Raw genomic sequence first — 114,129 nt, 5'->3', positions numbered from 1 at the left:
CCGAAGACGATGTTGAAGCCGTGGGCGAAGAAGAGGGCGTCACCTTCGTTGAGGTTGGGGGCGATGTCGTTCTTGTAGACCTCTGCCTGAACCTGGTCGGGGGTGAGGATCATGATGACGTCTGCTTCTGCTGCTGCTTCTGCAACGGTGAGGACGCGCAGGCCTTCTGCTTCTGCCTTGGCGCGTGACTTTGAGCCTTCTGCAAGACCAACGCGGACGTCTACGCCGGAGTCACGCAGGTTGAGGGCGTGGGCGTGGCCCTGGGAACCGTAGCCGATGATGGCGACGGAGCGTTCTGCGATGTTCGCCAGATCTGCGTCGTCGTTGTAGTAGATCTTTGCCATGGTGTTCGATCTCCTTGATCGGTTGAGGGGCAGCAGCTGCTGCTAAACCTTGGTTGTGATGAACCGTTAGTCTCTAGCCTAGTAGGTTCGGCTGATTTTGAGACGCAGGTTTCATATTTTGGAACGATATTTTTGGGCGGCTCTTCGCCTAGCCGCGCAGGGCCTTTTCGCTCATGGAGCGGGGGCCGCGAGAAAGCCCGATGGTGCCAGCGCGCACAATCTCACGGACGCCGAAGGGCTCAAGCACCTCAAGCAGGGCGTTAATCTTATTGGCAGAGCCGGTGGCCTCGATAATGACGGACTCGGTAGAGACGTCTACAATCTTGGCGCGGAAGAGGTCGGCGGCCTGGGTGACCTGGATGCGGGCTGCCGCGTCCGCCTTGACCTTGATGAGAATGTGGTCTCGCTGGGCCGACTGGTCGTCGGGCAGTTCCACAATCTTGAGCACGTGAATCAGCTTGTTGAGCTGTTTGGTGACCTGTTCAAGCAGCACGCCCTCGGCGTCAACCACCACGGTGATGCGGGAGATACCGGGAACTTCGGTGGGGCCAACGGCTAGGGAATCAATGTTGAACATGCGGCGGGCAAAGAGACCTGAGACTCTGGCCAGCACGCCGGGCTTATCTTCTACAAGAACCGAGAGGGTGTGGCGGCTCATAGCATCTCCTCATCTTCGCCCCAGGAGGGTGAGATATCTTTAGCAATCTGAATCTGGTCGTTCGATACACCGGCGGGCACCATGGGCCAGACCAGGGCGTCGGGGCTGACGTTGAAGTCTACGACGACGGGGCGGTCGTTGATCGCCAGGGCCTGCTTGATGGTTTCTTCTACGTCTGCATCGCTCTCGCAGCGCAGGGCGGCGCAACCGTAGGCTTCAGCCAGTTTGACGAAGTCAGGCACGCGCTCGGTACCCATGCCGGTCTTGAGGTGGGTGTTGGAGTAGCGGCCATCGTAGAAGAGGTTCTGCCACTGGCGCACCATACCCAAGGACGAGTTGTTGATAATGGCAACCTTGATGGGGATGTTGTTCTGCACGCAGGTGGCCAGTTCCTGGTTGGTCATCTGGAAGCAGCCGTCACCGTCAATAGCCCACACAACCGAGTCGGGGAAGGCAACCTTGACGCCCATAGCGGCGGGGACGGAGAAGCCCATGGTACCCAGACCGGCTGAGTTAATGAAGTGGCGGGGGTTTTCACTCTGAATAAACTGGGCCGACCACATCTGGTGCTGTCCCACGCCGGTGACGTAGTAGGCATCGGGGCCGGTGAGCTCGCTCAGCTTTTGGATGACGTACTGGGGGGAGCCCAGGCCATCGTCAGTCTTGGTGTAGCCCAGGGGGTAGGTTTCCTTGAAGCGGTTGACCAGCGTCCACCAGTCCGAAAGGTCTGGAAGTTCAGAGGCGAACTCACCTTCGAGAATCTCGTTGAGTTCGGGCAGCACGTAGCGTAGGTCGCCCACGATGGGTACGTCGGCAATACGAATCTTTGAGATTTCTGCGGGGTCTACATCGACATGGATGACCTTAGCGTGCGGAGCGAATTCTGAGACGACGCCGGTGACGCGGTCGTCAAAACGGGCGCCCAGGGCAATGAGCAGGTCAGACTTCTGCATGGCGGTTACAGCAGGAACCGTGCCGTGCATGCCCGGCATACCCAGGTTCTGGGGGTCTGAGTCGGGGTAGGCGCCGCGGGCGGTCAGGGTGGTGACGACGGGGGCGCCAGTGGTTTTAGCAAGCTTGAGCAGCTCGTCGGACGCTTCAGCGCGGACGACACCGCCACCCACGTAGAGGACGGGGCGCTGGGACTCGGTGATAAGCTTAGCCGCTTCGCGAATCTGCTTGGAGTGGCCGCGGGTCACGGGGTTGTAGCCGCGGGGGTCGGTGTTAGCGGGCGGCCAGGAGAAGTCCATCATGCCCTGCTGGGCGTCCTTGGTGATGTCAACGAGGACGGGGCCGGGGCGGCCGGTTGCGGCAATTTTGAAGGCGGTGGCGATGCAGCGGGGAATCTCCTGGGCATCGCGCACCATAAAGGAGTGCTTGGTGATGGGCATGGTCATGCCCACGATGTCGGCTTCCTGGAAGGCATCGGTGCCGATGACCTTTGAGGAGACCTGGCCGGTAATACAGACAATGGGCACAGAGTCCATGTTGGCGTCCGCAATGGCGGTGAGCAGGTTGGTGGCACCGGGGCCCGAGGTGGCAATAGCTACGCCGACCTTGCCGCTGGCGATAGCATAGCCTTCTGCAGCGTGCCCTGCCCCCTGCTCGTGGCGCACCAGGATGTGGTTGAGCTTTTCAGAGTCAAAGAGGGGGTCGTAGGTGGGCAGAATTGCGCCGCCGGGCAGGCCGAAGATATCGGTAACACCCAGTTCTTCGAGGGAGCGGACGATGGCCTGCGAGCCGGTCATACGCTCTACCGGTGAGGTTTCTGAGCTGCTACGGTTGCCCAGGTTTTTAGCTAGATCTGCAGGGTTGATGGGATTTCCCGCTGTCATTGGTGATCCTCGCGATGGTCTGAAGATGATCTTGTGTGTGAGCGGTGGGTGCGCCCGTTGGGTGTAGGTAGTGCCGGGTTGCGGATAAACCTAGAAAAAAACCCTCCGCCTGGTTGAGCGAAGGGTGCGCACGCCGTAAGACACATCAAAGACTTATGCTGCGCACTCGTTCACGAGTCGCACCACAAGAATAATCTGTGACTGTTGGCGTGTTGTCATACCCTTTATTCTTGGTGCTCGAGGGCACACCGGTCAAACCGGTCTTAGAATATGACACAGCCAGCTCACCCCTCAGACACCAACGGAGAGGGGTAAAGCGGTCTAGCCTGGTCAAACGACACAAACCTGCACATCGTCATTTAAAGACTTTTAGGCAATCAGTAGCACTTTTCTAGCCAAGACTTCAGCTATAGCACGTAGACTGATGGTATGACTGAACCCCAGCTCACCAGTAGTGAAATTGCCAAGGCCCTGCACACTGTCTTTGATAGTCAGATTATTAACTATGGGGCCTACAACCTGGTTTTTGCTACAGGTTCATCTATCTACCGCAACCCCGATTTGGCATCCCATCAGGAAGAAAACCAGAGCCACTTCCTTATCGGCTACAGGGATACCCCGCGAGAGGCCGTCATCGCCCCGCTCTCCCTACCCGAAGTTCGTGGCACCGGAACTCCCACTTCTATCGACAACACAAATGCCGCCCGCACCTTTAGCCTTTCAGAGTTTTCCTTTGGGTTAGAATCCACGAACGGCACCTCTTTTTCTCTCACCTTTGATCCCCACATGACCGTCCAGACAACAGAAGGTAGCGGCGTACTGGATCAGGCACTTGATATTGAAGATTTTAAGCGCGTCATCATTGAGGCCTGGGAGCTCTAGCCCTCCCCCAGGGTGAAGCCCGCACACAAAAGATTGGGTATCGTCTGAAGACTAGACGTAGATAAACCAGGATGAATAAAGAAGAAGCCCGACCGGCTAGCCGGTCGGGCTTCTTACGCTGTGCGCCCCCTGGGACTCGAACCCAGAACCCATTGATTAAGAGTCAATTGCTCTGCCAATTGAGCTAGAGGCGCATATTTACTTGTCAGGCCGAGAACCTGTCTCAGCAACGGGTTCTACTATACGCACCTTTTTTGAGGCGTGCAAGCCGAAAAGGGCATTTGTGAGCACTTCCACATAAGCGCCACATTTACACCCCCAACAGCCGCTTTTAGGCACAAAGAAGCCCGACCGGTTAGCCGGTCGGGCTTCTTGCGCTGTGCGCCCCCTGGGACTCGAACCCAGAACCCATTGATTAAGAGTCAATTGCTCTGCCAATTGAGCTAGAGGCGCATATTTACTTGTCAGACCGAGAACCTGTCTCAGCAACGGGTTCTACTATACGCACCTTTTTTGAGGCGCGCAAGCCGAAAAGGGCGTTTGTGAGCACCTTCATAAAAAGCGTATATATACAGCCCATACAGAAGACCTCCCGCCGTATCAGCAGGAGGCCCAGAAGCACTATTTACGGTACTCAGCAATCATCTCTGGCGTAATAACGTCCATAACAGCGGTATTGACGCGCTCAACGATAGGCTCCGTGACATTAGCCTCGGGTACGTCGGCTTCTGCCGACGGAGCCTCTGCTAAAGATTTAGTGATAGCCCCAATCTGGGCGGTGTGCTCACCGGCAACATCATCGAGCACCTCGCTACCAGCATGGTGCTCGCTCAGGCCTTCAATAATATGAATGAGCATTTCGCGAAATTCAGGGTTTGAGAGCTCGCCGGCAGATCCAAGCTTGCGGTCAATGTTCTCTGCTTCGGCCAGCACGCGCCGCCCCTCTTCGGTGATACCTAGAAGGTAGCTGCGGCGGTCAATAGTGTTACGGGTGCGGAAAACATGCCCGTGCGCTTCGAGTCGCGCAAGGGTCTTGCCCATGGTCTGGGCCTGCACACCCACAAGGGAGGCAACTTTCACCTGTGAAATCATGCCTTCGCGGGCAATGACGCCAAGAGCTGTTACGCCAGCATGGGTAAGCCCAAGTGACTTCAGCTGATCATTCCAGCTGTATTCCAGCATGCGCGCTGCAGTTGAGAGGAGTCGATTAATCGACCAATTACGAATTTCTGGCATAGCACCATTATAAGCATACTCAGCACTTATATGCCTAGACATGACAGGTGCTTGACATAACCAACTGTACACTGAGTAATTGTTGAACAACCCTGTTTTTCCGCTAAAAATCAGGGTTCCTTGCCCCTGATAAGCTGGTAGCAAGGCCGCAGCCCGGTAGGCTGCACCCCTTTTCTGTTCACCATGTGAAAGGACGCCCGTGGAACGACTTACTCCGGGAACCCCCGCACCCCAGTTCACCCTGCCCGCTGCAGGAGGTGGCACCGTCTCCCTGGCCGACTACGCAGGGCAGAAGGTCATCGTCTACTTCTACCCCAAGGCATCTACCCCCGGCTGCACCACACAGGCCTGCGATTTTAGAGACAACCTGGCCTCGCTTACCTCGCACGGCTACGCCGTCCTGGGTATCTCGCCCGACAGCGTCAAGGCCCTCGATACTTTCACCGAGAACCAGGAGCTTACCTTCCCCCTGCTCTCCGATGAAGACCACGCGGTTGCGGAAGCCTACGGGGCATGGGGCGAAAAGAAAAACTACGGCAAGACCTATGTGGGCCTGATCCGCTCCACCCTCGTCATCGACGAGAAGGGAATGATTGAGGTCGCCCAGTACAACGTCCGGGCCAAGGGGCATGTTGCAAAGCTGCGCCGAGATCTAGGCATCGACGCCTAACCGCGACGGCCGTATTTAGCAAAACCTCTCAAGGTGTTGTAGCATAGACACTGTTGTGCTGACAGCACCGCATGCGCGAGTGGTGAAATTGGCAGACACGCAGGATTTAGGTTCCTGTGCCTTACGGCGTGAGGGTTCAAGTCCCTCCTCGCGCACATAGACGAAACACCCGTTCAGCCCGGTTTATCCACGGTTGGACGGGTTTTTTGATAACCAGAACCTGGCGGCCACAGCCTAGGCCAACGAGCCTCAGAACGAAGGGGATTCTCTTATGGCAGCACCAGCCCTCACCCGTCGCACCCTGCTTCACTACGGTTCCCTGCTGACCGCCGGCCTAGCCCTTTCCGCCTGTTCAACCTCCACCGAGGCCATCCCCGCGGCGTCCGCCTCCGCCACCGAGAGCGCAGGCCCCACCTTCCGTTTTGCCCAGGGCGCCCAGGTACTCACCCTTGACCCGGCAGCTACCTACCGGGTAGAAAGCCACCGCATCAGCGCCCAGATTCTAGAACCCCTGGTGCGGGCCGACGTCAACACCGGCGAGCCTGCCCCCTCTCTTGCCAAGAGCTGGGAGATTAGCGAGGATGGCCTCACCTACACCTTCACTCTGGTTGAGAACGCTACCTTTAGCGACGGTAGCCAGCTGACAGCGGATAGCGTCCTTGCCAACATCGAGCGCTGGTCTCGCCTGGGGAAGGCTCCGCTGACCCGAATGACCCAGCCCTTCCACCAGCTCTTTGGAACAGCCCAGGCAACCGATGGCAGCCAGCTAGGCTCCCTGGTCAGCAGCTGGTCAGCCCCCAGCGATACAAGCATTACCATTGTGCTAACCCGTCCCTCCCGCAGCTTCCTCAAGGCACTCACCCAGCCGGCCTACGGGCTGGTCTTACCCAGCACTATCGGGACGGACGGCTACCTCACCGGCTCCCCCGTAGGCACCGGTGCCTTTACGCTGAGCTCCTGGGATGGCAGCACTGCCGTCCTCACCCGTAACGCCTCCTACCGGGGGCAGGCCCCAGACCTTGGCGCCATCGAATTCCTCACTATCCCCGACGCCGAAAAGCGCTACTACAACCTGCTCGAAGGCAGCATCGATGCCTACGACCAGGTGGCCCTCAAGGACTACGTCCCCCTGGCCCTGGACGGGTATGCGGTGCAGTCCCGCGACCCCTACGCAATTGCCTATATCGGTATCAACCTCTCCCACCCGGCCTTCGACGACGCCCGGGTGCGCCAGGCCCTGGCCCGCGCCATCGACAGGGCCGCTATCGTCGAGGCCTACTACCCCCAGGGCACCAATACCGCCCCCGACTTCATCCCCGCCCTCTTCCAGATGAAGAAAGAGGACATGGCACAGGTCTATACCTATAACCTCACCCGCGCCCAGGAACTCCTGCGCGCCAGCACCTACGCCAACCAGGCCATTGATTTCTACTACCCGGTCAATCTCTCCCTGCCTTCCCTGCCCTCGCCCGAAGGTATCTACTCGCTGATTTCGGCCAACCTGGTTGAGGCAGGCTTCAACATCGTGCCCAAACCCTACCGCTGGTCAGACGCCGGTACCGAGGACGTACCTACCGCCCACCCCGACTACGGGCTAGAACTGACCGGCTTTATCGGGGCCTTCCGCGACCCCACCGCCTTTCTAGGGCATGTGCTCACCCCGGCGGCGTCCGCCCCCACCACCATCAGCGAAGCCAGCCCGAGCGCCAGTGCCAGCGCCAGCCCCTCCCCCACCTCCACGGCAGCAGCCAGCGAACCGACCAAGGCTACTGCCAGCTACGCCAGTATCCGCCAGGCTATCGACGAAGCCGACACCCATACCGATATCGCCGAATGGCGGGAAGCCTACAAGAACATCAACGACCAGGTAGCCAACCTACTTTCAGCCATCCCTCTGGCCTACCCTGTCTCGGGCGTCACCCAGGACCAGAGGGTACGCACCTACACGGTGAGCGCCACCTGCATCGACGATTTCTCTACCGTGCACATCGACGACTAAACCCCTACCTGGTACCCGCAAAAGAGCGTCAAAGAACTGCGCGTGTTAGGTAGGTCGCTCTATCTGTACTACTCTAAAGAAGAGAACGGGGCCGAGCGGCTCCACCCCAGCCGGTGTCCAGCGTCGGGCACCACAGTCTTAGAGTGACGGAGTGTCAATCACGTGGCAAACGAAGTACAGACCGATGTCGTCCTAGTGGGCGGCGGTATCATGAGCGCAACCCTGGGCGTCCTACTCAAGGAAGTAGAGCCCACCTGGAATATCACCCTGCTGGAGCGTCTGGATCAGGTAGGCCAGGAGTCATCTAACCCCTGGAACAACGCTGGTACCGGCCACTCAGCGCTCTGCGAACTCAACTACGCCCCGGCAGGCCCCGACGGCACCGTAGACCCGGCCAAGGCACTGGGTATTAACGAGCAGTTCCAGGTTTCCCGCCAGCTCTGGGCCTCCCTGGTAGAAGAGGGCAAGATCAAGGACGCCAGCTTCATCAACCCCGTGCCCCACATGTCCCTGGTCTTCGGTGAAGACCACGTGCGCTACCTGGGCAAGCGTTTTGAGGCCTTCGAGAACCAGAAGCTCTTTGAGCGCATGAAGTTCTCAACCGATTTTGACCAGATTCGCCAGTGGGCCCCCCTGGCCGTTGAGGGCCGCGACCCCAACCAGAAGATTGCCGCCACCTGGTCACCCGAGGGTACCGACGTAGACTTCGGCAACCTCACCCAGCAGATGGTGGACTACCTGGTAGAACAGGGCGTCACCGTCCAGTACGGCCAGCAGGTCACCAACCTCGAGCAGCAGAGCGACGGCAGCTGGCTGGTCAAGGTTAAGAACCGCCTGAACTCCGAGCACAGCCAGACCATTCGCGCTAAATTCGTCTTCCTGGGTGCCGGTGGCGGTGCCCTCAACCTGCTGCAGAAGTCAGGTATTAAGGAAGGCAAGGGCTTCGGCGGTTTCCCCGTCTCGGGCCTCTTCTTCCGCAACACCAACGAAGAAACCGCTCTCAAGCACAATGCCAAGGTCTACGGCCAGGCTTCGGTGGGTGCTCCGCCCATGTCTGTGCCCCACCTCGACACCCGCTACGTGAACGGCAAGCGCTCCCTGCTCTTTGGCCCCTACGCTGGCTTTAAGACCAACTTCCTCAAGCAGGGCTCCCTGCTTGATTTGCCCCTCTCCCTGCGTCCGGATAACCTGGTCCCCATGATTCGCGCGGGCCTGGACAACGTGGATCTCACCAAGTACCTCATCGGTGAGCTGCTCAAGAACCGTGACGAGCGTGTAGCTTCTCTGCGCGAGTACTACCCCACCGCGGTAGCGGATGAGTGGGAGCTCATCACCGCCGGTCAGCGCGTGCAGGTTATCAAGAAGGACGCCAAGAAGGGCGGCGTGCTGCAGTTCGGCACCGAACTCATCGCTTCGGGCGACGGATCTATCGCGGCCCTGCTCGGTGCCTCCCCCGGCGCCTCAACTGCCGCCCCCATCATGCTGACCCTGCTGTCCCGCTGCTTCCCCTCCAAGATGAACCAGTGGGAACCCCGCATCAAGGAACTGGTACCCGGCTACGGCGTCAAGCTCAACGACAACCACGACCTAGCTGACGAGCTCTTTGCCCACACCGCCAAGGTGCTGGGTATCGACAACTAGCCCACCGGCGTCCGCCCACCACCGTGTGGGTCCCCTATCTAGTAGCTGCCCCGGCACCATGCGCCGGGGCAGCTTTTGTTGGTGAGGAGGCAGGGGCTCAGCTAACTCAAAGATTTATCATGCTACTGATAAGATGTTTACTGATTAAATCACCGCATGCCCAAAGGACGACACTATGGCTCTCGAAGAACAAACCATTAGCCGGGCCGTTACAGAGGACGCCCACAAAGAGGCTCCCAAGCCCGCCAAGCTCTCAGATATGAGCGGCTCTAGCTGGAAGTACATCTTCAAGCGCGCCCTGAGCGAATTCACCAACGACGGCTGCACCGACCTGGCTGCCGCCCTGACTTACTTCACGGTGCTCTCTATCTTCCCCGGCCTACTGGCCGTGGTCTCCCTGCTGGGTGTCTTTGGGCAGGGCCAGCAGACCACCAACGCGATTCTCAACTTCCTTGAAGACTACGCCCCGGCTGAAATGCTGACTCTTCTGGAAGAGCCCATCACCCAGCTCACCAGCTCAAACGCCGCAGGTCTGGCCCTGGTGACCGGTGTAGTCGGCGCCCTCTGGACTGCCTCGGGCTACATCGGCGCCTTTGGCCGCTCCATGAACAAGATCTACGGTGTAGTAGAGGGTCGCCCCATCTGGAAGCTGCGCCCCTTCAACCTGCTAGTCACCGCTGCCATGGTACTGATTGTTGTTGCCATGATGCTGGTACTGCTGTCCTCCGAGGACGTGCTAACCACCCTGCAAAACGCTGTACCCGCTATCGAACTCGGAGGCTTCATCGGCGTATGGATGTGGCTGCGCTACCCCATCATGCTGGTTCTGGCCGTTGTGCTCATTAGCCTGCTCTACTTCGCAACCCCCAACGTTAAGCAGCCCAAGTTCCGTTTCCTCACCCCCGGTGCCGCTATTGCCCTGGTCGTGATGGCTATTGCGGGTCTGGGCTTCACCTTCTACGTCTCGAACTTCGGCTCCTACAATGCCACCTACGGCCTAATCGGTGGCGTTATCGTGATGCTGCTGTTCATCTGGATCATGAACAATGTGCTGCTGCTCGGCGCCCAGATTGACGCTGAGATTCAGCGCGGCCGCGAGCTTCAGGCAGGCATCAAGGCCGAGGACGAGCTTCAGCTGCCCCCTCGCGATGACACCATGGCGATCAAGCTGCAGGAGAAGAAGGAGAACCTCATCGAAGAGGGCCGCAAGATTCGCCTGGCCCATAACGGTGTTGATTTCCAGCAGATGGCCGAGAAGCAGGAGAAGAAGGACTCCGAGTAGACGCTATGTGCGAGCCCTGTCTTTCGGTCGAGACTTACTGTGCCCCCGCTGCCGGGGCGGACGCTCCGCCCCGGCTTCTTGAGGGCCAGCAGGTGGTGGCGGTACATGGTTTTGCCTCCACGCCAGAGGTGACCTGGGAACGGACCGGTTGGGTGCGGCAGTTCCAGCGAGCAGGGGCAGATGTCCATCTGGTCACCCTGCCCTACCACTGGCTCGAAAAAACGGGGCACGAAGGAGCAGAAAGGTCTAGCGGGCAGATAGCCGTCACCTGGCAGCAAGAAGGGCTCGTGGCTTCCCTGGGCACAGCCCTTGCCCGGGCTCTGGCAGATGTAGATACACCGGTTCATCTGCTGGGCTATTCCCTGGGCGCCCGCATCTGCTGGCAGGTAGCGCTCAGCTCCCCGCACCTGGTACAGAGCCTGACACTCGGAGGCCTGCCCCTAGCAACCCACCTCGATGAGGTGCATTCCTATCTATCGGCGCCTTCCTCCGCCCCCGGCACCTGCCTGCCAGAGGGACTCCAGGCCGTCCTCGACGCCAGCCCCCTGCCCCGTGCTGCACTGGTTGCTTTTACAGCCCAACCGGTTGAACCTTTCACACCCAACAAGCTACCTACCTGCCCCACCCTCCTCTTTGTAGGCAGCGACGATACCCTAGCCACCGGGGTCCCTGCCCTTGCTGCTGCCCTGCCGCACCCGGCGTCCGCCTATCTGGAGCTAGCTGGCCGCGACCATATTAGTGCCCTGACCAGCGGGCAAGCCCGCCGGGCGTCCGCTGACTTCATGGCCCGTCATGCGGTCTCACGAGCTGGCAGCGAGCCGGACCACACGGTAGCGTAGAGGGTAGCAGCAGGTAGCTACCTGCCGATGTTTTTACCCTCCCGCTATCGAAGGAGCCCCATGCACAAGGTCAAGGCCGTCGTCTCTCTGGCCAAGGATCAGCCCGTTGAAGTTGTTACCATCAATGTGCCCAACCCCATCAAGGGCGAGGCCCTGGTGAAGGTGCTCACCTGCGGTGTCTGTCAGACCGACCACCACTACGTCCAGGGTGGGGTCGGCAACGACTACCCCTACCTGCTGGGCCACGAGTCAGCCGGCATCGTCGAGGCGGTGGGCGAGGGCGTCACTAACGTTGCCCCCGGCGACCTGGTCATTCTCAACTGGCGCGCTGTCTGCGGCGAGTGCCGGGCCTGTAAAAAGGGCAAGCCCCAGTACTGCTTCGCCACCCACAACGCCACCCAGAAGATGACCCTGGAAGATGGCACCGAGCTCTCCCCCGCTCTGGGTATCGGCTCCTTTGCCGAGAAGACCCTGGTGGCAGCTGGCCAGTGCACCAAGATTGATGCTGAGCTGACCGAAGATCAGTACGCCGCTATCGGTCTGCTGGGCTGCGGCGTCACCGCCGGTCTGGGCGCTGCGCTCAACACCGGTGAAGTAGCCCGCGGCGAGTCCGTTGCCGTCATCGGCTGCGGCGGCGTAGGTACCGCCGCTGTTGCCGGCGCAAAGCTGGGCGGGGCAACCACCATCATCGCCGTTGATATTGACGACGAAAAGCTGGCCCGAGCCAAGGAGCACGGCGCCACCCATGTGATCAACTCTAAAAACCAGGACCCGGTAGCCGCTATCAAGGAGCTCACCGACGGCTTCGGTGCCGACCTGGTCATTGACGCTGTGGGCGTTGAAGCCACCTTCAAGCAGGCCTTTGAGGCCCGTGACCTGGCCGGACGCGTCGTGCTGGTGGGCGTGCCCGCCCCCGGCACCACCTGGCAGGCTCCCCTCGATGAGGTCTTCGGGCGTGGCGGTTCCATCAAGTCAGCCTGGTACGGCGATACCCTGCCCTCCCGCGACTTCCCCATGTTCGTGCAGCACTACCAGCTGGGCAACCTCGACCTGGACGGCTTCGTCTCAGAACGCATCAGCCTTGACCAGGTCAACGAGGCTTTCGAAACCATGAAGACCGGTAAGGTGCTTCGCTCAGTCGTTGAGCTCTAGGAGTTATCACCATGACAGAACGCATTGAACGAGTTATCACCTCCGGCACCTTCTCCCTGGACGGCGGCACCTGGGAGGTCGATAACAATGTCTGGATTATCGGCAACGACACTTCCGTGGTCATCATCGACCCCGCCCACGACGTCGATAAGATTTCGGCCAAGGTTGCAGGGCGAACCGTGGAGAAAATCCTGCTGACCCACGCCCACGACGACCATATCCGCTCAGCCAAGGAAGCCGCCGACCGCTTCGACGCCCCGGTCTACCTCAACCCGGCAGACCGTCCGCTCTGGGAGATGGTCTACCCCTCCTGGGACTTCGACCAAAACCTGGCAGAGGGCGATACCATTACCGTCGGCTCCACCGAGCTGAACGTCCTGGCAACCCCGGGCCACTCCCCCGGCTCCGTCTGCTTCTACGCCCCCGCCCTCTCCTGGGAGAACTCAGAGGGCGTGCTCTTCTCGGGCGACACCCTCTTCAATGGAGGGCCCGGCGCCACCGGCCGCTCCTTCTCCAGCTTCGAGACCATCATCGAGTCAATCTCAACCAAGCTCTTAACCCTGCCCGAATCCACCGCTGTACTCACCGGCCACGGGGACTCCACCGGCATCGGCCTAGAAGCCCCCGAACTCGAAAACTGGATCAAGCGCGGCCACTAGCCGCGCGGGCGTCCGCTCCCTCAACCTATACCAAGGGGCCCTACCGTCAGCTGACGGTAGGGCCCCTTGTGCTTGGAGTGATGAGAGGACGCACTAGGGCAGCAGGGCTAGGCGCTCCTCGTAGGTGCGACGCCACAAGAACCCGTAGAGATGCCCCAGGCAGAAATAGATCGCAGCGGCGATGAGAGGAATAATCAGGGCAACCTGGTAGCTGTAGGAGCCACTCAAATCGGCTGCCCACACGAACCCCACCGCAATACCGCCCAGGGAACAGGCCTGCAGGGTAGAAAGAGCCAGGTCCAGGTTTTTACGCACCGAGAGGCTGGTGGCCACCGAGTCCATGGTCACCAGGCAAATACCGTAGGCAAGACCCACGCTGATCAGAGGAATCACCATACCCATAGCTGAGGTGGGCAGAGATAGAGTCATGGCGGTGAGGGTCAGGCACACCCCGCTCACCAGCCAGGCTCCCCACCCGAACATGGGCAGGCGCTCAAAGAGCACAAACAGGGCAGAGATAACCGCGCACAGACCGAGTAGGGCAATCAGGAAGCCGGTGACGCCTATCTGGTCGGTTGAAATGGCGTAGGCCACGATAGCTGCCTGGGTAGCGCCCAGGGACAGGCCCAAGCAGATGGTGCCTAGCTGGGGTATCCAGAGCAGGGAGCGGCTTACACCGCGCAGGGGCTTGCGGCGGTTGCCCCCGCTGACGTCCCGGGTCTCAACCGGCAGGTTTTCCGGGCGCCACAGTAGCATGAGTAGGCCTAGAACATCGAGCACAATCACCGCAAACAGGGCCGACTGGGCCGTCAAAAAGACCGTGGTCATACCGGCAATCACGGCCCCGGCAGGCAGGGCGATGACGTCGAACATGGTTTCAAGCGAAATGGACGCGTTGAGCTTACGGCGGTCCTTGGTGGTGAGGTACTCGGCGCTCCAGTAGCTTCGCATCATCGCCCCCAGCGGCACGGTGGTCACGCCCGTCACCGCACAGGCTGCGAGGAACCGGCCGATAGACCCGCTACTGGTCTCAGCAAAGCGCAGGGACTCTAACATCAGCCACATCAGGGCCAGAATATTGAGCACGGTAACAGCGAAGAAGATTCTTCGCTGGCCCCAGCGCTCAGAGATAGACCGGTAGACCGGCACCATGAGAGCCGCGCTCAACCCCACCGTACCGGCAGCGTACCCACCGAGGGTGGCCTCGTTATTCTGCACGGCCAGCATCATCATCACCGCCAGCATCACCATAGCCGCGGGTAGGCGCATGAGCAGGGAGAAGAAGAGGAAGCGCCAGCCGTGGGCCAGCAGCAGGTCACGAATACGGGTGCGGGCGTACTCGGTTGAAATACGCAGGCGAGTGACACTCTCCCGCAGGTTATTCCGCAAATCAGGGCTACTGGACCGCTGGCGGTCACGCCGGTAGCCCAACCCCGTACGGGGAGAAGAGCTGCGATTCTTGGGGTTACGGTGGGGGCTCACGCTGCTCCTGCATCTGCGACTAGGGAAGATCCCTGGGGCGAGCTGGTAAGGACGATGTGCTTGTTAATGCGGTTCTTCATCTCGGTCACGTGCGAAATCAGGCCAATGACTCGCCCGCGCTCGCGGAGTGAGTCGATGGTGGTCATGACCTCTTCAAGGGTCTCATCATCGAGAGAGCCAAAGCCTTCGTCAACGAAGAGGGTGTCGATGTCGATACCGCCGTTGGCCTGCTGCACAACGTCAGCAAGACCCAGTGCCAGGGCCAGGGAGGCCATGAAGGTTTCACCTCCCGAGAGGCTTTCGGGGCGGCGGCTGGCGTTATGCCAGGCATCGAAGATATCGATAGCCAGGCCGGATTTCTTGTTGCGTCCCTCTGCCCGGTCGGTGTGTTCCAGGCGGTAGCGGCCGTGGGTCATTTTTTCGAGGTGCTCGCTGGCTGCCTCGGCAACCTCAGCGAGCTGGTAGGCCAGCACGTAGGACGTCAGCGTCATGTGCAGGCGGTTATCGCTGCCGGGTGCCGCCGTGGCGGTCGCTGCGAGTTCATGTTTGAGGTGGGCGTCTTCGAGTAGCAGGCGGCTCTTTTCTAGGGTTGCTTCGAGTAGGCTCAGCACCTCGTGCAGCTCCTCGCGGGCACCGGTCAGGCGGGTGGCATGGCTAATGAAGCTATCGCGCTGGGCGCTGAGCTGGGCGATAGCTGCCTTGAGCTGGGCTAGCTGTTCGGGGGCAGGGGGTTGGCCGCCGTCCGCCTGGAGCTGGGCGATAGCTGCCAGGACGGGGCTAGTGAGCTGGGCTGTGACCGCCAGAGTGCGGTCGCGATGGATGGTGATCTGCTGCTCTAGCTGGCCGACCTGGGCCTTGGTGAGTAGCTGGGCTTTTACCTGCTGGGCGTCCTTGAGCTGGGCTTCTTGTAGGGCGATTCTCAGTTCTTCCTGGGCGGACGCCTGGGCTTGGGCCTGCCGTTCCCGATCGGCGTAGGCGGCAATCAGGGTGGGCAGCTGTCTGGCTAGCCGGTTGAGAGTGGCGATGCGGTCGGCGAAGCCGGGGCCCTGTCGGTGGGGGGCCAGCTCGGCTTCAAGGCTTTCTCGCTGAGCGGTGAGCTGGTGCAGTTTGGCTTCTTCGCTTGTGTGCTGGCGTTCGGCTTCGGCCAGGTCTGCCCGGCTGGTCTCAAGAGTTTCTTCGGCGGTGGCGATGCGCTGGGCAAGGGCTTTGCGGTGGGCGACCTCAGCCTGGGCCTGGTTGAGGCTCTCCTGAGCAGAGGTCAGGGCTGCCCGGGCTTCTTCGGGTTCGGGGGTTCCCTGCTCTACCAGCTGGTCGAGGGTGCTCTGGGCTGCGCTCAGGGCGGCGAGCGCCTGCTGGGCTTTTGCTTCTGCCGCGTCGCGCTGGTGCTTGGCGCGGGTGAGGGCTTCTTCTGTGACGGGTGGGGTGTTTTGGTCGTAGCTGGCGGGAGCCGGGTGGTCTGTGGAGCCGCAGACGCTACAGGGTTGGCCTTCGGTGAGGGCTTCGGCCAGGATCTGGGCGGCTGAGTCAAAGCGCTGGCGCTGCAGGGTTTCGGCCTGGGCGGACGCCTTTCGTCGGCTTTCTTCGGCTACTTGGGAGGCCCGCTGGGAGGCTTCTAGACTGGTGCGGGCCTGGGTGAGGCGGTCGGCGGCGGTGACCCGGTCGCGGGCCTGGGCCAGCAGGGCGCGGGCAGCTTCTTCACGGGCGGTAGCCTGCTCGGTTTTCTCGTAGTCCTGGCGCTGCTGGGTGAGGCTCTGCTGGGCTTCTGCCAGGGCCTGGGTGAGCTGGGTGCGGCGGGTGGTCAGGCCCTGGAGGTTGCTGGTACTGGCCTGTGCCTGAGCGGCCAGGTTGGCGATGTCTTTTTCTGCCTGCTGGTAGCGGGTGAGCTGGTCGATGTGGGCGCTGGTGAGTTCGCTCAGCTGCTGGCTGGTCGCGTCGGTGAGGGTGGTTTCGAGGGCGTCCTGGGCTTGCGTGAGTAGGTCGTATTCGAGGGCGGTTTCGGTGAGGTTTTCCCGGGCGGACGCCAGGAGCGTACGGGTGCTACCCAGGTGGGTTTCTGCCCGCTCTACTGCCTGCTGATAGGCGGTTGCTGCCTGTTCAGCCGCTGTTACCCGAGGCAGAATCTCGGCAGCTACCCGGTGCTCTTCGAGGCGGGTGCGGCTGGCAGCTATCTGGCTCTCCTCGTTTGCCAGGATTTCCTGTTCCTGGGTGAGCTTGAGATAGGTGGCCCAGTCTTTTTGCAGCTGGGCGGTTTCGGTGTGCTCGTTTGCCAGTGTTTCGAGGTCGTGGGCAGTTTTGTCCCGCCGCTCTTCTAGACTCTGAATGAGATCTGCTAGCTGGCTGAGTACCTGGCGCAGGTGGTCGGGAAGATCCGCTACAGCGGCGGGCGCGGAGTCTTCAGAAGCGGAAGAGCTTTCGGTGCTTTCGTTTACCTCTTGCCCCAGGGCCCGTTGTGCCTGGTCGGCCCGGGCTGCCTGCTCGGCACGTTCTGCCCGCTGCTCTAGCACCCGCAGATCCTGCTGGGCGGCCTCGGCTGCCGCGGCGGCGTCCTTAGCGTATCTGTGGAGCAGATCCTGTACCTTTTCAAAGTCCTCGGTGCCAAAGAGTTGCTTGAGCAGCTGCTCCCGCTCCCCGGAGGTAGCGACCAGGAAACGCTGGAACTGCCCCTGGGGCAGCAGCATGACCTGGTTAAACTGTTGGGCGTTGAGGCCCAGTACAGAGAGCATGAAATCACCGGCGTCTTTGTGGCGGGTGATGGCCGGGTCGGGTTCCCAGCTGCCGGTGGTAGCGTCGAACTTCTCGATCAGGGTCTTGGCCTGTTCGGTGATGGTGCCCTGACCGCGTTTCTTGGGGCGCTCGTAGGCCGGGCTGCGATCGATACGGTAGCGGTCGGTTCCGATAGTGCAGTCGAGGATGACGCGGGGCTGCACGTGAGGCTCAGCGAAGCGGGATTTGAGGTCGGTTCGCCCCGATGAGGTGGTGCCGTAGAGGGCAAAGCAGATAGCGTCGAGGATGGATGATTTGCCTGAGCCGGTCGGGCCGTTGAGCAAGAAGATTCCCTCGCGGTTGAGGTCATCGAAGTCTAGGGTTATGGTGCCCGGGAAGGGGCCGTAGGCGGTGAGTTCTAGTCGGTGGATTCGCATTTAGTCGCTCGCTCCCCTGGTGCGTGCCTGGTCGAGGACGTCGGTCAGGTAGGTGGTTTCGGCTTCGTTGAGGGCTCTGCCGCGGACGTGGTCGTAGAAGGACTCACAGATAGCCTGCACGCTCTGGGGCTGGCGGGTGCGGCGGTAGCTGTGCTCTTGGCTTCTCTCAGCGCCTTCGGGGGCGAAGAAAAGTTCCTGGACATGCTCGTAGTGGGCTTTGAGCCTATCGAGGGCAGCGGCTGGGCGCTCAGCGTCGGTCAGGGTAATACTGACAAAAGCCCGGCCGTAGGCCGCCACGGTGCTTTCGGCAAGCACCTCGTCGAGAGTGCCTTTGAGGGTTTTGAGCACAAGGTGGGTCTGCCAGGTATGTTCGTTCACCTCAATAGCGCCGTCAGGGGCTACATCGATGATCCAGGCCCCCTTACGGTGGTTTTGCTCGCTGAAAGAATAGGCCAACAGAGAGCCGGAATACCTGACGGTATCGGCAACCTTCTGCTGCCCGTGCAGATGCCCCAGGGCTGTATAGCTGGCAGCGGCAAAAGTGCTCACCGGCACCTGCTGTACCCCGCCCACCGAGATATCGCGTTCTGACTCTGAAGGCTCTGAACCCGTGGCAAAGCAGTGGGCAAGAACCACCGTGGCGGCAACCTGGCGGGTGGCGGCGTCCTCTTCTACCCTCCTCATAGCTTCAGCCAGCACGCTCGCGTGGCTGGCCTCGGTGCCCCAGCGGGCAGCAATCGGGCGCGGCTCTAGGTAGGGTATGCCGTAAAAGGCCACCTCAACGCCCCCGGCGGACAGCAGGACGGGCTGGCCCACCTGGGTTTGCGAGGTCACCAGGTGCACACCCGCAACACTCAGCAAAGAAGAGCCAAAGCCCAGGCGAATAGCCGAGTCATGATTACCACTAGTTGCTACCACCTGCGCCCCGGCCTGCACCAGGCGGGTCAGGGTACGGTCAAAAAGTTGCACGGTCTCGGTGCGGGGCTGGGCCTGATCATAGACGTCCCCGCTGATCAGCACCACGTCAATACCCTGTTCCTGAACCAGGTTCACCAGCTCATCGAGCAGCTGCTCGGCATAGGAGTGCAGGGAGGTACCGTGAAAGGTGCGGCCCAGGTGCCAGTCTGAGGTGTGCAAGATACGCATACCACCAGTTTAGTGGTCCCGCTCTTACCCCGCTTTAGAATAGGGAGCATGACGTCTGTTTTTCCTGCCCCCGATGCCCTCTCCCCCGCCTACCGGTCGGCCCTGCGTGGCTCCCTGCTGGGTACCGCCCTGGGGGATGCCCTGGGCTACCCCCTAGAGACCAGCACCGCAGACCAGATTACTGAGCGCTGGGGTGGGCGTACAGGAGCCGACCTTATCGCGGCTATCGCCCGGGAACCCCTGCTGGTTTCAGACGACACCCAGCTCACCCTGGCAACCCTCGACGGGCTCACCGAGGTACTGGAGTGGAACAACGAGGGCCAGGCAGCCGACGAGCTGGCCTGCATCTGGCTAGCCTACCTGCGCTGGTACACCGGCACCGGCCACCCGGTACCCGAGACCGCCCCCTATTCTCTCCCCCGCCCCCTCGATGCGCTTCAGGTGATGCGCCAGCAGCGGGGCCCGGGCAAGGCCACCCTGGCAGCCCTTGCCACAGGGGAAATGCAGTTTATCTCTAAGAACATCAACCCGCAGGCCCTGGGCACCGGGGCGCTCATGCGCTCTGCCCCCTTCGGTTACCTGCCGGTGGCCGATGACGCTACCGTCATCAAGCTATCCGCCCACGCCGCGGCCCTCACCCACGGCCACCCCGAGGCCGTCATCTCGGCAAGCGCCTATGCCCTGCTCATTCGCTACCTGCTGGGTAGCGCCAGCCAGGGCGCCGGGCAGGCTCCCCGCCCCGATGTGCTTGAAGCCTGCACCCAGCAGGTGCTGAACTGGCTAGGTACGGTGGAAAAAAGCCAGGCCCTACCCGGCGATGCCGCACTCACCCGCACGGCGCTGGGCACCGCCGTCCGCCTGGCTCAGCACGAGGCGCAGGTGGCGGACACCCGCCCCCACTTCGGCAAACTCCTGGTAGCCCCCGATGTGCTCAGCTACGCCCTCTTCTTAGCTCTGCGGGCAGAGACGGACGTCGCTACAGGGAAGCTGAACCAGCAGCAGGCAGTGAGTGAGGCCCTGGGCGCGGCAATTGCTGTCACTGGCGATTCAGATTCAATCGGGGCTCTGGTCGGCTCCCTGCTCGGAGCGCTCTGGGGCGACACTGCTTTCCCGGCAGACCTCGCCCCTGCTACCGACGCCGCCGATGCCCTGACCCTGGTTGAGGCAGCCTGGTTTAAACAGCTTGGGGTGTAAAGACTTCCGTTCAGGAGCAAGGGCAGGCAGGCTCACGCTGGATGAAGCCCAGCAGATTCCGAGCGCGCGAGGAAAATAATCTGCGGGCGCAATAGGCATAAGCCTGACCCTCACGCCCCGCCTGACGGCGGATTCCGTTCGCTCTTATGTGCTCGCGCGCTCGCACCCGCTCACTTCATCCCAGCCAGCAGTTTCGCTGTGAGCCTGCCTGCCCTTCTGTCCCTAGAGTGTCTAAGCTGCAAGCACCTCGGTGCGGTGGTCCAGGTACCATTCGTCGGCGCGTTCCACGGCCAGGCGTTGGATAGCTCCGCCCATGCCGTTGCGCATGGTGTAGGCCAGGGACTGCAGCGGTAGCAGGCGGGCCACTATTTTGGCGCGTTCCAGCTGGGTATCATCCAGTGCCTTGGCCAGGGAATCCCAGCCGTAGAAGTTACCCAGGGCGGCGTGGTCAACGGCTGCGTCCCCTACCGAGGCGTGGTCCCAGTCGATAACGCCGACCAGTTTGTCGCCGTTCCAGAGAATATTGTGGCCGGCGAGGTCGCCGTGGACGAGAACCGGCGAGGCCGGTTCCAGAGCCAGTACCCGATCTATGGCTGCGTGAGCTACCTTCTGGGCGCCGGTGAGCAACTGAGGTACGACCTGCTCGCGCAGGAGCACCTCCCAGTTATCGCGTCCGCCCCAGTGCTCGTGCACCATGTCAAGGTAGGGCCCGTAGCCGCTGAAATCTACCGAGTGGATAGCTTTGACCAGGGTGGCAAGCTGCTTGGGCGGGGCCGAACCCTGCAGGCGAGGCTCCCCCTTAATCCAGGTTAGCCCTACAGCGGTGAAGCCGTTCCGGGTGATAACCCGGGTGATAGGCCGGGGTACCGCAAAGGGAAGGTCCTGGGGTAGCCGCCGCAGGATCTCGGTGCGGCGGGCTACCAGGTGCCCGGTCTGCTGGGTTTTGGCGATACGCACACTCAGCTCCGCCCCCATGTTGACGATGATGTGGGCAGAGCCGGTGGTCCGGATGTCCCAGCGGTCGCGGGGAATGTTCAAACCGGCTTGCTCCATCACCGCCGTGACCACGGGAAGAGCCTTCATCTGTTCAATGAGTGTAAGGTGCGCTGCCATAGGGTACCTCGTACAGGATTGTTACTGGGCCAGGGCGGCCTGTAGGTGGGGAAGAAGCTTGGCTAGAGCCTGGCTCCGGTGGCTGATGGCATTCTTGACATCGGCGGGCACCTGGGCGCAGGAGAGGCCAGCATATTCGCCGGTGAAACCGTCGGCTGCCAGGATCGGGTCATAGCCGAACCCGCCCTCACCGCGGGGCTCGCGCAGCAGGGTTCCGGCAAGCTCCCCCTCTTCCACGGCCTCTACACCTTCGGGGGTTACCATCGAGGCCGCACAGACAAAACGAGCGCGACGGTGCTCATCTGCAATGTCTGAAAGCTGGGCTAGGAGCAGGTTGAGGTTGGCTTCATCGTCCCCGTGCTGACCGGCCCAGCGGGCGCTGAAAATACCGGGCGCGCCGCCGAGCACATCAACTGATAGGCCAGAATCATCGGCGATAGCAATCAGACCTGTTGCCTGCGCTACCGCGCGGGCCTTGAGCAGGGAGTTCTGGGCAAAGGTGACCCCGTCTTCAAGCACGTCGGGGGCGCCAGCCGTACCGGCGTCAATCACCTCGGTGTCAACGTCCAGCCCCTCGATAGCGCCGCGCAGCATCTCGCGGAACTCGCGCAGCTTCCCCTGGTTGTGGGTGGCAAGAACGATTTTGGCGGGCATTAGTCCTCCAGGGCTTCGCGCTGGATCTGGGCTAGCTGCGCGGTGCCGTGCAGGGCCAAGTCGAGCAGGGAGTTCAGTTCGTCTCGATCGAAGGGGGCGCCCTCTGCGGTTCCCTGAACCTCAACGAACTTGCCTTCGCCGGTGACGACCACGTTCATATCGGTCTCGGCGCGCACATCTTCTTCGTAGGGCAGATCAAGCATAGGAACGCCGTCGATGATGCCCACAGAAATTGCGGCAACAGAGCCGGTGAGGGGCTTAGCCTTGGCCGGGATAATGCCCTGGGTCTGGGCCCACTTGATGGCGTCGGCCAGGGCGATATAGGCGCCGGTGATAGCGGCGGTGCGGGTGCCGCCGTCCGCCTGGAGCACATCGCAGTCGAGCACGATGGTGTTCTCGCCCAGCTCAGCGGTGTCGATGACGGCGCGCAGGGAGCGGCCAATCAGTCGAGAAATTTCGTGGGTGCGGCCGCCAATCTTGCCCTTGACCGACTCACGGGAGTTACGGGTGTTGGTGGCGCGCGGTAGCATGGCGTATTCTGCGGTGACCCAGCCGGTGCCCTGGCCCTTGAGCCAGCGGGGCACGCCCTCGGTCAGTGAGGCGGTGCAGAGCACCCGGGTGTTGCCGAATTCAATCAGGGCCGAGCCTTCGGCGTTCTTTGACCAGCCGCGGGTGACGGTGATGGGGCGGAGCTGGTCGGGAGTGCGGCCGTCGCCGCGTAGGGTGGGTGCTGCCATGTTTTCTGTCATGGTTTCAGCCTAGCGTCTGTTGCCCGGGGCGCACAAAAACACGGGCGCTTTTCTGCACCCGTGTTGTCTGCGTTGGCTACTTGTGGGCAGGGGCGGTAACTAGCTCCCCTGGTGGCGGCTAATGACGTTCAGGGTGGTGGTCTGCGGGTTGCTGGCATATTCCTCGGGGCTACGGCGGGGGTTGACCCGGTAAGTTGCCGAAGCCTCAGCCACCGATATCGGCCCGTCAAAAACGCTCTTGGCTTCGGCCAGGGCAATAGCGGGGTCATTCCAGATGGGCAGGTGGGTGAGCAGCAGGTTGCGGACGCCCGCCTCGGCTGCCGCTTCACCGGCACGTTTGCCGGTCAGGTGGATGCCGCGCAGGGCGTCATCGCGGCCCTCCTGGTAGGCAGCTTCGCAGAGGAAGAGGTCGGCGTCGCGGGCTGCTTCAATCAGACCGATGCAGGAGTCGGTGTCGCCGGAGTAGGTGAGCACGGTCTTACCTTCACTGGTTTCGCACTCGATGCGTAGGGCGTAGGGCTCTTTGGTGGGGTGGACGACCACGTGCGGGGTCACTGTGAAGGGGCCGATTTTGACTTCGGCGTGGTTGGTCCACTCATGGAACTCAAACTCGGTGTGCATGCCCGGTTCCAGAGGTAGGCCGTGGGTATTGACCAGGTACTGGTGGATATCGCTGGGGCCGTAGAGGGGGATGGGGCCTTTAGACCAGCCATTGGGGTTCCATTTAACCGCCACGTGTAGGCCAGAAAGGTCGATGCAGTGGTCGGGGTGCAGATGGGAAATAAGTATGGCGTCGATATCTTCGAGGTTGATGTGGGACTGAAGGGTGCCCAGGGCTCCGTTGCCCATATCAACGATGATGCGCCAGGTCTTGCCCAGGTCGTCAATGGTTGAGACCATGTAGCAGCTGGCCGCTGCGTTGGGTCCGGGGAAGGAACCTGTACAGCCTATGACCGTCAATCGCATGAGTGGTCTTCCTTCTTCTGTGTGTCTGTGCTTTAGGGTGTGTCTGTGGTGATGGTAATGCGCGGGGTGGTAACAGTCTGGGTGATGAGTTCGGGAGGAACGACTGCCAGGGAGCCGGTGGGGAATCGTTCTGCCACCGAGTTGGTATGGCGTACCTTGGCGACCTCGGGCCCTAGGAAGCGGCGGGCTAAGTGCTCGAAGGTTTCGGTTTCGCCGGTGGCCAGGAATTCGTGGGAGGGCGGCAGGGCGGCGGGGCGCTCTAGGCCAGCTCTTAGCAGGGCCTTGTAGACGTCCTTAGCCGACTCTTCCGAGGACGATACGAGGGTGACGTCGTCCCCCATGATGTAGGAAATGACGCCGGTGAGCAGGGGGTAGTGGGTACAGCCCAGCACCAGGGTATCGACCCCGGCCTCCTTGAGAGGAGCCAGGTATTCTTCGGCAGTCTCAAGGAGCTCAGGGCCGCTGGTAATGCCCTTTTCAACGAACTCTACGAAGCGGGGGCAGGCCACAGAGTAGATTTCAAGGTCGCTCATGACCGAGAAGGTGTCTTCATAGGCCCGGGAGGTCACGGTAGCTTCGGTGGCGATGACACCGATTTTACGGTTGCGGGTTGCCGCCACCGCTCGGCGGGCGGCGGGCTGGATAACCTCAACCACCTGAATACCGTACTTGCGGGTGTAGCGCTCGCGGGCGTCCCTCAGCACAGCGGCCGACGCCGTGTTGCAGGCAATCACCAGGAGCTTGACCCCGGAGTCCACCAGCTCGTCCATGATGCGCAGGGCATGGGCTCGCACCTGGGCGATGGTCAGGGGGCCGTAGGGGCCGTGGGCGGTGTCGCCCACGTAAATCACCGACTCGTGCGGTAGCTGGTCCATGATGGCGCGGGCAACGGTTAGGCCGCCCACTCCCGAATCGAACACGCCGATGGGGGCGCTTGCGGTGGGTTCGGCAAGCACCTGACTACCCCAGGGGGTTACGAGTTTCGGGTTGGTTTCGCTCATTACACACCTGACATTAGCTAAAGGTTGAAGAAAACTGTAGGGCGCCCATCGCAGCGACCAGCTTTTGAGTGGACTATCACGCCCCGGCGCCCGCGCGGGGCGTCATAATCGGTCACGAAAGATTATTTACGGTGCGGACGGCCCCGCCCCGGCCTCGTCCAGACCCAGCAGGAGGCTCTGCATGAGGCTTTCTTGCAGCCAGGTGACGAAGTTATAAAGCAGGGCCATGTAGTCTTCGGTGCTCTCTACGCTGCCCCAGTCGGTGTGTTCGCCGATGCGGTCGGCGTCCTCAGCGCTGTTAATCCCTAAACGGGTGCCTAGGGTTAGACGCACGTCGTTGAGGGCAGCGGCCCAGCTATTGGCCCGCTCGGTATCTAGCCTCACAACCCCGGCCTGCAAATCCATGGAGGCCTGGGTGAGGTGTTCGATTTTGGCCCGGCGTAGGGAAAGGTCAGTGAAGCGGCGGTATTCATCAGCGACTTCCGGGTCGTCGCTTGCCACCGGCAGCATACGGGCAACAGCGGGGTCACTGGGCACGCTGGCGGTCTCAGAGATACCCACCAGGGCCGCCAGGGGGTCAGCATTGGGGTCTTCTTCCGGCTCTAGTGCCAGGGCGACGTCCTCAAACAGGCGGGTGAGCACCTGTACCTCTTCAGGGGTGAAGCGGGCGGTAATGCCACGGGAGGTTGGGGTAAAGGGTTCAGCCATAAGACTATGCACCTGCCTGCTCGATGGTTGCCCACAGTCCCCAGGTATGCAGGGCGGTGGTGTGCCGTTCGGCCTCTTCTTTGGAGCCGCTAAAGACGGTGGCCTTACCTTTGGTGTGTACCTGCATCATGAGCTGGTGGGCTTTTTCGGTGCTGTAGCCAAACTGGGTGCGCAGCACATAGGTCACGAAGCTCATCAGGTTAACCGGGTCGTCCCAGACAATGACCGCCCAGGGCAGGTTGAGCTGGGTGCTCTCGTCTAGGGCTAGATCGAGCTCAAGATCTGCCAGGGTGTCGGTGGCTGAGGCAGCCGAAGGCATAGGGCGTACTCCTTAGGTCATTTGTACCTTATCTATCATAGGGCTCTTCTTTCGCTGTGCCCTAGCTCGTTCACTTTCGGGGCAAGCAGAACCGCGGCGGTGGGGCTGGGCTTGGGCACGGTCAAAGGATAAAGTTATACCCGTGACTCAAAAAACTTCCCTCCTCACCGACCACTACGAGCTGACCATGGTGCAGGCTGCCCTAGCCTCAGGCGCTGCCCACCGGCGTACCGTCTTCGAGGTCTTCACCCGCAGGCTTTCGGGCGGACGCCGCTACGGCGTCTTAGCTGGCACCGGCAGGTTGCTTGAGGGGCTAGAGAACTTCCGCTTCGATACCGAGGAGCTTGAATTTTTAGCCTCCCGCAAGGTGGTCAATGAAGAGACCCTGGATTATCTTGCTCATTTCCGCTTTTCAGGTTCCATCCGGGGTTATGCCGAGGGTGAGGTCTTCTTCCCCCACTCCCCCGTGCTCCAGGTCGAGGCATCCTTTGCAGAGGCCTGCCTGCTCGAGACTTTTATCCTCTCAATCCTCAACTTTGATTCTGCTGTCGCCACGGCGGCCTCCCGTATGACGGTTGCCGCCGGCAAGCGTCCTTGCCTAGAGATGGGCTCCCGCCGGGCTCATGAGCAGGCTGCTGTATCTGCCGCCCGTGCCGCCGTCATCGCTGGGTTTACCGCTACCTCGAATCTTGAGGCCGGCCGCCGTTACGGGCTCCACACCGTCGGCACCAGCGCCCACGCCTTTACCCTCTTGCACGACTCAGAGCGCCAGGCCTTTGAGGCCCAGCTGGCTTCCCTGGGGGTGGGCACCACCCTGCTGGTCGATACCTACGATGTTGAGAAGGCTGTGAACCTTGCCGTTGAGCTGGCCGGGCAGGAGCTTGGAGCGGTTCGCCTTGATTCTGGCGACCTGGTGGCTCAGGCCCAGAAGGTGCGCGAACAGCTCGATGCGCTGGGAAACACCGGCACCAAGATTACCGTCACCAGTGACCTGGACGAGTACGCTATCGCCTCACTCGCCGCTGCCCCCGTCAACTCCTACGGGGTGGGCACCAAGCTGGTCACGGGCTCCGGGGTTCCCACCTCGTCCATGGTCTACAAGGTGGTCTTGCGCGAGAACTCGCAGGGAGTCATGGAGCCTGTAGCTAAGGCGTCCTCGGGTAAGGCCTCTGTGGGAGGCAAGAAAACCGCCGTTCGGCGCCTTGATACCGCAGGCACAGCTACTGCCGAAGTGGTCGGCCTCGATATTGAGGCTCCTGCCGACTCCAATGACCGACCGCTCATGGTAGACCTGGTGGTCGATGGGCAGGTCCAGCCCGGCTTTACCGGAGCTGAGGGTGTACGCCGCGCGGCCGAGCGTCATGCCCGCTCTCTCGCCGAACTCCCGGTTGCAGCTACCCGCCTCTCCCCCGGTGACCCGGTCATTCCCACAGAATTTATCTCCTAGATAGGTAAGGACTAAACGATGTCAAAAGCACTCATTATTGTTGATGTTCAGAACGATTTTTGCGCCGGTGGCTCACTCGCTACCGAGCGTGGCGCCGAGGTTGCTGCCCTCATTAGCGAGTTTGCAGAGAACCATCACGGGGACTACGAGGCGATTGTTGCCACCCAGGACTGGCACGTTGACCCCGGAACTCACTTTTCTGAGAACCCCGATTTCAAGGACTCCTGGCCGGTACACTGCAAGGCCGAGAGCCGCGGGGCTGAGCTACACGAGGATTTGGATACCGACTACATCGAGGCCTACTTCCACAAGGGCGAGTTTGAGGCTGCCTACTCGGGTTTTGAGGGCCTGCTGGCCCCCGAGGATACGGTGATGACCGGTGAGCGCGAGGCCGGCGCCCCGGTCAAGGATGATACCCCTAAGCTGTCTCTCGATGACTGGCTAGCTGAGCGCGATATCACCGATGTTGATGTGGTGGGTATTGCCACCGATTTTTGTGTCAAGGCCACAGCCCTGGATGCGGTGGATGCCGGCTACGAGACCCGCGTGCTGCTCGACTTGACGGCTCCGGTGGATGAGGAATCCCTGGACGATATCAGCGATGAGCTGGAGGACGCCGGGGTAACGGTAACCGAGGTCCTCTAGGTCTTCTGAGAGCTAGCTTTTCACAGAGGCTAGTGCTTGTGGTCATAGCAGGCTGGCTCGGGATTGGGTCTATGGTGGCTGGTGGTTGTGGTGCCAGCAGGCTGGCTCGGGGCTGGCGTTTAAGGGTGCCTGCTGGCACCACAACCACCGGCTCAGGCTCCCTACTTGCGCCCCACGAACCAGTCCTGCAATTTATCCAGGCGGGCTTGGAGCTGTTCGGCTGAGGCCTGGGCAACGGCAGGCCCACCGCAGATGCGGCGCAGTTCGTTGTGGATTGAGCCGTGGGGCTTGCCGGTACGGGCAGCCCAGGCTGCTACGTTTTTAGCCAGCTTGTTGCGCAGGTCTTTGAGCTGGCGGTGGTCAACGACCTGGGGAGCGGCGGACGCCGGTCGCCGGGAGGCATGGTCCTGTTGGCGGGCGCGTAGCAGGGTGCCGACCTGGTCAGCGTCCAGTAGGCCGGGGATGCCGAGGAAGTCTTGCTCTTCATCCGAGCCAACTTCAAGGCCACCGGTGGAGAACTCTGCCCCGTCAAAGAGCACCCCGTGGAAGGAGGCCTGGGAGCCGATGGCCTCGAATTTGCCGCGGGTGAGCTGGTCGCTGGCTACTTCTTCCTTGTTGGCTTCTTCAATCAGGTGGTCGTCCAAGCCCTCGTTGAGGGGGTCGACCACCTCGTCGGTAGCTCCCTTGCGGTCCAGGGCGTGATCCCGTTCAGTTTCCATCTCGTTGGCCAGCATCATGAGCTGGGGTACGGAGGGCAAGAATACCGAGGCGGTTTCGCCGCGCTTTCGCGAGCGCACGAATCGTCCGATAGCCTGGGCGAAGAAGAGGGGGGTGGAGGTTGAGGTGGCGTAGACGCCGACGGCTAGGCGGGGGACGTCCACGCCTTCGGATACCATGCGCACGGCTACCATCCAGCGGGAAAGACCTGCGGAGAACTCTTCGATGTTGTTGGAGGCTTCTTTGTCGTCGGAGAGAATGAGGGCGGGTTTTTCGCCGGTAATTTTTTGGAGCTGTTTGGCGTAGGCGCGGGCGTCAGCGTGGTCGGTGGCGATGACGAGGCCGCCGGCGTCGGGGACGGTGCGGCGTACTTCGGTCAGGCGTTTGTCGGCGGCGGCGAGTACGGTGGGGATCCATTCGCCGTCGGGGTTGAGTGCGGTGCGCCAGGCTTGGGCGGTGACGTCCTTGGTGAAGCCCTCCCCCAGGTTGGCGGCCATTTCTTCGCCGGCGGAGGTGCGCCAGCGCATCTGGCCGGAGTAGGCCATGAAGATGACGGGGCGTACGACGTGGTCTTTGAGGGCGGGGCCATAGCCGTAGGAGTAGTCGGATTTGGAGCGGCGGATGCCGTCGGCGTCCTCTTCGTATCGGACGAAGGGGATGGCTGCGGTGTCGGAGCGGAAGGGGGTACCGGTCAGGGCTAGACGGCGGGTGGCCGGTTCGAAGGCTTCGCGCAGGCCGTCGCCCCAGGAGAGGGAGTCACCGGCGTGGTGAATTTCGTCCATGATCACCAGGGTGCGGCCGTTTTCGGTGCGGGCCCGGTGCAGCATGGGCTTGTTGGCGACCTGGGCGTAGGTGAGGGCGACGCCCTGGTAGCCACGACCCATAGTGCCATCTGAGTTTTTGAAGTTGGGGTCGATGGAGATGCCGACGCGGGCGGCGGCGTCGGCCCACTGGCGTTTGAGGTGGTCGGTGGGGGCGACCACGGTCATACGGTTGATGGTGCCGCGGTTGAAGAGTTCTTTGGCGACGGTGAGGGCGAAGGTAGTTTTACCTGCGCCGGGGGTTGCCACGGCCATGAAGTCGCGGGGGTTCTCTGTAAAGTACTTGGTCATGGCTTCGGCCTGCCAGGCGCGCAGCTTGGGGGCGGTTCCCCAGGCGGCGCGGTCGGGGTAGGCCGGGGGCAGGGGCGGGTTGGAGCCTTCGCCGAAGAGTGGTAGCTGGCTGTCGTTCATCTCGTATCTTCCCTTCCCTCTGTGGCTGCCCTCAAGGTTTTTGGGCACCACAAAAGTTTAGCCCCATTCGGGAGCGAATGGGGCTATGAGTCATCTCTCGATGAGTCTGGTTGACTAGGCTACCGGCAGGGCGGGTAGCAGGTTGCTCAGGGTCTGACCGGCGAGGTTGATGGTCTCAGATCGGCCGTCGGTGGCGTTGATAACGATGGCGCCCGAGACTACGGTGAGGACGACCTCGAAGTCGGCTTCGGGGTTGTCCCCGTAGTAGACCGGGGCCTGGCTGAGAAGTAGCTGGGCCAGGGTTGAGGTGCTTGAGCCGTCGGAGGTGAGGGTGATGGTCTCATTAGTGGTGTAGGTGACGCTCACGGTCTGCTGCTGGCCGTTGGTTGTCTGCGCTCCGTAGGTTGCGGTCATCTCTGCGCTGTTGACGCCGGTGGCGGTTACGGCGCTGCCGCCGCTCTGCTTGACCAGGTGGCGGGTTTCGCCGTCACGCGCGCTGTCGATGGGTAAGGGGTCCCAGCCGTCGGGGAAGGTGACCACGTAGTCCAGGCGGAAGGAGGCTCCCGCGGCGAGGACGGCGGTGCCCGCTACGGGTGCTCCCGTGGTGTCTTCGGGGCTAGAGAACCAGAGGCCGGTGCCGCCGTAGGTGCCGGAGTTGAAGCCGCCCAGGCTACCGCCGGGGGTGAAGGTGCCCTCACCGTTGGCAACCAGGCCGGTTGCGCCGTCCGTAATGAGGCCGGTGGAGTCGTCAAACTGCACGTCACCGGTGGAATTGCTGGTACCGCCGAATATTGAGGCTACGCCGACGTTAGTGTTGTAGCCGGCGCTGGCGTCCTCGATAGCGACCTGGGAGAAGAGCCCCCAGCGTACAGTCAGAGTAGGGGTAATGACGCTGGTGCTGGCGGCATAGGCAGGCACAAGGGCTGAGGACGCGACGACGGGCGCCGCCCAGAGGCCGGCTGTGGCCAGGGTACGGCGCGAGGTTTGGGGTGAGGTCATGTGTGTTTCCTTAGAGGTGGTTCTGAGCGAGTGATGGTGTGTTAGTTTTCGTCGTTGTCGCCGGGTGCAAGGCCCTCATAGATTTCCTTGCATTCGGGGCAGACGGGGAACTTTTCGGGGTCGCGGCCGGGGGTCCACTTTTTGCCGCAGAGGGCGCGCACGGGCTTGCCGGTGAGGGCGGACTCCATGATTTTTTCTTTGCGCACGTAGTGGGCGAAGCGTTCGTGGTCGCCGGGTTCGACGTTCTGGACTTCTTCGCGTTCCAGCAGGGCGGTGACGCCGGAGTGGGCAGTTTCGGGGAAGGGGTCTTCGATGCCGGGAATCGATGACATGCCGGGTCTCCTTTATCTCAAAGCAGTTGGTCTTGTCTACCAGTGTAGTGCCCCCGTCAAGACGGCGTCCGGCTCCTGCTGTGGGGCAGGGGCCGGACGCCGCTGGTGGGGTTACCTGCTTCTAGCAGGTTGAGGTGCGGTTAGCTGTAGCGGGCTACTCGTTGGTACATGTCTGCTACGTGCCGTTCGTAGTTTTTCGCTCCGGCGCGGACGCCCAGATAGAAGGCTGCTACCCCAATCAGGGCGGTGACGGCGGCACCCAGCCAGAACCAGAGCATGCTACCGACGATAGCCGTGGCCCCCATACCGATGAGGGACGGCAGGGAGAGAGCCATGGGGATAAAGATGATAAAGCCCCGTGCCATAGTCTTAGCCATACCGTCTGGCTGTTCCGGGGTCTTCCAGGGGCTGGTTCCCGGTGGGACCACGGGGGCGTTGAAGACGGTGTCGAGGTAGTTGGCCATGCCGTTGGCGATAAAGTAGGTTCCCAGGGAGCTCACCAGTAGAGGCAGGGCCCAGGCAGCGTGACCGGTCAGGAAAGCAAAGGTCAGGGTGCCCAGCACAATCATGGGCAGGTAGAGCAGCATCATGCCGTAGGCCCGCCCCAGCCTGTCGTCAATGCCGCGCAGGGGTGAGAGGGCGTGCAGGGAGAAGGCCGAGCCTTCAAAAGAAGCCAGGGCAGACTGGGAGTAGCCTGCCATCGCCGGTATGAAGGCGACCGCCATGACGAAGGCCATGGGGTTCGTCATCTCTTCCTCCGCCCCGTTCGCTGAGACGATAAAGCTTCCCGAGATAAAAACCATCAAGATATACATGAGCGGCATCATGAGCACGTTGAGGTTGGCCCGGGAATCCCGGAGCATCATATCGAGGGTACGGGCGGCGATAGCCCCGCGCACGGTGGCCGGGAAGCGCCCCAGAAGCCCCAGGTTACCCTGGGCCAGGGTTTTGCCTTCGTCCTGCACCCCGGTGGAATCCCCCACGCTGGCCATGGTCTTAGCCGCAAAGAACTGCCAGATGAACCAGGCTAGGGCACAGTAGACCAGAGTGAGTGCGGCAAGAGCTACTGCCAGGCCATAGCGACCTGCCCCAACCTGCGGCGCGATAGCCCAGGCTGAGGCTACAGGGGTCCACTGCAGGTAGCCGAGAATCTGCCGGAGCTGCTCGGTGTTGCTGGTGATGCCCGTGATAGTCGCCAGCATCAGGGGCCCGGCAAAGATCAGGGCCGCAAAGGCAAGAAGGGTGAGGGCGTTACTCACTGAGCGTCGCGAGCGGACGGGTATAGAGGCTACCGCAGTCAGGCGTCCGCCCAGAATGGCAAGGGCAAGTCCCAGTAAACCTGCCGGGATGAAAGCCAGAGTAGCCGCTAGCGAGTAGAAGTTGGAAGTTATCAGAGCCAGGACGGCTAGTACCGTCAGCATACCGGGCACCCCAATCAGAGCCCCCAGGACTTGGCCGCCCATGAGCTGGCGGACGGTAATGGGATAGGGAGCGAGGCGCTCCGGGTCTAGGGTGGGGTCGGCACCGGCTGCCACCAGGGGTATCAGCCACCAGGCCAGGGTCAGCAGGCTACCTGCCACCCCCAGAATCAGTAGGGAGTCGGCAGGGTTCTGCAGGGTGAAACCTAAACCAGCCACGACCACTACGGCGCCGAGCCCGTAGAGCAGGCCAAAGACTAGGCCCACGATAGCCCAGGCATTCCCGTTACGGAAGATAGCGAGGAAGTGGTCGAGTTTAAGTTTTAGGAGGACTGCAACCATGAGATTCCCTCCGATACAACGCGTCCGCCCACCAGTTCAACAAATCGTTCTTCTAGCGATACGCCGCCGCGAACCTGTTCCACGGTGCCAGAGGCCAAAATACGGCCGGCGTTCATAATGGCAACGTGGTCGCAGAGGCGCTGGACTAGGTCCATGACGTGGGATGAGATAATGACGGTGCCGCCGCCTGCCACATAGGCCTTGAGAATATCCTGGATGTTCGAGGCTGAGACCGGGTCCACCGCCTCAAAGGGCTCATCGAGCACCAGCAGAGAGGGTGCGTGGATCATGGCGCAGGCCAGGGCTATTTTCTTGGTCATACCGGCTGAGTAGTCGGCGACCTTGCGGCCGGCGGCCCCGGTCAAGTCCATAGCCGTGAGCAGGTCGCGGGTTCGCTCAGCCACGGTTGCCTTATCGAGCCCGTGCAGGCGGCCGGCGTAGGTGAGGAGCTGCTCGCCGGTGAGCTTATCGAAGAGGCGGACGCCGTCAGGCAACACGCCCACCCGGCGTTTAGCATCTAGGGGGTTGGCCCAGACGTCCAGACCGCCCACCAGTACCTGCCCGGCGGTGGGCTTGAGCAGGCCCGTTGCCATGGAGAGAGTGGTGGTCTTACCTGCGCCGTTGCGTCCTACCAGCCCGTAGAAGGAGCCTCTGGGCACGGTGAGGTTGACTCCGTCTACCGCAGCCTGCTGGCCAAAGACCTTCACCAGGTTGGTGATCTCCAGGGCTGCGCTGCCCCTGCTGGCCTCTGCGACTTCAGCTTCTACTGGCGCTGAAACTGGCTCAGTCAAGCTGCTGCCGGGTGTCTCTACTGGCCGGTTGTGGGTTTGGTCGTAAGGTTTATTCTGCGGGGGAAGGTTCTCGTGTGCCATATCTCCACTGTAGCCAGCATCACGAGCTTTTCCCTCCCCCGCTAGGGTGATTCCTTAAAAAAGAGCCATCATCAGGGCTGAGCGGGCCTTTGTGACGCGGGGGTCGGCTGAGCCTACAACCTCGAACAGTTCTAGCAGGCGTTCGCGCACCGTGGTTTTAGTCTCCGCGTCCACGGCCTTGAAGAGGGCGATAAGACGGTTGAAGGCGTCTTCCACGTGCCCGCCAGCTACATCTAGGTCGGCGACGTTGAGCTGGGCCTGCACGTTGGTAGCGTCGGCGGCAGCTTTCTGGCGTTCTTCTGCCAGGTTCAGGGTTGAGACGCGGTGGAGCAGGTGAACCTGAGCCAGGCCGATTTTAGCGTCCGTATCGCCCGGGTTCTCGTTGAGCGCGCGGGTGTAGGCGGCTTCCGCTCCCTGGTAATCGCCCCGGTCCAGCGCCTCGATAGCTTCCCGGTGCAGGGGAGGCAGGGGCTTCTCAGCCTCTGACAGCACCGGTTCGAACCCACCGGGTAGGCCCTGCTGGGCGGCGAGCTGCAGCACCTGGCCCAGCACCTCGGTCAGGGCCTGGGGCTCAACGGGGCCGTTGAAGAGCGGGGCTGGGCGGCCAGCGAGCACAGCCACGGCCGCAGGTACGCCCTGAATCTGGAAGGCCTGCCCGATCTCGGGGGTCTTGGTGATATCAACGGCAGCCAGCAGCAGATTGCCGCCGGCAGAGTTCACCAGGGCCTCGACCTGCTCCAGCATCTGGACCGACGCCGGTGAGTGGGGTGCCCACAGGGCAAAAATCACGGCGCCCCGGTTGGACTCCTGCACCAGCTGCTGGAACTGGGCCACATCGGTTACGTCCAGTCGCCAGCTGGCTGCGGCGTTCTCCTCAGCAGGCTCAGCGCTGGAACCTGCCGACCCCGCAGCCCCCAGATCCAGGGCATTTCGTACCGAAGCGGGTAGGTTCTGATCGTCAATCCCGGCCATTGGCCTTCCTTTCACAACGACAAATATCTCTACACTCTATGGTGCCAAAGCTCAGCCGGTAAGCGGGCACCCCTGCCCTAGTTCTAGCCCAGGGCAGAATCACGATAAGGTTGAACACAGTAACTACACCACTACCCGAGTAGCCAGCATGCCCTCATCTTTTTCTCCCTCCCGACTCCTGCGGTCTCTCACCTCTCGCACCAGCCGCGCACAGGCGTCCGCGCAACCAGATTCCCCGGCCAACACCGAAGAAAGCGGCACCAGGCAGTCGCAGAACAACAAGTTCGCGCTACCGACTATCCCCGGTGCCCGGCCCCGCCACCGCCTCCAGCTGCCCGAAGAACCGGCCCACCTCAAAGAGAATAAGGACGGCGCCGCCCCCGCTCCCCCAGAAACCCACGCCCTCGCCCCCGGCAAGGGCCGCTACATCAGCAACCCAATCTACTTTGGTTTCATGCTGGCCGTCGGTGTGGGGCTTGCCTGGATGGGCATGTACTTTGTGCTTAACATTGGCGCCCTAGCCGGCTGGCTCACCGGCGCAGTGTTCATCGGTCTGGGGCTAGACCCGGCTGTACGCAAACTCGAACAGTGGGGCCTTCCGCGCGGGGCAGGCGTCACCGTCGTCTTCCTCTTCTTCGTTGCGGTAGCTGCCGCCCTCATCTTCTGGATAGTACCCATCATCGCCCGCCAGGCAGTTTCCTTCATCACCGGCTTCCCCCAGCAGTTTGAGAACTTCCTCAACTCAGATCTTTTCTCAGGTCTCGATGAGCGTTACCACATCCGATCAGCGGTAGATGCCGAGGTAGAGAAGTTCTTTGAACAGGTCACCTCAGACACCTCTGTGGTGAGCGGCTTTATGAACTCCCTCATGAACGCGGGCTCCACCCTGGCGGAAATCACCACCGGCACGATTATCGTGCTCTTCCTCTCCATCTACGTGCTCGCCTCCCTACCCACTATTAAGGCCTGGTTCATCCGCCTGGCTCCCGCCTCCAAGCGTGAACGCGTCGGCTACCTCACCGAAAAAATCACCAGCTCTGTTGGCCAGTACGTCATGGGCCAGGCTCTCGTGGCGATTTGCAACGCCACCTGCGCAGCCATCATCATGCTGATCGTGGGCGTTCCCTTCGCCCAGCTGCTCATGCTCTTCGTCCTGCTCCTGGCCTTCATTCCCCTAGTCGGTGGCGTCAGTGCCGCCGTCCTGGTCTCGGTCATCTCGCTCATTGATAGCTGGCAGACCGCCCTCTTCTTCCTTATCCCCTACCTGATTTACCTGCAGATTGAGGCCTACTTCATTTCCCCCCGCATCATGAGCAGAGCAGTGGCCGTGCCCGGTGCTGTAGCCATCATCGCGGTGGTTGCCGGTGGCTCCCTCTGGGGTGTGCTCGGTGCCCTCATCGCCATTCCCGTCGCAGCTTCCCTGCTGATTCTGGTCAACGAGGTACTCGTGCCCCGCCAGGACCAGCTCTAACGACCCATCCGCTTTCCTTGACCCGGTAGCGCCATGCCTTTGCGTAGGATCGCTACCGGGTTTTTCTACGCTTCTAACGCTCTAGTTCTGGTGCAACCCGCCGGGTTCTACCAGAATCTACGAGTTGCCCAGCACCGCTCGTGCCAGTGGCGACGCTCCTCGATAGCCCGCTGAGCACCAAACATGTGGTCCTGCTGCCAGACCACCAGGTGCGCGATACCTGGGTGGATAGGCCGCCCACATTCGGGGCACTTATAGGTTTTCAGAGCGTTAATCGAGGGAATGTATTGCACATACCAGTCCCCGTCTTGGGCCCGCTCCACTCGCGGGGCAGGGTCAAGAATACGGGAAATATCGCGCCCAGCGGGGCGGGCTTTCTGCCACTTGCTGGGAGCTGCCCCGGAGTTAGAGTTGGGGCGGCGGGGCTTAGATGAAGAACGACGAGGCATTCCCCCATTCTTTCATGCACCGGTGTGCCCGCCCAAGCCACCTGTTAGAGTGGTACGGTGCGTTTAGTTATAGCTGATTGTTCCGTAGACTACATGGGCCGTCTCAATGCCCATCTGCCCCGTGCTACCCGCCTGCTCATGATCAAGAATGACGGCTCGGTGCTGATCCACTCCGACGGCGGCTCCTACAAGCCCCTGAACTGGATGAGCCCACCCTGCCGCCTGCATATTTCCCCTCGCGAAGAGTTCGAGGGCACCTCGGTAGCCGAGGATCTTGACCCCGATGTGAGCGAGCTGTGGACCGTGCAAGCCGCCAAGAGCGACGACAAGCTAGTCATTCGCGTCTTCGGCACCCACGGGGAACTCAGCCACGACCTGGGTATTGACCCGGGCCTTATTAAGGACGGCGTTGAGGCCGACTTACAGCGCCTGTTGGCTGAACAGATTGAGCTTCTTGGTGCGGGCTACCGCCTGGTGCGCCGCGAGTACCCCACGGCAATCGGCCCGGTGGATATTTTGGCCAAGGACGCCGGGGGCGTCTCTGTGGCTGTCGAGCTCAAGCGTGTGGGCGATATCGACGGTGTAGAACAGCTCACCCGCTACCTAGAGCTCCTCAACCGCGACCCCCTGCTAGCACCGGTTCAGGGTGTCTTTGCTGCCCAGCGCATCAAGCCCCAGGCCCGCACGCTGGCAGAAGACCGTGGCATCCGCTGTGTGGCTCTCGACTACGATGCCATGCGCGGAGTAGATGACGTGGAATCCCGCCTCTTCTAAACAAGAAGAAAGCTAAAAAAATAAGGACGCCGCCCTCCCCCATCTCTGGGGAAGGGCAGCGTCCTTTCGTCACAGTAATCTGGTTAGATCTGTGCGTGCTTAGCTGCGATGGTGACTCGATCGTTAGAGACGGTCAAGAAACCTTCGTGCAGGCGGGTGGTCTTCTTCTCACCGCTGGTTGCCTCAATCAGAAGCTCACCGTCTTCAGCGAGAAGGGCCATGGTGGGGATGTGACCGGGCATGATACCCAGGTCGCCATCGACGGTGCGCGCACGCACGTACTTGGCTTCGCCAACCCACACGACTCGTTCACGGGAAACGACTTCAACTTTCAGTGCCATGATTACTTGGCTCCAGACTGTGCCTTGATTTCCTCGTAACGGCGCATGACGTCGTCCATACCACCGATGTTGTAGAAGGCCTGCTCGGGGATGTGGTCAACATCGCCGCGGCAGATCATCTGGAAGGATTCGATGGTGTCCTTGATCGGCACGGTTGAACCCTCGACACCGGTGAACTGCTTTGCAGTGTAGGTGTTCTGTGAGAGGAACTGCTCGATGCGGCGGGCACGTGAAACAACGACCTTCTGCTCTTCGGAGAGTTCGTCAACACCGAGGATGGCGATGATGTCCTGAAGTTCCTTGTTTTCCTGCAGGATAGCCTTGACCTGGATTGCGGTGTCGTAGTGCTCCTGACCGATGTACTGGGGGTCCAGGATTCGGGAGGTGGAGGACAGGGGATCAATCGCGGGATACAGACCACGTGAAGCGATCTCACGGGAGAGCTCGGTGGTTGCATCCAGGTGGGCGAAGGTGGTTGCAGGTGCGGGGTCGGTGTAGTCGTCCGCAGGAACGTAAATTGCCTGCATGGAGGTGATGGAGTGACCACGGGATGAGGTGATGCGCTCCTGCAGTAGACCCATTTCGTCTGCCAGGTTGGGCTGGTAGCCCACAGCGGACGGCATGCGGCCGAGCAGGGTTGAAACCTCAGAACCTGCCTGGGTGAAGCGGAAGATGTTGTCGATGAAGAGCAGAACGTCCTGGTTCTGAACGTCACGGAAGTATTCCGCCATGGTCAGGCCGGTCAGCGCAACGCGCAGACGGGTTCCCGGCGGTTCGTCCATCTGGCCGAACACGAGAGCGGTGTCCTTCAGAACGCCAGCTTCTTCCATTTCAACCCAGAGGTCGTTACCTTCACGGGTACGCTCGCCGACGCCGGTGAATACTGAGGTACCACCGAAGTTGCGGGCAACGCGAGTAATCATTTCCTGGATCAGAACGGTCTTACCAACGCCTGCACCACCGAAGAGACCAATCTTACCGCCCTTGATATAGGGGGTCAGAAGGTCGATGGACTTGATGCCGGTTTCCAGCATCTCGGTCGAACCTTCGAGGTCTGCGAAGCCGGGGGCAGCGCGGTGGATGGGCCAGTAGGTGTCGGCCTTGATTTCGTCGTTGGAGACGTCGAGGGCGTCACCGAGGACGTTGAAGATGTGGCCCTTGACGCCGTCACCTACGGGGACGGAGATAGGAGCGCCAGTGTCAACTACAGCCTGGCCGCGGACGAGGCCGTCGGTCTGCTGCAGGGAGATTGCGCGTACCAGTGAGTCACCGAGGTGCTGGGCAGTCTCGAAGGTGATCTTACGGGTGGTGCCGTTGAGGGTCAGATCAGCGGTCAGCGCGTTGTAGATGTCAGGTACCTGGCCGGCAGGGAACTCAACGTCAACGACAGGGCCGATAACGCGAGCAATGCGACCGGTTGCGCCCTGAGCCGGCGCGGTAGCCGATTCGTTCAGAGTGGCAGTCATTGTTCTCACTTACCTATGTAGAGAGTGGAAAGTTGTCTGGTGGATTAGGAGGCGAGTGCGTCGGCGCCGCCAACAATTTCGCTGAGCTCCTGAGTAATTTCTGCCTGGCGAGCGTTGTTCATCAGGCGGGTGTACTTCTTGATGAGCTCGTCAGCGTTATCACCTGCGGACTTCATCGCGCGCTGGCGGGACGCCAGTTCGGAGGCCGCTGCTTCTAGCAGGCACGCATAGATGCGGGAGGCGATGTAGCGGGGCAGCAACTCGTCGAGAACTTCCTGGGGGCTGGGCTCGAATTCAAAGACTGAGTTCTGCTGGAACTGGTCGTCTTCGAGACGTTCGCCGGGCAGGATTTCTTCACCGAGTTCGCGTGCGTCTGCTACCTCGATGGGGAGCAGGCGCAGGACGCGGGTTTCCTGGCTAACCATGGAGACGAATTCGGTGTAGATGATATGAAGGTCATCGACCTCGCCGTTTTCGTAGGCTGCCAGGATGGCGTCGCGTGCTGCAACGGCCATCTCGATGTTGGGGTTGTCGGTGTTGCCTTCCCAAGCCTGCTCGTATTCGCGTTCGCGGAAGTCAAAGTAGGACTTTGCCTTGCGACCGATGAGATAGAGCTTGACATCACGTCCCTCACCGCGGAGCTTCTCAATAAGACCCTCGGTTTTTTTGAGGACGGATGAGGAGTATGAACCCGCAAGGCCGCGGTCGCTGGTGAGGACGAGTACTGCGGAGCGACCGGTCTTTGCCTTTGAGCGTGCGTTAAGCAGGGGGTGCTCAATGTGGTGCTGGGTCGCGATGGCAGTGACGGCCTTGGTCAGCGCATTTGCGTAGGGGCTAGCGGCCTCTGCGCTCTTACGTGCCTTGTTAATGCGTGAGGTTGCGATCATCTCCATCGCCTTGAAGATCTTCTTCATAGACGATGTTGAAGTAATCTTTTGGCGGTAAACCCTAATCTGGGCTCCCATAGAGATTCCTTTCACTCCTAGGGTGAGGGCCCCTCCCCCAGGTTCTGTTGGAGGGGCGTCTCACCTGCTAGGAAAATCGCTAACCGATGGTTTCCTGTGATACTTCGCTGTCTGACAGGGGCTGGTGCTCTTCGTGACCGGCCTCAACGAGGTGGCTGGTGCCTTCTGAGCGGAAGCCCTGCTTGAAGTCAACGATGGCAGTCTTGAGAGCTGCTACGGTTTCGTCTTCGAGCTTGCCTGATGCTGCGATGTCCTGCAGTACTGAGGTGGAGCGGCGCAGGTGGTCGAGGAACTCTGATTCGAAACGCAGAACGTCTGAAACTTCGAGGTCATCGAGGTAGCCGTTGGTGCCTGCCCAGATTGAGACAACCTGGTCCTCAACTGCGTAGGGGGTGTACTGGGGCTGACGCAGCAGTTCGGTGAGGCGAGCACCGCGGGTCAGCTGGGCCTTTGAGGCTTCGTCCAGGTCGGAAGCGAACATTGCGAAGGCTTCCATGGCGCGGTACTGAGCAAGGTCGAGCTTGAGGGTACCGGAGACCTTCTTCATAGCCTTGGTCTGTGCTGCACCACCAACACGGGAGACGGAGATACCTACGTCGACCGCAGGGCGCTGGTTAGCGTTGAAGAGGTCTGACTGCAGGAAGATCTGGCCGTCGGTGATGGAGATGACGTTGGTGGGAATGAAGGCTGAAACGTCGTTTGCCTTGGTTTCAATGATCGGGAAGCCGGTCATTGAACCTGCACCCAGCTCGTCGGAGAGCTTTGCACAGCGCTCGAGCAGGCGGGAGTGGAGGTAGAAGACGTCGCCGGGGTATGCTTCGCGGCCCGGAGGACGACGCAGCAGCAGTGATACCGCGCGGTAGGCTTCTGCCTGCTTTGAGAGGTCATCGAAGATGATGAGGACGTGCTTGCCGCCATACATCCAGTGCTGGCCGATGGCGCTACCGGTGTAGGGAGCCAGGTACTTGAAGCCTGCTGCGTCAGATGCGGGGGAAGCCACGATGGTGGTGTATTCCAGTGCGCCCTGCTGCTTGAGGGTTTCGCGTACTGCTGCGATGGTTGATGCCTTCTGACCGATAGCAACGTAGACACAGCGAACCTGCTTATTGGGGTCGCCGGTGGCCCAGTTGTCCTTCTGGTTCAGGATGGTGTCAACCGCGATAGCGGTCTTACCGGTCTGGCGGTCACCAATGATCAGCTGACGCTGGCCGCGGCCAATCGGAATCATGGCGTCGATTGCCTTGAGACCGGTCTGGAGGGGCTCGTGAACTGACTTACGCTGGGTAACGCCGGGAGCCTGAAGTTCGAGGGCGCGGCGGCCTTCGGCTTCAATGTCGCCCAGGTCGTCGATGGGGTTACCCAGGGGGTCAACTACGCGGCCCAGGTAGGCGTCGCCTACGGGTACTGAGAGAACCTCGCCGGTACGGTGAACTTCCTGGCCTTCTTCAATGCCGGTGAAGTCACCGAGGATGATGACACCGATGTCACGAGTGTCGAGGTTCTGTGCCAGGCCAAGGGTGCCGTCTTCGAAGCGAAGCAGCTCGTTAGCCATTACTGAGGGAAGGCCCTCAACGCGTGCGATGCCGTCGGATGCTGATGCAACACGACCCACCTCTACGCGCTCTGCATTGCCGGGTTCGTAAGACGCTGCGAATTCATTCAGCGCGTTACGGACATCATCGGCGTTGATGGTCAAATCGGCCATCTTATGTCCCTGCTCTCCTAATTTGTTGGTGTGCCTGCCGACTGGCGGCAGGCCCACCGAAACTTGTGTGACGTGCTCGGGCTGGGCCTTTAGGCTTGCCCGATGTCGTCTGTGTATCTTCTAAATCACCGTCGAGGTCTCGACTGTGTAAATCGCCTATGCGAAAGCGCGGCTGAGTTCTGACAGTCGGGTGGACAGTGAGCCATCGATGACTTCGTCCCCTACCTGCACGCGCAGACCGCCCAGAAGTGCGGGGTCTACGGTGATGTCGAGCTTCAGCTCCTTGCCGTAGGTCTTGTTGAGTGACCCCTGCAGCTTTGCAATCTGCTCTGCAGTCAGCGCGGTTGCTGAGGTAACTCGTGCGATCCAACGGTTTTGACGCTTGACGATGATTTCTACGAACTCGTTAGCCAGACGGGCTGCGGTGGTTCCGCGGGCCGCAGTGGCAACTCGTTCTAGCAGAAGCTTGCCTTCAGCGGTGGCTACACGGCCACCGAGGCTGACAGCCAGCTTCTTGAGTGCTTCCTTGCTTGCCCTGGTATCGGCAAGAGCAGCCTGTGCTTCTGCTGAGGCATCAACGGTGTTGATGAAGGTCAGCAGTTCGTTGACGGTCTGCTCCAGTGCATCGATACCTCCGCGCTGTTCAGCAGAAAGCGCTACTGAGGTAACAGCGGTTGTTTCGAGGGCATCAGCCAGATCGCGTTCTTCGCTCCAGCGGGCTTCTGCTGCTGCAGAAACGATAGCCAGAGCGGCGTCGGAAATCTTGCCGCCCAGAACGGAGCGGGCGATGCCTGCTCGCTGCGCTGCTTCGCGGGAAGGATCGGTTAGACCTCGCCGGAACCCGCCATTGCTGTCGATAGCGTCGACAACAACGAAGAGCTCTTCTGCGAGGTGGGTCGGGTTATCGGTAGGCTGGGCCACCAGAACCTGTTCCACCTTGTTCAGTGATTCAGTCGATACTGCTGACATTAGCGGGCTGCACCTGCCTGCTGCTGCGCGTCAAGGTCAGCAAGAAAACGATCGACTACACGTGCGGATCGCTCATCATCGTTGAGGGATTCGCCCACAATCTTGCCAGCCAGTGAGGTTGCCAGAGCGCCAACTTCGGTACGAAGTGATGCTGCGGCAGCTGCACGTTCTGCCTCGATGGTCTTCTGGGCATTTTCGGTGATGCGAGCGGCCTCAGCGTTTGCGCGCTCCTTAGCTTCTGCCACGATGGCGTCGCCTTCGGCGCGTGCTTCTTCGCGAATCTTCTGAGCTTCCAGACGAGCGCTTTCGAGCTGCTGGCCGTACTCTTCGCGTGCTGCCGCGGCCTCTGCCTGAGCCTTTTCAGCCTTGGCTAGACCACCCTCAATTGCTTCTTTACGGTCCTGGTAAATCTTTTCGAATGCCGGGACAACGTACTTGGTGACGATGAAGAGGAGGAGCAGGAACCCGATGGCGGTAATGGCGATTTCCCAGACATTGGGGATCAGAGGGTTCGCGCCCTCTGCTGCTGCCATTAAGTGAGACATAGGGGGTTTTCCTGTTCTATAGTTTGGTCAATCTTTCGGCGGGGCCAAAAATTACTTGATAAACGCAAGAACCAGGCCGAGAACTGCCAGTGCTTCAACCAGTGCGAAGCCCAGGAAGAGCATGGGCTGCAGGGTGCGCTGTGACTCGGGCTGACGGGCAACAGAGGTCATGTAGGCTGCGAAGATCAGACCTACGCCGATGCCACCGCCGATAGCTGACAGACCGTAACCAACTGCGGTAAGTGAACCGGTGAGTTCCATGATGTTTGTTTCCTTTCACAGTGCCCCTTGCGGTTTGTGTGTTGTGTAAGGGGCAGAGTTTTGATGTGGACACTCCCCGCTAAAGCGGGTTGCTTTTCTCGTCCGCCGGTGTACCCGACGGAGAAAACCTATATTTTTAGTGGCCTTCTGAGACCGAGCCCTGCAGGTAGACCGCAAGGAGCAGGGTGAAGACGTAGGCCTGGATAACCTGAATCATGAGTTCCAGGAAGTAGAGGAAGAGACCCAGGGCGCCTGAACCGACCGAGGCGATAGCAGCGATGCCGCCTGCTTCAACAATCAGGTACTGGGTAAGGGATGCTGCAACCATAATCGCCAGGTGGCCACCGAACATGGTAGCGAAGAGACGCAGGGCGTGGGTTGCGGGGCGGATGAGCATGTTTGACATGAACTCAATCGGAATCAAGATGATGTAAACAGGCCAAGGAACGCCGGAGGGCATGGTCATGTCCTTGAAGAACTTCCCCAGACCCTTGCGCTTGATACCAACACCAACCCAGGTCAGGTAGGCGATACCTGCCAGGGCGTAGGCAGAACCTACGTGAGACATGGTGGGCAGCTGGACGACGGGAATTGAACCGTAGAGGTTGTTGACCAGGATGAAGAAGAAGGCGGTGAAGAGCAGGGGAACGAAAGGCTTGTAGTGGTGGGCGCCAATCAGTTCCTTGCCCAGGCTGTTACGGACCAGGCCGTACCCCATTTCGCCCACGAACTGGGTGCGTGAGGGAACCATGGCACGCTTGCGGGCAGCGAAGAGGAAGAAGCCAGCAACGATGACCACCGACAGGATGACCAGAAGCATCTGCTTGCTGAACTCAAAATCACCGATCGTGAAGATGGCAGGCAGGTGCATATCATCGATAGTGGGCGGAACGTAGCCCTGCTGCTCTCCCGCTGCGACAACTAGCCCGTTTGAAATCAAGGCAAGTCCTTTCATTGCTTCGTGTTGGCCGCTGGCTCCAGCAACCTCAGAGGTTTAAAGAATCAAAAGTATGTGTGTGCCAACCGGTTTCAGTTGGTCTTATTTACGCTGCTGCATGTGGATAAATACCAGGTAGATACCACCAAAGGCGCCAACGAATCCGCCTACCCAAGCAATCCAGGTTGTACCTAGTAAGTGGTCCAGACCATAGCCTACCAAACTCCAGATACCAACGCCTATCATGACGTACAGAAGTGTCATAAAGGCCCCGGCTGTTCCGCCACCGGCAACCAGGTCGCCAGCAGAGCGTAACTGCTTATCTTGCTTGTACCACTTATCGTCGGTGTTGCCCACGGGTGTATGCTCCTTTGCCTAGTTTCATCCTACCGAATCGAAATAGAGGATTCTCTGTTTCGAGATAATTTTCGTTTCAATGACAAGCTGGGCCACCAGTGCCAGGACGGCTCCGGTGAGAAGCCAGCCGTTACGAAAATCCTGCGGTATAGGGGCGAACACTAAGAGGCCGGTGAAAACCATAATCTTGAACGGATACATGGCCGCTAGAGCCGCTGCCGCCGCTTTCATCGACTTCTTCTCAGCCGGTATCACAACCATGATTCCGACCGCGAAACTGAGATAAACCAGGGTAAGCCCCGTAAGGAACCCACCCGCAGCCGGTTTACCTGCGATAAGTACACCAACTATCGTACCGACTAGGGCCAAGATAGCCAAAGCCAGTGAGACCGACCGGAAGATTTTTAACCAGGGCATCTCGTTGATGCCCAGCGGCTTAGGCCCCATTTTTCTGACGCACCTTCCCGAGCAAGGTCGGCAAAAAGATGTAAAGGGCCAAGATAAGCACAACTAACAGGGCAGACCAAACAGCGTTCTGGGTTTCAAAGGGCAGGGCCATCACTGTCACAGCGGTCACCACAAAAGTAGTAAGCGTCACAAGGGCCGCGCTACCCAGGTGGCTGAAACCGACGTCCGTCAACCGCTGATAGGCGTGGGTGCGATGGGGTTTGTACCACTGTTCACCCCGCACGATTCGGCGCAGTAGCGTGGTCCCGGTATCTGCCAGGTAGACCAGCAGGGGGGCAAGAATATATTCCACGTAAACCCCCGAAAGGAAAGCCCCTACCGCCATAGAAGCGATAGCTCCGCCTAGGAAGTAGGAACCGGCGTCCCCTAGAAAAACGTTCTTACCGGTACGCACATTCCAGGGCAGGAAGGCAAGGTAGGCCGCAGCCACAGCCGCTCCCCCGGCAAGTAGCCAGGGCATTTGGTTGACCCAGCCCGCGTAGGCATAAGCCCCACCCACGGCAAAGCCGTGCAGGCCCGAGATGCCGTTAATGCCGTCCATAAAGTTCACCACGTTGATGTAGGCGGCGATCGCAAAGACGCCTAGGGGAACCCAGAAGATGGAGGTCCCCAGCATCAGGGTCATTCCCAGAGTGACGATAGCGCCGATGAGCAGCTGGGCCGCAAAGCGAACCTTGATAGAGACCCCGCGGTAGTCCTCCATCCAGCCCAGGGCGCCCGATGCCACCATGCCAAAGAGCACGAAAAGGGCGATAGACCGATCGGTAAAAATCTGTCCGTCGATGAGGGCAGCCAGGTAGGCCAGCACCGCTGCAAGTGCGGTTGCCAGCCCCATGCCTCGGAAGACCGGGGAGCTGTGGGAAGACCGTGCGGTGGGGATGTCGACCAGGTTCCAGCGATGCAGGAGCGGACGCACGGCGAAGGGTAAGAGCAGACCGGCGACCAGGCCGACAACGGTGGGCACCAGAAGCAGGGCCAGAAGTTCTGAGGTAGTCATTAGGCCTCCTGCCCCCGGTGCTCGGTGCGCTCGTACCCGCGGTGGCTGCGGTAGTTTTCAAGCCAGCGGGCGTAGTCAAGGTCAGCGGGGTCAAGCCTGGGAGCTTGAGCCCTCATGATATTTTCGTTCTCTTCGCTGCGCTGGTGTACTTCGTCCTGGCCAAAAAGCACCTCGTCGCGCTTTTCGCCCGCACGCAGGCCAATAACCTCGATAGCCACGTCGAAGCGCTCATAGAGGCTGCGCATATGCTCCGCCACCTTGAGAATCTTGACCGGCTCGCCCATATCGAGCACCATCACCTCGCCGCTGCGTCCGATTGCCCCGGCCAGCATGACCAGCAGGCAGGCGTCCGGAATCAGCATGAAGTAGCGGGTGGCGTTCCGGTCGGTCACGGTCAGGGGGCCGCCGTCCAGGATCTGCTTGGTAAAGAGGGGCTTAATAGAACCGCGAGAGCCAAAAACATTGCCGAAGCGCACCGAGACATAGGTACGCCCGGTCTGCTCGCCGTACCAGCTCGTCAGCATTTCCGCGCTGCGCTTGGACTGCCCCAGGGCAGTAGTGGGGTCGGCAGCCTTATCGGTCGAGATATTCACAAAAACCTGAACATCAACCTGAGCTGAAGCCTTAAGTACGTTTGCGGTACCCAGAGTATTAGTTTTATAGGCTTCCTTGGGGTAAGCCTCAAGAGCAGAGACATGCTTAAGAGCGGCAGCATGAAATACAACCTCAGGCTGACGTTCAGCAAAGACCGCCTCTAATGCCTCAGCATCCCGTACGTCCGCCAGAATCACGCTGGGGTCGTCCAGACTTGATAGGCCGGTCAGAGAATACCGGGTATCCATAAGCAGGGACTCATCACGGTCGAGCATCATAAGCTCAGCCGGCTGATAGGCATTAATCTGGCGGCAGAGCTCAGAGCCAATCGACCCGCCTGCACCGGTCACGAGCACACGTCGACCCTGCACATAGCTACGAATGAGGTCATGGTCAATCTTGTAGTCAATTGTGCCGCGAATCTTCTCAAGAAGCTCGCGCTCATTATTCTCTTCACTGCGTCGGCGACCGTGACCAATATCGGGAACAGCAGAGTTGATGCGTATGGTTTCTACACCCATCTCTTTCATACTCTGAGCGATGCGGACCAAACGCCGTTCAGGAATCTCTTCACCAATAGCAATGAGCACCTTCTCAGCCTGGTGATGTTTTACCAGGGCCGCCAAATCAGCGCTGGTTCCCTCAACCTTAACCGAATGAATACGGGCGTTACGCACCGAACGGTCATCGTCAACAATCGCGACCGGCAGGTACTTGGCCTTAGGGTCGGTCATCAAGGTTGACACCAGGTTGCGGCCCAGAAAACCTGCACCGTAAACAATCACCCGCTGCACATCTTTACCGCTGGGGCGGTTGGTCTTTTCCTCATAGATTCGCTTGCTATAGCGGAAGCCCATCATCAGCAAAACAGCGATGGGGAAGGCAATCAGCACCACCGAGCGGGGTACCCCAAAGGCTCGGGACGATACCATCAGCAGTATCTGCATAATGATGGTGTTAGCTAATATCAGGGGGTAGAGCTTGCTGCCCTCTTGCAGGGTGCCGTAGCTGTGGACTCCGCGGTAGAGACCCATCATCAGGCCACCACCGATTTGCAGGGCGACCATCACCAGGGCAACCATGGTGAGCCCGCCTGCATCGATCTGGCTCAGATCCATGCCGTAGCGCAAAACAAAGGCAGCGGGTAGGGCTATCAGCCAGGCTAGGGAGTCTAGCCCCATCTGCACGTACTTCCACCAGGTTTTCCGCTCGGTGCTCGAGGTCAGAATGGGGATAGAGGTGGTCTGCGGGGACGGTTCTTTAGACATTGCTGCCCTTCTCTTTCTTCCCCTGCGGGGTTCGGCCGGTCATGGCCCTAAAGGCCCGGGTGCGCAGTTCTTCTGGTGCTAGGCGGTAGACACCGCGTATGGCTAGGTTCTGGGCGAAGCGGACGGGGCTCAGCACTCCCCCGGTATAGAGCCTGCGCTGGACCTGGAGGTCCTTGCGCAGGGCATCCATCCCACCGCGTCGGGTATAAGCTGTAGCAACCCGGTAGCTTACCAGGGGCTGGCTCAGGTTGCCCAGGACGAACCCGGCTCGACTCATGCGGGCCCAAAGCCAGTAGTCTTCGGCTCCCGGAACCTCAACGTAGCTGCCAACGGCCTCTACAGCGCTCTTGCGGAAGACCACGGTGGGGTGCAGCATGGGATTGCGCTTCGGAAGCATCTCTCGGATAGCTCTCGCCCCGGTCACAGCCTTCCGTTCGGCCTCGGGGCGGGCGGGGTCGTCCGTAAATTCGTACATGGCGCTACCCAGCACGTCGTACTGGCCCGCGGCAAGCAGGGGAACCTGCTGGGCAAAACGGTCAGGAGCAGAAACATCGTCTGAGTCTGCCCGGGCCACAATATCGTAGTCGCAGTAGGTGAGCCCCTCGTGCAAGGCGGCAGCTAGCCCGTGGTTCTCGGCAAGGCGCACCACGGTCACCGACAGGGAGCTCTGCTCTTCAAAATCAGCGATAACCTGAGAAAGCTCAGCGCCCACGGGGCCGTCCTGTACCAGTACCAGCTGGTTGGGGCGCAGGGTTTGGCCCTCGGTATTCGAGGCTAGGGCCAGGCGCAGGTGCTCGGGCTGATCCCCGGCATAAACGCTCATCAAGACAGAGAACTTGGGGTCGCTCCCGTAGTTTGCTTTGATACGCTGGGCCAGCTGGGGGGTTTCAAGCTGGTAGACGCCGTCCAGCACCTCGCCGTTGGAGCGATAGCCGGCGGCGGCGTCCTGAAGCCCCTTGAGGAAGTAGCCGGTGTAGGTCTTCTTCTCATCGGTACGCAGCAGGGTGCTAACCCACAGGCGGGCTGTTGAGCCGCCGTAGAGCAGCTTTTCCAGCGGGGTTAGGGTGCGACGGGCACAAAAAACCCAGAGCTTATTGCGTACATCGTTGTAGAAGCGGGGGCCGGGTTTGGCGTCTGTGGTACCAAAGGTCTTGGTGTGGTGACGGGCTACCGACCGCTCAGTTGCAATACCGTTGCTGTGGTGAATCAGGCGGGTGGTGTATTCGAAGTCGTCGTTCCAGATAAAGAAGTCTGCCAGGGGCAGGTCGGTGGCCCGCATAGCGGCAGCATCCATCAGGATTGACACAAAGGACGCCGAACGGATAGGGCGGGCACCCACAGCGGCTGCCCGCGCGGTACGGTCAGGGCCCGCGGCGAACATGGTACGCATGGTGTTCATGGGGTGGTCCTGGCCGTTGGTCCACACCACCTTAGAGGCCACGACGGCCGGTCGCTCTGCCCGCACCGGGGAATAGTCAGCCCAAGCCCGGTAGGCCTCAGAGAGGGTGTTCTCGGTAGGTTCGGTGTCGTCGTCCATGACCCAGACCAGATCTGCTGCATGGCGGTTTAGGGCCCGGTCGATGCCCACAGTGAAGCCGCCTGCGCCGCCCACGTTCTGCGGCAGGTGCACAATGTCGGTAGCCAGTGAACTCCGATAGCTGCCCAGGTACTCTTCGGTACCGTCGGTAGAAGCATTATTAACAATGATGACCGTATCGGGGGTCAGCTCCCCCGCCTCTATCCCGGCTAGGGTCTGTTCAAGCAGCTCACGGCGGTTATAGGTCACCACTACAGCAACAATGCGCTCCTGGGGGCGTACCTGGGGTGTCGGGGCAGATACCATGGGCAAACAGGTCCTTTCGTGGGGTGAGGCCACCTGCAAAGGCGTACTTACCCCGATTTCAGGGCACAAAGCACACAACTCTATCTAAGTTTAGCGAACTCACCTGTGGATTATCCCAGCGCAGGCGGCCAGAAGCTCAAACCTTTGCCCTTTGTAGCCTGCCCTACGTGTTTTTTGCTCCGGCCTATGTCACCCTAGGGGGTAGGGGCACAGACGGCCCACCGGTAACCACCGTACGGACGGAGTAAAGGCATGGCTCAGGCCACATGGAAAGTAATTGGGGCAAGCGGGTTTGTGGGTTCATCGATTGTAGCCCGGCTAGCTGCCGAAGGCGTCCAGGTCGATGCGGTTGAGGCTCCCCGCCTGCTCACGCGCACAGCCGAAGCCAACCAGCTCATTCGCGAAGCCCGGCAGCTAGATGGCATTATTGATACTCTCGCTGAATCTTTTGCCGGGTGCGAGGTTGTCATCAACGCTTCGGGCCTGGCTGCCCCTGACCAGGAAGACCTAGCTCCCCTGCTAGGTGCTAATGCTCTGCTGCCTGCGGTCATTGCAATTGCTGCCCAGCGCACCGGCGTCAGCAGGGTAATCCACCTGAGCTCTGCTGCTGTCTTAGGGCCGGTCCCTGTGCTCAGTGCAGAGGCAGAACCACAGCCTTTCTCTGCCTACTCTTTCTCGAAGGCCCTGGGCGAAGAAGTACTTCTGGCCCTGCGGGCTTTTATCGAAGAAACAGCTGCTCAGGGGCAGGCTCCCGGCTCTGAAGCGTCGGAATTCCCGGCGGCTCCTTCTCACTCCCCCGTCGCTGTAGCCGGGGATCACGCAGTCGATATCTGCATTATCCGGGCCACGAGTGTGCAGGGCCGTGGCCGCCGCACCACCGAGGCTTTCGCAAAAATTGCGTCCTCCCCACTGGCGTCCGTCGCAGGACGCACCCCGCGGCGCACCCCGGTCTCCTCCAACTACGCCCTGGCAGAATTCGTCTACCGGGTAGCCAGTTTCACCGGCCCTCTGCCCGCCATCGTAATGCAGCCCTGGGAAGGGGCAACCACCGAGTCCGTCCTTATTGACGCAGGACGCCGCCGCCCCCTACACCTACCGGCCCCCCTCTGCCGGGCCCTGGTCGCCACCGGCTACAGGGTCTCTGAGCTCCTGGGCGACCGCCTGACCGGGCCCGTCCGCCGGGTTGAGGTGATGTGGTTCGGTCAGGATATTGACGATTCGTGGGCTCAAAAAAATGGCCTGGTGCCCCAAGCACGGGTGAGCGAGGTGCTTCGCACCGCCCACAGCGCACTGGGCACCAGGCAGGACCGCAAGTTTGAAAACTAGACGGTAGGAGTGCCTTCTTTGCCCTCGCCATCCGCTTCGGTCAGCGGTTCGGTGGGGGCTTCTTTCTGGGTGCCGAACACCAGCGAACGGGCATCGGCCACCGAGTAGGGCTTGGTGTTGTCTTGTACCACGCGGGCCTCGGGAGCATGAGCGCTGGCGGTACGGCGCTGGTCAACGGCTGCGGTACCGCTAGCACCGCCTACCAGACCCGCAGCGAGCGAACCAGCTACAGGAGCGGCGGCCTGGCGGGAGGTAGCCTCAACCTCTTCTGTCTCAGGCTCATCCACATGGCGGGGAGAAAACTCGGTATCTTCCATTGCCTCTGAGCTTGCTACCAGAGCTGACTCGGCTTCGCGGCGGGCCTTCTCCTGGGCCTCAAATTCGGCGCGGGTTAGCACACCGGGCACGACCTCGCGCAGGCGCTCTACTGAAATTGCGCCCTCACGCACAACAACCAGACGGTCAGAGGTGCAGTCCACGATGGTGGAGGGCAGGGCATCCTTGGCTTCAAAGCCCTCAGGACGGTTCTCGGGGCGGGGTCCACCGTCAAAGATAACGGCTACGTCATCGCCCAGCTGGGCCATAGCTTCCTGGGCGGTTGTAGCTGCCGGGCGCCCGGTCTTATTGGCTGAAGAAACAGCCAGAGGGCCCAGGTTTTTCAGAAGCTCAATAGCTACAGGGTCGTTAGGCACGCGCAGGGCGACGGTTCCCTGGGTCTCGCCCAGGTCCCAGTTCAGAGAAGGCTGAGAATAGAAAATCAGGGTGAGAGCACCGGGCCAAAACTCGGTAGCCAGGGCGCGGGCGTCCTCGGAAATCTCGTCGGCCAAACCCGGTAGCACAGACTGGTCGTAAATGAGTACCGGCGGGGGCATCTGCCGGGTACGCCCCTTAGCGGCAAGCAGGTTCCCAACGCCCTCAACGGAGAAGGCATCGGTAGCGATACCGTATACGGTATCGGTAGGGATCACGATGGTCTTGGCTGCGCCGATTGCCGAGTTGGCGGTCGCGATGGCGTCGCCCAGGGTCGTGGGGTCGGTTGCACTAACAATGGTTGCTTTCACGCTCATTATTCTTTCACATTCTTAGGTGCCTGGTAGCGGTTTATAGCCTGCGGTGTGACGGGGTTTACCTGCAAAGTCGTCAATAGATTCGATACCTTCAAAGCCGGCGGCGGCAAGGGCCTGACGCATGAGTTCCCGCTGGGTTTCGGCGTGCTCCATAATCAGGTAGCCACCGGGAGCTAGGAGAGCGTAGGCCCGGGCTGCGATGGCGGTAGGTAACTCCATACCGTCCTCTCCCCCGCCGTAGAGGGCCAGGGCCGGGTCGTGGTCGCGAACCTCTGGGTCTTTGGGAATTGCCCCGGCAGGGATATAGGGCGGGTTGGAAGCCACTAGGGTCACGGTTCCCTCGTAGCCGGGCAGGGCCGTACGGGCGTCGCCCGCTACCAGTTCCACCCCGGCGGGGCCCAGGTTACGCTCGGACCAGGCGGCAGCTTCGGTCGAGAGTTCAACGGCAAGGACGCGCGGGGTCGGCACATGCTCATCGGCGGCTAGCTCAGTTGCGAGGGCAGCTGCAATGGCGCCTGACCCGGTACACAGGTCAACCACCAGGGGCTGGGCAGGTAGGGCCCCAGCCATGCCCCGGTAGGCGGTGAGGGCGTGCTCCACCAGTAGCTCAGTCTCAGGGCGGGGCACAAAAACACCCGGCCCCACCGACAGGGTCAGACCCCGGAAGTGGGCCTGGCCGGTCAGGTGTTGGAGGGGCAGGCGCTCACCGCGCAGGGTCACCAGACGGGCGAAGCCCTCAGGTACCGCATGCCCCAGCAGGGCCAGGGACTGAACACGACCCCGCGATACCGGCTCACCAGCGTCCTTCTCCAGCAGGTAAGCGGCAAGAAGCTGCGCGTCCACCGCAGCCGACTCAACACCGGCTGCGCCGAGATAGAGCGCAGCCCGGCGAAGGGCTGAATCAAGCTCTTCGCCGGGCTCCAGGCTAAAATCAGCCACTCTTACTTGTCTTCCTGACCGAGCTTCTCAAGGCGGGCGGCCTCGTCCATCTCGATAGCGGACTGCACAACTGCCTCAAGGTCGCCGTTGAGCACAGCGTCCAGGTTGTAGGCCTTGTAGCCGGTGCGGTGGTCGGCAATACGGTTTTCGGGGAAGTTGTAGGTGCGGATGCGCTCAGAACGGTCCATAGTGCGCACCTGGGAGTGGCGCTTCTCGGCGTTCTCAGCATCAATCTGCTCCTGCTGCCAGGCCAGCAGGCGGGCACGGAGCACGCGCATGGCAGCTTCACGGTTCTGAATCTGAGACTTCTCGTTCTGCATAGCAACCACGATGCCGGTGGGCAAGTGGGTAATACGCACCGCGGAGTCGGTGGTGTTCACCGACTGGCCGCCGGGGCCTGATGAACGGTAGACGTCAATCTTCAGGTCGTTCTGGTTAATCTCGATTTCCTCGGGCTCATCGACCTCGGGGAAGACCAGCACACCGGCAGCTGAGGTGTGGATACGGCCCTGGGACTCGGTCGCCGGAACACGCTGCACGCGGTGCACGCCGCCCTCGTACTTGAGGTGGGCCCAGACGCCCTCCGCGGGGTCAGTCGAGGTGCCCTTGATAGCTACCTGGGCGTCCTTGTAGCCGCCCACGTCGGTGGTCTGGGAGGAAATCATTTCGGTCTTCCAGCCCTTAGACTCGGCGTAGCGGGTGTACATACGCAGCAGGTCAGCAGCGAAGAGGGAGGCCTCGTCGCCGCCTTCGCCACCCTTGACTTCGAGAATGACGTTGCGGCCGTCGTCCGGATCACGGGGAATCAGCAGACGGCGCAGCTTCTCTTCAGCCTCGGGCAGCTGGGCTTCAAGCTCCTTGACCTCGTCAGCAAAGTCGGGGTCTTCGGCAGCCATCTCGCGGGCAGCTTCGATGTCGTCGCGCAGGGTGTTGACGCGGTTGTAGGCTTCAACGATGCCGTTGAGCTCTGAGTAGCGGCGGCCCAGCTTACGGGCCTTGCCCTGGTCAGCGTGGACGGCGGGGTCAGCCAGCTGCTTCTGGAGGTCTGCGTGCTCGTCGAGCAGACCCTGGATAGATTCAATCACGGTGATGTCCTTTCCTTATTCGCCGTGGCCCAGGCCGCTCTTAGCAACGGTGAGCAGGAATTCGACGTTGGACTGGGTCTCGCGCAGCTTGGAGAGCAGAACAGATAGGGACTGTTCCTGGTCCATGCCGGCCAGCACGCGGCGCAGGCGCCACATGATCTTGACCTCGTCGGGTGAGAGCAGGGCCTCTTCGCGGCGGGTTGAGGACGCGTTGAGGTCGATGGCGGGGAAGATACGCTTGTCTGCCAGCTGACGGGAAAGGCGCAGTTCCATGTTGCCGGTGCCCTTGAATTCTTCGAAGATAACCTCGTCCATCTTGGAGCCGGTCTCAACCAGGGCGGTCGCCAGAATGGTCAGTGAGCCACCTTCTTCGATGTTGCGGGCAGCGCCGAAGAACTTCTTGGGCGGGTAGAGGGCAGCTGCGTCTACACCACCGGAGAGGATGCGGCCTGAAGCGGGCGCTGCCAGGTTGTAGGCACGGCCCAGGCGAGTCATGGAGTCCAGCAGGACGACGACGTCGCGGCCCTGCTCCACCAGGCGCTTGGCGCGCTCGATGGCGAGCTCGGCAACGGTGGTGTGGTCATCTGCCGGGCGGTCAAAGGTGGAGGCGATAACCTCACCGTTGACGGTGCGCTGCATGTCGGTGACTTCTTCGGGGCGTTCGTCCACCAGAACCATCATGAGGTGGACCTCGGGGTTGTTGGTGGTAATCGCGTTGGCGATGGACTGTAGCATCAGGGTCTTACCGGCCTTGGGAGGTGCCACAATCAGGCCTCGCTGGCCCTTGCCGATGGGGGCAATCAGGTCGATGACGCGGGTACCGAGCTTCTTGGGATCGGTCTCCAGGCGCAGGCGCTCCTTGGGGTAGAGCGGGGTGAGCTTGTTGAACTCGCGGCGGCCCTTGGACTCTTCGGGAGTCAGGCCGTTGATGGAGGTCAGCTGCACCAGGGCGTTGAACTTCTGGCGGTTGTTGTTATCGCCTTCGCGGGGGGCGCGGATGGTACCGACCACAGCATCGCCCTTGCGCAGGCCGTAACGCTTGACCTGGGCCAGGGAAACGTAAACGTCGTTGGTGCCGGGCAGGTAGCCGGAGGTACGCACGAAAGCGTAGTTATCGAGGACGTCGAGCACACCGGCGACGGGAATCAGCACGTCGTCTTCGCTGATCTCGGGCTCGTAGTCGTCGCGGCGGTTGTTACGGCGTTCGCGGCGCTCTGCCTGACGGTCGCGGCGGTTCTTGCGGTTGTTACGGCGGTCTTCGTCGGGGCCGTTGTTGTTCTGGCGGTCGTTCTTGCCGCCGCGGTCGCGGTTCTCGCGATCCTGCTTATCGCCGCGGTCCTGACGGTTATCGCGGTCGTTGCGGTCACGACGGTTCTTGCGCTCAAAACGCTCGTTCTTCTCGCCGTTCTCAGCGGTAGTGTCGTTCTGCTCGGCAGAATCAACGTTCTCACCCTCGTTCTTGCGGCGACGGTCGGTACGGGTGCGGGTACGGGTGCGCTTGGCGCCCTCTTCGCCCTCGTTCTGCTCGTTGCGGGCAGCCTTCTGGGACTCCAGGCCGTCAAGGGCAGCTTCAACCGCCTCAAGGGCAGAGGTATCGGGCTTGGTTTCCTTCTGGGCCTCAGCAGCTACGGTTGAGCTGGTGGCGCGGCGGTTACCGCGACGCTTGGTAGCGGGCTTCTCAGAAGTAGCTTCAGCAGGTGCGTCAGCGGCTTCGGCGGCGTCCGGCCCCTTGGGCTGCTCTGCTTCGGCAGCCTTCTCGGCTGCGGTCTTGCGGGTGCGGGTGCGCTTAGGCTTCTCTGCCTGATCTGCGGTTTCAGCAGGACGGTCGGCTACAGCTGAGCCACGCTGGTGGGCTGAAATGGCCTCAACCAGGTCTGATTTACGCATGCGGCGGGCACCGGTAATACCTAGCTGGGAAGCCAGGGACTGGAGCTGAGCGAGTTTGAGGGTGCTCAGGCTGGGGGACTTCTGCTCAGCCGCTGCTGCGGCCTCCGTACCTGCGGTCAGGTCGGTGTTTTCTGCCACGAAGATTCCTTCTCTCGAAATGTTGTTGATTTCGCGGGTTGTTCTGGCGCAACAGATGCGCCATGCCCAGAGCGGGCGAGTGATAGTTTCAGGGGTCAGGTGACGCTGTCGCTGGGAAAGCGAGAGTATCAGGTGACCCGGGTTCGGGCGCCCGGCTGCACCAAACGGTAGCTGACGGGATACCCGGCAAGGGAACGCCCCCCACTAGTTCAGTGAAAGACGTAAATGAACGGTTGAACCTGCTGAGGCTTCTACAGACCTGCCAAACCGTGGGATGAGGCCAACACAGGCGAGCCCGGGCACAAATAGTGCTGGAGCGCGCTAGGCGGTTTCCTTATAAGTAAGCATAACACCTTTAGTGTCGATATCGATATCGAGCACCCGCCAGCTTACAGCCCGACTCTCGTGCTGATTAGGCTCGCTTTCGGTGGCGAAAGCCTCAATAGCTTCGCGAACTCGGGCGCGTTCGTCCGCCCCGTTGGCCAGGGCCATGACGGTGGGGCCTGCCCCCGAGATCACCGCAGCAAAACCCTTGCCGCGCAGGTACTTAACCAGGGCCGCTGAGGGCTTCATGGCAACGGCGCGGTAGGACTGGTGCAGCAGGTCGCTGGTTGCGGGCAGTAGGTAGTCGGGGTAGGACGCCAGTGCCTGGGTCAGCAGGGCCGCACGGCCGGAGTTGGCGGCGGCTTCCCGGTGGGGAACAGTCTCGGGAATGAGGCCGCGGGCTACCTTGGTCGGCACCTCGTAGTCAGGAATTGCGATGACCGGCAGTACGTTCTCGTGGGCCGGTACGGGCAGGGAGTGCCAGCCCGAGTCGTCCCCGTAGGAGATCACAACGTGGCCATAGAGGGAGGGGGCCACGTTATCGGGGTGGCCTTCCATGCCCGAACAAATCTGTAGCACGGCCTCGTCATCAAGCTGGAGCTCAGCGGGGAGCAGGCCGTTCGCTGCGGTCACGCCGGCCACGATGGCCGAAGCGGACGACCCCATACCGCGAGAATGCGGGATACGGTTATGGGCCTGAACGTGTAGGGAGGGTAGCTCAAAAAGCCCCACCGCCTTCCAGGCAGTCACCATGGCCTTGATAACCAGGTGGCTGGCGTCCTGCGGAACCTCGTCCGCCCCCTCACCGGTGAGATCGAAGGTCAGCTCCCCCACCCCGGGCACGCGGGTGACCGTCAGGTCATCATAGTGGGCCAGGGCCAGACCGAGAGAGTCGTAGCCGGGGCCGAGATTGGCTGAAGAGGCCGGGACCTTGACGGTCACGCGCGCGCCAACGGGGATTACATCGGGCTGGACGAAGGGCTCGTCTGAGCCGTCGATCATGGGAAGTGACATAAGAATCGGTGTTTAGCCTTCTACGCGGATAACGGAGGTGATGTCGCGGACGGTATCGAGGGCGTCTACCACGGCCATGGTCTTGCGCAGGTTAGCGTCGGTAGCACGGTGGGTGACGATACGAATGGAGGCGCTGGTGCCGTCGCCGGTTCCCTTAGCCTGGCGCATGGTCTCGATAGAGACACCGTGCTCGGCAAAGATCCGGGCGATGTTGGCCAAAACACCCAGCTTATCTTCCACGACGATGCCCACAGAGTAGCGGGAGACAACGTCGTTCATGGGGGTTGCCACCAGGTTAGCGTGGGAGGACTCGGGGATACCCGGGCCACCGAGCACCAGGCGGCGGGCCAGGGAAACGAAGTCACCCAGTACCGCAGAGGCGGTGGGAGCGCCACCTGCGCCGGGGCCGTAGAACATGAGCTCACCGGCGTTTTCAGCCTGCACGAAGACAGCGTTGAAAGCACCGTGGACGGACGCCAGCGGGTGGGTGCGGGGCACCAAGGTGGGGTTTACGCGGATGTTAACGCCCTCGCCGTCCTTTTCGCAGACCGCCAGGAGCTTGATGACATAGCCGTCGGCAGCGGCTGCCGCCACGTCATCAGCGGTGATGGAGGTAATGCCCTCGCAGTGGACGTCGTCGATGGTGAAGTCAGAGTGGAAGGCCAGGGAGGCAACGATTGCGGCCTTAGAGGCGGCGTCGTGGCCCTCGATATCGGCAGTGGGGTCAGCTTCGGCGTAGCCCAGGCGCTGGGCCTCGGCCAGGGCATCGGTGAACTGGGCGCCGGTGGTGTCCATCTGGTCCAGGATGTAGTTGGTGGTGCCGTTCATGATACCCAGCACGCGGGTGATCTGATCACCGGCCAGAGAGTCGCGCAGGGGGCGCAGGATGGGGATAGCACCGGCAACCGCTGCCTCGTAGGAGAGCTGGGCCCCGCTCTTAGCGGCGGCAGCAGCCAGTTCTACACCGTGCTTAGCCAGCAGGGCCTTGTTACCCGATACCACCGACTTGCCAGCGGTCAGGGCGCGCAGGATGCGGGTGCGGGCAGGCTCGATACCGCCGGTAAGTTCAATGACCACATCGGCGGCGTCAATCAGCGCCTCAGCATCGGTGGTGTAGAGCTCAGGTGCAGCCTCATAGTGGCGCTTGGCTGAGGTATCGCGCACGGCAATACCAATGAGCTCAACCGGCGCACCAATGCGGTCTTGCAGGGACTCGGCATCTTCGGTGAGCATGCGGGCTACCTGTGAGCCGACGTTGCCGGCGCCCAGTAGCGCTACTTTGATGGTGGTGTTGCCCAAGAGCGTCTCCTGACGTAGATGGGAAATAGGTTCAGGGGTACGCTCACCATGCTAGCGGGTAAGACAGCGTAACCCAGAGTATGAACTTTATTTTCTCACGGAGTGGTTGATGGCAGGACGCCGCCTCACCGCTCCCCTGCCCGCAGGCAGGGAGGCTGGCAGGCGGCGTCCTGGTGAAGAACCCTAGACTAGACCCAGGTCGCGGACCAGCATGTCCTCTTCGGTTTCGCGACGGATAATGGCGCGCGGCTCCTTGCCCTCCGCCGTAGCGATGACCGGCGGGCGGGTCAGGTAGTTGTAGTTGGAGGCCATGACGTGGTTGTAGGCGCCGGTGGCCGGAACAGCCAGGATGTCTCCTGCTGCCAGGTCAGCCGGTAGGTAACAGTAACGAATCACGATATCGCCGGATTCGCAGTGCTTACCCACCACGCGGGTCAGGACCTGTTCCCCTGCCGGGGCCCGGTTCGCCAGGGTTACGGCGTAGTCGGACTCATAAAGCACCGGGCGGGGGTTATCGCTCATACCACCGTCGACCGAGACGTAGCGCCGCACGCGGGTGTCCCCGTTCTCGTCCTCAATCGCCACATCCTTGATGGTACCGACCGTGTAGAGGGTGATACCCGAAGGGCCCGAGATGGAGCGGCCCGGCTCAAAGGAGAGGTGGGGAATGGCCATACCCACGTTGGCGCAGGTCTTAGAGACCATGTCAGCCAGCTCGGTGGCGATATCGGCTGAACCGCGCGGGGTGTCCTGCTCGGTGTAGCCGATACCGTAGCCACCACCCAGGTCAATCTCGGGCAGCACCACGCCAAAACGCTCGTTGAGCTGCTGCATGTAGGTCAGCACCTTCTCAGCGGCTTTGCCGAAGCCCTCGGCCTCAAAAATCTGGGAGCCGATGTGGCAGTGCAAACCGCGCAGGTCAATGTGCTCGCTGGCCAGGGCAAGGGCAGCAGCTACGGTAGCGTAGGCATCATCTGCGGTAATTCCCAGCTCGGTCAGCTCTTCAAGCGACAGACCTGCCAGCGGCGCGGTACCGGCTGCCAGAGACTGACCAAACTTCTGATCCTCGTGGGCGGTAGCAATGAAATCGTGGGTCGAGGCGTGGACGCCGGGGGTCACGCGGAGCATGACCGGGGCGGTGACGCCCAGCTCGGCTGCCACCTGCGCAATCAGCTGCACCTCGGGCACCGAGTCGGCCACCAGGCGTCCTACCCCGTAGCGCAGGGCGCGGGCAATCTCGCCCGCCGACTTGTTGTTACCGTGCAGGGCGATTTTCGCACCGGGCACCCCGGCCCGCATGGCAATCGCCAGCTCGCCCCCGCTGGCGGTATCGAGGCACAGGCCCTCTCCCTCAGCCCACTTGGCCACAGAGGTCGCCAGGAATGACTTACCGGCGTAGTAGACCGATACCTCAGCCCCGTGCTTCTCAAAAGCCGTCTCGAAGGCGGAACGGAATTCAGCGGCGCGGGCGCGGAAGGTGGTCTCAGAAAAGACGTACTCGGGGGTGCCAAAGTCGGCAACCAGGCGGCTGACGGGGGTGCCGTCCACCTCAAGCTCGCCGCTCTCAGAACGGGTGAAGGAGGGCATCCAAATCACCGGGTCAAGGTCGGCCGGGGCGGACGGGTAACTCAGCCAGTCGGGCTTAAACAGTGCGGCCTCTGCGCCCATTTACATCTTCTCCGGTGCGCTCACGCCCAGCAGCCCTAAGCCGTTGGCCAGTACCTGGCGGGTTGCGTTGTTCAGCAGCAGGCGGGTGCGGTGCAGGTCGGTGACCTCTTCATCGCCCTTGGGGGCAACGTGGGAGACACCGTACCAGCGGTGGTAGGCACCGGCCAGGGTTTCCAGGTAGCGGGCCACGCGGTGGGGCTCACGGAAGTCAGCGGCTTCTTTGACGGCACCGGCGAACTGGCCCAGGGCAGCCAGCAGGGCTGAGTCTGCCTCTGAGTTCAGCAGGGAGGTATCGACGAAGTCGGTGGTGACGCCGGCAGCCTCAGCGTTGCGGGCAATAGCGCAGGTGCGGGCGTGGGCGTACTGCACGTAGAAGACCGGGTTCTCGTTGGACTGCTTGGTCAGCAGATCCAGATCGATATCGATGTTGGAGTCAACCGAGTAGCGAGTCAGGGAGTAACGGGCTGCGTCCACGCCCACGATTTCGACCAGGTCTTCCAGGGTCACGACGGTACCGGCGCGCTTGGACATACGCACGGGCGTACCGTCCTTGACCAGGTTAACCATCTGGCCAATCATGACCTCAACCATGTTGGGGTCATCGCCCAGGGCAGCGGCAGCGGCCTTGAGGCGGGCTACATAGCCGTGGTGGTCAGCACCCAGCATGTAGATCGCCAGGTCAGCGGGGTTCTCTTCGCGCTTAGTCTTGTCCTGGAAGTAGGCGATATCACCGGCGATGTAGGCGGCATTGCCGTCAGACTTGATAACCACGCGGTCCTTGTCGTCGCCGAAGTCGGTGGACTTGAGCCACCAGGCGCCGTCCTTAAAGTAGAGGTTCTCGGACTCCTTGAGCTTCTCAAGCAGCTCATCTACCTTGCCGTTTTCAAACAGGGAGTTCTCATGGAAGTAGACGTCAAAATCGACGTGGAAGTCGTGCAGGGAGGCCTTGATGTCCTCAAACATGAATTCAACACCGGTAGCGCGGAAAACTTCCTGGGGGTCTTCGGCGTCAAGGGCATCGGGGCGAACCTCAAGCACCCGATTGGCGATATCGGTGATGTACTCGCCGCCGTAGCCGTCCTCGGGAGCCTCTTCACCCTTGGCGCGGGCCAGCAGGGAGCGAGCAAAGCGGTCAATCTGGTTGCCGTGGTCGTTGAAGTAGTATTCACGCACGACCTTGGCGCCCTGGGAGATGAAGATACGGGCCAGGGAGTCACCCACAGCGGCCCAGCGGGTACCGCCCAGGTGAATGGGGCCGGTGGGGTTAGCGGAGACGAACTCCAGGTTGATGGTCTGGCCGGCCAGGGTTTCGTTGGTACCAAAAGCTGAGCCCTGCTCAACGATGGTCTTGGCCAGCTCACCCGCCGCGGCAGCGTCTAGGGTGATGTTGAGGAAGCCGGGGCCAGCGATGTCTACGCTTGCCACGCCGGCAATCTCGGTGATTCGGGCAGCCAGGATCTGGGCTACCTCGCGGGGGTTCTTCCCCACCTTCTTAGAAATCTGCAGGGCGATGTTGGTGGCCCAGTCGCCGTGGTCGCGGTTCTTGGGGCGCTCTACGCGCACAGCGGGGGCGGTTTCGCCGTCGGTCAGGGTCAGTTCGCCGGCTTCGAACGCTGCGGTCAGCGCGCCGTCAATTGCACTTGAGAGTTCTTCGGGAGTCATAGGGTCAAGTCTACAGGGTGAGCTGTAGACCTACCCAGCGAATGATATGTTCCCAGGCGCTCTCGCTTGAGTAGATTGCCGGGTCGGAGTGCTCCGCCCCGCCAATCAGGGTCAGTTCGGTGGCGATTCCGGCGGCTGAGAGGGCACGGTGGGCCTCGACGGATTGGTTGGGTGGCACGCAGGTGTCTGCGGTGCCGTGGATGTAGTAGACCGGGGCGTGGGTCCGTTCGCCGGTTCTCTGGGCTGCGCGGGCGTAGTCGATGGGATGGGCTTTGGCCCAATTAACCTCTGCTGGGGTGCCTGTCGGGGCGGGGTAGGTGGAGCCGAGCAGCCGCCATTCGGCGCCGTCGTCCTCGGGATGGTCGTGGGGGAAGCCCCAGGCCACGCGGTCATCGAAGATGGTGCGCAGGTCGCTGACCCCGTAGATTGAGACGGCGCAGCGGACGGACGAGTCCGGCTCACCGGCGATGGTTCGGGCAGCGAGTGCGCTGGCTGAGAGGCCTTCGAGGTAGGGCTCGTTCAGGTGGCCTGTGGCGGCGGCCAGTTGGACCAGGTGCCCGCCCGCTGACCCACCTGCGAGGACGATACGGTTGGGGTCGATTCCGAAGTCTTCAGCCCTGGTTTTGAAGTAGCGGATGGCTGTTTTGAGGTCGTTGATTTGGGCGGGGAAGAGGGCCTCATGGCTGAGCCGGTAGTTGATGGAGGCTGTGGCATAACCGGCGTGGGCGAAGCGTTCGCGGACGCGGTGTAGACCGTTATCAGCTAGCAGGAAGGAGGATTTATCGCCGAATCGCCAGGCTCCGCCGTGGACGTAGATGAGCAGGGGCACGGGGTGGTGTTCACCGGTTGGCGCGCTGGGCGGGTAGAAGTCAAAAGTCTGGGAGGGGTGGTTGGTTCCCGCGTAGTTGCCGGTGAGTGTGGTCATTGATTCAGCCCTTCGGTGCGCTGGTCTTTGTTCCTACTGTAATCGGTTTGTGTTGTGGGGCGGGGTTTCTGATAGAGTAATCAGGTCTGAGTTTCACTATCTATTGTGAAGGTTCAGTGTTGCCCTCGTAGCTCAGTGGATAGAGCACCAGTTTCCGGAGCTGGGTGTCGAAGGTTCGAATCCTTTCGAGGGCACAAAAAGAGAAGGTATGCCAGAATGCGCGAAGCGCTGGCATACCTTCTCTTTTTGTGCCCGGCGTGAAGAAAGGCCCCAGTGGGGCCTTTTAGCCGGCTAAAACAAGCGGAGCCAGAATGCGCGAAGCGCTGGCAGGTCTTTTCTATTTGTGCCCGGCGTCCGCCTTCTTCCCCGCATTTGTTCTGTTTTACCCGCAACTAGTTGCGGGGTTTTCAGACTAAGTGCGGGTTAGTTTGGGGCGACGAGTTCCACTTCAAACCCCTGCTTGTTTTCGAGGTAGAGGGCGCAGTGGTCGGGGCCGCCTGCGTGCGGATATCGGTCTGCGAAGAGTTCACTCCAGCCGTGGCTGGCAACCTCGCTACGGAGCTTATCGAGCAAGGCCGCGGACGGCACTGTGAAGGCCACGTGGTTGAGCCCAGCGTGGGTACGGTTATGGGGGCCGGTGGTATCGGGGGATTCTTCGAGGACGAGGTAGGAGCCATCATGAGCCTGCCAGGAGATTCCGCCGGGCCACTCCTGGTAGGTCGTCCACCCTAGTTGCTGGGTGAGCCAGGCCCAGGATGGTAGGGCTGTTGCCAGGGATTCGGTCCAGAGTTCAACGTGGTGGAAGCCGGGGCGGGAAACTACCTCGTGGTGGTGCTGGCTAGCCGGGGTGCGTCCGTCCTTGCGGAGCCTAGCGGCTATCACCGCGTCGTAGGTCTGCCCTGCGTAGAGGAACTTCTCCCGCTCAATCCCTTCAACCTGGAACCCGGCAGCGGCGGCAACGGCTCCGCTCGCGAGGTTGTTGGCGCGGTAGCCCAGTTCCAGACGGCGGAGGCGGGGTGAGGGTAGGGACGCCAGCAGGCCGGTATCGAGAGTAGGTAGGGTTGGTGCGGGGTTGGGATCGCCCAGGGCCCAGGCGCACACCGCCGTGAGAGCCGCTTTTGTGTAGCCCTGCCCGCGATAGGGGTCAGCTAGCCAGTAGTAGACCCAGGCCCTGTCCCAGGCTCCGGTATCGCTGCGGGCCGTAAAGTTCAGCCCGATGAGCCCTGCGGGCCGTCCCTCGTCACTGAGGCAGAAAATAGCCCGGTTTTCAGCCGGTAGGTAGCTGGTTTCGATGAGGTTCCGGGCGTCCTCTTCGCTGGCGAGGGCTGGCATCTGCCGCTCGAGGCCTGATGATGTGCGGTAAATCGAGTAAAGGTCAGGGGCGTCGGTGAGTGCCCAGTAGCGTAGCTCCATGTGCCTAGTTTAGGTCAGGAGCAGGCCGACGGAAGGCAACCCAGACTGCTGCTATCACGCCGATAACCAGGGCAAAAATGATAGAGAAGATAGCATCGAAGATAAAGTCCTGCGGGTCGATGCGGGGTAGGCTTATTCCTAGCCCGAACACCGCGCCCAGCAGGAAGGCCCAGGAGGGGTGAGCCGTAAACTGTCGACGGTAGATCAGGTGAAGGTCGGGGCCGGGGCCGGGGAAGCGCAGGGCAGCTAGGCTGATGAAAGTCAGGGCGACTGCCCCAATCGTCATACCGATAAGATAGGGCGTCAGTTCTTGCTCTGGGAGCGCGAAGGCCCGCAACAGACCGATGACACCGCTAATCGAGGCACCAAAAGCTGCGACCAGGGTGAGATAGAGTGCTTTCGTCATTGACTACTCCTTTCGGCGTTCCCTCCCAGCCTACCAAATTACTAAGTAGGGTTGCTTATATGAAGCCGGGTAGACTAGGGGCGAAAACCCCACCCTTTCGCACCAGAAATGAGAGTGACATGGCAGAAGCCGTCAATACCCCGCACATTGCCCCGAATGGCGCTGAAATTGCCGAAACTATCCTGCTGCCCGGCGACCCGCTGCGCGCCAAGTTCATTGCCGATACCTACCTTGAGAACGTCGTGCAGTTCAACACCGTGCGCAACATGTTCGGCTTTACCGGCGACTACAAGGGCCAGCGCATTTCGGTCATGGGCACCGGCATGGGCATCCCCTCGGCCAGCCTCTACGCCCACGAGCTCATTCACACCTTTGGCGTGAAGAACCTGATCCGTATCGGCACCTGCGGTGGCATGGCTGAGGGCCTTGACCTTTTTGATCTAGTCGTGGCCTCAGCAGCTTCGACCGATTCCAACTTCATGCACCACTACAAGCTCCCCGGCACCTTTGCCCCCACCGCGTCCTGGCCCCTGCTGTCGGCTGTGGCCAAGGAGGCCGAGGCCCAGGGCAAGACCCTCAACGTGGGTAACGTGCTGTCTTCTGACGTTTTCTACCGCTCTGATTTCTCTGACGCCTCTAAGTGGGCTGAGATGGGTGTGCTGGCTGTTGAGATGGAAACCGCCGGTATCTACGCTGTGGCTGCCGCCGCCGGTGTGCAGGCCCTCTCTGTTTTCACTGTCTCAGACCACCTCTTCAAGGGTGTTGAGACTACCGCCGAGCAGCGTCAGACCGCTTTCACCGACATGATGGAGCTCGTCCTGCCCGTCGCTGCCAGCCTCTAACTTTTCTGTCAGGACGCCCACGCCCCGCTCCCCTGCCCCAGGGCAGGAGGGCGGGGCGTCCTCGTCTCTAGGCAGCGTTCAATGGAACGATAGCTGCCAAAGTCTCAGCTTTTGTTTCTTCAAGCATATCCAGCTCATACCGGGCCTGTAGATTGAGCCAAAACTCAGCACTCGTGCCAAAATAACGAGACAGCCGGGCCGCTGTATCAGCTGTTACTGCTCGCCTACCATGCACAATGTCGTTAATCCGACGCGGTGAGACTCCTATGGCTCGGGCGACTTGGTTCTGGCTCACGCTAAGGGGTTCCATAAAATCTTCGAGGAGAACCTCCCCGGGGTGTACCGGAGGCAAACTAATGGTAATCAACGATTTCAACTCCTTCAGGCCCTGCATGAGTCCAGGTAAAACAGATTCTCCATTGATCATTAATTCTTATACTATGTTGCCCAGCCCTATCACCTTTGAGGGCTTCCAGACGGTTACCCGGGGGCACTCTCAGGTCGTTAAGTGATGTAGCGGCATCCAATAATCTCAGTTTTCTTAGAGCAACTCGTTCAATACGCGTGTCAAAAACGGGAACCCGCTGGCGCTGGGCTAGCTTCTCCGTGTTTCGATCTGCGAAAGATTGAATCATAGCTCCAGGCTATAACGCGAGACGTTATAGCTCAATAGGTGGGCTGACTTAAACCCATTTATCACACCACCGAACCGAAAGTTTATCGACTATAGTCGATAAACTTCTCTTTTTCGATATTTTTGTCGACTATAGTCGATAGGCTTCACGCGCCCAGTGAAACCTGACCGTTCGTGCCGGCTCTGCCCTAAAATAGAGGGCAGTATGTCTAGTTCAGATTCTTCCCGCACTCCCGCCCAGCCCCTCTCCGCTATCGCCGCTGCTATGCACGGCGCGGGCGTCCGCGCATCCGAGCCCACCGAACCCCAGGCCGCCGGAAAGCGCGGTGGTAGGGGCAAGCAGGCGTCCGGCCCTCGTGAGGGGGCGGACGCACCCGCCCGCTCCCAGCGTCGCGTCCGCAGCTCAGCACCCCGGGGCAAGCAGGGCGGGAAGAAACCGAACCAGCGCCGCCCCTACACCCCACTGATACCCGAAAAAATCACCTACCCCGAGGCTCTGCCCGTCTCTGCCCGCAGAGACGACATCATGGCAGCCATTCGCGACAACCAGGTCACCATCGTCGCGGGTGAAACCGGCTCGGGTAAGACCACCCAGCTCCCCAAGATGCTCCTTGAACTGGGGCTGGCGGAAAAGGGCATGATCGGCCACACCCAGCCCCGCCGTCTGGCCGCCCGATCGGTGGCTGAACGCATCGCCGAAGAACTGGGGCAGACAATCGGCGAAACGGTGGGCTACCAGGTGCGCTTCACCTCAGAGGTGGGTGAAGGCTCCGCTATCAAGCTCATGACCGACGGTATTCTGCTGGCCGAAATTCAGAACGACCGGCTGCTACGCCAGTACTCGGCCATCATCATTGATGAGGCCCACGAGCGTTCCCTCAACATTGACTTCATTCTGGGCTACCTCAAGCGCATTATGCCGCAGCGCCCCGACCTGAAAATCGTCATTACCTCAGCCACCATCGACCCCGAGCGTTTCGCCCGCCATTTCTCCCCCAGCTTTGTGCCCGGTGTCGGCATCGTCGATGACAGCCTCAGCCCCGAAGAAAAAGAAATCGCCGAGGCAACCCTGCCCGATGATGCCCCGCCCATCATTGAGGTCTCCGGCCGCACCTACCCGGTCGAGATCCGCTACCGCCCCCTCAGCGAGCCGCGCACCGGCGATGGCGGGGAGGATGAGGCGGACGCCGGTGACGGCCTCGAGGACGACGACCGTGACCCGATTGAGGGCGTGCTTGATGCCATCCGGGAGCTTTCTGAAGAGGCCCCCGGCGACATTCTGATTTTCTTCTCGGGCGAGCGTGAAATCCGCGACGCGGCCGACGCTATCGAGGATATGGTGCGGTCCACCCGCCGCCTGGCCGATTACGAGGTACTGCCCCTCTACGCCCGCCTGTCCATGGCTGAGCAGCACAAGGTCTTCAAGCCCGGCGGCCGCCCCCGCATCGTGCTGGCCACCAACGTGGCAGAAACCTCCCTGACCGTGCCGGGTATCAAGTACGTGATCGATACCGGCACCGCCCGTATCTCCCGCTATTCTGCCCGCACCAAGGTGCAGCGCCTACCCATCGAGCGCATCTCCCAGGCCTCGGCTAACCAGCGCTCAGGCCGCTGTGGCCGTGTCTCAGACGGTATCGCCATCCGCCTCTACTCCGAAGAGGACTTTGCGGCCCGGGCCGAGTTCACCGACCCCGAGATTCTGCGCACCAACCTTGCGGCTGTCATTTTGCAGATGACCGCCATCGGTGTGGTCAAGTCCCCCGCCGACATCGAAAAGTTCCCCTTCGTACAGCCGCCCGAAACCCGCGCCATCAACGACGGCGTCAACCTGCTGCGTGAGCTCGGGGCGCTTGCTACCCCCGGTAGAGACGGTGCGGACGCCCGCACCCACGAATCGCGCACGGCAGGCGGTAGAGGGGGGCGGCGTCCGTCCTCACCGCTGACGGCTGCCGGACGGGCTATGGCGGCCCTGCCGGTTGACCCCCGCCTAGCCCGCATGATTGTGGAGGGTTCCAAGCGGGGTGTTGCCAAGGAAATCATGGTGCTGGCTGCTGCCCTGACCATTCAGGACCCCCGCGAGCGCCCCGCCGAGCACCGGGGTGAGGCTGACTCCCTGCACGCCCGCTATAAGGATGAGAAGTCGGACTTCACCTCCTATCTGCTGCTGTGGCAGTACATCAATGAGAAGCAGGCAGAGCTGTCGTCGAGCCAGTTCCGTAAGATGTGCCACCGGGAGTATCTGAACTTCCTGCGAATCCGAGAGTGGCAGGATCTCTTTGCCCAGCTGCGGGAGATTGGCCGCTCGGCCGGTATTACGGTTGAGGGCGGGCGCGATATTGACCCGGCTGCCAGTGAGACCGAGGTGCACAAGTCACTGCTCTCAGGTCTGCTGTCGCATATCGGTATGCAGGATGAGCAGAATCGCCACGAGTATCGAGGCGCGCGCGGTACCCGCTTCGCGATTTTCCCCGGCTCTGCCCTCTTTAAGAAGAACCCGGTCTGGCTGGTATCTGCTGAGCTGGTAGAGACGTCCCGCCTGTGGGCGCGCGTAAACGCGCAGATTGAGCCCGAGTGGGTGGAAGAGTTGGCTGGGCCCCTGCTCAAGCACTCTTATTCTGACCCTCACTGGTCTGCCCGTCAGGGGTCGGTGCTGGCCCATGAGAAGGTCACTCTCTTTGGGTTGCCCATCATTGCCGACCGGCGTATCCAGTACTGGCGGGTTGACCCGGTAGCTGCCCGCGAGATTTTTATTCAGTCTGCCCTGGTAGAGGGTGATTGGCAGACCCGCCACCGTTTCTTTGCCCGCAATCAGAAGGCTCTGGCTGAGGTTGAGGAGCTTGAGGCTCGTCTGCGCCGTCGCGACCTGCGGGTCGATGACGCTGTCCTCTTCGACTTCTATAACGCCCGCATACCCGAACACGTCGTCTCTGAGCGCCACTTTGACCGCTGGTGGAAGGAGGAACGCCGGGTCAATGAGCACCTGCTGGATTTCACCCCCGAAAACCTGATTGACGAAGAGGCTGCCGATTACGACGAGTCCCTCTTCCCCCGCACCTGGACGGCCCGCACCTCCGGCGGGGAGCTGGCCCTTGACCTGCGTTACGAGTACGCCCCCAGCGTGCAGATTGGTGGGGTGCGCTCGTCCCAGACGCAGACGGACGGCATTGCCGTGCAGGTTCCGGTGCTCTTCTTAGGGCAGCTTGAACCGGCTCCTTTTGAGTGGCTGATTCCGGGTCTGCGGGAGGAGCTGGTGACGGCCCTGATTAAGTCCCTACCCAAGCAGATTCGCAAGAATTTTGTTCCGGCCCCGGACGTTGCCCGTCAGGCAGTTGAGAAACTCAACGCCGATTACTCCCCCGCTGCTGATTCCCTCACTGAGGCCCTGGCCCTGGTGCTGCGCCGCCTGCGCGGGCATGTGGTCGACCCGGCCGAGTTCAACTGGGACTCGGTACCCGAGCACCTGCGCTTCACCTTCCAGGTGCGCAACCACCAGAATAAGATTCTGGGCGAGGGCAAGGATTTAGTGGAACTCCAGGGCCTTTTGCACGCCGAGATTCGCTCTGCCCTGGCAGCTTCTCTGGGTGCAAGCCCCGAGACCATGGGCAAGATGGCGGCCATGGCCGCCGGTGGTAAGAAGGGTCAGGACGCCCGCGGCGGCTCTGCACCCTCTGCGGCTCCCAGCGCGGCTGGGAGCCGGGGTGCAGGTGCCAAGGGGGCACAGGCGTCCGCCCCGGAACAGGCGGCGAGCAGCAAAGCCGTGCGGGAAGTCTCGGGCCTGACCGACTGGCCGGAGCAGGATCTCCCCCGTAAGGTCGAGCGCGTCATTGCTACCCAGACGGTGGCAGGCTACCCGGCCCTGGTGGATGAGGGGGCGTCCGTTGCTGTGCGGATCTTCCCCACCGAGGCTGAAGCTACCCGGGCCCAGCGCGGGGGCGTGATTCGCCTGCTCAAACTTAATACTCCCTCGCCCGAGCGCTACGTCTCGGAGCACCTGAACAACCGCGAAAAACTGGTCTTTACGCAGAACCCCCACGGGTCAATTGAAGCCCTCATTAGTGACTGCACGGTAGCTGCTATTGACCAGCTGGTACCCGCTACCCCGCCTTTTACCAGGGCGGAGTACACTGCCCTGTTCAATAGCGTGCGGGCTGAGCTCATTGACACGGTCTTCGTGATGACCAAGCTGGTTGCCGATATCCTGTCGGAAACAGCTAAGGTGCAGAAGCTCATTAAGAAGTCCACCTCGCTTGCGGTCATTCACGCCATGAGCGACATGAAGAGCCAGCTGGAGAACCTGGTCTACCCGGGGTTTGTCACCGAGACCGGTGCGGTTCAGCTGCATCACCTGCCCCGCTACCTCAAAGCGATTTCCAAGCGCATTGAGAAGCTGGGGCCCAACGTCAACCGGGATAACCAGCTCATGCTGACCGTGCAGGAACTTGAGGACGCCTACGATAAGGCCGTGCAATCCCTGCCAGGGGGCACGGTGCCGACGCCCGAGCTGGAGCAGGTCGGCTGGATGATTGAGGAACTGCGCGTCAGCTTCTTCGCCCAGGAACTCGGCACCGCCTACACCGTCAGTGAGAAGCGGGTGGCTAAGGCCCTGCGTGATGCTATGGAGGCTATCAAGAACGCCTAGGCCCGCCCGTCCATGCCCTAGGTACCATCTAAATCAGAAAAACCCACCTCGTTGGTGGGTTTTTCCGATTTTCCTGGTCTTTTCTCTCTTCTAATTGTTCTCGGGTGCATCGGGGAAGAAAATATCCTCGATCCGGCAACCGAAGACTTCAGCGAGCTGGAAGGCCAGGGGCAGGGACGGATTGAAACGTCCTTTTTCAATTGAGATGACGGTCTGGCGTGACACACCGAGCACGTCGGCGAGCTGCTGCTGAGAGTAGCCCCGCTCAGCGCGTAGTTCTTTGAGCTGGTTCTGCACAGGCTATGCACCCTTACGCTTGTAGACCTGGTAGCTCACAAGGAAGACCAGCATGGCCAGCACTGTGACGGACGCCAGCAGAAGGGATGGCGATACCTGCCAGTCGAAGATAGCGAAAGCCCCGGCACCCAGCCCCATCACTGCAATCATGAGGTGAAAGGTAGTTTCTGCGGCCTTTCCGTACCAGTGGTTTTCGATGCTGGATTCTGGGTTGCGAGTGGCTCCTTTGACGGTGTTTCGGTCGACCAGAAGCGCCCAAAAGGTGGCGGCTAACACCGGAACAAAAGCTAACGAGGCAACCGGCACCCACCACCAGGTGACCTGCTCAGACTGAAGGGCGATAATACCCCAGACTAGCAGTTGGGCCAGTGCAGTTGCACCCAGAATACTGACAAGTATCAGGGTTGCTTGGCTACCGCCGAAGCGAGAACGGCCCCAGGTGCTTTGGGATTTGTGGGTGCTCATCTTATCGCCTTATGTAAAGGATGCTTTACAGTTAATGTGAAATAAACTTTACATACAGGCGCGAAGTTATGTCAAGCAAACTTTACTTATTTTTAGGCGTCGGCCCGTACGCCCCAGACACTCGGCCACTACACCAGAAAAGACCATCTAAATCAGAAAAACCCACCTAGTTGGTGGGTTTTTCTGATTTAGATGGTACCTACCTGGCGGAGGGGGCTAGGAAGCTACCGAGTCGCCGTAGCCCAGCTCGGTCAGGGCTGCCCGCAGCTTTTCAGCAGCCTCATCCATGGCAGCTGCATCGGGGTTACGGTTAGCCTGCTCGAAGGTGAACTCGCTCTGGTCAACAGCGGGCCACACATGAATATGGGTATGGGGCACATCAAAACCGGCAATAATCATGCCCACGCGGGTGGGGTCAAAAGCCTTCATCAGACCCTTCGATACCTTCTGAGCCACGTCAAAGAGGTGGGCAGAGAGCTCCTCGGGTAGGTCGACCCAGTGGTCAATCTCAGCCTTGGGAACCACCAGGGTGTGGCCGTACTGGAAGGGCTCGATGGTCAAGAAGGCAACTGCCTGCTCGTCCTCCCAGATAAAACGGCCGGGCAGTTCTCGGTTAATAATCTTGGTAAAAACAGTGCTCATGGGCTTACTCCTAAATCTCTACAGACTGGCCGGGGGCCAGGTACTCAAAGGTGGTGCCGTACTTCTGACCAAAGTTGGTTGCGTGGCCAATGATCATGTTTCGGCCGTTTTCGGCAAGCAGTGAATCATGAATCTGGAAGGCCCGCGGGGCACGCACGGCGATAATGAAGTCAATGACCTCCTGAATCTTGTTCCAGGGGGCATGAATCGGCACCAGCAGAGTGCCCACCTCAATACCGTGGGGCACCACAAAAGAATCCCCGGGGTGGAAGAGGTTATCGTCAATCAGGTAGCCCACGTTATCGATGACCGGCAGCAGGGGGTGGATGACAGCGTGGTTGCCACCGAAGGTTTTGATAGAGAAGGACGAGAGAGTCAGCTCCCCATCAGCTTCCACTGACTTTGCAAGAGCCTCGGGCAGGGCCGCCAACACAGCATCGACCACTGCGGCGGGAGCGTGAATGGTGACCTGCGGGTTCTCTCGCAGAAAAGCGACCACCTTGCCCTCGTCGAAGTGATCGGGGTGCACGTGGGTGACCAGAATATGGTGGGCCCCGTCCAGTGCCTGCTCGACCTCGGAGAAGTTTCCGGGGTCGAGCACCAGCACGGCGCCGTCCTTTTCGAGCCTGACGCAGGAGTGGGTGTATTTCGTAAGTTTCATACCTACCACCCTAGTAGCTCCCACCACAGTCAGACTAGTTGGAGCTGACGGTTTCTTTCTGCTGAACACATACGCTGTTACCTGAAAACGTTGTTTTTCGCCCCGCGCGAGGGCCGTTTCTGCCCCGAGAAACCTGGTGTACAGTAGGCACAGAGAGAGACCGATTTTAGACGAGGGAATGACCCGTGAACACCAACTCAGCGTCGTCAGCCAGCAAGCCCACCGAAATCCGCAACACTAAACAGCGCCGGGCAGTCACCGCAACCCTCGAAACCCTCGAAGACTTTATTTCTGCTCAAGACCTGCACCAGCTCATGCTCTCGCGCGGCGATAAGGTGTCGCTGGCAACCACTTATCGTCTCTTGCAGTCCATGGTGGGCACCGGTGAGGTAGAGGCCCTCAAGACCGAGGACGGCGAAGCTATCTACCGCCGCTGCGACTCTGAGCACCACCACCATCACCTGCTCTGCCGTATCTGTGGGGCTGCCCGGGAATTTGAGATTCCTGAGCTTGAAGAGCTAGCCCTGGCGATTGCGGCAAAGAACGGCTACACCGAGGTCAAGCACGTCATTGAGATTACCGGGGTCTGCTCTAACTGCTCTGCCCACCAGCGGGGCTAGGCGCTGCTGCGGCTTCAGATGAGCGGACGCGCCCCGAGGCTGAGTAGCGCTGGCGGACGGCTCGTACCAGGCGGCAGACCACGAAGATGAGGAAGGACAGGGTGGTCACGTAGGGGCTGATCGGCAGGGAGCCTGCCAGGGCCAGAAGAATACCGCCCACCATGGCTGTTTCTGCAAAGAGCACTGAAAGAATCAGGGCGCGCAGGGGTGAGGCTGTGATTTGCAGGGCTGCCGCTGCCGGGGTAATCAGCAGGGCAAGAACCAGCAGGGAGCCCACCACCTGCACCGACAGGGCGGTGGCAATACCCAGAACAATCATAAAAGCAATGGAAAGAGCCTTCAGCGGCACGCCCTTGGCTGAGGCAACCACCGGGTCAAGCGAGGCGAACATGAGCGGCCGCCACATGATAGCCAGAGCCGCAATGATGACCACCCCGCCAATGATCATAGAGGTCAGCTGGGCAGAGTCAACCGAAACAATCTGGCCTGTTAGCAGCGAGAACTTGTTCGCTGCCCTACCTGAGTAGAGGGAGAGGAAGAGGATTCCCAGCCCCAGACCAAAGGGCATCAGGGCACCGATGATCGAATCGTTTTCGTGGGCCCGGGCGCCCATCAGGGCAATCAGCAGGGCAGAGATAATGGAGCCCACCAGGGAACCGGTGACCACGTTATAGCCCAGGAGCAGAAAGAGGGCAGCACCGGCAAAAGACATCTCGGCGATGGCGTGCACCGCAAAAGCGTGACGGCGAAGCATCACAAAGAGCCCTACAAAGCCGCCGATCACACCCAAGATTGCCCCGGCGATAATGGACTGGCTCAGCAGGGCCACCAGCTCACCGTAGCGGTCAAAGACAAAGACCTTGCCCATAAAGTCCGCAAAAGTCATCGGTTATCTACCCCTTTCGCGGGTGCAAGTAGCTGGGGGTGGTCGGTTTCTAGGGCGCAGTGGTGCTCCCCGTGTTCGCCGCCCACCACTACGTAGCGGCCGTTAGTCTGTATCACCGATACCGGAGTCTGGTAGAGGTCGGTGAGCACCTCACTCCGCATGACCTGCTCCACCGACCCCACGGTGAAGCGTCCGCCCGCAAGGTAGAGCAGGCGGTCTACATGGTCAATGATGGGGTTGATCTCGTGGGTCACGAAAACGACCGTAGCTCCGTGATCCCGGTTGTAGCGGTGAATCAGGTCTGAGACGGCGTACTGGTGGTTGAGGTCCAAAGAAAGCAGGGCCTCATCTGCCAGGATAATCTTGGGGTCATTGGCAAGGGCCTGGGCGATACGCAGGCGCTGCTGCTCGCCGCCCGACAGAAGCCCCACCGGCACATTAGCGTAGTCGCTGGCACCAACCGCATCGAGCAGGGAATCAACCTTCTCCCGGTAGGCCCGGTTCTTCACGCGGAAGCCCCAGCGGTGGCCGTCCACCCCCAGCCCCACAAAATCGCGGGCCCGCAGGGGCATCTCGGTACCAATTGCCTTCTGCTGGGGAATGTAGCCGACGCCGGGGTTCCCCAGGCGGGCAGGGACACCCAGAACCGAAATTTTGCCGGCGCTCAGCTGGGTTAGACCCAAGATGACCTTGATAAAGGTCGATTTGCCCGAGCCATTGGGCCCCAGGACGGCAAAATATTCGCCCTGTTCGACGGTGAGGTTGAGGTCCTGCCACAGGGTACGGTGGCCAAAGGAAAGCCCGCCCCCGGTCACCGTAAGGGCGGGGGCGAGCTGGGTAGAAGAGTGAGCCATAGGCTTTATGCTACTGCCTTTTCTAGGTTGTCGATGTTCTGGGTCATCCAATCCATGTAGCCGGTGTTCTCGGGCAGGGTCTCGGTGAAGGAGACGCTGGCAACTCCGGCTTCCTGGGCGAAGGTATAGATTTCGGTGGTCTGGACGGTCTGGGTCTGCTCGTTGAAGGCCAGCAGGTCGATGCTACCGCCGGTGAGGGCGTCCTTGGCTTCCTGCAGGGTCAGGGGGGCGATGTCGCTTTCGCTATCGACCGCTGCGGTCAAATCTGCCGGGGTGGAGTCGGTGAAACCGGCGTCCTCCAGCATGTAGCCCGAGACCGGCTCGGTCGCCAGGTAGGTACGTTCTTCGGTGTCGATAGCCTTGAGACGGTCGAGCAGCTGGTCAGCGTCGGTAGAGAAGGTTGCAGCTGCACTGGTGTAGGCGTCCGCGTTGGCGGGGTCGAGCTCAGCCAGGTCGGCTGCTACCTGATCAGCTACCTTCTTCATGGTGTCCAGGTCGTACCAGACGTGCTCGTTGTAGGAGTGCACGTGGTCAGAGTGGTCTTCACCGGTGGTGCTGTGCTCTTCTGCCATGTGGGCCAGGTCGTCGGCGCTAAAGAGGCCCGAGAGTTCTACCGCGTTCACCACGATCTGGTCGGGGTTATCGGTGCCGGCCATTTCGGTGAGGAAGGTGTCGTAGCCGCCGCCGTTGACGACAACCAGGTCAGCGTCTTTCACGGTCAGGCGGTCCTGGCTGGTGGCTTCGTAGGAGTGGGGGTCCACAGCGGTTGAGGCGATGAGCGGGGTGACCTCTACTTTATCGCCGCCGACTGCCGCCACCACATCTGCATAGACGTCGGTGGTGGTGACGACCTGCAGGGTTCCGTCGTTTGAGGACGAGGACGCGCTCGTCCCGCTTGACCCGCAAGCAGAGAGGGTCAGCGCCGATACGGCAAGCAGTGAGACGGTGGGGAAAATCTTTCGCATGGCGCTGTCCTTTGGTACGGAGTAAGGGATAGGGCTTCTGCCAGCCTACTCCTTTCTGCGAACGGTTCGCAAATAAAAAGTGCGTACACCGCATCACACCCGCGCCCCGCTAAGAATATAAGGACGCCCACCCCACCTTCCCTACCACGGGGCAGGAAAGGCGAGGCGGGCGTCCGCGCACCGGCAGAAACCGGTAGCTAGCTAGAGGAAACTAGTCGGCGCTGTGCTTTGAAGCGGCCTCCTCGCGGCGGCGCACGTGCTCCTGGGTGGTGTCCTTAATTTCACCGACCAGTTCTTCGAGGATGTCTTCCAAGAAGAGCACGCCAACACTCTGCCCTTGGGCGTCAACCACGTGGGAGAGGTGGGCCCGGTTTCGCTGCATGGTGGCAAGAGCCTCATCGATTTCGGTTTCGGGCTTGACGATCGACATCTGACGTAGCTTAGACCAGGCAATGGGCTGGTCCATGCGGTCAGCTTCGTAGACCAGGGCGTCCTTGATGTGCAGGTAGCCCATGTAGGTGCCGTCTTGCTCGTCCTTCATCACGAAACGAGAGTAGCCGGTGTGGGCAACGGCCTTTTCCAGCTCGGCGGGCGTACAGGGGAAGTTCATGGTAACCAGCTGGTCACCGGGCACCATAATCTCAGCAACGGTCTTCGAGCTGAATTCCAGGGCGCCAGACAGCACGCCGGAGCCGTCGTCCACGGTTCCCTCTGCGGTTGATTGAGCCACAATGCTTTGAAGCTCATCAAGGGTGAAGGTTGAGGCAACCTCGGCCTTAGGTTCTACCTTCATCAGGCGCAGGGTGTGGTCGGCAATCCAGTTGAGGAAGCCCACCAGGGGCTTGAGCACCCGCGAGACCGTGACCAGGGGCGGGGCAATCCACAGGGCAACGCCCTGGGCAGCCAGCGATACCGCCATATTCTTGGGCACCATCTCACCGAAGATAACGTGCAGGTAGGTCACCAGGATCAGCGCGAATGCAAAGCCTACAGCGCTAGCCACCTCGTAAGGGATGCCCCAGCTTTCCAGGGGTGCAGACACCAGGTGGTGCAGGGCGGGCTCTGAAACATTCAGAATCAGCAGGGAGCAGACGGTAATACCCAGCTGGCAGGTAGCCAGCATGAGCGAGACGTTCTCCAGCGCATAAAGTACGGTGACCGCGCGCTTATTACCGGTCTCAGCCAGCGGCTCAATCTGGGAGCGGCGGGTCGACATAATGGCGAACTCACCGGCCACGAAAAAGGCATTACCGGCAAGGAGCACAAAGAGCAGGGCGATAGCTACCCAGTCGTTCATCGGGCCCCCTCCTTTCGAGCGGCGAGGTCATCTGTGGTGAGGGCTTCGGGAATAAAGCGGATGCGGTCAACCCGGCGCTGTTCCATCTTTTCTACGCGCAGGCGTCCGCCCTCAACGGGCACCACGTCGCCGGTTTCGGGAACTCGGCCCAGGTGGTCCATCATGAAGCCGCCCATGGTTTCGTAGGCGGGGTCATCATCCACATCGAGGGTGCCGATGTAGTCCTTGACCTCGTCGGGGCGGAGCAGGCCCGAGAAGATGTAGTCGCCGTTGCCCACGCGCAGGGGGCGTTCGTCGAAGGAGTTGGTGTCGTGTTCATCGGAGACTTCACCCACGATTTCTTCAACCAGGTCTTCAAGAGTGGTGATGCCGGCCGTGCCACCGTACTCGTCGAGCACCACGGCAAGCTGTAGGGCGCCCTCTCGCAGCTGCATGAGCAGGGAGTCCAGGTGCACGGTTTCGGGCACCTGCAGCACGTCCTCCATGAGCGTTCCGGCTTCCAGCGTGTCGCGCTTATCGAGGGGAAGGCCCACAGCTTTCTTCACGTGCACGACGCCCACGATGTTGTCTTGGTCTTCCCGGTAGAGGGGGAAGCGGGAGTGGCCGGTGGTGCGGGCCAGCTCGATGACGTCGCTGACAGGGGCTGTATCTTCGAGCATGATGACCTTACGGCGCGGGGTCATGACGTCGGCTGCGGTGAGTTCGGCGAAGGAGAGGGTCTTATCGACGAAGCGGGCGGTGTCGGAGTCCAGGGTGCCCAGGTCGGCTGAGCGGCGCACCATTGAAGAAAGCTCTTCGGGTGAACGGGCTGCCGAGAGTTCTTCCTTAGCTTCCATACCGAAGCGGTGGAGTACCCAGTTTGCTGACCCGTTCGCGGTGCGGACGATGGGGCCCATCACCTTAGTGAAGAGCAGCTGGGCCGGGGCCAGGGTTCGGGCCACGCGGTAGGGCTCGGCAATCGCCAGGTTCTTGGGCACCAGCTCGCCGATAATCATGGAGAGCAAGGTTGCAATACCCATAGAGAAAATCAGGGTGAGCGCCGAGGCCACAGAGGGGGCCAGCCCCCAGGACGCGATGGTGTCGCCGGCTAGGGCGTTGATACCGCTGTCGAGGGTGTAACCGGTAAGCAGGGTGGTGATGGTGATACCCAGCTGGCAGCTTGATAGCTGGGTTGAGAGGGATTTGAGGCAGGCGAGCACCCGTTCGCCTGCGGCGTCTCCCCTATCAATTTCTTGCTGGACCTTGGACTGATCAAGGGCTACCAGCGAAAATTCTACGGACACGAAGAAGCCGGTACCCAGAATCAGGGCAAAACCGATGAGAAGCAGGAGCCATTCCATGGTTTAGGCTCTCACCGCCTGCTGGGCTGGGCGCGGGCTGCCAGAGGTGCGGACGCCCGCGGTTGGGTTAAAGAATAATGTGCGCCAAAGCGCTCGTGAGGGCTGCGAAGATGCGCAGTAACTAGAAGGGTCTTCCATAGTGGTCAATTCTAGCGAATATCGAGCGGTTTACTCAGTGGGCCCCCTTTCACCCCCTGCGAAATGCCAGCCTATTTCTGCCAGACAGCCTCACAGTGAGATGTCATAGAAAGTAGTGCGTTGGACGAACCCCCAAAACACTTCTAAACTAGACAAAGATATGCGGTACATCACGCGCCCAATGTAGTGTGCGATGCCCGCCCACCTCGTGCCAAAAGCGGTTTTGGCACCCAGCAATCACAAGAGATGGAAGAGGCGTAAGAGAAGTGCCAAACCAGCCAGAACATACTGTTCCCGAAGAGTTCGCGGGTAACGAGTGGCTCGTCGAAGAGCTCTTTGAGAAGTACGAGCAAGACCGCAACTCAGTCGACGAAACGTGGTGGCCCCTGTTTGACCAGTGGGCAGGCACAACCGGCAGCGCACCCAGCTCGCAGCAGGCACCGGCGCCCGCTGCTGCGTCCGCACCGGCCAAGGAAGAGCCCGCCAAGGCCCCCGTTCCCTCCACTCCCAAGACCCCTGCCCCTGAAGCTGACCCCAAGTCAGCCCCGCAGGCAGCTCCCAAGGCAAGCAACCCCTCAGCGACCAAGCCCGCCACCCCGAAGGAAGAACCCGTGAGCGACGCTCCCCAAGAAGACCAGATTGTTACCCTGCGCGGCCCCGCCAAGGCGGTTGCCGCCAACATGGACGAGTCACTGAGCGTGCCCACCGCAACCACCGTCCGCGCTATCCCCGCCAAGCTGCTGATCGATAACCGCACCGAAATCAACAGCTACCTGGCCCGCACCCGCGGCGGTAAGGTCTCCTTCACCCATATCATCGGCTACGCCATCATCCGCGCCCTTGCAGCCTTCCCCTCCATGAACGTCAGCTACGGTGAGGACGCCAAGGGTAAGCCCGCCGCTATCCAGCACGCCCACGTTAACTTCGGCCTGGCCATCGACCTACCCCGCCCCGACGGCTCCCGCAACCTGGTTGTACCCAACATCAAGGGTGCAGAGAAGCTCTCCTTCTCAGAGTTCTGGGAAGCCTACAACGACATCGTCAAGCGCGGCCGTGAAGGCAAGCTCGGCGTTGAGGACTTCGCAGGCACTACCGTCTCACTGACCAACCCCGGCGGTATCGGTACCGTCCACTCCGTGCCCCGCCTCTCCAAGGGCCAGGCAGCTATCATCGGTGCAGGTGCCCTTGACTACCCCGCAGAGTACCGCGGCACCTCAGAAAAGGTCATTGCCCGCAACGGCGTCTCCAAGATTCTAACCCTCACCTCCACCTACGACCACCGTGTCATCCAGGGCGCAGGTTCCGGCGAGTTCCTCAAGATTGTGGAGCACTACCTGCTCGGTGGCGACGGCTTCTACGACCAGATTTTTGAGGATCTGCGCATCCCCTTCGAGCCCGTCCGCTGGGCCCGCGACAACCAGGTCAACCCCGAAGCCGAAGTCTCTAAGGTTGCCCGCATCCAGCAGCTCATTCACGCTTTCCGCGTGCGCGGCCACCTGATTGCCCAGACCAACCCCATTGGCTACCAGATGCTCTCCCACCCCGACCTGCGTCTGGAGAACTACGGTCTGACCCTCTGGGATCTTGACCGCTACTGGCCCACCGGTGGCTTCGGCGAAAAGGAATCCCTGCCCCTGCGCACCATTCTTGAGCTGCTGCGCGAGGCCTACACCCGTACCCTGGGTGTGGAGTACATGCACATCGAGAACCCCGAAGAGCGCCAGTGGTTCCAGGACCGCCTGGAGCACGGCTACACCAAGCCCTCGCGCGACGAGCAGTTCCGCGTGCTGGGCACCCTGAACGCTGCCGAGGCCTTCGAGACCTTCTTGCAGACCAAGTACCTGGGCCAGAAGCGCTTCTCCCTGGAAGGCGGCGAATCCCTGATTCCGCTGCTGGACTCCGTCATCTCTGAGGCAGCGGACGCCGGCCTCTCGGGCGTCGGCATCGGTATGGCCCACCGCGGCCGCCTCAACGTACTGACCAACATTGCGGGTAAGTCCTACGCCCAGATTTTCCGTGAGTTTGAGGGTCAGATGGACCCCCGTCTGACCGGCGGCTCCGGTGACGTCAAGTACCACCTGGGCACCGAGGGTATCTTCACCTCCCACAACGGCAACCAGACCCAGGTCTACCTGGCCGCTAACCCCTCCCACCTTGAAGCCGTCAACACCGTGCTTGAAGGTATCGTCCGCGCTAAGCAAGACACCCTGGCAGAACAGGGCATCGGCAACTACCCTGTACTGCCGATCCTGGTTCACGGTGACGCTGCCTTCGCTGGCCAGGGCATCGTGCTAGAAACCCTGCAGATGTCCAAGCTTGAGGGCTACACCACCGGCGGTACCGTACACATCGTGGTCAACAACCAGGTGGGCTTCACCACCACCCCGCGCGATGGTCGCACCGCAACCTACTCCACCGACATCGCCCGCATGATTCAGGCCCCCGTGCTGCACGTGAATGCCGATGACCCCGAGGCCGTCGTCCGCGCAGGCTCCATCGCCTTCGCCTATCGCCAGGCCTTCAACAAGGACGTCGTCATTGACCTGGTCTGCTACCGCCGCCGCGGTCACAACGAGGCAGACGATCCCTCGATGACCCAGCCCAAGATGTACCAGCAGATTGAGGAACTGCCCTCAACCCGCAAGATTTACACCGAGGCCCTGGTCGGCCGCGGCGACATCTCCCAGGACGAGGCCGAGCGCGCTCTGAAGGACTACCAGTCCCGCCTGGAGCAGATTTTCACCGAGACCCACGAGGCCCAGTCGTCCTCCGCTCCCCTGGTCACCGCAGATGCCGCCGCTGTTTCTAACATCGAGCGCCCTGCTGCCCAGCAGAATGAGGACTCCGTTCACGTTGCCGGCGAGACCGCTATCTCCGCTGAGACCCTGGCTCAGATTGGCCAGGCCTTCGGCAAGATTCCCGAGGGCTTCACCGTGCACAAGAAGCTCAAGAAGCTGCTTGAACAGCGCGTCAAGATGTCGACCGAGGGCGACATCAACTGGGGCTTCGGCGAGCTTGCTGCCTTCGCCTCCCTGCTGCTGGAAGGCCGCGATGTGCGCCTGACCGGTCAGGACGTCCAGCGCGGCACCTTCGTCCAGCGCCACTCAGTGCTCCACGACTCTCTGACCGACGAAGAGTGGAACCCCCTGGCCAACCTCTCAGAAACCCAGGGAAAGTACTCCATCTACAACTCCTTGCTCTCCGAGTACGGCGTCATGGGCTTCGAATACGGCTACTCCGTAGAGCGACCCGACTCCCTGGTGCTCTGGGAGGCCCAGTTCGGCGACTTCGCCAACGGTGCCCAGACCATCGTTGATGAGTTCATCTCGTCAGCAGAGCAGAAGTGGGCCCAGCGTTCCTCACTGGTTCTGCTGCTCCCCCACGGTTTTGAGGGCCAGGGCCCTGACCACTCATCGGCCCGTATGGAGCGCTACCTGCAGCTGTGCGCCGAGAACAACATGACCGTTGCTGTTCCCTCGACCCCGGCAAACCACTTCCACCTGCTGCGCCGCCAGGCTCACTCCCGCCCGCACAAGCCGCTGATTGTTATCACCCCCAAGCAGCTGCTGCGCCTCAAGGCTGCTGCCTCGTCGGTTGAAGACTTCACCAGCGGTAGCTTCAAGCCCGTCATCGAGGACCAGGGCAACCTGAACCCCGCTGACGTGACCCGCCTGGTCTTTGTCTCAGGCCGTCTCTACTACGATCTGGAAGCAGAGCGCGCTAAGCGCGGCGATAAGAGCACCGCAATTGTGCGAGTCGAGCAGCTCTACCCCCTGCCGTCCGCAGAGATCAAGGAGCAGATTGCTACCTACCCCAATGCGGAACTGGTCTGGGCCCAGGATGAACCTGCCAACCAGGGCCAGTGGCCCTTCATGGCTGTCAACCTGCTCCCCCAGATTGACTACCGTATGAAGCTGATTTCCCGCCCGGCAGCCGCTTCCCCCGCAGCCGGTACCGGTAAGCGTCACCAGCGCGAGCTCGATAACCTCATCTCCGAGGTATTCGACCGCTAAAGCAGGGCGCTCGCTCAGCTCCCAGTGCCCGAATCTTGCCCGTCAGGATTCGGGCACTGCCTGTTTGCGGTGCGCCCACCGTGCGCTGGCAGGCTCCAGGGTTTAGACTGGTACAGAACGAACGAGACCAACGTTGCGGGGCAACCTAGCCCTCAACCTTGTAGAAAGAAACACGTGGATCAGCGAAAAATTCGACTTGTAGCCGTTGGCGATGATCTGCTCGCAGGCGTCGGGGACCCCCGCACCCTCGGGTGGTTCGGGCGCGTTATGGCACGTACCCCTCAGACCTCTGCCTCTATCTCTGCCTATAATCTGGCAGCTCCCGGTGAGGGCAGTGAACAGCTCAACGCTCGCTGGTTTGAAGAAGCCAGCCGCCGCTTTGCCCAGGGCCACGAAAATCGCCTGGTCATTGCCCCCTCAACCTTCGATATCGACCTGGGCCTCACCAGTGCCCGCTCCCGCCTGAACCTGGCGAACATGGTCGATATGGCCTCCCAGAACAATGTAAAGGTTCTGGTTGTTGGCCCCCCGCCCACTCTCGATGCTGAGCGCAACCGCAAGATTGCCGACCTGTCGGCAGCCTACGCCGATGTGGTGACCCGCCGTAACCACGTCTACGTTGATACCTTCAACCCCCTGCTGCACCATGAGCAGTGGCGCAATGACCTGGCAGCAAATGACGGCCGCCCCGGTCAGTCCGGCTACGGCCTGATTGCCTGGCTGGTTCTGCACCGCGGCTGGTACAACTGGCTTCAGATTTCAGAGCCCGTTTAAGGAAGTACCTGGCTGGCGCCTGCCCCTGTGACCAACCCGGGGTGTGCAAAGCTAGCCAAGGTATGCGAAAATAGTGAGAAGTGCCTGTTCCAAGGTGCTACCGACCATTTGTGCTCCGTTATCCTGACGGGCACTCCACCTTGATCAAGGAGGCTCTCATGAGCAAGCGCGGTCGCAAGCGTAAGGATCGCCGTAAGGGTGGCGCTAACCACGGTAAGCGCCCCAACTCATAAGGCAATCAACAAGGGCCCCTACTCGCAGAAGCGAGCAGGGGCCCTTTGTTATGGGCTAGCTAGCTGCCGGGTGCCCTCCGGTATGGATGTCGTCGATGCAGGCGCGGATACGGCTTTTGAGGTCGACGGGGGCGGTTTCCTTGCAGGTGCGACGCACGGCCTGGCGGATGATGCACTCAAGGTCGTACTCCTTGGCACAGGTTTCGCACTCAGCCAGGTGAGCTTGGAGTTCTTCAAGATCCTGACAGCTGAGCGGGTCGTCAATGTAGGTATAAATCTTTGCCAGGCGTTCTTCGCAGGGGGTTGCAGTTTGCGAGGTGCTTGTGGTTGTCATGGGCGGCTCCTTTCTTAGGCGCTGGCAGTTTTGCTGGTACCGGCCTTGCCGGTGGTGCTGGTCTTGATACCGCGTTCAGCGGCGTAGTCGGTGAGCTTATCGCGCAAAAGTTTACGACCCCGGTGGAGGCGGGACATGACCGTACCGATGGGGGTGTCCATAATGTCGGAGATTTCCTTATACGAGAAGCCTTCAACGTCTGAGTAGTAGACGGCCATGCGGAAGTCTTCGGGGATGGATTGGAGGGCTTCTTTGATATCGCTGTCTGGCAGGTGGGCGAGGGCTTCGTTTTCAGCTGAGGGTAGGCCCTTTGAGTCGTGAGCTCCTGCCCGGGCTAGCTGCCAGTCTTCGACGGTGTCGGAATTGGCCTGGTAGGGCTCTCGCTGGCGCTTGCGGTAGACGTTGATGTAGGTGTTGGTGAGGATGCGGTAGAGCCAGGCTTTGAGGTTGGTGCCTGGCTTGTACTGGTGGAAGGCGGAGAAGGCTTTCATGTAGGCCTCTTGGACGAGGTCTTCGGCGTCCTGCGGGTTGCGAGCCATGCGCAGGGCGGCGGCGTAGAGCTGGTCTACGTATAGCAGGGCTTCTCGTTCGAAACGGGCTTTACGCTCGGCGTTGGTTTCGCGGGAGCGCACATCGGGTTCGTTGCCTTCGGGGGCGAGGACGTCGGTGGTCGGCGCAGGTTCAGTGCTGGGGGCCGGGGGCGTGGCTGTCATTTCCCTCCAGGTATGCTGTGGTCTTTTGTCTTACTGTACCTGCCAATGGGCGCAGCTACGCGCCGAGTACACCAGATATAACGAGCGCTAGCGGCGCTTATTCCCCAGAACCAGAGTAATTTTGCGCTGGTGGTGCAATAAAGTGGCTGAACCCACCGGTCTATATGTATGCTTAGTAGTGTTAGGTATCTGTGATACATCGCAATGGGGCCTCGCACCCCGTGAAGGAGGAACTCATGTCTTTGGTTCGCCGTTTTGCTCGCCCTCTGCTGGCTTCAAGCTTTATTATCTCGGGTGTTGACCGTCTGCGTGACCCCGAATCGTCTAAGCACCTGGCTAAGGTGGTTAACCTGGCTGCGACTTCTGCCCCTCAGCTTTCTGTGCTGCGTGGCCAGGAGAAGCTGGTGGGTCAGGCTTTGGCTGGCTCTCAGGTAGCTGCCGGTGCCCTCTTTGCTCTGGGTAAGCTGCCCCGTCTTTCTGCGAGCGTCCTGCTGGCTACCGGTGCTATTAACTCCTACGTTGAGTACCGCGCTACCGAGGCTGAGACCAAGGAAGAGAAGACTGCCCGCCGCAATGCTGCTGTGCTCAATGGCTCCCTGTTGGGCGCTATTGCTATCTCAGCTGTTGATACCGACGGTAACCCCTCACTGGCCTGGCGAGCTTCCAAGCTGGGTGATCAGGTAGCTAAGAAGTCCCACCAGCTGGCATCCGATGTTCAGGACGCCGCTTCTGACGCCCAGAAAAAGGTTGAGGACCTCTTCGCCTAAGCTGGCCCCTACCGGGTGTAAGACCCCATGAACTTTCGATAAACCCCGCATCATATCGGTGCGGGGTTTTCTTGTTTGCTGCCCCGCCCACCTAAAATAGGGAGGGAGTACGCCGTAATAACTGATTCCGAAGTAGGTTTTATTTGTGGTTGATGCGACCAAGCAGCCCTTAGTTGCCGATGGAGACTGGCTAGCGCCCACCGTGACGGTGCCCGGCGGTGCCCATGCCCGGGTGGAGATTCCGGGGTCTAAGTCGCTCACCAATCGTTACCTGCTGCTGGCGGCTTTAGCTGATAGCCCCTCGGTGATTCACGCTCCCCTGCATTCGCGCGATTCGCGGCTAATGGTGGCCGCACTGACTGCTCTGGGTGCCCGTTTTGAAGAGATTGAAACCGGTAGTGCCTTTGGCCCTGACCTACGGGTGACCCCCCTAGATTTTTCTGCGACCGTTGCCCGTGAGGCCTCCATTGATGTGGGATTGGCGGGTACTGTGATGCGTTTTGTGCCCCCGGTTGCTGCTCTACTGCCCGGTACTTTCCATTTCGATGGCGATGAGCATGCGCGGGTTCGCCCCATGCTGCCGGTGGTTGAGGCCCTGCGGGGCCTGGGGGTTGAGGTCGAGGACGCCGGTCGCGGCTCCCTGCCCTTTACGGTCGTTTCTACCGGTTCGGTGCAGGTGCCCGAACTGACCATTGATGCTTCAGGTTCTTCCCAGTTTGTCTCTGCCCTTCTGCTGGCTGCCTGCCGTTTTGAGCGGGGTCTGGTGCTGCGGCACGAGGGTGGCCCGGTGCCCTCGATGCCCCACATTGAGATGACCGTTGAGACCATGCGTGAGCTCGGTATTAGCGTTGACTTCAACGGCACCGATACCTGGACGGTTGCCCCCGGTGGCTTCCCCGGCTTTGAGGTTACCGTTGAGCCCGATCTTTCTAACGCTGGGCCCTTCCTGGTTGCTGCAGTAGCCACCGGGGCCTCGGTGACGGTTCCGCGCTGGCCCGAGTCCACTACCCAGGGTGGGGACCAATGGCGGAAGATTCTGCCCCTCTTTGGGGCCCGGGTAGAGCTGGCCGACGGGAACCTGACCGTCACCGGCCCTGCCGGCGGCGCGGCGTCCGGCCTGCCCGGCGTTGACCTAGACCTGGCTGAAGCTGGCGAGCTGGCCCCCACCGTGGCTGCCCTGATTGCGCTCTCCCCCGCCACCAGCGTCCTTTCCGGTATTGCCCACCTGCGCGGACACGAAACTGACCGACTTGCTGCCCTCACCGCCGAGATCAACCGCCTGGGCGGTTCAGCTGAAGAAACCGAAGACGGCATTCGCGTCACCGCACCCGTAGCTCACGGGACTCTCATGCGTACCTACGCTGATCACCGTATGGCCACCGCGGCAGCCGTCATGGGGCTGGTTATTCCGGGTGTCGTAGTTGAAAACGTAGAGACCACCTCCAAGACCCTGCCCAACTTCACCGGGCTCTGGCAGAACATGCTGGACCAGTGGCAGGCAGGTGCTGCCTAATGCGCCGCTCCTGGGATGAAAGCGATGTGCGCGTCCGCCCCAACAAAAAGGGCTCCCGCCCCCGCACCAAGGACCGCCCGGCCCACAAGGACGCCGAAATCGGCCGTATCATCACCGTAGACCGGGGCCGCTACACCGCCATCCTCGATGAGGGCAAGAGCAGCGAACGGGTCGTCACCGCCGTACGCGCCCGCGAGCTGCGCCGCTCCCCCATCGTGGTGGGCGACAAGGTTGCCCTCGTGGGAGATACCAGCGGCAAGCCCGATACTCTAGCCCGCCTCGTCCGGATCGAAGAGCGCACCAACCTGCTACGCCGCAGCGCCGACGATACCGACCCCGTCGAGCGCGTCGTCGTTGCCAACGCTGACAACCTGGTTATCGTGGTCGCCGCAGAAAACCCCGAGCCCCGCACCGGCTTTATCGACCGGTCCCTAGCAGCCGCCTTCGACGCCGGGCTCACCCCCATTCTCTGCATCACCAAGACCGACCTCAAACACCCTCAATGGCTGCTGGACTACTACCGGGACGTTGAGCTCACCATCTTGCTGTCTAAGTCCAAGGACGGCCGCGCCCCCAGCGAGGAAGGCTCCGAGGGGCTCGACACCACCCTGGTTGACCAGCTTTCTACCTACCTGGATGGCTCCGTCTCCGTTCTCCTGGGTCACTCGGGCGTGGGCAAATCTACCCTGGTCAACGCCCTGACCGGTGCCGAACGCGCTACCGGGCACGTCAATGCTGTAACCGGCCGCGGACGCCACACCTCGTCCTCAGCCCTGGCCCTCCAACCGCAGAAGGCAGCCCCCGGCACCTGGATTATCGACACCCCCGGTATCCGCTCCTTCGGCCTAGCTCACGTCGAGCCCGACACCCTGGTCGCTTCCTTCACCGACCTTGCCCCCGGTTCAGCCAACTGCCCCAAGGGCTGTACCCACTCGGCGTCCGCCCCCGACTGCGGTCTTACCGCCTACGTCGAAATGGGTCAGGCCGGCCCCGCAGGCCCCGAACGTCTCGAATCCCTGCGCAAGCTCCTGCGCGTCGATGAAGAAACCGGCGACACCGAGAAAGAACTCGGCGTCGTAGACCTCTAAAACCCAAGGCAAACGACCATGACTAACTACACCGACGACCTGCGCCTGGCCCACATCATGGCTGATGCGGTCGACCGCCTCACCCTGGCCAAGTTCACCTCCCACGATTTCGCCGTCGATACCAAACCCGACCTGACCCCCGTCACCGACGCCGACCGCGAGGCTGAACAGCTCATCCGTTCCCAGCTGTCCCGCGTCCGCACCCGTGACTCGGTGCTGGGCGAAGAATTCGGTGAAACAGGATCATCTCCCCGCCAATGGGTCATCGACCCCATCGACGGCACCAAGAACTTCGTGCGCGGAGTGCCCGTCTGGGCTACCCTCATCGCCCTGCTCGACCACGGCAAGCCCGTCGTCAGCGTCGTCTCGGCCCCTGCCCTCCAGCGCCGCTGGTGGGCAGCCGAAGGCACCGGCGCCTACACCGGCCGCTCCCTCGCCAAGGCTACCCGCATCTCGGTCTCCTCTGTCGCCCAGCTCGAGGACGCGTCCCTCTCCTACTCCTCCCTCACCGGCTGGCGCGATTTGGGCCTGCGCGATAACTTCATCGACCTGACCGACACCGTCTGGCGCACCCGAGCCTACGGCGATTTCTGGTCCTACATGATGGTGGCAGAGGGCGTCGTCGACGCCGCTGCCGAGCCCGAACTCGGCCTTTACGATATGGCCGCCCTGGTTCCCATCGTGACCGAAGCAGGCGGACGCTTCACCTCCCTGGCTGGGGCGGACGGCCCCCACGGCAGCAACGCCCTAGCCACCAACGGCCACCTGCACGAGGCCGTCCTTTCCTACCTGGGAACCGATAAGACCCTCTAAAGCTAGAGCGCCCCAAGGCACACCGGGCAAAACCTCTAGTGACAGCAAAGGCCCCGAATCCTACATCAAGGATTCGGGGCCTTTGGTCTGAGCGATTTCTTGTGCTGAACTACTTCTTGCGCTGGTTCAGAATCGAAATCTGCTCGTTGCTGCGGTCGTTCACGGCCTCAGTATGCACCTCGGTCTTACCGGACTCAGAGGGAGCTGAGTACTGCAGGAACTTAGGCTGCGCGGGAATCTTCAGCTGAATCTTCGACTGCTGGGTACGCTGCTTCGACAGGTCCACGCTGTAGAGCATCGACACGGTCTCCTCACGAATACCGCCCATCATGCTCTGGTAGAGGGCATAACCCTCACGCTGGTATTCCACCAGGGGGTCACGCTGGGCCATAGCACGCAGGCCGATACCTTCCTTGAGGTAGTCCATCTCGTAGAGGTGCTCGGGCCAGCGCTTACCGATGACCGAGAGCACCACGCGGCGCTCAATCTCGCGCATGGCGTCCTCACCCACGGACTCTTCACGCTCGCCGTACTGCATCTCAGCGTCGGCCAGCACTTCCTTGACGATCTGGTCGCGGGTGACCTTGGTCTTGTCGCCCGCTTCTTCAGCCAGATCTTCGGGGGTAATGGTAACCGGGAAGATGGTGCGCAGGTTCTCCCAGAGCTTCTCAAAGTCCCAGTCCTCGGCGTGACCTTCGCCTACCTGGGCATCGATTGCTGAGGTGATGACCTCGGTGCGGAACTTCTCAATCTGTTCCTTGAGGTCATCGCCTGCCAGAATCTGGGCGCGGTCCTTGTACATGGCCTCGCGCTGGCGGTTGAGCACATCGTCATACTTGAGTACGTTTTTGCGCTGCTCAGCGTTGCGAGCCTCAACCTGGCCCTGGGCGTTGGCGATGACGCGGGAAACAATCTTAGCTTCCAGGGCGGTATCGTCGGGGGCACCGGCCATCAGGCGGGCAGCTGCCTGGCCGTTGAAGAGGCGCATCAGGTCGTCAGACAGTGACAGGTAGAAGCGGGACTCGCCGGGATCGCCCTGGCGGCCCGAACGTCCGCGCAGCTGGTTATCGATACGGCGGGATTCGTGACGCTCGGTACCCAGGACGTAGAGACCGCCGAGTTCTTTGACCTCTTCGTGTTCGGCAGCAGAAGCCTTCTCGGCTGCTTCCAGCACCTCGGGCCACTTAGCCTCGTATTCTTCGGGCTTCTCATTGGGGTCAAGACCCAGGGTCTTCATGGTCTCGACGGCCTCAAACTCGGGGTTGCCACCGAGCATAATGTCGGTACCGCGGCCTGCCATATTGGTTGCTACGGTGACGGCCCCCTTGCGACCGGCCTGAGCGACGATGGCAGCTTCACGCGCGTTGTTCTTCGCGTTGAGCACCTCGTGGCGAATACCGGCCTTCACCAGGAGCTTGGAGAGGTACTCGGACTTCTCGACGCTGGTGGTACCTACCAGCACGGGCTGGCCGGTAGCGTGGCGCTCTTCGATATCTTTGACCACCGCGTTGAACTTGGCGATCTCGTTCTTGTAGACCTTATCGGGCTGGTCAACGCGCTGCTTTTCCTTGTTGGTCGGAATCGGCACGACGCCCAGCTCGTAGGTGTTCATGAACTCGGCAGCCTCGGTCTCAGCGGTACCGGTCATACCCGAGAGCTTGTCGTACATGCGGAAGTAGTTCTGCAGGGTCACGGTCGCCATGGTCTGGTTTTCAGGCTTGACCTCGACCTCTTCCTTGGCCTCAATAGCCTGGTGGATGCCGTCGTTGTAACGGCGGCCTGCCAGAATACGACCGGTGTGCTCATCAACAATCATGACTTCGCCGTTCATTACGACGTAGTCCTTGTTGCCCTTGAAGAGTTCCTTGGCCTTAATAGCGTTGTTGAGGAAGCCAATCAGGGGGGTGTTCTGTGACTCGTAGAGGTTATCGATACCCAGGTGGTCTTCAACCTTATCGATACCCGATTCGAGCACACCCACGGTGCGCTTCTTTTCATCGACCTCGTAGTCTTCGCCAGCCACCAGGGTGCGGGCGATACGGGCAAATTCGCCGTACCAGCGGTTGGCTTCGCCCATGGCGGGGCCAGAGATAATCAGCGGGGTACGGGCCTCGTCAATCAGAATAGAGTCAACCTCATCGACGATGGCAAAGTTGTGCCCGCGCTGTACCTGTTCCTCTTTGGTCCAGGCCATGTTGTCACGCAGGTAGTCAAAGCCGAACTCGTTATTGGTGCCGTAGGTGATGTCGGCTTCGTACTGCTTCCGGCGCACATCGGGGGTCTGATTAGCCAAGATAACGCCCGACTCCATACCCAGGAAACGGAAGACACGCCCCATCAGGTTAGCCTGGTACTCAGCCAGGTAGTCGTTGACGGTGACCACGTGCACGCCCTTACCGGAGAGGGCATTGAGGTAGGCGGGGGCAGTAGCAACAAGGGTCTTGCCCTCACCGGTTTTCATTTCGGCAATATTGCCCAGGTGCAGGGCGGCACCGCCCATAAGCTGAACGTCGTAGTGGCGCTTGCCCAGGGTACGCTTAGACGCCTCGCGGACCACAGCAAAAGCTTCGGGGAGCAGAAGGTCCAGTGACTCGCCGTCCTCAACGCGCTTGCGGAAGGCGTCGGTCTCAGCGCGTAGCTCGGCGTCGCTCATCGCAACAAAGCTGTCTTCGAGTGAGTTCACTGCATCGGTGTAAGCACGCAGCTGCTTGAGGACTTTTTGGTCTCCGCTGCGGAGTAGCTTTTCCAAGAGAGATGCCACTGAAGTTTGCTCCTTGATTGGTTTGGTATGGGAGGTGGGCAGGGTGAGCCCACCGTGCTCACTCTATTCTAGTTTAGTCCGCAAACGGGCTGGGGCCGTTCACCTGTGGGCTTGACGGGCCTACCTTTTAGATTCACAGGGGTAGGGCCGGGCACAGGGCAGGGCCCCCTGCGCTCCCCTACCTGCGGTAGGGGTATGGCAGAGGGCCCTAGGCCGGGCGGGTATCGACCTTAGTCGGTAGTACCTTCTTCGAGGGTAATGACGCCGTAGGACCAGCCCTTGCGGCGGTAGACCGCTGCGGGGGATCCGGTTACCTTATCGACGTAGAGGAAGAAGTCGTGGCCAACCAGCTCCATGCGGTCAACCGCTTCTTCAGGGGTCAGGTGGTCGGCGGGGAAGCTCTTCTGACGGATTTCGATGGGCGAATCTGCTTCTTCGTGCAGGTCGTATTCGCCAGCAAAAGCTGCTTCTTCAACCGGCAGATCCTCGGTCTGAATTTCGGTGAGGGCGACCTGGTCTGTGATGACGGGCAGTGAGCCGGTGGCTTCTGAGACCGAGATGGGGTGCTTGCCCCCTGCGCGGCGGGTCTTGCGACGGTCGCGGGCGCGGCGGAGGCGTTCTAGGAGCTTGCCATAGGTTTCGTCGAAAACTGCGAACTTATCTTGACCGGTTGCTTCTGCTCGGAGCACGGGGCCGCGGCCGATAACGGTGATTTCCACTCGAATCGCGGCGGGGCCGTTCTGGCCTTCCTTGGTGAACTTGACTTCGATGTCGGTTACGTTGTCGCCAAGGGCTTCAAACTTGGTGATTTTACTTTCAACGTGTTCCTGCAGACGTTCACTTACTTTGACGTTGCGGCCGGTGATGTTGAGTTCCACAATTCCCTCCATTCTCAGGGGGTGAATACCCGCCCCTGTGACTGCCGGGTATTGGGGAATCTATCTTGTGGATTCCTTAACGCAACTCTACGCCCTTTTGTGGTCTAAGTCATTTTTTTAAGCCTTTTACGGTTCTTTTCGCAGGAAGGACTCAATATTTTGGTGGCCCACCTCACTCTGTGCTATATGGCTGCCGCTTGGGAACATAGGCAATCGTTGCCCCTCCCAGCACGGTGGCGCCCTGACTGGTCAGCACCCGGTAGCCCTCCTTCAGGGAGGCTCCGGTGGTAAACACATCGTCAACCAGCAGACAGCGGGCCCCCTCTAGACGGTAGTAACGCCCCAGCTGGTGCAGGGCGGGCTTGCCCAGGGTAAGTTTTCCCTGCATCTGCCGGTGGCGCTCTTCGAGGCCCAGCGTTTTCTGAGCTTGGGCACCTTTGGCACCGCGCATTCCCCGCTTCCAGGCAGGAACCTGGGCGAGCGCGTCCGCCACCTTTACCGGTGCCGGGTAGCGCAGGAGGGGCAGCACCGCGCGGGCTAGGAGCGGGGCTGGGGCATAGCCCCGCCTGCGCACCGAGGCCCGGTTGGAGGGTAGGGGCACCAGGTAGATGGGCTCGGCGGGCGCCAGTTCGCTCTCGCTCAGCTCTAGAAGGCAGGTCACGGCCCGGGCCAGGGCCGAGGCGAGATAGGGGCTCAGGTCGGTGCGTCCGGCGTCCTTATAGGCCAGGACGCAGCGCCCCAGCTCGTGCTCGTAGCGGCCAGCAGACACCACCGGCAGCTGCGTGCCGGGCAGGGTAATGGTCTGTAGGTTGAGGGTGGCCAGGCGCACCAGCCGGTCGCAGAGGGGGCAGAGGGCAGCGGACGCCAGCATGCTGGGCCCGTAGGTCTGGCAGCTGGCGCAGACCCTGGGGAAGAAGAGTTCTGTGGTCTGCCGCCAGCTGGTCAGCATATCGGGCAGAAGAGGGTGGGCGGACGTCATACCCCCAGCCTGGCAGGGTCAGGCGGCTACCTGCCAGGGCTGGGGATAAGTGGTCCAGACCATTTCTCTTAGCCGGCGTAGTTGATTTCGCTGAGGCTGCTTTCTATGCGGGTCCAGCTCAGCCCGGCTACGATATACAGCCCGCCGTCCTTGGTCATCGCAACTGCCTGGTCAATACCGTTGCCGGTGACAATGCGGGTAATGCCTTGCAGGGAATCGTACTGGGTGTTCTCGCCGGTCAGGGAGACCAGTTCGGTCTGGGTGGTGTCGGTATTCCAGAGGAAGACCTCCACGTCACTGACCCATTCAGCCCCGCGCGGGTTAATCTCTGCGCCCAAGCGCACCGGGTCAAGGAGCTGGGTGGGGGTACCGTCTGCCGACCGGCGGATAGCCGAGACCCAGGCCCCGTAGTTGCTTCCGTCGGCTGCCGAGGTGACTAGTACGGCCCGGCTGCCATCGCGGGCAATAGAGATGCTCTGCAGGAGCTCCCCCTCAATCCAGCTGGTGACCTCGCGGGCGGCGCTGTTTTCCTGGCCTGCGGCGATAACCCGAACAGAGCCGTCCTGCTCCCCCACCCAGAGCCAGTTCTGGTGGTCAAAGCAGGGCCCTAGAACGTGGGTGCCCCGGTAGACCGAGCGGGCACCGTTGGAGTTAGCCAGCCAAATCTCGTTCTGCCCGGTATTGGTGTAGGCGTAGTAGTTACGGGTGTAGTTCATGGCAGGCAGGGTAATGAGGGCCTGGGCCGAGGTCTCTACGATGGTCTGCTGGCTGGCGGTATCGTCCAGGGCTGCCCGGGCAATCAGGCGGTTATCTTCGATACCCACGATGTTGCTGGCGGCTTCGGGGTTGACTGCCGGTTCCCGGTAGTTCTCGAGGGTGGGGGCCGCAACGATCTGGTCGTTGATGGTGAGCTGCACCGTGGTGACCGAGGCGAGGTTGGTGAGGGTCTGGGTGAGCTGGGTGCGTAGGCGCTCGGTTTCGAGGGCGCTGGCTGCGGTGAGAGACGTACCCCCGGAGAGCTGGATGTCAGCCACCCCGTTTTCGATGGGGACGGAGTTGCGGGTCAGGCTGGTATCGGCCGGTACAGCGGTCACAACAGCCCCGGTGAGGTAGGGGGCCGGCCCCTCGAGGAGCACCCTCACCAGGGAGGTAGCTACCGTGGTGCGCTCGGCGAACCAGCGCACATCGGGCACAGCGTAGGTGTAGGTAGGGTCGTAGAAGTAGAGGGTGAAGGGGTTGAAGACGTCCGCGAATTCGTTTCTGCTCAGCACCGTTCCGTCGGGAGCGGAGGAGATGCGCCACTCCCCGTCGACCTGACGCAGGGTGAACTCTACCTCGGTATCGGCCACTGTGGTGTAGGAGGTAGCCAGGCCCTTATCGTCAACCAGGGTGCTCGTGGGCACGGTGACCAGGTAGCTTGAGTCGCTGACGGAGGCCGTGGTGAAGGATGAGTTGTAGACCAGTGTGCGCCCGTCCGGCTTCCAGGACTGGGCCAGGTCTTCGGTCAGGTAGAGCCTGGCTACGCTGTAGTCGTCCTTCACCCCTACCCCGGCGTGCAAGAAGCCCTCGATGATCTCGGTGGGCCGGGCCCCGGGAGCAGGACCTTCGGGTGAGCTGCCGCTGGTGGAGGTGCTACCCGTAGCCTGAGGGTCGGCGTAGTGGTTGACTTCGCCGTCGGTGGGAATAGCGGCGCAGGCGGTGAGGGTCGCGAGAGAGCTCAGGGCCAGGCCGAGAGCTGACCGGCGGGAAAGGTTAGGGTTCAACGGTGGGCTCCGAGGGGGTTGAGGCGTCGGGGTTCACGGCCGGGGTGGCACCGGTATCCGGAGCGGACGGAGCGGGCAGCGGCTCGCCGCTCAGCAAGACCGGGGAGGGGCCCATGGGCACGTCCTGGTCAATGGGGATGGTCATGCGGAAGCTGGCCCCCTGCCCCTTGATGCCCCAGGCTTCAAGGGTACCCTGGTGCAGACGGACGTCCTCGGCGGCGATAGAGAGCCCCAGGCCGGTACCGCCCAGGGTACGTTTGCGGGAGGTGTCAGCCCGCCAGAAGCGGTTGAAGACCTGCTCGGTTTCTTCGGGGCTCAGGCCGATACCGTGGTCACGCACGGCAACGCCCAGGGTGCTTTCGGTGGCATCCACGTATACATCGATGGGCTGACCCTCGGAGTGCTCTACGGCGTTGAATAGCAGGTTGCGCAGCACTCGCTCAATGCGGCGGTGGTCCATATCGACCATAATCTCGGTGTGGTCGGTGTGCACGGTCAAACTGGTATTCGTGCGAATCAGGTGGGGCTCTACGGCCTTGAGTACCTCATCGAGCACGGCCATGAAATCGACCGACACCGTATCGAGGGTCTGGGAGCCGGCATCGAAGCGGGAAATTTCGAGCAGGTCAGCCAGCAGGGAGTCGAAGCGGTCCACCTGGTTATAGAGCAGCTCGGTGGAGCGCTTATAGAGGGGCTCCATGTTGTCGCGGTTATCGTGCAGCATATCGGCGGCCATGCGCACCGTGGTGAGCGGGGTACGCAGCTCGTGCGACACGTCAGAAACAAAGCGCTGCTGCATGGTTGACAGCTTCTCAAGGCGAGAAATCTGGTCTTGCAGGGAGTCAGCCATACGGTTAAAAGACATACCCAGGCGCGCCGTCTCGTTCTGGCCGCGCACCAGCACACGCTGGTCAAGGTCACCGGCTGCCAGTTTCTCAGCGGTAATAGCGGTAGAACTAATCGGGCGAATCACAAAACGGGCAATCATCCACACGATAGTTAGCACCACGACCAGAAGCACGCCGAAGCCCACCCAAACCACCAGGTTGATATACTGCACGGTCGCCTGCGAGGTCGACAGGTCATAAATCAGGTACAGGGAGTAGTCGGGGTTCTGGGGTATCGAGATACTGGTGCCGACCACCAGAACCGGGGTGCGGCGTCCGTCCGCTGAGGTAATACTCGAAGACTGCCAGTAAATCCCCGTGCCCTCACTCACGCTCTGGGCGAGCGCCTGGGGCACGTCGCTGACCGTGACCTCGCTACTCTGGGCCTGCTCCACGATAAAGCCATCGGTGGTGGCGTTCGCGTCCTTGAGGAGCACCCAGTTGCGGTTGCTATCGGCGCTACTGCTCTCAAGTACGGTCAAGAAACGCGAAACATCGCGCTGAATCTCGGTGCGGCCGGTCGCGTCAGAGCCGTTGATCAGGGTCTGTACATTACTAAAACCGGCCGACGACTCTTCGAGGGCCTGTTCCAGGTTGCCGCGGAAGAGGGAGTTAGCAATCTGGTGGGAGATAAAAGAGCCCACAAAGACGAAGGCAACCAGCAGCAGGCCGGCCGCGGCCACTACAGCTCGAAACTGGAGGGACTGCTGCCAGAGCCTGCGGGCGCTGGCCAGGGGCCCGTAGGCCCGGGAGGGGCCTGCGGGGGCGGTAGTCCGAGCGGACGCGCGAGGTGAAGTACCAGCCACGGGTTAGCGGTGGCCTGCTGCGGCCTTGTAGCCCACACCGCGCACGGTCAGCACGATCTCGGGGTTCTCGGGGTCGCGCTCAATCTTGGCGCGAAGACGCTGAATATGCACGTTGACCAGGCGGGAATCTACGGTCTTTTCGTAGCCCCATACGTTGCCCAGCAGGGCCTCGCGGGTCATGACCTGGCCGGGCTGGCGGGCCAGGTTCGCCAGAAGTTCAAATTCGAGGGGGGTGAGCTGAATCGTTTCACCCTCGCGGCTCACCGTGTGCCCCGCCAGGTCAATGGTAAGGTTACCGATACGCAAAGGTTCGTTATGGCGGTCTTCACGCGGGCGCAGACGGGCGCGGACGCGGGCCAGCAGCTCAGCGGGCTTGAAGGGCTTGGTCATGTAGTCGTCAGCGCCAGCCTCTAGCCCCTTGACCACGTCCTCGGTATCGCCCTTAGCCGTCAGCATGATGATGGGCACGTCCGACTCCCCGCGAATCTGGGTGCAGACCTCAATGCCGTCCATGCCCGGCAGCATGAAGTCCAGCAGAATCAGGTCGGGGTGGTGGGTAGCAAAAGCCTCAAAGGCCCGGTCACCGGCGTCGCAGAAGACCGTCTCGTAGCCCTCTTGCGCCAGCACGATGCCCACCATCTCTGACAGGGCATCGTCGTCATCAACTACAAGAATGGTTTCTTTCACGGTGGGTCTCCTGGTGAGGTTCACAATGGGCCTCCCCCTAGTGTACCGGGGTTAGGCGGTGAGCCGGTTTAGGCGTCTTGGGCGATTTCAGACAGGGCACGGGCTGTCTCGGTCAGGTACCCCAGAACGGTAGTAGCCCGCTGCGGGTCAGTGGCAGCCAGGCTACCGGTTTCGGTCAGCACCAGCTGGTTGAGAAGCTTCTTCCCCAACCCAAGGTCCGACCAGGTGCGCCACAGCCCCCGGGCCAGGTCGCCAGCAGGCACCCGAACCAGCGGGTCAATAACCTCTAGGTAAAGCCCCCGCTCAGCTTCTAGGCGGGGGGCTAGGGCCTCCCAGGCCGAGGTAGGCTGGCCCGCCATTGACAGCAGGGGGATAGCAAGGGTCTGTCTGACCTCAGGGTGCAGCTTCGCATAATCAGTACGGGTGACCACCTGAGCGCCCAAGCCCTCTAGCTCATCATGCAGGGCCCCCAGCAGGGCCACCAGCTCATGACGCGGCACAGCCCGCAGGGTACGGTAGCCACTAGAGGTCGGCAGCTGACCTGCCGCCACCTCAACCAGCAGGGGCTCTTCTACCTGCACCAGCACCTGCGCGCCGGGCACAGCCTGCTTCAGCAGCTTCACCACACCGTGAAAACCAGCCCGCTGGGCCTCAGCAACATCGCGTCGGGCACCATAATCTGAGAGGACGCGCTCACCACTGGTTAAGTAGGTACTGGCAGCTAGGCTCAGCGGCCCCAGCAGACGTAGCTTGATGGTTCCGGGGGCAGCACCGCTTTCCTTCCCCACGACGTCCGCCAGGATATTGATATCAGATTCCAGGAGCGACCTGGCAGCCTCCCCCTCAGCGGCATAGCCACCCGTGAGCCGCCAACCTGCGGCGGTGCCGTCCGCGCTCAGCCCTTCCAGGGCCGCGATAGACCGTGCCAGCAGGGTTGCCCGGTAGCCCCGGTCGGCCAGCTCCGGCAGGTAACTAATATGGGGCTCCCCCAGCTCACCGCGGATACGAGTTACCGCATCGAATACATCGCTCCCAGCCCAGGGGCCAAGGCCGGTAGCCCCAACCGTCAGGTGCTCCTCAAAGGTCAGCGGACTCTCTAAGTCCTTGCGGGCAGCCAGCATTTCGGCATCAGTCGGCAGGTAGAGGGCAGGGCGAGCAGGCCTCGATACAGGCATAGGGAACTCTTTCTGCCACCTACCGGTGGCTGTAGCATTGCGGACTGACAGTTGAGCGGCTAAGACTTCTGTTCAGCCTCAGCCGCAATCTTCTCGTGGTGCCTTATAACCTCAGAAATAATGAAGTTCAGGAACTTCTCGGCAAACTCCGGGTCAAGGTGGGCAGCCTCAGCCAGCGAGCGCAGGCGCTTAATCTGGGCTTCCTCCCGCCCCGGGTCCCCCGCCGGCAGAGAATGCTCGGCCTTGAGGTGGCCAACGCGCTGGGTCGCGCGGAAACGCTCAGCAAGAATATGCACCAGGGCTGCGTCCATATTGTCGATGGTCTGACGCATAGTGAAAAGTTCTTCCAGGACGGCCGGGTCGACCCCAGCCATCGAAGTGGCACGGGTATCGAAGTCAGCGTGGGCCTGCACGTCGTGGGCCTTCGGAGTTGTGTTCATGTGTTTAGTCTAAAAACCTCAGGTACTGTTTGCAGGGGCAAGCCCACAGATTTCACCCTGTGGACTTATCCGGGTGTAGAAGCTTCAAAAGGTTCAGCAGCGAGCGCGAGCCTGCACAACCTTACCTAGTTAGCGGTGATGTCAGCTCGGTCGAGGCTGTAGGCGCGGGCGATGGTGGACTGGCCCAGCACGCGGGTGCCCTGGTAAATCACCATGGTCTGGCCAGGAGCCACACCGCGCAGTTTCTCGTGCAGGCGCACCACGGTTTCCAGGCGCAGGGCACCGGGCTCAGCGGCTTCATCGTCAATTACCCATTCCAGGTGGGCGGTCGAGGGAACGGGGTCTGCGTGGGCTCGTACCTGGGCGGTGACGTCAAAGGACGCCGAACGGGCACCTTCTACAGGCTCTTCGGCCAGGAAGGCTGCGGCTTCTTCTACGGGTAGACCGGCCCAGGTTTCGCGGATACCGCGAATCTCGTCAATTTCGAGCAGGTCCTTACCGCCCACGATGACCTCGTTGGTCTTGGGGCGGATTTCCAGCACGAAACGAGGCTTACCGTCAGGGGCAGGGTGCCCAATGGCCAGTCCCTTGCGCTGGCCCACAGTAAAGGCCTGCGACCCGCGGTGCTTGCCGAGCACGCGTCCGTCCGTGTCCTTGATATCGCCCTCAGTCATGTCGATGTGCTCTTCGAGCCACTCGCGGGTATCGCCCTCGGGAATGAAGCAGATGTCGTAAGAGTCGGGCTTCTTCGCCACCGAGAAGCCGCGTTCGGCGGCCTCGGCGCGCACCTCGTCCTTGGAGGGGGTATCGGCCAGGGGGAACCAGGCGTGCTTGAGCTGCTCGTGGGTCAGCACACCTAGAACATAGGACTGGTCCTTGGCCCAGGTCGCTGCGCGGTGCAGCTCCCGGTTGCCGTTCTCGTCCGTGATGACCTTGGCGTAGTGGCCGGTCACTACCGCGTCAAAGCCCAGGGCCACGGCCTTCTCCAGCAGGGCAGCGAACTTGATTTTCTCGTTGCAGCGCATACAGGGGTTGGGGGTGCGGCCGTGCTCGTACTCGGAGATAAAGTCATCGACCACATCTTCCTTGAACCGCTCGGAGAAGTCCCAGACGTAGAAGGGAATCCCCAGCTGGTCGCAGACCCGGCGGGCGTCCATGGAGTCCTCGATGGTGCAGCAGCCGCGGGAGCCGGTGCGCAGGGTGCCGGGCATGCGGGAGAGCGCCAGGTGCACGCCAACCACCTCGTGGCCAGCTTCAACGGCGCGGGCGGCGGCAACAGCCGAGTCCACGCCACCGCTCATAGCAGCAAGAATTTTCATGGTTTTAGTCCTACATTCAGTAATAGTTGAAGTTTTTGGGCGGTGGGGCGGGCAGGCAACCCTGGCCGCTGGCTCGGGGCTGGCGTGAATCGGGTGAGCGCCCCGCGCGAGTCCCGAGAGGGTCGCGGCCAGGTGCCTGCCCGGCTCGCCGTCCTCCCCAACATTCCCAGCGGTCGGTCAGCCGCGCCCTGCCCTCGCCCAGCCGGGTTTAGTTCCAGCGAGCGGCGTCCGGGGCGTGGCCCGCCATACCTGCCTTTTTGGCTTGGGCCCAGGCGCCGGGGAGGGCGGTAAGAAGGGCGGTGACGTCGTCCTCGGTGCTGGTGTGCCCCAGGGTGAAGCGCTGGGCGCCGCGGGCCTCGTCCTCGCTCAACCCCATAGCCAGCAGGACATGGGAGGGGCGGGGCACCCCGGCGTTGCAGGCTGAGCCGGTGGACGACTCCACCCCTGCCATATCGAGTAGGAAGAGCAAGGAGTCGCCCTCGCAGCCGGGGAAGGTGAAGTGGGCGTTGCCGGGTAGGCGGCTGAAGGTGCCGGCTGCTCGGTCCTGGGCGCTTTCGGGGGCGGCCCCGCGCAGCTGAGCTTCGGGAACAGCTGCTAGGACGCCCTCGATCAGGCGGTCTCGCAATTCGGCCTGGCGGCCTGCTTCGGCGAGTAGGTTCTGCCCTGCTTCAGCAGCTGCTGCTCCAAAGCCCGCGATGGAGGCGGCGTCAATGGTTCCTGAGCGCACGGAGCGTTCCTGCCCGCCGCCGTGGAGTACGGGCATGAGCTGGGCGCTGCGGGTGGCGATGAGGGCGCCTATTCCCATGGGCCCGCCAATTTTGTGGGCTGAGATGGCCATGGTGGTGGCGCCGGATTCCTTGAAGTTCACCGGCAGGGTGCCAAAGGCCTGGACGGCATCCGTGTGAAAGGGAATGCCGAGTTCAGCAGCTACCGCGGCGATTTCTGCGACGGGCTGCACGGTGCCCACCTCGTTGTTGGCCCACATGACGGTGACCAGGGCAACCGTCTCTGGGCTCTCACCCACCGCCTGTCGAACCGCTTCGGCGCTGACTACACCGCTGGCGTCCGGAGCTACCCAGCTCACCTCTGCCCCCTCGTGGGCTTGCAGCCACTCAACGGCATCGCCCACAGCGTGGTGCTCGATGCCCGAAACAACAATGCGGGTAGCAGCCGGGTTGGCTTCGCGGCGTTTCCAGTAGAGCCCCTTGATCGCTAGGTTATCTGCCTCGGTACCACCGGAGGTAAAGATAATCTCGGCGGCGTCGCAGCCGGCAACCCGCGCGATACGTTCGCGAGCGTACTCGACGGTAGCGCGAGCAGAGCGGCCCGCTGAATGCAGGGACGAGGGGTTGCCGCCAATTTTCATTTGCTCCACCACGGCGTCGATAGCCTGAGGGAGCATGGGGGTGGTGGCGGCGTGGTCCAGGTAGACCCGGGGCATGGGCGCTGGCCTTTCCGTGGCGATTGGTCAAAACAATTCAGCCTTCCATCATACTCCCCCGCTCTTGGGGCAGGCTATGGACTGCTTCACCCTCTCAACAGCTCCCATCGCGCTTTTATTTCGCGGCGGGCGCGTAAACTGTTGGGGTGTTCAAGATTCTTTTTTATACTCCTGAAATTCCCGGCAATACCGGTAACGCGATTCGCCTTGCAGCTATCACCGGCGCAGAGCTGCACCTGGTCAAGCCCTTAGGTTTTAACTTTGAGGACGCTAACCTGCGCCGAGCTGGCCTCGACTACCATGACCTGGCGGTCATGACCGTCCATGAAACCCTGGAGGACGCCTGGGCTGCCCTAGCTCCGGCCCGCGTCTTTGCTTTCACCACAACCGCCAGCACTAACTTTGCCGATGTTGAGTATCAAGAGGGCGATGTGCTCATGTTTGGCCCCGAGTCAGTTGGCCTACCCGAGCAGGTACAGAATGACCCGCATGTCACCCAGCGGGTGAAGATTCCCATGGTTTCGGGGCGTCGTTCCCTCAACTTGGCTAACAGTGCCTCAATTGCGGTGTTTGAAGCCTGGCGCCAGCACGGCTTTGCAGGTGGAGCAATTTAGTCACAAAAGTAGGCTCTGCAGACTCACCGCGAAGCTGTTGGCCCGGGGCTGGCGTGAATTGCCTCGTGAGCGAAGCGAACCAGGCAAGAGGGTCGACAGCGAGCGTGAGCCTGCAGAGCCTTTGATGTCTCTAGCTGTTAGCGGCATCTCCCAGGGTCACGGTGACCTGCTGGGTTGAGCCGTTGCGCTCAACGGTAAGGGTAACGGTGTCCCCTGCTGCTGCCTGGCGGACGGCAGCGGTCAGCTCGGCTGCCTCACTGATGCTGCGCCCGTCAACAGCGGTGACAACATCGCCTGACTTCAGGCCGGCGGCTGCAGCCGCTCCTCCGCTGGTAACTTCCTGAATCAGGGCACCGTCGCCGAAGGCTTCGGATGAGTCGTTGTTGGCGGGTGAGGTGGAGACGGTAGCTCCCAGCATGCCGTGGGTGGCTGAACCGTTATCGATGATTTCCTGGGCTACCCGCTTGGCGTAGTTGATGGGGATAGCGAAGCCAACGCCGATGTTGCCGCTGGTGGAGGTGCTGGATGAGTCGGTGGAGGCAATAGCCACGTTGATACCGATTACTTCACCGTTGGAGTTGATGAGGGCGCCGCCGGAGTTCCCGGGGTTTACCGCAGCATCGGTCTGGATGACGTTGATGGCGATAGTGGAGCTTGAGGTGGTGCTCTGACTCTGCTGGCCGGGAATCTCAAACTGGAAGGGCGAGCTGCCGAAGGGGTCGGTGGTGCTGCTGCCGGAGTCGCTAGTGGATTCATCGGCTGCCGATGAGGCTACCTCGATGGTTCGTACCAGGTTCGAGATGATACCGGTGGTCACGGTGTTAGACAGTCCCAGGGGTGCACCGATGGCTACGGTGGTATCGCCAACGTTCAGGGCATCAGAGTCGCCCAGGGTTGCGGGGGTGAGAGTCAGGCCACTGGTATCGTCCAGCTTAATAACGGCCAGGTCGCTGGTGGGGTCGGTGCCAACCACGGTGGCGGAGCGGACGCTACCATCGGCAAGCTGAACTTCAATGGCGGCGTTAGCGGTAGCTCCGTCGAGGGTGACCACGTGAGTGTTGGTGAGGATGTGCCCCTCAGCATCGAGAATAACGCCGGAGCCGGAGCCGGACGCGTTCGATGAGGTGGCTGCGATGGTGACAGTGGAGGGGGTTGCCTTGGCAGCAGCAGCAGTAACAGCGTTGACAGAGTCGGTGTTATTGACGATGGTGGTGCCCGAGCTGGCGGTTGTGATGCTTGAGGCTGAACCGGTGGAAGTTGCGGCTACTACCCCACCGCCGATACCGCCACCGACCAGGGCAGCGATAGCAGCTGCTGCTAGGACGGTGCGGGTTGCGTGCTTGCCCTTGTTCTGTTCGGGCTGGCCGGCAGGAGCAGCGTAGTCACCGGTGTAGGCAGCACCGGAGGGAGCGCCTGCGTAGGCGTAGGCCCCGGCGGCAGGAGCCTGCTGGGCAGCAAAAGCGGTGGTGGGGTCGTCCTGACTGGAAGCGCCCGCGGCGGAGGCCGCAACCTGCTGCTGGTTCATAGGAACGGTACGATCAGCGGACGACGAATCGGGAGTGGGTTCCCATGAGTTTTGTGGCATCTCAAGCAGCTTTCTTTCGAGATCTTTTGATGTGGGCACCTGTTCAAGAGGTGCACCTGCGGTGTTTTCTTAGCTCCCACTATGCGCCATAGGGCTGTGTTAGAGATGAAGCAAAGCTGTGTGTTTGCTGTACATAGAGCTGATGAGCACATCGCCCTGAGCTGAGGGTGAACGCCGTTAGCTACCTCAAAAGGGAGTGGGGTGAGCAGGGCTACAATAGTGCTCAAGTACCGCTGACCTCTAGAAGAGAGACCCCATGTCACGCAAACCTGTCGCTTCTGCCCTTCTTGCTACCGCTCTGGCGCTCGGGATTGCTCCCGCTGCTTTTGCGGAAGCTCCTTACGATTTGGACGCCGGGGTTCGGGTCAGCGACACTACCTCGGTTCTAGGGGACACAAGTTCACTAGAGGACGCCATTAGCCAGCTTGCCAGTGACGAACAGGTCAATCTCTTTGTTGTAACTATTGATCAATTCGAAAGCCCGAGCTCTTCTTCAGAGTGGACCAGCGACTTTGCCACCCTCAACAATATGGGCACCAACGACGTAGTACTGGTCATCGCTACCGAAGCCCGTCAGGCCTACTTTATGGCCGGCTCTACCTCTGTTCTTTCTACGAGTCAGCAGGAAAAGATTTATCAGAATTACATCTACCCTGAGCTAGCGAATTCCGACTACGAGGCCGCTGCGCTGGCTGCGGTCACCGGCATCGAGTCTGAACTCGGTTCTGGTTCAGTGGTATCAGGTGCTTCGGGACCGCTCGTGGGTGGCGCAACGCTCCTTGGGATAGCTGCCGTAGCTGGCGGCGGCGCCTGGGCTTTTAGCCGCTCACGGGCGTCCGCACGTAAAAACACCGGTGGCAGCCGCAGCGGGCAACCTAGCCCATCCCAGCCCCTGCCCTCTATCGAAGAGCTGCGTACCCGGGCAGGTGCCCAGCTGGTCGCCACCGATGACGCCATCGCCCACTCCCAGCAGGAAGTTGAGTTCGCCCGGCTACAGTACGGCGATGACGAGGTCAAACCCTTCCTGGCTGCTATTGAGGCGGCTAAGAACCACATGCAGCGCTCCTTCCAGCTACAAAAACAGCTGGACGATGAAATCCCCGACACTGAAGCTGACCAGCGGGCCTGGCTGAACGAAATTCTTGCCCGCACCGAAGACGCCCAGAAGGCCCTCAACGAGCAGGTTGCCAACTTCACCAACCTGCGCAAGCTCGAAGAAACAGCACCCCAGGCTCTCGCCACCCTCAACCAGGGCATAGCCTCAGCAGCCCCACTCTTTCCTGCCGCCCAGGCAGCCCTCGACCGCCTCAGCACCCTCTACTCCCCCAGCGCCTTCGGGGCGGTGGCAGATAATATCAGCGAAGCCCAGGCCCGCCTAGATTTTGCTCGGCAAGAGGCCAAGGAGGCAGAAGACTTGCTGGGCACCCAGCGAAGCCAGGCCATTCTCGCCCTGCGCGCGGGTGAAGAAGCTCTCGGCCAGGCCAGGGGCCTGCTCGAGTCGGTCCACCACGCCGAAACCGACCTGGGCAAGATGGCAGCCTCACTCGATAATGCCCTAATTTTGGCTGACCGCGACGTTGCCCAAGCCCAGGAGCTGGCCCGCAGCGGAGCGGGCAGCAGCAGCCAGCTCTCCGGTGCTGCCGCCGGGGTTCAGGCCGTACTCGGCCAGATTCGAGCCGAACGCTCCGCCGGACTGATTGACCCCTACCTGCTCAACCAGCGGCTCCACGAAGTACGGTCAGACCTAGACACTGCCCTCGATGCGGTGCGCCAGACCCACGAACAAGAGCGCAGCGCCCGTGAAACCCTGGGCCATACCCTGGTGTCCGCCCAGGCCCAGGTATCGTCAGCCAGCGAATACGTCTGGGCACGACGAGGCGGCGTAAAGGCCGAAGCCCGCACCCGCCTCCGCGAGGCAGAACGCCACCTCACCGAAGCCCAGCAGCTCCAGCACAGCGACCCCATCGCGGCCCTGTCCCACGCCAATGACGCTATCCGCCTCGCAGGGGAAGCCCAGCGCATCGCCCGCTCCGATGTGGACCGCTTCAACCAGCGCAACGGCTACTCCAGCGGCGGTAACTACAACTCAGCCATGCTGGGCGGCATCCTGCTCGGCACCCTACTCGGGGGCAGCAACCACAGCTCCGGCGGCGGCTTCGGATCAGGTGGATTTGGCTCAGGCGGCTTTGGCGGCGGTATGGGCGGTGGCACCTTTGGCGGAGGCTTCGGCGGTGGAGGCAGCTGGGGCGACGGCGGAGGTGCCGGGGGCAACTTCTAGCCCACCGGCGCCCGTCCGCCTCTCTCCTCTTGCTCGCACACAGCCCCCTGCCTGTGCACAGGCTTAGTTTTCGCTGACAACGTAGTAACCACAAGGTGTGGCAGACCACCATCTGCCCCCAAGTCTTGACAGAATAAAAGAAGGCACAGCAAGCCCGCTCATGCTTTCCCCACCCACCGAAAGGTACCCTCATGGCTAAGCAGACCATTTTCAGCCGCATCGCCCAGCTCACCAAGGCCAACATCAACGCCCTGATTGACGCCGCTGAAGACCCCCAGAAGATGCTCGATCAGATGGTGCGCGACTACACCAACAACATCGCCGAAGCAGAACAGGCTGTCGCCCAGACCATCGGCAACCTGCGCATGCTCGAAGAAGACCACGCCGAAGACCTGCGCGAAGCAGGCGAATGGGGTGCTAAGGCCCTGGCAGCCTCCAACAAGGCCGACGAGTTCCGCGCCGCCGGCGACACCGCTAACGCCGACAAGTTCGATAACCTGGCCAAAATCGCCCTGGGCCGCCAGATGCAGGCAGAGAACGAAGCTTCAGCGATCAAGCCCCAGATTGAGTCTCAGACCGCCGTGGTTGAACAGCTTAAGACCGGTCTGACCCAGATGAAGGAGAAGCTGAACGAAATCAAGCGTAAGCGCGATGAACTCGTAGCCCGCCAGAAGTCAGCCGCTGCCCAGTCCCAGGTCAACGACGCTCTTAAGGCCTTTGACGTCATGGACCCCACCAGCGAAATCTCCCGCTTCGAAGACAAGGTGCGCCGCGAAGAAGCCCGCGTGCGCGGCCAGCAGGAGCTCGCGGCGTCCTCCCTCGATGCCCAGTTCAACGACCTTGAAGAACTCGGCCGCCAGTCAGAGCTCGAAGCCCGCCTAGCAGCCCTCAAGGCCGGCAAGCAGTAAAACAGCTACAAGGGTTAAACAGATGTGGGGCCCACCTCCAAAGGAGGTGGGCCCCACATCTGTATCTAAAAGTGCAAGGACGCCCCTTGCAACTGTTCATCCCACGCCTTACGGCTAGGGCTAACCGGCCTGGGTACCAATCTGGCCGGTAATCCGGTGGAACAGCATATCGAGAGCCACCACGTTGACGCCTTCGGGGATAATCATATCTACATGGCGCTTTGAGGGCTCTACATGCAGCTCATGCATGGGCTTGACGGTGGTGAGGTACTGGGCTTCAACCGATTCAATGGTGCGGCCGCGCTCAATCACGTCACGGCGCAAGCGGCGTAGGATGCGCACATCGGCGTCGGTATCTACAAAGAGCTTGATATCGCACAGGTCGCGAATTTCAGGCTCAGCAAAAATCAGGATGCCTTCGAGGATAATGATGGGCTGGGGTTCAACGATGAGAGTCTCATCTGACCGGTTGTGATCCGCGAAATCGTAGACAGGGGTCTCGATAGTCTGCCCCTCGATGAGGGCTTTAAGGTGAGTCACTAGAAGATCATTGTCGAAGGCTTCGGGCGCATCGTAGTTCAGCAGGCAGCGCTGTTCGTAGGTGAGGTGGTCATTGCGCTTGTAGTAGTTGTCATGATAAATCACGCCTACCTGGCCATCAAACTTTTCAAGTAGGGAGTTGGTCAGGGTGGTCTTGCCGGAGCCGGTGCCACCGGCGATACCGATAATCAGGGGTTTCATGTGAGTGCAGCCCTATAGGTCGAAGTATTACTGCTATCTATTGTGGCATGCTCCCCGGGGGACGGCACCTACCCGGCTTTGTCCCCCAAAATCCTGGCATAGCTTGTCCCCAGTCGCTACCTATATGTTTCACAGGTAAATTTTTGCCAAACTTTAATACCCAGCTTTTTCCCAGATATAGGGCCTACCAGCTCAAACAGGGAGCAATTTAGGAGATGCGACAAGCGGGGGACAAATTTTTTCTCTACAACCTGCCCTTTGGGGGACAAAATATGTGTATAGTTGGGTACAGCTCGTACACCACCCCACCAACCATTTGAGGAAGAGCACCATGATTTTTGCAAACTGGGCAACCGACACCTACACCAGCGCTTCGCTGGGCTCTGCCGTCAAGCGCCATTCTTCCCACGGTGGGCTCAAGAAGTTCCACAAGGCTCTGCACATGGCAGATTCCATGGTGCGCGGTGAGACCGTTGTTGATGTAGCCACCGGCAAGTTTGGCAGCTTTGGCGACTCTCTGTTGGTCATCACTAACGAGCGCGTCCTGATTCTCAAGAACTCCTTCCAGGCAGGCAACAGCGTTTCACTTGACCTTAATGCACTTGATCAGGCCAAGCTGACCCACCTCCCCTTCCTGGGCAACACCCTTACTATTGACGGCTATCGCTTTAGCCGAATCCCTGCCGACTACACCAGCACCCTGCGAACCCTGCTGGCAGCAGACCTTGCAGGCCACTGGGCCCAAGCAGCCTAAGACCCTTACCTCAATACACTAAAGACCGGCCGCACCTCATGGTGCGGCCGGTCTTTTCGTTGCGCCACCACAAGAGGTAAAAGCACAGGTGTTTTTATATATCTATCTTTTTGATCCAGTAGGAGTGCCGCAAAAAATCTTAAACACCCAATATTTCTAGACAGCACCCTATTTACCAGGATTTTCCCCAAATCCACCAAAACACTTTTCACAAAAAGTAAACACAAGCGTGCCAAATAAAAGATTTGGTGATACTGTTGTTTCAACAGCTGTTGCAGAACCATTCGTAACCTTGCACCAAAACAAAGGGATTACCACCGTGACTACACCCCAAATCCAGCGTCGCACCCTGGCACGTGGCGCAGCCTGGGCCGCCCCCGTCATTCTTGCCAGCACAGCTGTACCTGCTTTTGCTGCGTCCACACCCCCGGTAGAAGACGACTGCACCTACGGCAAAATTGTTTCTGCCCCCTGGTCTAATGTCTGGCCTTCCCAGGGCAACTTCACCGGTTCTGCCGCTAAGGAACTTGAGTGGGCCGTCTACCCCACCAGTAGCTGCGCTACCGGGCTACAAGCATTCACTTTCGACAATTCATTACCCACCGCTCAGGCAGGCAACCCCCTCGCCTCTTCAAGCGCTACCGCTAACACCTGGCCGCCCGCCTACCCCGCAGGGGGCAATCAGATGGCCGATATCAATTCCGTAGACGGTATCAACGGCGTGGGCCAAGGAGCCATCATTTCGGTAACCATCGAGAACATCGCAGGCGATGTGGTCTACCGGTCCACGCCTACCGGTAGTGACCGCTTCATCTTCGCTAACGGCGGTGCAGCCTACAGCTCTAACGGCACCCGCGGGGCCGGCGCCAACGTCCCCATGATTCGACTCAACGACGACTTCAAGGGCGCCAATACCACCTACTCCAAGCTCTATAACTACCTCCGCTTTGCAGATGCGCCCATAGTCACCAAGAACACCATGCACACCTGGGGCTACGGCAACCACTACACCACCGCAGACGGCCGCGACGGCTGGAGCTGGGATATTGAGGTCATGAGCAACATTGCCAACGGTCAGGCCGGTGCCAGCGTGGTGTCTTTCATGACCCGCATGCCGGCAGCCACTTACGGCGATACCGCCACCACCAGCGGATCAGTCATTAAGACTCAGTATCGAGTTACCGTAACCTCCCCCTGGGGCGTCGTCAGCTATCTGTCAGCAGATGTCTAATTCCTTTCCATCTAATCTAGTCAACGCAGAATAAGGAGCAACCTATACCGTGAGTCAGCCTCTCAGTTGTGAGAGAGAGGCACCTGAAAAAGACGTGCAATAGGCCCGAGCAGGAGTAATGCCCTGCCCGGGCCTATTGTTATATGTACGTTTTATAAAAAGCTAGAACTGCCAGCAGGAGTTGATGCTGGAGAGCCCCTTGAACTGACGATCCAGGAAAATCAGACCGCGGGGGATGCCTTCAAAAATACCGGCTACGTGGGTGACACCTGCCAGGGTATAGAAGGTGACCCGGGAACCCTGCTGGCAGTAGTCGGCTGCCAGCTGACGGTTGGTCTGGTAGGGGATCACGTCATCGCCCCAGGAGGATGCGATAAGGATCGGCACTTCGGGGTGCCGCCCCTGCTGGCCCAGGTTATTCTGCGCCATGATCTGTGAGACCTGGGGGTCGGTGGTCATTTCGCGGGCCAGGGTCTGGCCGCTGGCGGTGAGGATGCGGGTGTTCTTGAAACCAAAGGTTCCGACGGCGTCTAGGGTGCACTGGTCACGCACTGTCTCAAGGGCAGCCTGCCCTTCGGCTGAGAGTTTGTGGCTCAGGTCGATGCCATAGCTATCGGCCAGGCCTACAACGCCCATCAGTGAGAAGCCTGTGTAGAGACCGCCGTCAATGAAGCTGGTGACCGCCTGTAGATTGGCAGGTACAGCACCTGCGTAGATGCCCTTGAGATTGAGTTCGGGAGCGTAGCTTGCTTGGAGTTCACCGGCAGATGCCACCGCACCACCGCCCTGGGAGTAGCCCCAGAGACCGATGGGTGAGGTAGCGCTACCCAGGCCGAGGTCAACGGCGGTAGCTGCGCGGGCAGCGTCCAGCACCGCATTGCCCTGGTCAACGCGGTTGAGGTAGCTGTGGGTTCCAGCGGTACCCAGGCCGATGTAGTCGGTAATAACGACGTTGTAGCCAGCGTTCAGCAGAGAGGTGATAACAAGGCTTTCATACTCACTGCCAGCTGCGAACTGGTTAGAGGGAGCACAGGAGTCCCCGATCCCCTGGGTTCCGGGGGCCATGGCGATGATAGGACGCTCGCCGGGGCCAGCCCACCGTTTGGTGGTAGTGAGTGCGGTACCGGTGACAGCCACAGGGTTGCCCAGGTGGTCAGTGGACTTATACATAATCCGCTGGGCCTGGGCTACGGGGTGGGCGATGACGTTGTTGGCGTCGACCTTGAAGGTGAAGTTTTCCTTCTTGATGAGGGCGCCGTTAGCGGCGGGTAGCTGGGCCGGAGCATCGTAGAAGTTTACGCTAGTGAGCGCTTCGGGGGCATCGTTGTAAATGGCCGCGGGGCTATTGCCCTCACTGGTGAGTGCCTCTTGAATGAGTGCTTCAGCTTCTTGTACTGCCTGGCTGTTTTCAGTCAGGGGTGCGGTGTCAGTTGCATTGGCCGGGGCCATGCTCAGGGCTAGCAGGGCGGTGAGCGAAAGAGCCGTTGCCCGGCGTTTGCCAGTGTTTTTGGGCGCGGCGTGGCGCGGCGTGTATTTAGCCATGAGTTTCCCTATAGGTAAAAATGCGAGTGAGGGCACTGAAAATTCAGCACCCTCACAGTGTACAGCTAGTTAACGATAGGCAATGCCTACCTAGATACCGGAAGGACCTGTGTTCTTGGTAAAGGTCTGCTTGCCGTTGGCATCGAAATAGGTCATGACGGTGGTCGAGCTGATGGTGACTGTTCTGGAACGATAGCAGCCATCAGTCACATGAAAGTTCAGGAAGAAGCCTGTTGCGTCGCCTGAACCGACAACGGTAGTAGATACGTTCCATGTGGTTGCAGTGTAGGTAACGCGGATGGTGGAGCTATCAACCTGGGTGACGGTCCAGCCGGAGGGGATAATATTCGCACCCCACCTGGTCGAAGAGGTATCAAGCTGGATTGCGCGGTTAAAGGTATAGGTCGTCACGATAGTGACGTTATTAACGGTGCCTGCGGTACCCTCTACCCAGTAGCCGCTTGAGGTGTTCGGGTCTCGGTTAGCATTGGAGTTGCCGGCTTGCGAACGGTAGGGCAGGGTATCAATATAACCGTATTGGGGATTTGTACTGACGTTGCAACCTGAAGGGGTTGTCGTGGAAACCATATGGTAGTACTTGCCTGCGGTTGTCTTTGCGGTTCCCAGCTGGGAGGCAGCATAGGCAGGAATCGTAGCAGATGCCAGGAGGACGGGCGCAGCCCAGAGAGCTCCGCGAGTTAGGGTTCTTCTATTGGCAACAGTCATGCTTGTTGCTCCTCTTGCAGTGATGGCCAGCCTTCACGGGGTGCGAGCCCAAAGCTGGCGCGAATGAGTGACACTAAAAAGTATCACGGTAAAGCATTTCAGGTACGACTGCACACATTAATTATTTAAATTTTTAATGAGTTTTACATCATAAAGGTCCAACTCAAGCCACGAACCTGATCAAACAATGAAACTCAACCCTTCGTCACAATCATGCAACCTAGAAAAGGGCGGGTAAAAACAAACAGATTTTTGCTACACTAAAGCGGAAAGGTGAACGATGGTGATGAATTCTAGACATTTAATTACCCCGATAGCCACAACCCTGGTGGCAGCGAGCGCAAGCATCTCAGTACTGACAGCTGCCACGGTTGCAGCAACTATCAAAGTACTCAATGAGCACGATGCAAGTGAACCTCTAGACAACTAGCCTTCCCTGATTTCATCAAGGACGTTTACTCTTGAGGCTTGCGTTTTTAATAGGTGGAGTTACCGAGTTTGCACAAGGAATGAGCGAAATCCTCAATAACCAAGACCAGTAAAATACGCAAGACATAGTTACAGAAAGATGGGGCAAAGAAATGAGTTTTCTTCTTGGACGTGTCATAAGCTACACGGCTATCGTCAACGCTTGCAAAGATCTGAGGGTATAAATGAGCAATACAACCCGTTCGAAAGATACCCTCTGGAAACACCTTGTTCCATTGAACATTTTTGGGCTAGCACTAGGACTTTTCATCTACTTCCTACGACTCCAGTTCAACATAGACCTCTTAGTCAGAAACAGCACTGAGGACATAGAGGCTTATTCAAAAGTCCCACCCGCAGCCAAAAACACCAACCCCCGCACCACCGCAAACACCCGCCCATACAACCCC

The 114,129-nt window shown here is 60.9% G+C and carries 102 protein-coding genes and 4 tRNA genes (1 of these 106 only partly in view); 32 read left to right on the top strand and 74 right to left on the bottom strand.

Annotated features, from left to right (window positions below; all coding sequences use genetic code 11):
- The 3 genes from ilvC to ACFP6B_RS07420 form a co-directional block, all read right to left on the bottom strand.
- On the bottom strand, positions 1-344 hold the beginning of the coding sequence (gene ilvC, locus ACFP6B_RS07430; RefSeq protein WP_237236410.1) for a ketol-acid reductoisomerase. 685 nt of this gene lie to the left of the window's left edge; 344 of the gene's 1,029 nt are visible here — the first part of the coding sequence; its start codon is at positions 342-344; its stop codon lies beyond the left edge, outside the window.
- A gap of 148 nt (positions 345-492) precedes the next feature.
- A complete protein-coding gene (ilvN, locus tag ACFP6B_RS07425; RefSeq protein WP_237194253.1) occupies positions 493-1,002 on the bottom strand; it encodes an acetolactate synthase small subunit in 510 nt (169 codons plus the stop codon).
- Positions 999-2,837, bottom strand: a complete 1,839-nt coding sequence (locus ACFP6B_RS07420) for an acetolactate synthase large subunit (protein WP_377128811.1) — start codon at positions 2,835-2,837, stop codon at positions 999-1,001. Before ACFP6B_RS07420 ends, ilvN begins: the two co-directional genes overlap by 4 nt.
- Before the next feature lie 429 nt (positions 2,838-3,266).
- On the opposite strand from ACFP6B_RS07420, the gene ACFP6B_RS07415 reads away from it, so the two are divergent.
- Positions 3,267-3,719, top strand: coding sequence for a hypothetical protein (locus tag ACFP6B_RS07415; protein WP_237204498.1), 453 nt, complete (start codon positions 3,267-3,269; stop codon positions 3,717-3,719).
- Positions 3,720-3,840: 121 nt separating this feature from the next.
- On the opposite strand, the gene ACFP6B_RS07410 is transcribed toward ACFP6B_RS07415, so the two are convergent.
- The 3 genes from ACFP6B_RS07410 to ACFP6B_RS07400 all read right to left on the bottom strand — a co-directional run bounded on the left by ACFP6B_RS07410 (position 3,841) and on the right by ACFP6B_RS07400 (position 4,955).
- Positions 3,841-3,913 (bottom strand) — tRNA-Lys (locus tag ACFP6B_RS07410).
- Positions 3,914-4,099: 186 nt separating this feature from the next.
- A tRNA-Lys gene (locus ACFP6B_RS07405) sits at positions 4,100-4,172 on the bottom strand.
- A 168-nt stretch (positions 4,173-4,340) separates the two neighbouring features.
- Entirely contained in the window at positions 4,341-4,955 is a 615-nt protein-coding gene (locus ACFP6B_RS07400) for a MarR family winged helix-turn-helix transcriptional regulator (RefSeq protein ID WP_237198552.1), read from the bottom strand.
- 199 nt (positions 4,956-5,154) lie between these two features.
- On the opposite strand from ACFP6B_RS07400, the gene bcp reads away from it, so the two are divergent.
- The 8 genes from bcp (at position 5,155) to ACFP6B_RS07360 (ending at position 13,197) form a co-directional block, all read left to right on the top strand.
- Positions 5,155-5,625 (top strand): thioredoxin-dependent thiol peroxidase, encoded by a 471-nt coding sequence (gene bcp, locus ACFP6B_RS07395; protein ID WP_237198551.1) that lies wholly within the window; start codon positions 5,155-5,157, stop codon positions 5,623-5,625.
- 73 nt (positions 5,626-5,698) lie between these two features.
- Positions 5,699-5,780, top strand: a tRNA-Leu gene (locus ACFP6B_RS07390).
- Positions 5,781-5,896: 116 nt separating this feature from the next.
- A complete protein-coding gene (locus tag ACFP6B_RS07385; RefSeq protein WP_377128806.1) occupies positions 5,897-7,624 on the top strand; it encodes an ABC transporter substrate-binding protein in 1,728 nt (575 codons plus the stop codon).
- A 162-nt stretch (positions 7,625-7,786) separates the two neighbouring features.
- Positions 7,787-9,265: a malate:quinone oxidoreductase gene (locus ACFP6B_RS07380; RefSeq protein ID WP_377128803.1), complete on the top strand. Its 1,479-nt coding sequence runs from the start codon at positions 7,787-7,789 to the stop codon at positions 9,263-9,265.
- A gap of 175 nt (positions 9,266-9,440) precedes the next feature.
- Positions 9,441-10,547, top strand: coding sequence for a YihY/virulence factor BrkB family protein (locus tag ACFP6B_RS07375; RefSeq protein WP_377128800.1), 1,107 nt, complete (start codon positions 9,441-9,443; stop codon positions 10,545-10,547).
- A gap of 5 nt (positions 10,548-10,552) precedes the next feature.
- Positions 10,553-11,386, top strand: coding sequence for an alpha/beta hydrolase (locus tag ACFP6B_RS07370; protein WP_377128797.1), 834 nt, complete (start codon positions 10,553-10,555; stop codon positions 11,384-11,386).
- Between the two features lie 60 nt (positions 11,387-11,446).
- The gene (locus tag ACFP6B_RS07365; RefSeq protein ID WP_377128794.1) at positions 11,447-12,538 is read left to right on the top strand and encodes an S-(hydroxymethyl)mycothiol dehydrogenase; all 1,092 of its coding nucleotides are present in this window, start codon (positions 11,447-11,449) and stop codon (positions 12,536-12,538) included.
- Between the two features lie 11 nt (positions 12,539-12,549).
- Entirely contained in the window at positions 12,550-13,197 is a 648-nt protein-coding gene (locus tag ACFP6B_RS07360; RefSeq protein ID WP_377128791.1) for an MBL fold metallo-hydrolase, read from the top strand.
- A 93-nt stretch (positions 13,198-13,290) separates the two neighbouring features.
- On the opposite strand, the gene ACFP6B_RS07355 is transcribed toward ACFP6B_RS07360, so the two are convergent.
- Genes ACFP6B_RS07355 through ACFP6B_RS07345 form a run of 3 tightly spaced genes read right to left on the bottom strand, consistent with a single transcriptional unit; the run spans position 13,291 to position 18,965 of the window.
- Positions 13,291-14,679 carry an MFS transporter gene (locus ACFP6B_RS07355; RefSeq protein ID WP_377128788.1) on the bottom strand — a complete coding sequence of 463 codons (1,389 nt, stop codon included), beginning with the start codon at positions 14,677-14,679 and terminating at the stop codon, positions 13,291-13,293.
- Complete coding sequence (locus ACFP6B_RS07350; RefSeq protein WP_377128785.1) at positions 14,676-17,819, bottom strand: AAA family ATPase; 3,144 nt, start codon at positions 17,817-17,819, stop codon at positions 14,676-14,678. Before ACFP6B_RS07350 ends, ACFP6B_RS07355 begins: the two co-directional genes overlap by 4 nt.
- Complete coding sequence (locus ACFP6B_RS07345) at positions 17,820-18,965, bottom strand: exonuclease SbcCD subunit D (RefSeq protein ID WP_377128782.1); 1,146 nt, start codon at positions 18,963-18,965, stop codon at positions 17,820-17,822.
- Between the two features lie 48 nt (positions 18,966-19,013).
- Between ACFP6B_RS07345 and ACFP6B_RS07340 the strand changes: the two genes are divergently transcribed.
- Positions 19,014-20,159, top strand: a complete 1,146-nt coding sequence (locus tag ACFP6B_RS07340) for an ADP-ribosylglycohydrolase family protein (RefSeq protein ID WP_377128779.1) — start codon at positions 19,014-19,016, stop codon at positions 20,157-20,159.
- A 231-nt stretch (positions 20,160-20,390) separates the two neighbouring features.
- Here ACFP6B_RS07340 and ACFP6B_RS07335 read toward each other — a convergent pair whose 3' ends face one another.
- The 7 genes from ACFP6B_RS07335 to clpS form a co-directional block, all read right to left on the bottom strand.
- On the bottom strand, positions 20,391-21,272 hold the full coding sequence (locus ACFP6B_RS07335) for a phosphotransferase (RefSeq protein WP_237185885.1): 882 nt from the start codon (positions 21,270-21,272) through the stop codon (positions 20,391-20,393).
- Between the two features lie 21 nt (positions 21,273-21,293).
- The gene (gene rdgB, locus ACFP6B_RS07330) at positions 21,294-21,926 is read right to left on the bottom strand and encodes an RdgB/HAM1 family non-canonical purine NTP pyrophosphatase (protein ID WP_377128775.1); all 633 of its coding nucleotides are present in this window, start codon (positions 21,924-21,926) and stop codon (positions 21,294-21,296) included.
- A complete protein-coding gene (gene rph / locus ACFP6B_RS07325) occupies positions 21,926-22,663 on the bottom strand; it encodes a ribonuclease PH (RefSeq protein WP_237223207.1) in 738 nt (245 codons plus the stop codon). The genes rdgB and rph overlap by 1 nt, the downstream gene beginning before the upstream one ends.
- Before the next feature lie 111 nt (positions 22,664-22,774).
- Positions 22,775-23,641, bottom strand: coding sequence for an MBL fold metallo-hydrolase (locus tag ACFP6B_RS07320; RefSeq protein WP_377128771.1), 867 nt, complete (start codon positions 23,639-23,641; stop codon positions 22,775-22,777).
- 32 nt (positions 23,642-23,673) lie between these two features.
- Positions 23,674-24,642 (bottom strand): glutamate racemase, encoded by a 969-nt coding sequence (gene murI / locus ACFP6B_RS07315; protein WP_237185881.1) that lies wholly within the window; start codon positions 24,640-24,642, stop codon positions 23,674-23,676.
- Positions 24,643-24,768: 126 nt separating this feature from the next.
- The gene (locus ACFP6B_RS07310) at positions 24,769-25,350 is read right to left on the bottom strand and encodes a DUF2017 domain-containing protein (protein WP_377128768.1); all 582 of its coding nucleotides are present in this window, start codon (positions 25,348-25,350) and stop codon (positions 24,769-24,771) included.
- Positions 25,351-25,354: 4 nt separating this feature from the next.
- Positions 25,355-25,669, bottom strand: a complete 315-nt coding sequence (gene clpS, locus ACFP6B_RS07305; RefSeq protein ID WP_377128765.1) for an ATP-dependent Clp protease adapter ClpS — start codon at positions 25,667-25,669, stop codon at positions 25,355-25,357.
- A 142-nt stretch (positions 25,670-25,811) separates the two neighbouring features.
- Here clpS and ACFP6B_RS07300 point away from each other — a divergent pair, with 142 nt between their 5' ends.
- Positions 25,812-27,116, top strand: coding sequence for a nicotinate phosphoribosyltransferase (locus ACFP6B_RS07300; RefSeq protein ID WP_377128762.1), 1,305 nt, complete (start codon positions 25,812-25,814; stop codon positions 27,114-27,116).
- Between the two features lie 18 nt (positions 27,117-27,134).
- Entirely contained in the window at positions 27,135-27,761 is a 627-nt protein-coding gene (locus tag ACFP6B_RS07295) for an isochorismatase family protein (protein ID WP_377128753.1), read from the top strand.
- A gap of 161 nt (positions 27,762-27,922) precedes the next feature.
- Here ACFP6B_RS07295 and ACFP6B_RS07290 read toward each other — a convergent pair whose 3' ends face one another.
- The 6 genes from ACFP6B_RS07290 to ACFP6B_RS07265 all read right to left on the bottom strand — a co-directional run bounded on the left by ACFP6B_RS07290 (position 27,923) and on the right by ACFP6B_RS07265 (position 34,645).
- A complete protein-coding gene (locus ACFP6B_RS07290) occupies positions 27,923-29,710 on the bottom strand; it encodes a DEAD/DEAH box helicase (RefSeq protein WP_377128750.1) in 1,788 nt (595 codons plus the stop codon).
- Positions 29,711-29,824: 114 nt separating this feature from the next.
- A complete protein-coding gene (locus tag ACFP6B_RS07285; protein ID WP_377128747.1) occupies positions 29,825-30,709 on the bottom strand; it encodes a hypothetical protein in 885 nt (294 codons plus the stop codon).
- Positions 30,710-30,750: 41 nt separating this feature from the next.
- Positions 30,751-31,041 (bottom strand): DUF3039 domain-containing protein, encoded by a 291-nt coding sequence (locus tag ACFP6B_RS07280; protein ID WP_377128744.1) that lies wholly within the window; start codon positions 31,039-31,041, stop codon positions 30,751-30,753.
- Positions 31,042-31,181: 140 nt separating this feature from the next.
- Positions 31,182-32,801, bottom strand: coding sequence for a hypothetical protein (locus tag ACFP6B_RS07275; RefSeq protein ID WP_377128741.1), 1,620 nt, complete (start codon positions 32,799-32,801; stop codon positions 31,182-31,184).
- Positions 32,783-33,673 (bottom strand): ABC transporter ATP-binding protein, encoded by an 891-nt coding sequence (locus ACFP6B_RS07270; RefSeq protein ID WP_377128738.1) that lies wholly within the window; start codon positions 33,671-33,673, stop codon positions 32,783-32,785. Before ACFP6B_RS07270 ends, ACFP6B_RS07275 begins: the two co-directional genes overlap by 19 nt.
- A 54-nt stretch (positions 33,674-33,727) precedes the next feature.
- Positions 33,728-34,645, bottom strand: coding sequence for a co-chaperone YbbN (locus tag ACFP6B_RS07265; protein ID WP_377128735.1), 918 nt, complete (start codon positions 34,643-34,645; stop codon positions 33,728-33,730).
- A 148-nt stretch (positions 34,646-34,793) separates the two neighbouring features.
- Between ACFP6B_RS07265 and ACFP6B_RS07260 the strand changes: the two genes are divergently transcribed.
- Positions 34,794-36,116 (top strand): AI-2E family transporter, encoded by a 1,323-nt coding sequence (locus ACFP6B_RS07260; protein ID WP_377128732.1) that lies wholly within the window; start codon positions 34,794-34,796, stop codon positions 36,114-36,116.
- 107 nt (positions 36,117-36,223) lie between these two features.
- On the opposite strand, the gene ACFP6B_RS07255 is transcribed toward ACFP6B_RS07260, so the two are convergent.
- Complete coding sequence (locus tag ACFP6B_RS07255; RefSeq protein WP_185174464.1) at positions 36,224-36,565, bottom strand: ATP/GTP-binding protein; 342 nt, start codon at positions 36,563-36,565, stop codon at positions 36,224-36,226.
- 57 nt (positions 36,566-36,622) lie between these two features.
- Between ACFP6B_RS07255 and nucS the strand changes: the two genes are divergently transcribed.
- On the top strand, positions 36,623-37,339 hold the full coding sequence (gene nucS, locus ACFP6B_RS07250; RefSeq protein WP_237185871.1) for an endonuclease NucS: 717 nt from the start codon (positions 36,623-36,625) through the stop codon (positions 37,337-37,339).
- A gap of 83 nt (positions 37,340-37,422) precedes the next feature.
- Here nucS and ACFP6B_RS07245 read toward each other — a convergent pair whose 3' ends face one another.
- The 13 genes from ACFP6B_RS07245 to ACFP6B_RS07185 form a co-directional block, all read right to left on the bottom strand.
- Positions 37,423-37,680 carry a F0F1 ATP synthase subunit epsilon gene (locus ACFP6B_RS07245; RefSeq protein WP_135011542.1) on the bottom strand — a complete coding sequence of 86 codons (258 nt, stop codon included), beginning with the start codon at positions 37,678-37,680 and terminating at the stop codon, positions 37,423-37,425.
- Between the two features lie 2 nt (positions 37,681-37,682).
- The gene (gene atpD, locus ACFP6B_RS07240; protein ID WP_377128727.1) at positions 37,683-39,146 is read right to left on the bottom strand and encodes a F0F1 ATP synthase subunit beta; all 1,464 of its coding nucleotides are present in this window, start codon (positions 39,144-39,146) and stop codon (positions 37,683-37,685) included.
- Positions 39,147-39,190: 44 nt separating this feature from the next.
- Positions 39,191-40,111, bottom strand: a complete 921-nt coding sequence (locus tag ACFP6B_RS07235; protein WP_377128724.1) for a F0F1 ATP synthase subunit gamma — start codon at positions 40,109-40,111, stop codon at positions 39,191-39,193.
- 79 nt (positions 40,112-40,190) lie between these two features.
- Positions 40,191-41,816: a F0F1 ATP synthase subunit alpha gene (gene atpA / locus ACFP6B_RS07230; protein ID WP_237185867.1), complete on the bottom strand. Its 1,626-nt coding sequence runs from the start codon at positions 41,814-41,816 to the stop codon at positions 40,191-40,193.
- Between the two features lie 156 nt (positions 41,817-41,972).
- Positions 41,973-42,785, bottom strand: a complete 813-nt coding sequence (locus ACFP6B_RS07225) for a F0F1 ATP synthase subunit delta (protein WP_377128719.1) — start codon at positions 42,783-42,785, stop codon at positions 41,973-41,975.
- Complete coding sequence (locus tag ACFP6B_RS07220; protein WP_135011537.1) at positions 42,785-43,330, bottom strand: F0F1 ATP synthase subunit B; 546 nt, start codon at positions 43,328-43,330, stop codon at positions 42,785-42,787. Before ACFP6B_RS07220 ends, ACFP6B_RS07225 begins: the two co-directional genes overlap by 1 nt.
- A gap of 51 nt (positions 43,331-43,381) precedes the next feature.
- Complete coding sequence (gene atpE, locus ACFP6B_RS07215; RefSeq protein ID WP_135011536.1) at positions 43,382-43,591, bottom strand: ATP synthase F0 subunit C; 210 nt, start codon at positions 43,589-43,591, stop codon at positions 43,382-43,384.
- A 136-nt stretch (positions 43,592-43,727) separates the two neighbouring features.
- Positions 43,728-44,531 (bottom strand): F0F1 ATP synthase subunit A, encoded by an 804-nt coding sequence (atpB, locus tag ACFP6B_RS07210; RefSeq protein ID WP_237209107.1) that lies wholly within the window; start codon positions 44,529-44,531, stop codon positions 43,728-43,730.
- Between the two features lie 99 nt (positions 44,532-44,630).
- The gene (locus tag ACFP6B_RS07205; protein ID WP_377128714.1) at positions 44,631-44,885 is read right to left on the bottom strand and encodes a hypothetical protein; all 255 of its coding nucleotides are present in this window, start codon (positions 44,883-44,885) and stop codon (positions 44,631-44,633) included.
- Positions 44,886-44,909: 24 nt separating this feature from the next.
- The gene (locus tag ACFP6B_RS07200; protein ID WP_237185864.1) at positions 44,910-45,332 is read right to left on the bottom strand and encodes a hypothetical protein; all 423 of its coding nucleotides are present in this window, start codon (positions 45,330-45,332) and stop codon (positions 44,910-44,912) included.
- Positions 45,322-46,350: an MraY family glycosyltransferase gene (locus tag ACFP6B_RS07195; RefSeq protein ID WP_377128710.1), complete on the bottom strand. Its 1,029-nt coding sequence runs from the start codon at positions 46,348-46,350 to the stop codon at positions 45,322-45,324. Before ACFP6B_RS07195 ends, ACFP6B_RS07200 begins: the two co-directional genes overlap by 11 nt.
- Positions 46,350-48,212: a polysaccharide biosynthesis protein gene (locus tag ACFP6B_RS07190; protein WP_377128707.1), complete on the bottom strand. Its 1,863-nt coding sequence runs from the start codon at positions 48,210-48,212 to the stop codon at positions 46,350-46,352. Before ACFP6B_RS07190 ends, ACFP6B_RS07195 begins: the two co-directional genes overlap by 1 nt.
- On the bottom strand, positions 48,205-50,055 hold the full coding sequence (locus ACFP6B_RS07185; RefSeq protein WP_377129467.1) for a glycosyltransferase: 1,851 nt from the start codon (positions 50,053-50,055) through the stop codon (positions 48,205-48,207). Before ACFP6B_RS07185 ends, ACFP6B_RS07190 begins: the two co-directional genes overlap by 8 nt.
- A gap of 252 nt (positions 50,056-50,307) precedes the next feature.
- Between ACFP6B_RS07185 and ACFP6B_RS07180 the strand changes: the two genes are divergently transcribed.
- Positions 50,308-51,381 carry an NAD-dependent epimerase/dehydratase family protein gene (locus ACFP6B_RS07180; protein WP_377128704.1) on the top strand — a complete coding sequence of 358 codons (1,074 nt, stop codon included), beginning with the start codon at positions 50,308-50,310 and terminating at the stop codon, positions 51,379-51,381.
- Here ACFP6B_RS07180 and ACFP6B_RS07175 read toward each other — a convergent pair.
- The 9 genes from ACFP6B_RS07175 to ACFP6B_RS07135 form a co-directional block, all read right to left on the bottom strand.
- Positions 51,378-52,448 carry an L-threonylcarbamoyladenylate synthase gene (locus tag ACFP6B_RS07175; RefSeq protein ID WP_377128701.1) on the bottom strand — a complete coding sequence of 357 codons (1,071 nt, stop codon included), beginning with the start codon at positions 52,446-52,448 and terminating at the stop codon, positions 51,378-51,380. The two genes, ACFP6B_RS07180 and ACFP6B_RS07175, sit on opposite strands and share 4 nt — an antisense overlap.
- Before the next feature lie 15 nt (positions 52,449-52,463).
- A complete protein-coding gene (gene prmC / locus ACFP6B_RS07170) occupies positions 52,464-53,387 on the bottom strand; it encodes a peptide chain release factor N(5)-glutamine methyltransferase (RefSeq protein WP_377128698.1) in 924 nt (307 codons plus the stop codon).
- A 2-nt stretch (positions 53,388-53,389) separates the two neighbouring features.
- A complete protein-coding gene (gene prfA, locus ACFP6B_RS07165; RefSeq protein ID WP_377128695.1) occupies positions 53,390-54,472 on the bottom strand; it encodes a peptide chain release factor 1 in 1,083 nt (360 codons plus the stop codon).
- Positions 54,473-54,487: 15 nt separating this feature from the next.
- Entirely contained in the window at positions 54,488-56,497 is a 2,010-nt protein-coding gene (rho, locus tag ACFP6B_RS07160) for a transcription termination factor Rho (RefSeq protein WP_377128692.1), read from the bottom strand.
- 321 nt (positions 56,498-56,818) lie between these two features.
- Positions 56,819-57,835, bottom strand: a complete 1,017-nt coding sequence (gene thrB / locus ACFP6B_RS07155) for a homoserine kinase (RefSeq protein WP_237185856.1) — start codon at positions 57,833-57,835, stop codon at positions 56,819-56,821.
- 12 nt (positions 57,836-57,847) lie between these two features.
- A complete protein-coding gene (locus tag ACFP6B_RS07150; RefSeq protein WP_377128688.1) occupies positions 57,848-59,134 on the bottom strand; it encodes a homoserine dehydrogenase in 1,287 nt (428 codons plus the stop codon).
- Positions 59,135-59,317: 183 nt separating this feature from the next.
- Entirely contained in the window at positions 59,318-60,802 is a 1,485-nt protein-coding gene (locus ACFP6B_RS07145; RefSeq protein ID WP_377128685.1) for a diaminopimelate decarboxylase family protein, read from the bottom strand.
- Positions 60,803-62,464 carry an arginine--tRNA ligase gene (gene argS / locus ACFP6B_RS07140; RefSeq protein WP_377128682.1) on the bottom strand — a complete coding sequence of 554 codons (1,662 nt, stop codon included), beginning with the start codon at positions 62,462-62,464 and terminating at the stop codon, positions 60,803-60,805.
- A 10-nt stretch (positions 62,465-62,474) separates the two neighbouring features.
- Complete coding sequence (locus tag ACFP6B_RS07135) at positions 62,475-63,389, bottom strand: alpha/beta hydrolase fold domain-containing protein (RefSeq protein WP_377128679.1); 915 nt, start codon at positions 63,387-63,389, stop codon at positions 62,475-62,477.
- A gap of 121 nt (positions 63,390-63,510) precedes the next feature.
- Between ACFP6B_RS07135 and ACFP6B_RS07130 the strand changes: the two genes are divergently transcribed.
- Positions 63,511-63,583: transfer RNA gene (locus ACFP6B_RS07130), tRNA-Arg, on the top strand.
- Positions 63,584-63,812: 229 nt separating this feature from the next.
- On the opposite strand, the gene ACFP6B_RS07125 is transcribed toward ACFP6B_RS07130, so the two are convergent.
- Together ACFP6B_RS07125 and ACFP6B_RS07120 are read right to left on the bottom strand one after the other, a co-directional pair.
- On the bottom strand, positions 63,813-64,802 hold the full coding sequence (locus ACFP6B_RS07125; protein WP_377128676.1) for a GNAT family N-acetyltransferase: 990 nt from the start codon (positions 64,800-64,802) through the stop codon (positions 63,813-63,815).
- A 4-nt stretch (positions 64,803-64,806) separates the two neighbouring features.
- Positions 64,807-65,208, bottom strand: coding sequence for a hypothetical protein (locus ACFP6B_RS07120; protein ID WP_377128673.1), 402 nt, complete (start codon positions 65,206-65,208; stop codon positions 64,807-64,809).
- 119 nt (positions 65,209-65,327) lie between these two features.
- Between ACFP6B_RS07120 and deoD the strand changes: the two genes are divergently transcribed.
- Positions 65,328-66,050 (top strand): purine-nucleoside phosphorylase, encoded by a 723-nt coding sequence (gene deoD, locus ACFP6B_RS07115; RefSeq protein ID WP_237185850.1) that lies wholly within the window; start codon positions 65,328-65,330, stop codon positions 66,048-66,050.
- 67 nt (positions 66,051-66,117) lie between these two features.
- Here the strand turns inward: deoD and ACFP6B_RS07110 are convergent, their stop codons facing one another.
- Both ACFP6B_RS07110 and ACFP6B_RS07105 read right to left on the bottom strand, forming a co-directional pair.
- Complete coding sequence (locus ACFP6B_RS07110) at positions 66,118-66,444, bottom strand: HigA family addiction module antitoxin (RefSeq protein WP_237223163.1); 327 nt, start codon at positions 66,442-66,444, stop codon at positions 66,118-66,120.
- Positions 66,404-66,685: a type II toxin-antitoxin system RelE/ParE family toxin gene (locus tag ACFP6B_RS07105; RefSeq protein ID WP_237185849.1), complete on the bottom strand. Its 282-nt coding sequence runs from the start codon at positions 66,683-66,685 to the stop codon at positions 66,404-66,406. The genes ACFP6B_RS07110 and ACFP6B_RS07105 overlap by 41 nt, the downstream gene beginning before the upstream one ends.
- Positions 66,686-66,889: 204 nt before the next feature.
- Between ACFP6B_RS07105 and hrpA the strand changes: the two genes are divergently transcribed.
- Positions 66,890-71,323 (top strand): ATP-dependent RNA helicase HrpA, encoded by a 4,434-nt coding sequence (gene hrpA / locus ACFP6B_RS07100; RefSeq protein ID WP_377128668.1) that lies wholly within the window; start codon positions 66,890-66,892, stop codon positions 71,321-71,323.
- Between the two features lie 90 nt (positions 71,324-71,413).
- Here hrpA and ACFP6B_RS07095 read toward each other — a convergent pair whose 3' ends face one another.
- From ACFP6B_RS07095 to ACFP6B_RS07080, 4 genes are all read right to left on the bottom strand, one after another.
- Positions 71,414-71,620, bottom strand: a complete 207-nt coding sequence (locus tag ACFP6B_RS07095; RefSeq protein ID WP_377128665.1) for a helix-turn-helix transcriptional regulator — start codon at positions 71,618-71,620, stop codon at positions 71,414-71,416.
- A 3-nt stretch (positions 71,621-71,623) separates the two neighbouring features.
- Positions 71,624-72,085, bottom strand: a complete 462-nt coding sequence (locus ACFP6B_RS07090) for a hypothetical protein (protein WP_377128662.1) — start codon at positions 72,083-72,085, stop codon at positions 71,624-71,626.
- Positions 72,086-72,301: 216 nt separating this feature from the next.
- Positions 72,302-72,727 (bottom strand): HIT family protein, encoded by a 426-nt coding sequence (locus tag ACFP6B_RS07085; RefSeq protein ID WP_185174443.1) that lies wholly within the window; start codon positions 72,725-72,727, stop codon positions 72,302-72,304.
- Between the two features lie 10 nt (positions 72,728-72,737).
- Positions 72,738-73,388 carry an MBL fold metallo-hydrolase gene (locus ACFP6B_RS07080; protein WP_377128658.1) on the bottom strand — a complete coding sequence of 217 codons (651 nt, stop codon included), beginning with the start codon at positions 73,386-73,388 and terminating at the stop codon, positions 72,738-72,740.
- Positions 73,389-73,573: 185 nt separating this feature from the next.
- Between ACFP6B_RS07080 and ACFP6B_RS07075 the strand changes: the two genes are divergently transcribed.
- Positions 73,574-74,008: a Fur family transcriptional regulator gene (locus tag ACFP6B_RS07075; RefSeq protein ID WP_237223160.1), complete on the top strand. Its 435-nt coding sequence runs from the start codon at positions 73,574-73,576 to the stop codon at positions 74,006-74,008.
- Here ACFP6B_RS07075 and ACFP6B_RS07070 read toward each other — a convergent pair.
- The 5 genes from ACFP6B_RS07070 to ACFP6B_RS07050 all read right to left on the bottom strand — a co-directional run bounded on the left by ACFP6B_RS07070 (position 73,980) and on the right by ACFP6B_RS07050 (position 79,350).
- On the bottom strand, positions 73,980-74,894 hold the full coding sequence (locus ACFP6B_RS07070; protein WP_237194363.1) for a metal ABC transporter permease: 915 nt from the start codon (positions 74,892-74,894) through the stop codon (positions 73,980-73,982). The genes ACFP6B_RS07075 and ACFP6B_RS07070 overlap by 29 nt on opposite strands.
- Entirely contained in the window at positions 74,891-75,748 is an 858-nt protein-coding gene (locus ACFP6B_RS07065) for a metal ABC transporter ATP-binding protein (protein WP_377128653.1), read from the bottom strand. The genes ACFP6B_RS07070 and ACFP6B_RS07065 overlap by 4 nt, the downstream gene beginning before the upstream one ends.
- A gap of 5 nt (positions 75,749-75,753) precedes the next feature.
- The gene (locus tag ACFP6B_RS07060; RefSeq protein ID WP_377128650.1) at positions 75,754-76,713 is read right to left on the bottom strand and encodes a metal ABC transporter solute-binding protein, Zn/Mn family; all 960 of its coding nucleotides are present in this window, start codon (positions 76,711-76,713) and stop codon (positions 75,754-75,756) included.
- A 211-nt stretch (positions 76,714-76,924) separates the two neighbouring features.
- Entirely contained in the window at positions 76,925-78,010 is a 1,086-nt protein-coding gene (locus ACFP6B_RS07055; RefSeq protein ID WP_237185839.1) for a hemolysin family protein, read from the bottom strand.
- Positions 78,007-79,350: a hemolysin family protein gene (locus tag ACFP6B_RS07050; protein WP_237204545.1), complete on the bottom strand. Its 1,344-nt coding sequence runs from the start codon at positions 79,348-79,350 to the stop codon at positions 78,007-78,009. Before ACFP6B_RS07050 ends, ACFP6B_RS07055 begins: the two co-directional genes overlap by 4 nt.
- A gap of 404 nt (positions 79,351-79,754) precedes the next feature.
- Between ACFP6B_RS07050 and ACFP6B_RS07045 the strand changes: the two genes are divergently transcribed.
- The 3 genes from ACFP6B_RS07045 (at position 79,755) to ACFP6B_RS07035 (ending at position 84,508) form a co-directional block, all read left to right on the top strand.
- A complete protein-coding gene (locus ACFP6B_RS07045) occupies positions 79,755-83,501 on the top strand; it encodes a multifunctional oxoglutarate decarboxylase/oxoglutarate dehydrogenase thiamine pyrophosphate-binding subunit/dihydrolipoyllysine-residue succinyltransferase subunit (protein WP_377128645.1) in 3,747 nt (1,248 codons plus the stop codon).
- A gap of 174 nt (positions 83,502-83,675) precedes the next feature.
- On the top strand, positions 83,676-84,275 hold the full coding sequence (locus tag ACFP6B_RS07040; protein ID WP_135011505.1) for a GDSL-type esterase/lipase family protein: 600 nt from the start codon (positions 83,676-83,678) through the stop codon (positions 84,273-84,275).
- 158 nt (positions 84,276-84,433) lie between these two features.
- The gene (locus ACFP6B_RS07035; protein ID WP_377129465.1) at positions 84,434-84,508 is read left to right on the top strand and encodes a 50S ribosomal protein bL37; all 75 of its coding nucleotides are present in this window, start codon (positions 84,434-84,436) and stop codon (positions 84,506-84,508) included.
- A 55-nt stretch (positions 84,509-84,563) separates the two neighbouring features.
- Here the strand turns inward: ACFP6B_RS07035 and rsrA are convergent, their stop codons facing one another.
- Positions 84,564-84,842, bottom strand: coding sequence for a mycothiol system anti-sigma-R factor (gene rsrA, locus ACFP6B_RS07030; RefSeq protein ID WP_377128641.1), 279 nt, complete (start codon positions 84,840-84,842; stop codon positions 84,564-84,566).
- A gap of 14 nt (positions 84,843-84,856) precedes the next feature.
- Positions 84,857-85,555 (bottom strand): sigma-70 family RNA polymerase sigma factor, encoded by a 699-nt coding sequence (locus ACFP6B_RS07025; RefSeq protein ID WP_377128638.1) that lies wholly within the window; start codon positions 85,553-85,555, stop codon positions 84,857-84,859.
- 236 nt (positions 85,556-85,791) lie between these two features.
- Between ACFP6B_RS07025 and ACFP6B_RS07020 the strand changes: the two genes are divergently transcribed.
- The 4 genes from ACFP6B_RS07020 to hisN all read left to right on the top strand — a co-directional run bounded on the left by ACFP6B_RS07020 (position 85,792) and on the right by hisN (position 89,736).
- Positions 85,792-86,322: a DoxX family membrane protein gene (locus ACFP6B_RS07020; RefSeq protein WP_237185834.1), complete on the top strand. Its 531-nt coding sequence runs from the start codon at positions 85,792-85,794 to the stop codon at positions 86,320-86,322.
- Between the two features lie 145 nt (positions 86,323-86,467).
- Complete coding sequence (aroA, locus tag ACFP6B_RS07015; RefSeq protein WP_377128635.1) at positions 86,468-87,835, top strand: 3-phosphoshikimate 1-carboxyvinyltransferase; 1,368 nt, start codon at positions 86,468-86,470, stop codon at positions 87,833-87,835.
- Entirely contained in the window at positions 87,835-88,923 is a 1,089-nt protein-coding gene (gene rsgA, locus ACFP6B_RS07010; protein WP_377128632.1) for a ribosome small subunit-dependent GTPase A, read from the top strand. The genes aroA and rsgA overlap by 1 nt, the downstream gene beginning before the upstream one ends.
- Before the next feature lie 18 nt (positions 88,924-88,941).
- Positions 88,942-89,736: a histidinol-phosphatase gene (gene hisN, locus ACFP6B_RS07005; RefSeq protein ID WP_377128629.1), complete on the top strand. Its 795-nt coding sequence runs from the start codon at positions 88,942-88,944 to the stop codon at positions 89,734-89,736.
- A 109-nt stretch (positions 89,737-89,845) separates the two neighbouring features.
- Here hisN and secA read toward each other — a convergent pair whose 3' ends face one another.
- From secA to ACFP6B_RS06955, 10 genes are all read right to left on the bottom strand, one after another.
- Positions 89,846-92,497 (bottom strand): preprotein translocase subunit SecA, encoded by a 2,652-nt coding sequence (gene secA / locus ACFP6B_RS07000; RefSeq protein WP_377128626.1) that lies wholly within the window; start codon positions 92,495-92,497, stop codon positions 89,846-89,848.
- A 230-nt stretch (positions 92,498-92,727) separates the two neighbouring features.
- Positions 92,728-93,375, bottom strand: coding sequence for a ribosome hibernation-promoting factor, HPF/YfiA family (gene hpf / locus ACFP6B_RS06995; RefSeq protein WP_377128623.1), 648 nt, complete (start codon positions 93,373-93,375; stop codon positions 92,728-92,730).
- 172 nt (positions 93,376-93,547) lie between these two features.
- Positions 93,548-94,354 (bottom strand): ComF family protein, encoded by an 807-nt coding sequence (locus ACFP6B_RS06990; RefSeq protein ID WP_377128620.1) that lies wholly within the window; start codon positions 94,352-94,354, stop codon positions 93,548-93,550.
- Positions 94,355-94,422: 68 nt separating this feature from the next.
- On the bottom strand, positions 94,423-96,117 hold the full coding sequence (locus tag ACFP6B_RS06985) for a GerMN domain-containing protein (protein WP_377128617.1): 1,695 nt from the start codon (positions 96,115-96,117) through the stop codon (positions 94,423-94,425).
- Entirely contained in the window at positions 96,107-97,810 is a 1,704-nt protein-coding gene (gene mtrB / locus ACFP6B_RS06980; RefSeq protein ID WP_377128614.1) for an MtrAB system histidine kinase MtrB, read from the bottom strand. Before mtrB ends, ACFP6B_RS06985 begins: the two co-directional genes overlap by 11 nt.
- Before the next feature lie 3 nt (positions 97,811-97,813).
- A complete protein-coding gene (gene mtrA / locus ACFP6B_RS06975) occupies positions 97,814-98,497 on the bottom strand; it encodes an MtrAB system response regulator MtrA (protein WP_237199799.1) in 684 nt (227 codons plus the stop codon).
- A 68-nt stretch (positions 98,498-98,565) separates the two neighbouring features.
- Complete coding sequence (locus ACFP6B_RS06970; RefSeq protein WP_377128609.1) at positions 98,566-99,672, bottom strand: uroporphyrinogen decarboxylase/cobalamine-independent methonine synthase family protein; 1,107 nt, start codon at positions 99,670-99,672, stop codon at positions 98,566-98,568.
- A gap of 59 nt (positions 99,673-99,731) precedes the next feature.
- Complete coding sequence (locus ACFP6B_RS06965) at positions 99,732-100,112, bottom strand: chorismate mutase (protein ID WP_135011492.1); 381 nt, start codon at positions 100,110-100,112, stop codon at positions 99,732-99,734.
- Positions 100,113-100,237: 125 nt separating this feature from the next.
- Entirely contained in the window at positions 100,238-101,431 is a 1,194-nt protein-coding gene (mnmA, locus tag ACFP6B_RS06960) for a tRNA 2-thiouridine(34) synthase MnmA (protein WP_377128605.1), read from the bottom strand.
- Positions 101,432-101,639: 208 nt separating this feature from the next.
- Positions 101,640-102,872 (bottom strand): cysteine desulfurase family protein, encoded by a 1,233-nt coding sequence (locus tag ACFP6B_RS06955; RefSeq protein WP_237237219.1) that lies wholly within the window; start codon positions 102,870-102,872, stop codon positions 101,640-101,642.
- 146 nt (positions 102,873-103,018) lie between these two features.
- On the opposite strand from ACFP6B_RS06955, the gene ACFP6B_RS06950 reads away from it, so the two are divergent.
- Entirely contained in the window at positions 103,019-103,486 is a 468-nt protein-coding gene (locus tag ACFP6B_RS06950; protein WP_377128601.1) for a tRNA (cytidine(34)-2'-O)-methyltransferase, read from the top strand.
- A gap of 130 nt (positions 103,487-103,616) precedes the next feature.
- Here the strand turns inward: ACFP6B_RS06950 and ACFP6B_RS06945 are convergent, their stop codons facing one another.
- The gene (locus ACFP6B_RS06945; RefSeq protein ID WP_377128598.1) at positions 103,617-105,071 is read right to left on the bottom strand and encodes a S1C family serine protease; all 1,455 of its coding nucleotides are present in this window, start codon (positions 105,069-105,071) and stop codon (positions 103,617-103,619) included.
- A gap of 256 nt (positions 105,072-105,327) precedes the next feature.
- Between ACFP6B_RS06945 and ACFP6B_RS06940 the strand changes: the two genes are divergently transcribed.
- Both ACFP6B_RS06940 and ACFP6B_RS06935 read left to right on the top strand, forming a co-directional pair.
- Entirely contained in the window at positions 105,328-107,349 is a 2,022-nt protein-coding gene (locus tag ACFP6B_RS06940) for a TPM domain-containing protein (protein ID WP_377128595.1), read from the top strand.
- A 191-nt stretch (positions 107,350-107,540) separates the two neighbouring features.
- Positions 107,541-108,257, top strand: a complete 717-nt coding sequence (locus ACFP6B_RS06935) for a PspA/IM30 family protein (RefSeq protein WP_237185818.1) — start codon at positions 107,541-107,543, stop codon at positions 108,255-108,257.
- Positions 108,258-108,377: 120 nt separating this feature from the next.
- On the opposite strand, the gene udk is transcribed toward ACFP6B_RS06935, so the two are convergent.
- Positions 108,378-108,998, bottom strand: a complete 621-nt coding sequence (gene udk / locus ACFP6B_RS06930; protein WP_237199807.1) for a uridine kinase — start codon at positions 108,996-108,998, stop codon at positions 108,378-108,380.
- A gap of 331 nt (positions 108,999-109,329) precedes the next feature.
- On the opposite strand from udk, the gene ACFP6B_RS06925 reads away from it, so the two are divergent.
- Together ACFP6B_RS06925 and ACFP6B_RS06920 are read left to right on the top strand one after the other, a co-directional pair.
- Positions 109,330-109,752, top strand: coding sequence for a hypothetical protein (locus tag ACFP6B_RS06925; RefSeq protein ID WP_377128591.1), 423 nt, complete (start codon positions 109,330-109,332; stop codon positions 109,750-109,752).
- Positions 109,753-110,071: 319 nt separating this feature from the next.
- Positions 110,072-110,983: a hypothetical protein gene (locus ACFP6B_RS06920; RefSeq protein WP_377128588.1), complete on the top strand. Its 912-nt coding sequence runs from the start codon at positions 110,072-110,074 to the stop codon at positions 110,981-110,983.
- Between the two features lie 162 nt (positions 110,984-111,145).
- Here the strand turns inward: ACFP6B_RS06920 and ACFP6B_RS06915 are convergent, their stop codons facing one another.
- A complete protein-coding gene (locus tag ACFP6B_RS06915) occupies positions 111,146-112,525 on the bottom strand; it encodes a lipase family protein (RefSeq protein ID WP_377128585.1) in 1,380 nt (459 codons plus the stop codon).
- A gap of 90 nt (positions 112,526-112,615) precedes the next feature.
- Positions 112,616-113,251: a hypothetical protein gene (locus ACFP6B_RS06910; protein WP_377128582.1), complete on the bottom strand. Its 636-nt coding sequence runs from the start codon at positions 113,249-113,251 to the stop codon at positions 112,616-112,618.
- Positions 113,252-113,904: 653 nt separating this feature from the next.
- Here ACFP6B_RS06910 and ACFP6B_RS06905 point away from each other — a divergent pair.
- On the top strand, positions 113,905-114,129 hold a 225-nt coding region (locus ACFP6B_RS06905; RefSeq protein ID WP_377128579.1), incomplete at its 3' end, for a hypothetical protein.

This window comes from Rothia nasimurium (assembly GCF_042660305.1).
Classification (GTDB): domain Bacteria; phylum Actinomycetota; class Actinomycetes; order Actinomycetales; family Micrococcaceae; genus Rothia; species Rothia nasimurium.
The sequence above is the reverse complement of the archived record's forward strand: the minus strand, read 5'-3'. Positions and strand labels throughout refer to the sequence as shown.

Bases quoted from the DNA above. Each gene is read 5' to 3' on its own strand.
- mnmA (WP_377128605.1), bottom strand. From the start codon at position 101,431: ATGAAAATTCTTGCTGCTATGAGCGGTGGCGTGGACTCGGCTGTTGCC.
- argS (WP_377128682.1), bottom strand. From the start codon at position 62,464: ATGACTCCCGAAGAACTCTCAAGTGCAATTGACGGCGCGCTGACCGCA.
- ACFP6B_RS07295 (WP_377128753.1), top strand. From the start codon at position 27,135: ATGTCAAAAGCACTCATTATTGTTGATGTTCAGAACGATTTTTGCGCC.
- ACFP6B_RS07145 (WP_377128685.1), bottom strand. From the start codon at position 60,802: ATGGGCGCAGAGGCCGCACTGTTTAAGCCCGACTGGCTGAGTTACCCG.
- ACFP6B_RS07275 (WP_377128741.1), bottom strand. From the start codon at position 32,801: ATGGTTGCAGTCCTCCTAAAACTTAAACTCGACCACTTCCTCGCTATC.
- ACFP6B_RS07190 (WP_377128707.1), bottom strand. From the start codon at position 48,212: ATGTCTAAAGAACCGTCCCCGCAGACCACCTCTATCCCCATTCTGACC.
- ACFP6B_RS07340 (WP_377128779.1), top strand. From the start codon at position 19,014: ATGACGTCTGTTTTTCCTGCCCCCGATGCCCTCTCCCCCGCCTACCGG.
- ACFP6B_RS07070 (WP_237194363.1), bottom strand. From the start codon at position 74,894: ATGACTTTTGCGGACTTTATGGGCAAGGTCTTTGTCTTTGACCGCTAC.
- ACFP6B_RS06935 (WP_237185818.1), top strand. From the start codon at position 107,541: ATGGCTAAGCAGACCATTTTCAGCCGCATCGCCCAGCTCACCAAGGCC.
- ACFP6B_RS07265 (WP_377128735.1), bottom strand. From the start codon at position 34,645: ATGGCCGGGATTGACGATCAGAACCTACCCGCTTCGGTACGAAATGCC.
- ACFP6B_RS06925 (WP_377128591.1), top strand. From the start codon at position 109,330: ATGATTTTTGCAAACTGGGCAACCGACACCTACACCAGCGCTTCGCTG.
- ACFP6B_RS06990 (WP_377128620.1), bottom strand. From the start codon at position 94,354: ATGACGTCCGCCCACCCTCTTCTGCCCGATATGCTGACCAGCTGGCGG.
- ACFP6B_RS07125 (WP_377128676.1), bottom strand. From the start codon at position 64,802: ATGGAGCTACGCTACTGGGCACTCACCGACGCCCCTGACCTTTACTCG.
- ACFP6B_RS07285 (WP_377128747.1), bottom strand. From the start codon at position 30,709: ATGACCTCACCCCAAACCTCGCGCCGTACCCTGGCCACAGCCGGCCTC.
- ACFP6B_RS07065 (WP_377128653.1), bottom strand. From the start codon at position 75,748: ATGGCTCACTCTTCTACCCAGCTCGCCCCCGCCCTTACGGTGACCGGG.
- ACFP6B_RS07270 (WP_377128738.1), bottom strand. From the start codon at position 33,673: ATGGCACACGAGAACCTTCCCCCGCAGAATAAACCTTACGACCAAACC.
- ACFP6B_RS07105 (WP_237185849.1), bottom strand. From the start codon at position 66,685: ATGATTCAATCTTTCGCAGATCGAAACACGGAGAAGCTAGCCCAGCGC.
- ACFP6B_RS07360 (WP_377128791.1), top strand. From the start codon at position 12,550: ATGACAGAACGCATTGAACGAGTTATCACCTCCGGCACCTTCTCCCTG.
- ACFP6B_RS07290 (WP_377128750.1), bottom strand. From the start codon at position 29,710: ATGAACGACAGCCAGCTACCACTCTTCGGCGAAGGCTCCAACCCGCCC.
- ACFP6B_RS07335 (WP_237185885.1), bottom strand. From the start codon at position 21,272: ATGGCAGCGCACCTTACACTCATTGAACAGATGAAGGCTCTTCCCGTG.
- ACFP6B_RS07135 (WP_377128679.1), bottom strand. From the start codon at position 63,389: ATGACCACACTCACCGGCAACTACGCGGGAACCAACCACCCCTCCCAG.
- ACFP6B_RS07085 (WP_185174443.1), bottom strand. From the start codon at position 72,727: ATGAGCACTGTTTTTACCAAGATTATTAACCGAGAACTGCCCGGCCGT.
- deoD (WP_237185850.1), top strand. From the start codon at position 65,328: ATGGCAGAAGCCGTCAATACCCCGCACATTGCCCCGAATGGCGCTGAA.
- rph (WP_237223207.1), bottom strand. From the start codon at position 22,663: ATGGCAGCACCCACCCTACGCGGCGACGGCCGCACTCCCGACCAGCTC.
- ACFP6B_RS07175 (WP_377128701.1), bottom strand. From the start codon at position 52,448: ATGAGCGTGAAAGCAACCATTGTTAGTGCAACCGACCCCACGACCCTG.
- ACFP6B_RS07185 (WP_377129467.1), bottom strand. From the start codon at position 50,055: ATGGTATCTGCCCCGACACCCCAGGTACGCCCCCAGGAGCGCATTGTT.
- ACFP6B_RS06945 (WP_377128598.1), bottom strand. From the start codon at position 105,071: ATGCCACAAAACTCATGGGAACCCACTCCCGATTCGTCGTCCGCTGAT.
- ACFP6B_RS07385 (WP_377128806.1), top strand. From the start codon at position 5,897: ATGGCAGCACCAGCCCTCACCCGTCGCACCCTGCTTCACTACGGTTCC.
- ACFP6B_RS07320 (WP_377128771.1), bottom strand. From the start codon at position 23,641: ATGCGATTGACGGTCATAGGCTGTACAGGTTCCTTCCCCGGACCCAAC.
- ACFP6B_RS07245 (WP_135011542.1), bottom strand. From the start codon at position 37,680: ATGGCACTGAAAGTTGAAGTCGTTTCCCGTGAACGAGTCGTGTGGGTT.
- ACFP6B_RS07220 (WP_135011537.1), bottom strand. From the start codon at position 43,330: ATGTCTCACTTAATGGCAGCAGCAGAGGGCGCGAACCCTCTGATCCCC.
- ACFP6B_RS06910 (WP_377128582.1), bottom strand. From the start codon at position 113,251: ATGACTGTTGCCAATAGAAGAACCCTAACTCGCGGAGCTCTCTGGGCT.
- ACFP6B_RS07375 (WP_377128800.1), top strand. From the start codon at position 9,441: ATGGCTCTCGAAGAACAAACCATTAGCCGGGCCGTTACAGAGGACGCC.
- ACFP6B_RS06955 (WP_237237219.1), bottom strand. From the start codon at position 102,872: ATGCCCCGGGTCTACCTGGACCACGCCGCCACCACCCCCATGCTCCCT.
- atpA (WP_237185867.1), bottom strand. From the start codon at position 41,816: ATGGCCGATTTGACCATCAACGCCGATGATGTCCGTAACGCGCTGAAT.
- atpD (WP_377128727.1), bottom strand. From the start codon at position 39,146: ATGACTGCCACTCTGAACGAATCGGCTACCGCGCCGGCTCAGGGCGCA.
- rdgB (WP_377128775.1), bottom strand. From the start codon at position 21,926: ATGCCCGCCAAAATCGTTCTTGCCACCCACAACCAGGGGAAGCTGCGC.
- ACFP6B_RS07200 (WP_237185864.1), bottom strand. From the start codon at position 45,332: ATGGGGCCTAAGCCGCTGGGCATCAACGAGATGCCCTGGTTAAAAATC.
- ACFP6B_RS07420 (WP_377128811.1), bottom strand. From the start codon at position 2,837: ATGACAGCGGGAAATCCCATCAACCCTGCAGATCTAGCTAAAAACCTG.
- ACFP6B_RS07090 (WP_377128662.1), bottom strand. From the start codon at position 72,085: ATGAGCACCCACAAATCCCAAAGCACCTGGGGCCGTTCTCGCTTCGGC.
- ACFP6B_RS07260 (WP_377128732.1), top strand. From the start codon at position 34,794: ATGCCCTCATCTTTTTCTCCCTCCCGACTCCTGCGGTCTCTCACCTCT.
- ACFP6B_RS07060 (WP_377128650.1), bottom strand. From the start codon at position 76,713: ATGCGAAAGATTTTCCCCACCGTCTCACTGCTTGCCGTATCGGCGCTG.
- ACFP6B_RS07370 (WP_377128797.1), top strand. From the start codon at position 10,553: ATGTGCGAGCCCTGTCTTTCGGTCGAGACTTACTGTGCCCCCGCTGCC.
- ACFP6B_RS07345 (WP_377128782.1), bottom strand. From the start codon at position 18,965: ATGCGTATCTTGCACACCTCAGACTGGCACCTGGGCCGCACCTTTCAC.
- murI (WP_237185881.1), bottom strand. From the start codon at position 24,642: ATGAGCGAAACCAACCCGAAACTCGTAACCCCCTGGGGTAGTCAGGTG.
- ACFP6B_RS07365 (WP_377128794.1), top strand. From the start codon at position 11,447: ATGCACAAGGTCAAGGCCGTCGTCTCTCTGGCCAAGGATCAGCCCGTT.
- ACFP6B_RS06965 (WP_135011492.1), bottom strand. From the start codon at position 100,112: ATGAACACAACTCCGAAGGCCCACGACGTGCAGGCCCACGCTGACTTC.
- ACFP6B_RS07350 (WP_377128785.1), bottom strand. From the start codon at position 17,819: ATGCGAATCCACCGACTAGAACTCACCGCCTACGGCCCCTTCCCGGGC.
- ACFP6B_RS07080 (WP_377128658.1), bottom strand. From the start codon at position 73,388: ATGAAACTTACGAAATACACCCACTCCTGCGTCAGGCTCGAAAAGGAC.
- ACFP6B_RS07255 (WP_185174464.1), bottom strand. From the start codon at position 36,565: ATGCCTCGTCGTTCTTCATCTAAGCCCCGCCGCCCCAACTCTAACTCC.
- clpS (WP_377128765.1), bottom strand. From the start codon at position 25,669: ATGCCTTCGGCTGCCTCAGCCACCGACACCCTGGCAGATCTTGAGCTC.
- thrB (WP_237185856.1), bottom strand. From the start codon at position 57,835: ATGTCACTTCCCATGATCGACGGCTCAGACGAGCCCTTCGTCCAGCCC.
- ACFP6B_RS07415 (WP_237204498.1), top strand. From the start codon at position 3,267: ATGACTGAACCCCAGCTCACCAGTAGTGAAATTGCCAAGGCCCTGCAC.
- ACFP6B_RS06915 (WP_377128585.1), bottom strand. From the start codon at position 112,525: ATGGCTAAATACACGCCGCGCCACGCCGCGCCCAAAAACACTGGCAAA.
- ACFP6B_RS07400 (WP_237198552.1), bottom strand. From the start codon at position 4,955: ATGCCAGAAATTCGTAATTGGTCGATTAATCGACTCCTCTCAACTGCA.
- ACFP6B_RS07055 (WP_237185839.1), bottom strand. From the start codon at position 78,010: ATGAACGACTGGGTAGCTATCGCCCTGCTCTTTGTGCTCCTTGCCGGT.
- ACFP6B_RS07225 (WP_377128719.1), bottom strand. From the start codon at position 42,785: ATGTCAGCAGTATCGACTGAATCACTGAACAAGGTGGAACAGGTTCTG.
- ACFP6B_RS07050 (WP_237204545.1), bottom strand. From the start codon at position 79,350: ATGGAATGGCTCCTGCTTCTCATCGGTTTTGCCCTGATTCTGGGTACC.
- rsrA (WP_377128641.1), bottom strand. From the start codon at position 84,842: ATGACAACCACAAGCACCTCGCAAACTGCAACCCCCTGCGAAGAACGC.
- ACFP6B_RS06940 (WP_377128595.1), top strand. From the start codon at position 105,328: ATGTCACGCAAACCTGTCGCTTCTGCCCTTCTTGCTACCGCTCTGGCG.
- ACFP6B_RS07110 (WP_237223163.1), bottom strand. From the start codon at position 66,444: ATGCAGGGCCTGAAGGAGTTGAAATCGTTGATTACCATTAGTTTGCCT.
- ilvN (WP_237194253.1), bottom strand. From the start codon at position 1,002: ATGAGCCGCCACACCCTCTCGGTTCTTGTAGAAGATAAGCCCGGCGTG.
- ACFP6B_RS06970 (WP_377128609.1), bottom strand. From the start codon at position 99,672: ATGCCTGTATCGAGGCCTGCTCGCCCTGCCCTCTACCTGCCGACTGAT.
- rsgA (WP_377128632.1), top strand. From the start codon at position 87,835: ATGCGCCGCTCCTGGGATGAAAGCGATGTGCGCGTCCGCCCCAACAAA.
- hrpA (WP_377128668.1), top strand. From the start codon at position 66,890: ATGTCTAGTTCAGATTCTTCCCGCACTCCCGCCCAGCCCCTCTCCGCT.
- ACFP6B_RS07025 (WP_377128638.1), bottom strand. From the start codon at position 85,555: ATGACAGCCACGCCCCCGGCCCCCAGCACTGAACCTGCGCCGACCACC.
- ACFP6B_RS07235 (WP_377128724.1), bottom strand. From the start codon at position 40,111: ATGGGAGCCCAGATTAGGGTTTACCGCCAAAAGATTACTTCAACATCG.
- udk (WP_237199807.1), bottom strand. From the start codon at position 108,998: ATGAAACCCCTGATTATCGGTATCGCCGGTGGCACCGGCTCCGGCAAG.
- ACFP6B_RS07180 (WP_377128704.1), top strand. From the start codon at position 50,308: ATGGCTCAGGCCACATGGAAAGTAATTGGGGCAAGCGGGTTTGTGGGT.
- ACFP6B_RS07280 (WP_377128744.1), bottom strand. From the start codon at position 31,041: ATGTCATCGATTCCCGGCATCGAAGACCCCTTCCCCGAAACTGCCCAC.
- ACFP6B_RS07020 (WP_237185834.1), top strand. From the start codon at position 85,792: ATGTCTTTGGTTCGCCGTTTTGCTCGCCCTCTGCTGGCTTCAAGCTTT.
- hisN (WP_377128629.1), top strand. From the start codon at position 88,942: ATGACTAACTACACCGACGACCTGCGCCTGGCCCACATCATGGCTGAT.
- ACFP6B_RS07195 (WP_377128710.1), bottom strand. From the start codon at position 46,350: ATGACTACCTCAGAACTTCTGGCCCTGCTTCTGGTGCCCACCGTTGTC.
- ACFP6B_RS07120 (WP_377128673.1), bottom strand. From the start codon at position 65,208: ATGACGAAAGCACTCTATCTCACCCTGGTCGCAGCTTTTGGTGCCTCG.
- ACFP6B_RS07310 (WP_377128768.1), bottom strand. From the start codon at position 25,350: ATGGCTGAACCCTTTACCCCAACCTCCCGTGGCATTACCGCCCGCTTC.
- atpE (WP_135011536.1), bottom strand. From the start codon at position 43,591: ATGGAACTCACCGGTTCACTTACCGCAGTTGGTTACGGTCTGTCAGCT.